This window comes from Planococcus maritimus (assembly GCF_001592825.1).
Lineage (GTDB): Bacteria > Bacillota > Bacilli > Bacillales_A > Planococcaceae > Planococcus > Planococcus maritimus_C.
In genome coordinates this window covers 1,036,492-1,151,834 of record NZ_LTZG01000001.1, presented here as the reverse complement: position 1 = coordinate 1,151,834, position 115,343 = coordinate 1,036,492, and the positions used below count along the sequence as shown (strand labels likewise).

At 47.8% G+C, this 115,343-nt stretch carries 112 protein-coding genes and 3 riboswitches (2 of these 115 only partly in view); of the genes, 75 read left to right on the top strand and 37 right to left on the bottom strand.

All coding sequences use genetic code 11. The annotated features are described in order from the left end of the window. From dacB to AY633_RS05625, 3 genes are all read left to right on the top strand, one after another. Positions 1-1,241, top strand: partial view of a D-alanyl-D-alanine carboxypeptidase/D-alanyl-D-alanine endopeptidase gene (gene dacB / locus AY633_RS05635; RefSeq protein WP_249929392.1) — the 3' portion only. It extends 265 nt beyond the left edge of the window; only the last 1,241 of its 1,506 coding nucleotides appear in the window; its start codon lies off the left edge, out of view; it ends in the stop codon at positions 1,239-1,241. A 110-nt stretch (positions 1,242-1,351) separates the two neighbouring features. Next, on the top strand, positions 1,352-2,074 hold the full coding sequence (locus AY633_RS05630; RefSeq protein ID WP_068487258.1) for a gamma-glutamyl-gamma-aminobutyrate hydrolase family protein: 723 nt from the start codon (positions 1,352-1,354) through the stop codon (positions 2,072-2,074). Then, positions 2,075-3,046, top strand: coding sequence for a dipeptidase (locus tag AY633_RS05625; protein WP_068487256.1), 972 nt, complete (start codon positions 2,075-2,077; stop codon positions 3,044-3,046). A gap of 38 nt (positions 3,047-3,084) precedes the next feature. Here the strand turns inward: AY633_RS05625 and AY633_RS05620 are convergent, their stop codons facing one another. From AY633_RS05620 to AY633_RS05605, 4 genes are all read right to left on the bottom strand, one after another. Beyond that, on the bottom strand, positions 3,085-3,975 hold the full coding sequence (locus tag AY633_RS05620) for a YihY/virulence factor BrkB family protein (RefSeq protein WP_068487254.1): 891 nt from the start codon (positions 3,973-3,975) through the stop codon (positions 3,085-3,087). 109 nt (positions 3,976-4,084) lie between these two features. After that, a complete protein-coding gene (locus AY633_RS05615) occupies positions 4,085-4,444 on the bottom strand; it encodes a YolD-like family protein (protein WP_068487252.1) in 360 nt (119 codons plus the stop codon). Between the two features lie 114 nt (positions 4,445-4,558). Further along, positions 4,559-5,875, bottom strand: a complete 1,317-nt coding sequence (locus AY633_RS05610) for a hemolysin family protein (RefSeq protein WP_068487250.1) — start codon at positions 5,873-5,875, stop codon at positions 4,559-4,561. Between the two features lie 83 nt (positions 5,876-5,958). Next, positions 5,959-6,588 (bottom strand): YfbR-like 5'-deoxynucleotidase, encoded by a 630-nt coding sequence (locus AY633_RS05605; protein WP_068487248.1) that lies wholly within the window; start codon positions 6,586-6,588, stop codon positions 5,959-5,961. Positions 6,589-6,692: 104 nt separating this feature from the next. On the opposite strand from AY633_RS05605, the gene AY633_RS05600 reads away from it, so the two are divergent. From AY633_RS05600 to AY633_RS05590, 3 genes are all read left to right on the top strand, one after another. Next, positions 6,693-7,169, top strand: a complete 477-nt coding sequence (locus AY633_RS05600; protein WP_068487246.1) for a metal-dependent hydrolase — start codon at positions 6,693-6,695, stop codon at positions 7,167-7,169. A gap of 62 nt (positions 7,170-7,231) precedes the next feature. After that, entirely contained in the window at positions 7,232-7,420 is a 189-nt protein-coding gene (locus AY633_RS05595; protein WP_068487244.1) for a hypothetical protein, read from the top strand. A gap of 292 nt (positions 7,421-7,712) precedes the next feature. Next, positions 7,713-9,302 carry an SLC13 family permease gene (locus AY633_RS05590; protein ID WP_249929391.1) on the top strand — a complete coding sequence of 530 codons (1,590 nt, stop codon included), beginning with the start codon at positions 7,713-7,715 and terminating at the stop codon, positions 9,300-9,302. A gap of 13 nt (positions 9,303-9,315) precedes the next feature. On the opposite strand, the gene AY633_RS05585 is transcribed toward AY633_RS05590, so the two are convergent. Beyond that, a complete protein-coding gene (locus AY633_RS05585; RefSeq protein WP_068487877.1) occupies positions 9,316-10,512 on the bottom strand; it encodes an MFS transporter in 1,197 nt (398 codons plus the stop codon). Positions 10,513-10,629: 117 nt separating this feature from the next. Further along, positions 10,630-11,061 (bottom strand): hypothetical protein, encoded by a 432-nt coding sequence (locus AY633_RS05580; RefSeq protein ID WP_058382819.1) that lies wholly within the window; start codon positions 11,059-11,061, stop codon positions 10,630-10,632. A 154-nt stretch (positions 11,062-11,215) separates the two neighbouring features. Between AY633_RS05580 and AY633_RS05575 the strand changes: the two genes are divergently transcribed. The 13 genes from AY633_RS05575 (at position 11,216) to mdrP (ending at position 23,624) form a co-directional block, all read left to right on the top strand. Beyond that, positions 11,216-11,893 carry an SOS response-associated peptidase gene (locus AY633_RS05575; RefSeq protein ID WP_068487242.1) on the top strand — a complete coding sequence of 226 codons (678 nt, stop codon included), beginning with the start codon at positions 11,216-11,218 and terminating at the stop codon, positions 11,891-11,893. Between the two features lie 27 nt (positions 11,894-11,920). Beyond that, entirely contained in the window at positions 11,921-12,802 is an 882-nt protein-coding gene (locus AY633_RS05570; protein ID WP_068487240.1) for a patatin-like phospholipase family protein, read from the top strand. After that, positions 12,802-13,248 (top strand): GNAT family N-acetyltransferase, encoded by a 447-nt coding sequence (locus AY633_RS05565; protein ID WP_068487238.1) that lies wholly within the window; start codon positions 12,802-12,804, stop codon positions 13,246-13,248. The genes AY633_RS05570 and AY633_RS05565 overlap by 1 nt, the downstream gene beginning before the upstream one ends. A 145-nt stretch (positions 13,249-13,393) precedes the next feature. Next, a complete protein-coding gene (locus AY633_RS05560; protein WP_171900909.1) occupies positions 13,394-13,603 on the top strand; it encodes a DUF896 domain-containing protein in 210 nt (69 codons plus the stop codon). Between the two features lie 39 nt (positions 13,604-13,642). Next, a complete protein-coding gene (gene hslO / locus AY633_RS05555) occupies positions 13,643-14,512 on the top strand; it encodes an Hsp33 family molecular chaperone HslO (RefSeq protein WP_068487236.1) in 870 nt (289 codons plus the stop codon). Positions 14,513-14,896: 384 nt separating this feature from the next. Beyond that, a complete protein-coding gene (locus tag AY633_RS05550) occupies positions 14,897-15,499 on the top strand; it encodes an alpha/beta hydrolase (RefSeq protein WP_068487876.1) in 603 nt (200 codons plus the stop codon). A 111-nt stretch (positions 15,500-15,610) separates the two neighbouring features. After that, a complete protein-coding gene (gene glsA / locus AY633_RS05545) occupies positions 15,611-16,582 on the top strand; it encodes a glutaminase A (protein ID WP_068487234.1) in 972 nt (323 codons plus the stop codon). Positions 16,583-16,739: 157 nt separating this feature from the next. Beyond that, complete coding sequence (locus AY633_RS05540; protein WP_068487232.1) at positions 16,740-18,788, top strand: catalase; 2,049 nt, start codon at positions 16,740-16,742, stop codon at positions 18,786-18,788. A gap of 124 nt (positions 18,789-18,912) precedes the next feature. Then, on the top strand, positions 18,913-19,629 hold the full coding sequence (locus AY633_RS05535) for a general stress protein (RefSeq protein WP_068487230.1): 717 nt from the start codon (positions 18,913-18,915) through the stop codon (positions 19,627-19,629). Between the two features lie 96 nt (positions 19,630-19,725). Further along, positions 19,726-19,926 (top strand): YwbE family protein, encoded by a 201-nt coding sequence (locus AY633_RS05530; RefSeq protein WP_068487228.1) that lies wholly within the window; start codon positions 19,726-19,728, stop codon positions 19,924-19,926. A 15-nt stretch (positions 19,927-19,941) separates the two neighbouring features. Continuing rightward, positions 19,942-20,115, top strand: a complete 174-nt coding sequence (locus AY633_RS16585; protein WP_171900908.1) for a hypothetical protein — start codon at positions 19,942-19,944, stop codon at positions 20,113-20,115. Positions 20,116-20,192: 77 nt separating this feature from the next. Beyond that, on the top strand, positions 20,193-22,322 hold the full coding sequence (locus AY633_RS05525; RefSeq protein ID WP_068487226.1) for an ATP-dependent helicase: 2,130 nt from the start codon (positions 20,193-20,195) through the stop codon (positions 22,320-22,322). A gap of 27 nt (positions 22,323-22,349) precedes the next feature. After that, entirely contained in the window at positions 22,350-23,624 is a 1,275-nt protein-coding gene (mdrP, locus tag AY633_RS05520; RefSeq protein WP_068487224.1) for a multidrug efflux MFS transporter MdrP, read from the top strand. Between the two features lie 38 nt (positions 23,625-23,662). Here the strand turns inward: mdrP and AY633_RS05515 are convergent, their stop codons facing one another. After that, complete coding sequence (locus AY633_RS05515; protein WP_068464564.1) at positions 23,663-23,974, bottom strand: DUF3243 domain-containing protein; 312 nt, start codon at positions 23,972-23,974, stop codon at positions 23,663-23,665. A gap of 162 nt (positions 23,975-24,136) precedes the next feature. Between AY633_RS05515 and AY633_RS05510 the strand changes: the two genes are divergently transcribed. Continuing rightward, positions 24,137-25,000 (top strand): VLRF1 family aeRF1-type release factor, encoded by an 864-nt coding sequence (locus AY633_RS05510; RefSeq protein ID WP_068464561.1) that lies wholly within the window; start codon positions 24,137-24,139, stop codon positions 24,998-25,000. A gap of 33 nt (positions 25,001-25,033) precedes the next feature. Here the strand turns inward: AY633_RS05510 and AY633_RS05505 are convergent, their stop codons facing one another. Further along, the gene (locus AY633_RS05505) at positions 25,034-25,714 is read right to left on the bottom strand and encodes a ferric iron reductase (RefSeq protein WP_068487222.1); all 681 of its coding nucleotides are present in this window, start codon (positions 25,712-25,714) and stop codon (positions 25,034-25,036) included. A 98-nt stretch (positions 25,715-25,812) separates the two neighbouring features. Next, positions 25,813-26,994, bottom strand: a complete 1,182-nt coding sequence (gene hmpA / locus AY633_RS05500; RefSeq protein ID WP_068487220.1) for an NO-inducible flavohemoprotein — start codon at positions 26,992-26,994, stop codon at positions 25,813-25,815. Between the two features lie 215 nt (positions 26,995-27,209). Here hmpA and AY633_RS05495 point away from each other — a divergent pair, with 215 nt between their 5' ends. Further along, positions 27,210-27,644: an RrF2 family transcriptional regulator gene (locus tag AY633_RS05495; protein WP_068487218.1), complete on the top strand. Its 435-nt coding sequence runs from the start codon at positions 27,210-27,212 to the stop codon at positions 27,642-27,644. Positions 27,645-27,676: 32 nt separating this feature from the next. Here the strand turns inward: AY633_RS05495 and AY633_RS05490 are convergent, their stop codons facing one another. Beyond that, positions 27,677-28,099, bottom strand: coding sequence for a pyridoxamine 5'-phosphate oxidase family protein (locus tag AY633_RS05490; RefSeq protein ID WP_068464548.1), 423 nt, complete (start codon positions 28,097-28,099; stop codon positions 27,677-27,679). Positions 28,100-28,160: 61 nt separating this feature from the next. Beyond that, positions 28,161-28,391, bottom strand: a complete 231-nt coding sequence (locus AY633_RS05485) for a hypothetical protein (RefSeq protein ID WP_068487215.1) — start codon at positions 28,389-28,391, stop codon at positions 28,161-28,163. A gap of 135 nt (positions 28,392-28,526) precedes the next feature. On the opposite strand from AY633_RS05485, the gene AY633_RS05480 reads away from it, so the two are divergent. The 3 genes from AY633_RS05480 to lipA all read left to right on the top strand — a co-directional run bounded on the left by AY633_RS05480 (position 28,527) and on the right by lipA (position 31,675). Next, positions 28,527-29,546, top strand: a complete 1,020-nt coding sequence (locus tag AY633_RS05480) for an STAS domain-containing protein (RefSeq protein ID WP_068487213.1) — start codon at positions 28,527-28,529, stop codon at positions 29,544-29,546. A gap of 152 nt (positions 29,547-29,698) precedes the next feature. After that, positions 29,699-29,805, top strand: a riboswitch (TPP riboswitch). Positions 29,806-29,894: 89 nt separating this feature from the next. Further along, complete coding sequence (locus AY633_RS05475) at positions 29,895-30,734, top strand: lipoate--protein ligase family protein (RefSeq protein ID WP_171900932.1); 840 nt, start codon at positions 29,895-29,897, stop codon at positions 30,732-30,734. After that, positions 30,731-31,675: a lipoyl synthase gene (lipA, locus tag AY633_RS05470; protein WP_068464538.1), complete on the top strand. Its 945-nt coding sequence runs from the start codon at positions 30,731-30,733 to the stop codon at positions 31,673-31,675. Before AY633_RS05475 ends, lipA begins: the two co-directional genes overlap by 4 nt. Positions 31,676-32,070: 395 nt before the next feature. Here the strand turns inward: lipA and pepT are convergent, their stop codons facing one another. The 5 genes from pepT to AY633_RS05445 form a co-directional block, all read right to left on the bottom strand. Next, positions 32,071-33,288, bottom strand: a complete 1,218-nt coding sequence (gene pepT, locus AY633_RS05465) for a peptidase T (protein ID WP_068487211.1) — start codon at positions 33,286-33,288, stop codon at positions 32,071-32,073. 84 nt (positions 33,289-33,372) lie between these two features. After that, entirely contained in the window at positions 33,373-34,578 is a 1,206-nt protein-coding gene (locus AY633_RS05460; RefSeq protein ID WP_068487209.1) for a M20 family metallopeptidase, read from the bottom strand. Between the two features lie 51 nt (positions 34,579-34,629). Further along, entirely contained in the window at positions 34,630-35,463 is an 834-nt protein-coding gene (locus AY633_RS05455) for a MetQ/NlpA family ABC transporter substrate-binding protein (protein WP_068464526.1), read from the bottom strand. Between the two features lie 66 nt (positions 35,464-35,529). Continuing rightward, positions 35,530-36,180 carry a methionine ABC transporter permease gene (locus AY633_RS05450; protein ID WP_068464523.1) on the bottom strand — a complete coding sequence of 217 codons (651 nt, stop codon included), beginning with the start codon at positions 36,178-36,180 and terminating at the stop codon, positions 35,530-35,532. Next, the gene (locus AY633_RS05445) at positions 36,170-37,201 is read right to left on the bottom strand and encodes a methionine ABC transporter ATP-binding protein (RefSeq protein ID WP_068487207.1); all 1,032 of its coding nucleotides are present in this window, start codon (positions 37,199-37,201) and stop codon (positions 36,170-36,172) included. The genes AY633_RS05450 and AY633_RS05445 overlap by 11 nt, the downstream gene beginning before the upstream one ends. Positions 37,202-37,333: 132 nt before the next feature. Further along, positions 37,334-37,446: riboswitch (SAM riboswitch) on the bottom strand. 185 nt (positions 37,447-37,631) lie between these two features. Next, a riboswitch (SAM riboswitch) is annotated at positions 37,632-37,746 on the top strand. 101 nt (positions 37,747-37,847) lie between these two features. Between AY633_RS05445 and AY633_RS05440 the strand changes: the two genes are divergently transcribed. Both AY633_RS05440 and metX read left to right on the top strand, forming a co-directional pair. Beyond that, on the top strand, positions 37,848-39,137 hold the full coding sequence (locus tag AY633_RS05440; protein ID WP_068487205.1) for an O-acetylhomoserine aminocarboxypropyltransferase/cysteine synthase family protein: 1,290 nt from the start codon (positions 37,848-37,850) through the stop codon (positions 39,135-39,137). A gap of 13 nt (positions 39,138-39,150) precedes the next feature. Continuing rightward, a complete protein-coding gene (gene metX, locus AY633_RS05435) occupies positions 39,151-40,170 on the top strand; it encodes a homoserine O-acetyltransferase MetX (protein WP_068487203.1) in 1,020 nt (339 codons plus the stop codon). Positions 40,171-40,226: 56 nt separating this feature from the next. On the opposite strand, the gene AY633_RS05430 is transcribed toward metX, so the two are convergent. After that, on the bottom strand, positions 40,227-40,457 hold the full coding sequence (locus AY633_RS05430) for an excisionase family DNA-binding protein (RefSeq protein ID WP_068487201.1): 231 nt from the start codon (positions 40,455-40,457) through the stop codon (positions 40,227-40,229). Positions 40,458-40,606: 149 nt separating this feature from the next. On the opposite strand from AY633_RS05430, the gene AY633_RS05425 reads away from it, so the two are divergent. The 9 genes from AY633_RS05425 to trhO all read left to right on the top strand — a co-directional run bounded on the left by AY633_RS05425 (position 40,607) and on the right by trhO (position 50,433). Continuing rightward, positions 40,607-41,497: a DMT family transporter gene (locus tag AY633_RS05425; protein ID WP_260804522.1), complete on the top strand. Its 891-nt coding sequence runs from the start codon at positions 40,607-40,609 to the stop codon at positions 41,495-41,497. Between the two features lie 303 nt (positions 41,498-41,800). After that, complete coding sequence (locus AY633_RS05420; protein WP_068487197.1) at positions 41,801-43,051, top strand: mechanosensitive ion channel; 1,251 nt, start codon at positions 41,801-41,803, stop codon at positions 43,049-43,051. Between the two features lie 450 nt (positions 43,052-43,501). Further along, positions 43,502-43,771 (top strand): hypothetical protein, encoded by a 270-nt coding sequence (locus AY633_RS05415; RefSeq protein WP_068487195.1) that lies wholly within the window; start codon positions 43,502-43,504, stop codon positions 43,769-43,771. Between the two features lie 3 nt (positions 43,772-43,774). Beyond that, positions 43,775-45,421, top strand: coding sequence for a solute symporter family protein (locus AY633_RS05410; protein ID WP_068487193.1), 1,647 nt, complete (start codon positions 43,775-43,777; stop codon positions 45,419-45,421). Further along, the gene (locus AY633_RS05405) at positions 45,422-45,988 is read left to right on the top strand and encodes a hypothetical protein (protein WP_068487191.1); all 567 of its coding nucleotides are present in this window, start codon (positions 45,422-45,424) and stop codon (positions 45,986-45,988) included. 21 nt (positions 45,989-46,009) lie between these two features. Then, a complete protein-coding gene (mbcS, locus tag AY633_RS05400) occupies positions 46,010-47,581 on the top strand; it encodes an acyl-CoA synthetase MbcS (RefSeq protein ID WP_068487189.1) in 1,572 nt (523 codons plus the stop codon). A gap of 127 nt (positions 47,582-47,708) precedes the next feature. Beyond that, positions 47,709-48,320 (top strand): DedA family protein, encoded by a 612-nt coding sequence (locus AY633_RS05395; RefSeq protein WP_068487187.1) that lies wholly within the window; start codon positions 47,709-47,711, stop codon positions 48,318-48,320. Between the two features lie 46 nt (positions 48,321-48,366). Beyond that, the gene (locus tag AY633_RS05390) at positions 48,367-49,317 is read left to right on the top strand and encodes a 2-hydroxyacid dehydrogenase (RefSeq protein ID WP_068487185.1); all 951 of its coding nucleotides are present in this window, start codon (positions 48,367-48,369) and stop codon (positions 49,315-49,317) included. Positions 49,318-49,470: 153 nt separating this feature from the next. After that, positions 49,471-50,433 (top strand): oxygen-dependent tRNA uridine(34) hydroxylase TrhO, encoded by a 963-nt coding sequence (gene trhO / locus AY633_RS05385; RefSeq protein WP_068487183.1) that lies wholly within the window; start codon positions 49,471-49,473, stop codon positions 50,431-50,433. 50 nt (positions 50,434-50,483) lie between these two features. Here trhO and AY633_RS16800 read toward each other — a convergent pair whose 3' ends face one another. After that, complete coding sequence (locus tag AY633_RS16800; protein WP_257785553.1) at positions 50,484-50,612, bottom strand: hypothetical protein; 129 nt, start codon at positions 50,610-50,612, stop codon at positions 50,484-50,486. Continuing rightward, positions 50,605-51,399, bottom strand: coding sequence for a MerR family transcriptional regulator (locus AY633_RS05380; RefSeq protein WP_068487181.1), 795 nt, complete (start codon positions 51,397-51,399; stop codon positions 50,605-50,607). The genes AY633_RS16800 and AY633_RS05380 overlap by 8 nt, the downstream gene beginning before the upstream one ends. Before the next feature lie 205 nt (positions 51,400-51,604). Here AY633_RS05380 and AY633_RS05375 point away from each other — a divergent pair, with 205 nt between their 5' ends. The 3 genes from AY633_RS05375 to AY633_RS05365 are packed head-to-tail and all read left to right on the top strand — an operon-like array spanning position 51,605 to position 55,469. Then, positions 51,605-53,086: an aldehyde dehydrogenase family protein gene (locus tag AY633_RS05375; protein WP_068487178.1), complete on the top strand. Its 1,482-nt coding sequence runs from the start codon at positions 51,605-51,607 to the stop codon at positions 53,084-53,086. Beyond that, positions 53,020-54,267, top strand: a complete 1,248-nt coding sequence (locus AY633_RS05370; RefSeq protein ID WP_145915651.1) for a saccharopine dehydrogenase family protein — start codon at positions 53,020-53,022, stop codon at positions 54,265-54,267. The genes AY633_RS05375 and AY633_RS05370 overlap by 67 nt, the downstream gene beginning before the upstream one ends. An 11-nt stretch (positions 54,268-54,278) precedes the next feature. Then, positions 54,279-55,469, top strand: coding sequence for an acyl-CoA dehydrogenase family protein (locus AY633_RS05365; RefSeq protein WP_068487174.1), 1,191 nt, complete (start codon positions 54,279-54,281; stop codon positions 55,467-55,469). Between the two features lie 57 nt (positions 55,470-55,526). Here the strand turns inward: AY633_RS05365 and AY633_RS05360 are convergent, their stop codons facing one another. Continuing rightward, positions 55,527-56,438, bottom strand: a complete 912-nt coding sequence (locus tag AY633_RS05360) for a diacylglycerol/lipid kinase family protein (protein ID WP_068487173.1) — start codon at positions 56,436-56,438, stop codon at positions 55,527-55,529. A 94-nt stretch (positions 56,439-56,532) separates the two neighbouring features. On the opposite strand from AY633_RS05360, the gene AY633_RS05355 reads away from it, so the two are divergent. The 5 genes from AY633_RS05355 to AY633_RS05335 all read left to right on the top strand — a co-directional run bounded on the left by AY633_RS05355 (position 56,533) and on the right by AY633_RS05335 (position 62,523). Beyond that, the gene (locus tag AY633_RS05355) at positions 56,533-57,708 is read left to right on the top strand and encodes an alanyl-tRNA editing protein (protein ID WP_068487171.1); all 1,176 of its coding nucleotides are present in this window, start codon (positions 56,533-56,535) and stop codon (positions 57,706-57,708) included. A 69-nt stretch (positions 57,709-57,777) separates the two neighbouring features. Next, positions 57,778-59,919 (top strand): beta-propeller domain-containing protein, encoded by a 2,142-nt coding sequence (locus AY633_RS05350; protein ID WP_068487169.1) that lies wholly within the window; start codon positions 57,778-57,780, stop codon positions 59,917-59,919. Between the two features lie 138 nt (positions 59,920-60,057). After that, entirely contained in the window at positions 60,058-61,197 is a 1,140-nt protein-coding gene (locus AY633_RS05345; RefSeq protein WP_068487167.1) for a zinc-dependent alcohol dehydrogenase, read from the top strand. A 90-nt stretch (positions 61,198-61,287) separates the two neighbouring features. Further along, complete coding sequence (locus tag AY633_RS05340; RefSeq protein ID WP_068487164.1) at positions 61,288-62,043, top strand: threonine/serine exporter family protein; 756 nt, start codon at positions 61,288-61,290, stop codon at positions 62,041-62,043. 12 nt (positions 62,044-62,055) lie between these two features. Next, on the top strand, positions 62,056-62,523 hold the full coding sequence (locus tag AY633_RS05335) for a threonine/serine exporter family protein (RefSeq protein ID WP_068464446.1): 468 nt from the start codon (positions 62,056-62,058) through the stop codon (positions 62,521-62,523). A gap of 831 nt (positions 62,524-63,354) precedes the next feature. Here the strand turns inward: AY633_RS05335 and AY633_RS05330 are convergent. After that, a complete protein-coding gene (locus tag AY633_RS05330; protein ID WP_068487162.1) occupies positions 63,355-65,361 on the bottom strand; it encodes a putative bifunctional diguanylate cyclase/phosphodiesterase in 2,007 nt (668 codons plus the stop codon). 266 nt (positions 65,362-65,627) lie between these two features. Here AY633_RS05330 and AY633_RS05325 point away from each other — a divergent pair, with 266 nt between their 5' ends. From AY633_RS05325 to AY633_RS05310, 4 genes are all read left to right on the top strand, one after another. Further along, a complete protein-coding gene (locus AY633_RS05325) occupies positions 65,628-66,539 on the top strand; it encodes a DMT family transporter (RefSeq protein WP_068487160.1) in 912 nt (303 codons plus the stop codon). Positions 66,540-66,702: 163 nt separating this feature from the next. Continuing rightward, positions 66,703-68,427, top strand: a complete 1,725-nt coding sequence (locus tag AY633_RS05320) for an ABC transporter ATP-binding protein (protein ID WP_068487158.1) — start codon at positions 66,703-66,705, stop codon at positions 68,425-68,427. After that, the gene (locus AY633_RS05315) at positions 68,420-70,243 is read left to right on the top strand and encodes an ABC transporter ATP-binding protein (protein WP_068487156.1); all 1,824 of its coding nucleotides are present in this window, start codon (positions 68,420-68,422) and stop codon (positions 70,241-70,243) included. The genes AY633_RS05320 and AY633_RS05315 overlap by 8 nt, the downstream gene beginning before the upstream one ends. Positions 70,244-70,394: 151 nt before the next feature. After that, positions 70,395-71,243, top strand: coding sequence for a GNAT family N-acetyltransferase (locus tag AY633_RS05310; RefSeq protein WP_068487154.1), 849 nt, complete (start codon positions 70,395-70,397; stop codon positions 71,241-71,243). 43 nt (positions 71,244-71,286) lie between these two features. On the opposite strand, the gene AY633_RS05305 is transcribed toward AY633_RS05310, so the two are convergent. Then, positions 71,287-71,805, bottom strand: coding sequence for a YusW family protein (locus AY633_RS05305; protein WP_068487152.1), 519 nt, complete (start codon positions 71,803-71,805; stop codon positions 71,287-71,289). A gap of 148 nt (positions 71,806-71,953) precedes the next feature. Here AY633_RS05305 and kynA point away from each other — a divergent pair, with 148 nt between their 5' ends. Then, positions 71,954-72,808 carry a tryptophan 2,3-dioxygenase gene (gene kynA, locus AY633_RS05300; RefSeq protein ID WP_068487150.1) on the top strand — a complete coding sequence of 285 codons (855 nt, stop codon included), beginning with the start codon at positions 71,954-71,956 and terminating at the stop codon, positions 72,806-72,808. 17 nt (positions 72,809-72,825) lie between these two features. Continuing rightward, complete coding sequence (locus tag AY633_RS05295; RefSeq protein ID WP_068487148.1) at positions 72,826-73,536, top strand: glycerophosphodiester phosphodiesterase family protein; 711 nt, start codon at positions 72,826-72,828, stop codon at positions 73,534-73,536. A gap of 213 nt (positions 73,537-73,749) precedes the next feature. Here AY633_RS05295 and AY633_RS05290 read toward each other — a convergent pair whose 3' ends face one another. From AY633_RS05290 to AY633_RS05275, 4 genes are all read right to left on the bottom strand, one after another. Beyond that, positions 73,750-74,769 (bottom strand): DUF2804 domain-containing protein, encoded by a 1,020-nt coding sequence (locus AY633_RS05290; protein WP_068487146.1) that lies wholly within the window; start codon positions 74,767-74,769, stop codon positions 73,750-73,752. Between the two features lie 99 nt (positions 74,770-74,868). Continuing rightward, entirely contained in the window at positions 74,869-75,732 is an 864-nt protein-coding gene (locus tag AY633_RS05285) for a DegV family protein (protein WP_068487144.1), read from the bottom strand. 101 nt (positions 75,733-75,833) lie between these two features. Continuing rightward, complete coding sequence (locus tag AY633_RS05280) at positions 75,834-76,409, bottom strand: glycerol-3-phosphate acyltransferase (RefSeq protein ID WP_068487142.1); 576 nt, start codon at positions 76,407-76,409, stop codon at positions 75,834-75,836. Between the two features lie 75 nt (positions 76,410-76,484). Beyond that, positions 76,485-77,861 (bottom strand): dipeptidase, encoded by a 1,377-nt coding sequence (locus tag AY633_RS05275; RefSeq protein ID WP_068487140.1) that lies wholly within the window; start codon positions 77,859-77,861, stop codon positions 76,485-76,487. 150 nt (positions 77,862-78,011) lie between these two features. Here AY633_RS05275 and AY633_RS05270 point away from each other — a divergent pair, with 150 nt between their 5' ends. The 5 genes from AY633_RS05270 (at position 78,012) to AY633_RS16575 (ending at position 82,491) form a co-directional block, all read left to right on the top strand. Beyond that, a complete protein-coding gene (locus AY633_RS05270) occupies positions 78,012-79,286 on the top strand; it encodes a hemolysin family protein (RefSeq protein WP_068487138.1) in 1,275 nt (424 codons plus the stop codon). A gap of 138 nt (positions 79,287-79,424) precedes the next feature. After that, positions 79,425-79,961 (top strand): RNA polymerase sigma factor, encoded by a 537-nt coding sequence (locus AY633_RS05265; RefSeq protein WP_068464407.1) that lies wholly within the window; start codon positions 79,425-79,427, stop codon positions 79,959-79,961. A 110-nt stretch (positions 79,962-80,071) separates the two neighbouring features. After that, on the top strand, positions 80,072-81,520 hold the full coding sequence (locus AY633_RS05260; protein WP_068487136.1) for a phospholipase D-like domain-containing protein: 1,449 nt from the start codon (positions 80,072-80,074) through the stop codon (positions 81,518-81,520). Positions 81,521-82,089: 569 nt separating this feature from the next. Then, positions 82,090-82,245: a hypothetical protein gene (locus AY633_RS16580; RefSeq protein WP_186008750.1), complete on the top strand. Its 156-nt coding sequence runs from the start codon at positions 82,090-82,092 to the stop codon at positions 82,243-82,245. Positions 82,246-82,335: 90 nt separating this feature from the next. Next, on the top strand, positions 82,336-82,491 hold the full coding sequence (locus AY633_RS16575; RefSeq protein ID WP_186008749.1) for a hypothetical protein: 156 nt from the start codon (positions 82,336-82,338) through the stop codon (positions 82,489-82,491). 351 nt (positions 82,492-82,842) lie between these two features. Here the strand turns inward: AY633_RS16575 and AY633_RS05250 are convergent, their stop codons facing one another. After that, positions 82,843-84,408 (bottom strand): ABC-F family ATP-binding cassette domain-containing protein, encoded by a 1,566-nt coding sequence (locus tag AY633_RS05250; protein WP_068487132.1) that lies wholly within the window; start codon positions 84,406-84,408, stop codon positions 82,843-82,845. 37 nt (positions 84,409-84,445) lie between these two features. Continuing rightward, complete coding sequence (locus tag AY633_RS05245) at positions 84,446-84,628, bottom strand: SE1832 family protein (protein ID WP_068465777.1); 183 nt, start codon at positions 84,626-84,628, stop codon at positions 84,446-84,448. A gap of 161 nt (positions 84,629-84,789) precedes the next feature. On the opposite strand from AY633_RS05245, the gene AY633_RS05240 reads away from it, so the two are divergent. The 12 genes from AY633_RS05240 to AY633_RS05185 all read left to right on the top strand — a co-directional run bounded on the left by AY633_RS05240 (position 84,790) and on the right by AY633_RS05185 (position 97,556). After that, positions 84,790-86,613, top strand: a complete 1,824-nt coding sequence (locus AY633_RS05240; protein WP_068487130.1) for a cation:proton antiporter — start codon at positions 84,790-84,792, stop codon at positions 86,611-86,613. A gap of 156 nt (positions 86,614-86,769) precedes the next feature. Further along, positions 86,770-87,339, top strand: a complete 570-nt coding sequence (locus AY633_RS05235; protein ID WP_068487128.1) for an NADPH-dependent FMN reductase — start codon at positions 86,770-86,772, stop codon at positions 87,337-87,339. A gap of 174 nt (positions 87,340-87,513) precedes the next feature. Then, positions 87,514-89,673 (top strand): DNA topoisomerase III, encoded by a 2,160-nt coding sequence (locus AY633_RS05230; protein WP_068487126.1) that lies wholly within the window; start codon positions 87,514-87,516, stop codon positions 89,671-89,673. Between the two features lie 15 nt (positions 89,674-89,688). After that, complete coding sequence (gene ybaK / locus AY633_RS05225) at positions 89,689-90,177, top strand: Cys-tRNA(Pro) deacylase (protein WP_068487124.1); 489 nt, start codon at positions 89,689-89,691, stop codon at positions 90,175-90,177. Positions 90,178-90,230: 53 nt separating this feature from the next. Then, complete coding sequence (locus AY633_RS05220) at positions 90,231-90,875, top strand: YczE/YyaS/YitT family protein (protein ID WP_068487122.1); 645 nt, start codon at positions 90,231-90,233, stop codon at positions 90,873-90,875. A gap of 150 nt (positions 90,876-91,025) precedes the next feature. After that, a complete protein-coding gene (locus AY633_RS05215) occupies positions 91,026-91,661 on the top strand; it encodes a class I SAM-dependent methyltransferase (RefSeq protein ID WP_068487120.1) in 636 nt (211 codons plus the stop codon). A gap of 13 nt (positions 91,662-91,674) precedes the next feature. After that, complete coding sequence (locus tag AY633_RS05210; RefSeq protein ID WP_068487118.1) at positions 91,675-92,148, top strand: S-ribosylhomocysteine lyase; 474 nt, start codon at positions 91,675-91,677, stop codon at positions 92,146-92,148. Positions 92,149-92,159: 11 nt separating this feature from the next. After that, entirely contained in the window at positions 92,160-93,095 is a 936-nt protein-coding gene (locus AY633_RS05205) for a PLP-dependent cysteine synthase family protein (protein ID WP_068487115.1), read from the top strand. Beyond that, positions 93,092-94,225: a bifunctional cystathionine gamma-lyase/homocysteine desulfhydrase gene (locus AY633_RS05200; protein ID WP_068487113.1), complete on the top strand. Its 1,134-nt coding sequence runs from the start codon at positions 93,092-93,094 to the stop codon at positions 94,223-94,225. The genes AY633_RS05205 and AY633_RS05200 overlap by 4 nt, the downstream gene beginning before the upstream one ends. A gap of 148 nt (positions 94,226-94,373) precedes the next feature. Next, positions 94,374-94,832 (top strand): MarR family winged helix-turn-helix transcriptional regulator, encoded by a 459-nt coding sequence (locus AY633_RS05195; protein ID WP_068487111.1) that lies wholly within the window; start codon positions 94,374-94,376, stop codon positions 94,830-94,832. Then, positions 94,829-96,271 carry a YhgE/Pip family protein gene (locus AY633_RS05190; protein WP_068487109.1) on the top strand — a complete coding sequence of 481 codons (1,443 nt, stop codon included), beginning with the start codon at positions 94,829-94,831 and terminating at the stop codon, positions 96,269-96,271. Before AY633_RS05195 ends, AY633_RS05190 begins: the two co-directional genes overlap by 4 nt. A 94-nt stretch (positions 96,272-96,365) precedes the next feature. Beyond that, positions 96,366-97,556 (top strand): glycine C-acetyltransferase, encoded by a 1,191-nt coding sequence (locus tag AY633_RS05185; protein ID WP_068487107.1) that lies wholly within the window; start codon positions 96,366-96,368, stop codon positions 97,554-97,556. 1,345 nt (positions 97,557-98,901) lie between these two features. Here the strand turns inward: AY633_RS05185 and AY633_RS05180 are convergent. Beyond that, positions 98,902-100,101 (bottom strand): M20 metallopeptidase family protein, encoded by a 1,200-nt coding sequence (locus AY633_RS05180; RefSeq protein WP_068487105.1) that lies wholly within the window; start codon positions 100,099-100,101, stop codon positions 98,902-98,904. 149 nt (positions 100,102-100,250) lie between these two features. On the opposite strand from AY633_RS05180, the gene AY633_RS05175 reads away from it, so the two are divergent. Further along, the gene (locus AY633_RS05175) at positions 100,251-101,375 is read left to right on the top strand and encodes a mandelate racemase/muconate lactonizing enzyme family protein (RefSeq protein WP_068487103.1); all 1,125 of its coding nucleotides are present in this window, start codon (positions 100,251-100,253) and stop codon (positions 101,373-101,375) included. Beyond that, the gene (locus AY633_RS05170; RefSeq protein WP_068487101.1) at positions 101,372-102,784 is read left to right on the top strand and encodes a YfcC family protein; all 1,413 of its coding nucleotides are present in this window, start codon (positions 101,372-101,374) and stop codon (positions 102,782-102,784) included. Before AY633_RS05175 ends, AY633_RS05170 begins: the two co-directional genes overlap by 4 nt. Before the next feature lie 315 nt (positions 102,785-103,099). On the opposite strand, the gene AY633_RS05165 is transcribed toward AY633_RS05170, so the two are convergent. From AY633_RS05165 to AY633_RS05155, 3 genes are read right to left on the bottom strand one after another with little or no spacing between them, the layout of a single operon-like run. After that, positions 103,100-103,849, bottom strand: a complete 750-nt coding sequence (locus AY633_RS05165) for an amino acid ABC transporter ATP-binding protein (protein ID WP_068487099.1) — start codon at positions 103,847-103,849, stop codon at positions 103,100-103,102. Positions 103,850-103,880: 31 nt separating this feature from the next. After that, positions 103,881-104,582, bottom strand: a complete 702-nt coding sequence (locus AY633_RS05160) for an amino acid ABC transporter permease (protein ID WP_068487097.1) — start codon at positions 104,580-104,582, stop codon at positions 103,881-103,883. Next, positions 104,569-105,384 carry an amino acid ABC transporter substrate-binding protein gene (locus AY633_RS05155; RefSeq protein ID WP_068487094.1) on the bottom strand — a complete coding sequence of 272 codons (816 nt, stop codon included), beginning with the start codon at positions 105,382-105,384 and terminating at the stop codon, positions 104,569-104,571. The genes AY633_RS05160 and AY633_RS05155 overlap by 14 nt, the downstream gene beginning before the upstream one ends. Positions 105,385-105,624: 240 nt before the next feature. Between AY633_RS05155 and AY633_RS05150 the strand changes: the two genes are divergently transcribed. Next, on the top strand, positions 105,625-106,569 hold the full coding sequence (locus tag AY633_RS05150) for an L-threonine 3-dehydrogenase (RefSeq protein ID WP_068487092.1): 945 nt from the start codon (positions 105,625-105,627) through the stop codon (positions 106,567-106,569). A 48-nt stretch (positions 106,570-106,617) separates the two neighbouring features. Here AY633_RS05150 and AY633_RS05145 read toward each other — a convergent pair whose 3' ends face one another. From AY633_RS05145 to AY633_RS05135, 3 genes are all read right to left on the bottom strand, one after another. Beyond that, positions 106,618-107,970 (bottom strand): YjiH family protein, encoded by a 1,353-nt coding sequence (locus AY633_RS05145; RefSeq protein WP_068487090.1) that lies wholly within the window; start codon positions 107,968-107,970, stop codon positions 106,618-106,620. 346 nt (positions 107,971-108,316) lie between these two features. Further along, a complete protein-coding gene (gene bshB2, locus AY633_RS05140; RefSeq protein ID WP_068487088.1) occupies positions 108,317-108,997 on the bottom strand; it encodes a bacillithiol biosynthesis deacetylase BshB2 in 681 nt (226 codons plus the stop codon). 12 nt (positions 108,998-109,009) lie between these two features. Then, the gene (locus AY633_RS05135; protein ID WP_058382902.1) at positions 109,010-109,360 is read right to left on the bottom strand and encodes a YojF family protein; all 351 of its coding nucleotides are present in this window, start codon (positions 109,358-109,360) and stop codon (positions 109,010-109,012) included. Positions 109,361-109,486: 126 nt separating this feature from the next. Between AY633_RS05135 and AY633_RS05130 the strand changes: the two genes are divergently transcribed. Continuing rightward, positions 109,487-110,359, top strand: coding sequence for an ABC transporter permease subunit (locus AY633_RS05130; protein WP_068487874.1), 873 nt, complete (start codon positions 109,487-109,489; stop codon positions 110,357-110,359). Continuing rightward, positions 110,360-111,370 (top strand): ABC transporter permease, encoded by a 1,011-nt coding sequence (locus AY633_RS05125; RefSeq protein ID WP_068487086.1) that lies wholly within the window; start codon positions 110,360-110,362, stop codon positions 111,368-111,370. A gap of 376 nt (positions 111,371-111,746) precedes the next feature. Here the strand turns inward: AY633_RS05125 and thiD are convergent, their stop codons facing one another. Then, the gene (gene thiD / locus AY633_RS05120) at positions 111,747-112,580 is read right to left on the bottom strand and encodes a bifunctional hydroxymethylpyrimidine kinase/phosphomethylpyrimidine kinase (RefSeq protein WP_068487085.1); all 834 of its coding nucleotides are present in this window, start codon (positions 112,578-112,580) and stop codon (positions 111,747-111,749) included. A 60-nt stretch (positions 112,581-112,640) separates the two neighbouring features. Further along, complete coding sequence (locus AY633_RS05115) at positions 112,641-112,928, bottom strand: hypothetical protein (protein WP_186008748.1); 288 nt, start codon at positions 112,926-112,928, stop codon at positions 112,641-112,643. Positions 112,929-113,020: 92 nt separating this feature from the next. Between AY633_RS05115 and AY633_RS05110 the strand changes: the two genes are divergently transcribed. The 4 genes from AY633_RS05110 to AY633_RS05095 form a co-directional block, all read left to right on the top strand. Beyond that, positions 113,021-113,695 (top strand): uracil-DNA glycosylase, encoded by a 675-nt coding sequence (locus AY633_RS05110; RefSeq protein WP_068487873.1) that lies wholly within the window; start codon positions 113,021-113,023, stop codon positions 113,693-113,695. A gap of 59 nt (positions 113,696-113,754) precedes the next feature. After that, complete coding sequence (locus tag AY633_RS05105) at positions 113,755-114,021, top strand: YwdI family protein (protein ID WP_068487081.1); 267 nt, start codon at positions 113,755-113,757, stop codon at positions 114,019-114,021. Positions 114,022-114,041: 20 nt separating this feature from the next. Next, positions 114,042-114,419: a DUF423 domain-containing protein gene (locus AY633_RS05100; RefSeq protein ID WP_068487079.1), complete on the top strand. Its 378-nt coding sequence runs from the start codon at positions 114,042-114,044 to the stop codon at positions 114,417-114,419. Positions 114,420-114,879: 460 nt separating this feature from the next. Then, on the top strand, positions 114,880-115,343 hold the beginning of the coding sequence (locus tag AY633_RS05095; RefSeq protein ID WP_068487078.1) for an acyltransferase. Its footprint extends 628 nt past the window's final position; 464 of the gene's 1,092 nt are visible here — the first part of the coding sequence; the start codon lies at positions 114,880-114,882; its stop codon lies beyond the right edge, outside the window.

The window sequence follows — 115,343 nt, the reverse complement described above, 5'->3', positions numbered from 1 at the left end:
ATATGAAGCTGTTCACTTTAGCGGCGGCACTGGAGACCTTAGGGGAAGATCACCGATTCTCGACAGAAATCCATACAGATGGAGAACTGAAAGGCAAAGTGCTGCAAGGAAATCTTTATTTAAAAGGCAAAGGCGACCCGACATTGCTCGAGGAGGATTTCGAGCGTTTTGCAAAAGAATTGAAAACACAAGGCATACATAAAGTAAAAGGCGACCTAATCGGCGACGATAGCTGGTTTGACGATGAGCGCTTATCAGAAGACATGACTTGGAAAAATGAAGTGTATTATGTCGGGGCACAAGTATCTGCCTTGACCGCTTCTCCGAACTCGGATTACGATGCGGGATCGATCATTGTAGAAGCAAATGCTGGCACTGCGGCAGGAGACCCAGCAAAGGTTAGCCTGACTCCGGAAACAGATTACGTGACCGTCAAAAATAAAGCCCAGACAGTGGCGGCCGGGGAACCGAAAACGCTTAGCATCACTCGAGACCACGGCACCAATGAAATCATCGTGGAGGGCAATATTCCGGAACAAGGCAGCCGGACACGCGAGTGGATTGCCGTGGATGAACCATCCGGCTATGCACTCAGCCTGTTCGAAAAAGCGCTCGGCAATGAAGGCATCGAGCTGATCGGAAATTCCGAAACAAAAATGGGCATCACCCCCGAAGGCAGCCACATGCTGTTGGAACATCAATCAATGACACTTGCGGAACTATCGATTCCCTTTATGAAACTCAGCAATAACAATCACGGTGAAGCATTGGCGAAACAAATGGGTCGTGTGGTGAACGGGGATGGCAGCTGGGAGTCAGGACTCGAAGTAATGGAGTCGACCGCCGGTAAGCTTGGCGTTAATACTCGAACGATTCATCTGCGCGACGCTTCCGGCATGTCCCATGTTAACTTGATTCCAGCGAATGAAATTTCACAACTACTGGCCGGAGCGCAAGACGCACCGTGGTTTGCTACTTTCCTCGACTCTTTACCGGTCGCGGGCGCTTCGGAACGACTGGTCGGTGGGACGTTGCGCTATCGTATGAGAGGGACAGCAGCAGAAGGCAATGTCCAGGCAAAAACCGGCAGCTTGTCATCAGTCTCATCTCTTGCAGGATATGCAACAACACAAGACGGTGAACGGCTGATCTTTGCCATCATCCTAAACAACGATCTCACCCATGTAACGCCTGTGGAAAATGCGATTGCTGAAGCGATTGCTGGATACCGAGCCGAGTAATGGGCAAAGCTTTCGCCTTTCTAATAGCGGGAATGAATGGCCCTGTTCAATTTTAAAAAACTTCTGTAGGGTGAATGTATTGAGAATTCGAATAATTTAGGAGTGAAGGCATGAGACCGATTATCGGTATTACCGCATCGAAAGAATTAGGGAAAGACGAGTATAATGTAGAGCTTGCGGATACAGAGGCTGTTGTGCGTGCAGGGGGATTGCCCATCATGCTGCCGCATATCGAAGGGCAAGACGGACTGGATGAACTTGCTGAGCATATAGATGGCTTATTTCTTGCAGGTGGCTGGGACATTGATCCGACTTTATTCGGCGAAGAGCCGCATCCAGGCCTTGGCGTCATCATTCCATCGCGTGATCGGTTTGAACTGGAACTGCTAGAAAAAGTGCTGGAAAAAAACAAGCCGGTGTTGGCGATTTGCCGGGGCGCACAGATTTTAAATATCGCAGCAGGCGGGGACATGTATCAGGATACGCCATCTCAACTGTCTGGTAACTTGCTGCAACACCAGCAACGGGCACCTAGAGAACACGGCTCTCATTTTGTCGAGGTCAAGGAAGGTTCATTATTGCACCGGCTAACGGATTCTCTGAAACTCAAGGTCAATAGCCGCCACCATCAATCGAACCGCCACGTACCAGATCATTATCTTGTGTCTGGAATCGCGAGTGATGGGGTCATAGAAGCAATTGAAAGCAAAGTGCATGGTTTCGCACTTGGGTTGCAATGGCATCCGGAAAACATGGCGCGGGCAGGCGATGAAGCCTCTTTGCGCATCTTCCAAGGCTTTGTCCGTGCCTGCACAGAAGAAGGGGATGAGTAAGTGCACATCATCGACACGCATTGCGATGCCCTGCTGAAATTGCAGATAGCGAAGCGCAACGAATTGTTCTCTGGAAAACCGTTGCGCTTTCTCGACGGGGCAGAACTCGACACCAATTTCCTGCGCTTGCAGCAAGGTGGCGTCAAAGTGCAGTTTTTCGCAGTCTTCGTACACCCGGAACTGCCGGACAATGAAAAATGGCAGCATTGTTTGGAGCAAGTCGATTTGTTTTACAGCGAAGTGCTTGAGCAACCACGAATGAAACACATCCGCACCTGGCAAGACATCGATACGCTCGAGCCCGGTGAAATCGGGGCTGTACTGGCGCTTGAAGGGGCGGATGCTTTCGGGAATGATCTGGTGAAACTGCGGCAGCTCTACAGGCTCGGCGTGTTATCGCTTGGATTGACGTGGAATTTTGCCAACCTTTGTGCGGACGGTGTCGGGGAGCCTAGAGGTGGCGGATTAACGATGCTTGGCAAGCGAGTGGTGGAGTTGAACAACGAATACCATGTCTTCACGGATGTCTCTCATTTGTCGCGTGCAGCATTTTGGGAAGTGATGCAACTTGCCGATTACCCAATAGCCAGCCATTCTAATGCACGGGAATTATGCGACCATCCCCCGAATCTGGAGGATGAGCAAATCGAGGCCATGTTTTTGCGCAATGGATTGATTGATGTCGTGTTTTGTCCGGAATTCATCAACCCCGCAAGCCAGCAGGCGACGATCGAGGATTTACTGCGCCATATCGATCATCTTTGTACGCTCGGCGGGGAACGCCACGTCGGCTTAGGCTCCGATTTTGACGGCATTTCCGCTCACGTCACGGGACTTGAAGACGCCTCGGCTTACCCGAAGTTGATCGAGGCTTTGCAAAAACGTTATTCAGAAACACAAGTAGAAGGATTTGCATTCCGGAATTTCCTATCGCATCGCCCTGGTATGGGGACAAACCAGAGCAAGACGTAAAAAAGCCATCCGCTAATTCAAGCGGATGGCTTTCGGCCTTAGTAATTGTTCATTGAGGATTCTGTATTGCCGGATTCAGCGGTTTGCAATTTGCTTTCTTCCGAATCGCTCTTGGCGTGTCGATGACGGTGCAAAATCGCATTGATTTCAGCTCCGACAACCAAGATCAAGCCTGTCAGGAAGAACCAAAGGATCAAGACAATTAATCCGCCAAGGCTTCCGTATGTCGCCGAATAGCTCCCGAAATTCGATACATAGAATGAAAACCCAAGGGAGACCAGTTGCCACAAAACAGTAGCGATGACGGCGCCGATGATGACTTCCTTGAACGGGAAGTTTTTGTTTGGCGCAAACTTATAGAGCATCGCCAGGACCAAGCTCATAACGACGATTGAAATGACCCAACGAAGAACTTGGAAAATGATTTCCGTCTGCTCAGGCAGGCTCAGGAACTCACTGATGACATTGATGATCGTACCGCCAAAGATTGGCAGAACGAGTGCAACGATAACCGCAATCAGCATGAACAGCGTCAAGACAATCGCCAATCCTTTTTTTACGACGAAAGAACGGGTTTCTTCTACATCGTAGGCTTGGTTGGTCGCTTCCATGAATGCAGTCATGGCGTTCGATGCAGACCAAAGCGTACCGAGAATACCGAAAGTCAATAGGCCACCAGATGGTGTCGTGACCACACTGACGATGGTATCTTCAAAAGTATTGGCGACTTCCCCCGGAAGGATAGTGCCGATAAAATCGACAGCCCGCTGTGGGTCGATCTGCAAATACGGCAGGATGGCCAGCAGCAAAATTAATAAGGGGACAATTGCCAGTAGATAATAATAAGCTTGGGCTGCCGCAAGTGTCGTCGCGTGGTCTTTTTTAAATTCTTGGCCAAGTTCTTTGGCATAAGACGTCATTTTGCTCATAACTTCGTACCTCCATTTTCTTTTGTAAAGTTATTATGTATATGCCCTGTACGGCCAGGCATTAACCTTAAAAAAGAAAAATATCCATTTGGCAGCCCTGCAGATTGCTTCAATCGATGAGACGAATGCCGAGAAGGTCGTTAAATCCAATCTGGACAGCTTTAGTTCCGTTCAAAACCTGCACTGTTCGGCTAAATAGGTCGATCGAAACAATGACACCTGATAGGGTAGCGAGCCCATCGCTCCAATAGCGAAGTTCCACCATGCATTGCCGCTGGTGAGCCAGGCCGATTTCTTCCTGCAGTAAATCAAGTTCTTCCTCATCGAGATGGGGCTTATGCTTAGCAGGTTCATCGTCCCGCCATTCCCGCAGCATGCGGACATGTTCCGGCAGCATCAGCGCCCCCCATTTTAATTGCCCCCTATCGATTACATTTCCTTTAACGATCAAATGCTGATTCTTTTTCATCTTAACCACTCCTTTCTTAAGAATAAGAACATTTGTTCTTATCGTATAGAAAGAAAGGCTAACGGTCAATTGCTTATTTTTCCAAAAAAAAGGGGCAGCCCGTGGGCAGCCCTTTTATGCGTCGATTTCCGATTCTTCGATTTTCTCGAAAGCGATTTTTAGGATGTGGTGGTTTTCCATGGCGATGATTTCCCAGTGGTAGCCGCCTTTTTCGAATGCATCCCCGGCTTCGGCTTCAATCAGCTGATGCTGCATCCAACCGGCAATGGTATCAATTTCGTCGCTGTCTGCAAATTTCAAGCTGAACCGCTCTTCCAAATCCTTCAACAGGACACGGCCATTGACTACATAGCGGGTGTCGCTTTCTCTTACAATTTCAGCTTCTTCTTCCTCATCGAACTCATCCCGGATTTCGCCTACAATTTCTTCCAAGATGTCTTCCATTGTAATCAACCCGGACGTGCCGCCATATTCGTCAATGACAAGTGCGATATGGGTACGCTCTTTCTGCATTTTCACGAGTGCCATTTGCAAAGGGGTGGTCTCGTGGAAATACGGCAGGTCGTGGATGAGTTGTGTCATTTGAACATCGTTGTTAATCGCGTAATGGGTCAGCACTTCCTTAGCATTGATAAAGCCGACCAGATCATCTTTGTCGCCATCGCGTGCAATCGGGTAGCGGGTAAAACGATGCTCCCGCAGTTCCGCGAGCAATTCATCCGTAGACAAATCATCGGGAAAAGCGACCATTTGCGTGCGCGGGATCATGACATCCTTGGCGCTGCGTTCATCAAACGCAAAAATGTTCTGCATATAGGACAGTTCCGTCTGGTTGATTTCGCCGCTCTGGAAACTCTGGGCCATGATGATTTTCAGTTCTTCTTCTGAATGGGCTTGTTGTTCGCCGGCAGGTTCGACACCGAACATGCGAAGCAGCAAACGGGCAGAGCCGTTCAAGACGAAAATGAACGGGTACATGATTTTCCCGAAGATATAAAGCGCAGGGGCCAGCGACAAAGTCATGCGTTCCGCAAATTGCAATGCCAGCGATTTTGGCGCCAATTCGCCGATGACGACATGCAAAAATGTCACCAGTGCAAAAGCGAGGGCAAATGAGACGATCGTCGAAACAGCTGAAGGGACACCGAGCCAGTCGAATAGCGGGTGAAGAAGCGTTTCGACAGTCGGTTCCCCTAGCCAACCAAGGCCAAGGGCGGTCACTGTAATGCCGAGCTGGCAGGCGGATAAATAATAATCCAGGTCACTGACGACTTTCTTGACGATGACGGCTTTTTTATTGCCTTCGTCAATCAGCTGTTCGATGCGCGACATGCGGACTTTGACGACAGCAAACTCGGCACCGACGAAAAATGCGGTTAATGCGATGAGTAAAACGAGAAGAGCTAAATTCAGTAAAAGTATGGGGTCCAATAAATTCCCTTAAATAAGGGATTCACCTCCGAGATAGTTTCTTCTAATTTATCACAAGTCAGCGAACTCTGCCCGGAAATTCATTAATGGGCTTCAAGAACACGTTTGGTGATTTTGCGGATATCGATGGCTGTGTCTTCCGTCATGATGTCATCGAGGATAACGTTACGGAAATAGTCGACGCTTGCTGTAAGCGGAAGGTCGAGAATTTTGCTGAGCGCTATCCGGTACATTTTCAAGAATTCCTTATCGGTATTGCCGCGTTTTAATTCAGCGAACGCTTCGTAGAACTGGTCAAGCTTATCGGCGAACTCCAATAGCCGGCCTTCAAGCGATTCGTCTTTGCCTTCTTTCATGCGGTCAAAAAACACTTCCTGGAACTCTTCCGGAATTTCTTTCAGGATAAATTTCTCCATCATGCCTTCCTCGACTTTTGCGAGGATTTCCTTGAGTTCTGGAGATGCGTATTTCACCGGGGTTTTGATATCACCGATGAAGACTTCGGCAAAATCATGGTTGATGGTCCGTTCGTAAAGGGACTTCCAATCGACGGGACGGCCTTCGCGTTCTTCGATCGTAGCGAAGAACATGGCGTACTGGCTGACTTTCCAAGAATGTGCTGCGACATTATGCTCTTCAAATTTAAAGCGTCCCGGCGCGCGATTGATTCGCTCCAAATCATTTAATGAGGTGAAAAAACGGTGAATGCCCATGAAAAACGACTCCTTTTTGCTAATTTCCTTGTCTTCAGCATACCCGAAAACCGTTATAATAGAAATCAATGAACCATTTTATTCATAAAGGAGCACAAATAGCTATGACAGGAAAAACACACATCACGGGCGGCATCGCAGCAAGTCTGGCATTTGCGCAAATATCTCATTACGAACCGGCTATTCTATTGATCGGCGGGGTAGCCGGTGCGTTGATTCCGGATATCTGCCATGGCTCGAGTACGATAGGCCGGGCACTGCCATTTTTATCGAAGATCATCAGTGCTCTTTTCGGCCACCGGACATTTACGCATAGCCTTGTCTTTTTGTTTTTGACGATGGCGTTATTTGAAGCCGTTGGGCTGAATGAAGCACTGGCGACAGGAATCATTGTTGGGATGGCCAGCCATCTGTTGCTGGATATGGCGACCAAAAGGGGCATCAAACTATTATTTCCACTGCGCGTTACGGTGCGCTTGCCGCTGACGACATCAACGGGCAGCTTCACGGAATATATCGTATTTGCGGTTTTGTCGCTGCTGTCGGTTTATTTCGGCTATGATCTGTTCAACTTTTCTTAAGACGTTTTAAGCAGTTCTCTTAGGGAATAGGAGAGGAAAATAGCTCAAGAGGAGGAAACACCATGCCTAGAGACGAATTTTCCAGAGACGCTAACCCGACAAGAGAGACGGACCGCAGGAAACGTGAAGAGTTTGAAGGGATCGACCGAGAATCGCAGGAAGACGGCGAGAAACTGAGAAAGCAAAGCGGCCACAGTGATACTGGGGTCGGTGATGAACGAAATCCGATCGGCGAATCGGAAGAGGGCTGACAAATATTGTTGAGAGGAAGCTGCCGGGCCACCGGCAGCTTTTTTGCATGGCAGTCAATCCAAGAAAAGTGGAGAGTTGAAATTGATGGGGAAAAGCATATCGAGAGAAAGCCGCTTGAAAAAAAGCCATGCTTTCTAGACGGATGAGCCCACAGCCCTTGTCCTCAAAAATGAAAACGGATACACTGGATAAAATGGAATAAACAAGAAATTTATTGCTTAAAAATGGAGGGATACTATGTTTTCGACAACGTGGGGCTGGATGTGAGAAAAGCACGAACAGGCAAAGGATATGCTGCGGTTTTTCGCTAAGCCTGGTTCGATTCCTCAAGGGGATGACCCGGATCGTGCGGAAGATGCAGGTACATACGATGAACGTTTCAAAAAGAAAAGCTATAACAAACCGCAGCTGATTGGGCTGATACTCGGCCCTTTACTGTTTGCTTTAACGCTGCTGTTCGTGAATCCGGAAGGCTTGACGCCAGATGCGAAAGCGGTACTTGCCAGCACCATTTGGATCGCGACGTGGTGGATCACCGAAGCGATTCCGATCCCCGCGACTTCGCTCTTGCCGATTGTCTTGTTTCCTTTAACTGAGGGCTTGGATGTTGGATCGACCACTTCTGCTTACGGAAATGATACGATTTTCCTGTTCATGGGCGGCTTTATGATTGCCTTGACGATGGAAAAATGGAATTTGCATAAACGCATTGCTTTGACCATCATTTCCTTAATCGGCACGAATACCGAACGAATCATACTCGGATTTATGGTGGCAACCGGGTTCTTGTCGATGTGGATTTCCAATACGGCCACAGCCATGATGATGGTGCCAATTGGTCTGGCGATTATTTATCAAGTGTCGGAAGCGCTGAAGCACGATGATTCCATGGACACTTCCCGGGAAAACTTCAGTTTCGGGAAAGCGCTCATGCTCGGCATTGCGTATTCCGCGTCTCTTGGCGGAATTGCGACTTTGATTGGGACGCCGCCGAACACCTTGCTTGCCGGCGCAGTCAATGAAATTTACGGCATCGAAATCACATTTGCTGAATGGATGCTGTTCGGCGTGCCGCTCGCCTGGATCTTTATTTTTGTGGCTTGGTTTTATTTGATCAAGATTGCCTTTCCATTGAAGTTAAAGGAATTACCGGGTGGCAGTGCCGTCATCAAACAACAGAAGACGGAGTTGGGCAAGGCTTCCTACGAAGAAAAAATTGTTTTCGCGATTTTCCTGTTAGCAGCTTTTTCATGGATTACCCGTTCGTTTTTACTAGTGGAATTTTTACCGGGCCTGAACGACGCCATGGTTGGATTGATCGCTGCATTAATATTATTTGCGATCCCGTCAAAAAATAGACAGGGCGACCATTTGCTGGATTGGTCGACGGCGGTTAAATTGCCATGGGGCATCTTGCTGCTCTTTGGCGGCGGTTTGGCAATTGCCGCAGGCTTCACCCAATCCGGGCTTTCCGAATGGGTGGGCGGCCAGTTGATCGGCCTGCAAGGGATTCATGTATTGATCATCGTCCTGGTCGTAGCAGCATTCGTACTGTTCTTGACAGAAATCACCTCCAATACCGCTACAGCATCGATGATGTTCCCGATCATGGCTTCACTGGCAGTGGCGCTCGGCATCCATCCGTATGCGCTCATGGTGACGGCTGCTGTCACAGCATCCTGCGCCTTTATGCTACCGGTGGCAACACCGCCTAATGCGGTTGTTTTCGGCTCGGGCTATTTGAAAATTATTGATATGGCGAGAGCCGGGTTTATTTTGAACATCTTCGGGATTGTTTTTGTTGGCCTTGCCGTTTATTACTTCCTGCCGCTTGTCTGGGGCATCGACTTATTGAGCACGCCGGCAAAATTTCTTGAATAAAAAAGGAGCCGCCTCAGATGACCGAGGCGGCTCTTTTTCTGTGCCAAGAGACGAGCAATACGTAGCAGGCCGGCATGATGGCGCATAGCAAGATCAGCGTATTCCATCCAAAACGGGTCCAAATCGGGCTGAGCAATGAACTTCCGGCAGCGACGCCAATATAATAAGACACAAGATAAAGGCTAGAGGCACTGCCTTTATGGTGCGTAGCTTGCTGGCCGACAGAAGCGGCAGTCAGCGAGTGGGCGGTGAAAAAACCGAGACATGCCACACATAAACCCACGGCTACCATCCATAGCACTGGGGCGAGTGTCATTAAGATACCAGCCGAAAAAATGAACACGCCGATGATGCGGACACGCCGTAAGCCGAACACTTCGGCGACGCGGCCAGCAAGCGGCGAACCGATGACCCCGATGCCATAAGCGAAGAATAGATAAGAAATCGCCTGCAGCGACATAGAGAAAGGCGGTTTTTCAAGATGGAACGGTAAATACGTCCAGACACCGGTAAAGGCGATTTGGAGAATGGCCCCAAGCCCGAATACCACAAGCAACGACGGGTTTTTTAAATGGAAAAGAAAGCCTTCGATGTCTTTTGAAAAAGTCAGTTCGCTCGGTTCAAAATGATGAGAGGGTGGCAATAGCAAAAACACAACAATAAATAAAGCAAAGCCGGTTGCGCCAAATCCGAAAAATGTCAGCTGCCAGGAAAACGCATCGGTCAAAAATCCGGTTAGGACGCGTCCGAGCATGCCACCAAGAGCATTGCTCGATATGTATAAAGCAGTAGCATAAGCAATGTTCTTCCGGTCGATCTCCTCACTGATATAAGCAAGTGCTGCGGCGGGGACTCCTGCGAGCGCGAAGCCCTGGATCAAGCGCAGCAGGAGAAAGATGTTGAATGATTCGACAAATGGCAGGATAAAAAATGGGATGGCAGAACCGGCTAGCGACCAAATGATATAGGAGCGCCGGCCGTTGCGGTCCGAGAAAAATCCTAGAACGATCAAGCCAACAATCAACCCGACGATAGTCAGCGACAGAGACAGGCTGGAAGTGGAAACCGATATCCCGAAATCGGCGACGAATACGGGCAGCAAAGGCTGGACCGAGTAGATATTGGCGAAAATAAACAACGAAGCCAGCAATAAGCTGGCGATGATTTTCCAGAAATCCCGGTCCCGTACTGTATATTTACGTTTTTCCATGAACGCCATCACTTCCGTTTCGTAAATGCATGTGTGGTCCATTCTACCACTCATACCCTAAATATACCCAGTAAAAAAAGCCGCAAAAAAGCCCGCATTTTAAATGCGGGATAAACCTTATAGCTTATTGAAATATGCAAGGATTTGTTTACGGGTAGGTTCTTGCAGGCGATAGCGCAATTCCTTATTTTGGGTATTAACGAGATGATAGGCCGGGTTTTCGACAACCGTAAACTTCCAATGCGGTTTCACGTTCTTTTTCTTCAATTGCAGTTCAGGCGGCATCATCTTGTCAGTGAAACTTTCAAGCTTAGCCATTAAGAACGTATCCATATAGCGGACGATAACAAACCCTTGATGCTTTTCCGGGTCATATTTTGAGAGATTGTACTCACTTACGTCAAAGCCTTTTTCGTAGCGTTGAACAGACGGAGAAAGGACAAAAAAGTCCTCATTGTAAAAAACATTCGAGTTGCCGAATTGCTTGAGGCCCAATTCCTCAACCAAAAGATCCTTATTGACCAAATTCATTTCGCGCGCAGTAGCCATGCAATTCCTCCTCATTTCCTTATAGTCTCTCTATTATAACATTCTTTTCGCTTGAACGCTGAAGAGGCCTGAGTAAAGAGGTGAACAGCGGATTGCTGAAGTATTTTGAAAAATCTGTTATATTTAAAATGAATATACGCAAGGAGGGATTTCAGTGTGCGGAAGGTTTGCATTATATGCAGATTACGCGGCGCTGCTTGAGCGTTTTAATATTGAAGAAGCTGCTCTAGAGCAAGGACTCTATGAGAAAAATTACAATGTGGCACCTTCCCAGCAAATCGCTGCGGTCATCAATGACGGCAAGCAGAACCGACTTGGGACATTTCGTTGGGGTCTTATCCCATCTTGGGCAAAAGATCACAAAATCGGCTACAAGATGATCAATGCACGCGGAGAGACAGCGGCAGAAAAGCCCAGTTTCCGAACGGCTTTTAGAAAAAGACGCTGCTTGATTCCGGCAAGCGCATTTTACGAGTGGAAAAAGGGCGAGGGCAGCAAAACACCCATGCTTATCCATTTGGAAGATGATGAATTGTTCGCATTCGCAGGATTATGGGAATCCTGGAAAGCGCAGGACGGGCAAATGGTTCATAGCTGTACGATTTTAACGACGGAGCCGAATGCCCTGATGGCGGAGATTCATGATCGCATGCCGGTGATTTTATCGAAGAGCGACGAACAGGTCTGGCTTGACCCGAACGTCCAAGATCCCGAACTGTTGCAAGAACTCATCAAGCCTTATCAAAGGTCAGGGTTAGAGGCGTACGAAGTATCTGGCGCGGTCAATTCGCCGAAAAACAATGGGCAGGAATTGATTCAGAAAATCGGATGATCACACTTTCAAGGGAAGGGGAGGGTCATGGTGAAAAGCGGATTGATTTTGGAAGGCGGCGGCATGCGGGGCGTCTACACGGCAGGCGTGTTGCAGAAGCTTATGGAAGAGGATTTATTTATGGAGTATGTTATCGGGGTTTCGGCCGGTGCATGCAATGCCGTTTCCTATCTGTCGCGGCAAAGCGGCAGGAACCGCACAGTGATGATCGATTACGTCACACACCCCGATTATATTTCCATGAGAAATTTGCTGAAAAACCGGGAACTGTTCGGCATGAATTTGATTTTCGATGACATTCCGAATCGGCTTGTGCCATTTGATTATGAAAGATTCGATAAAGCGGCAGAAGAATTTGTCGTCGGGACCACTGATTGCATGACAGGGGAAGCCATCTACTACCGCAAGCCCCTGCCTCCTGACGAACTGCTTGCAGTTGTCCGGGCATCGAGCTCGTTGCCGTTCATGTCGCGTCCCGTAGAATTCGATGGGCGTTTTTTGATGGACGGAAGCCTCGCCGATCCGCTGCCAATCAAGCAAGCTTTGTCAGATGGCGTGACCAAGCCAATCGTTATAATGACAAGGGAACGAAATTATAGGAAACGCCAGACACCCCTTATGCGTCTCGCCCCTGCTTTTGCCCGACAGTACCCAGGGCTTGCGCGGGCTTTAGAAGAACGGCAGCGTGTTTACAATGAATCATTGGCGCACATAGAGGCGCTTGAAGCACAAGAACAGGCGATGATTATCCGGCCGCGCAATTTGCATAAGCTGCGTGGCATCGAGCGAGATCAGGAGCGGCTTGCAGCTTTATATGTCCAGGGTTACCGGGATGCAGAGTTAATGGTGCCGCGGATTCGAAAGTTCGTTCAAGCCCAACAAATAGTCAATGCAGAAAGGAGTTTGTGATGATTACTCAAATAGATCAGACAAACGAAAAAACCGCACGCGACATTCAGTCGATCCAACGGCCGGCTTACCGAATTGAAGCGGAACTGATGGGGTTCCATGATATTCCCCATCTCTCCGAAACGATTGAAGAAATCCAGCAAAGCGAAGAGACTTTTCTTGGGTATCAGGAAGAGTATTTGAAAGGGTTCATTTCCTATAAGGAAGAAGGCGGGATTGTCGATATTTATCGGCTTGTAGTGGACCCGCTTCAGTTTCGGCAAGGCATCGCCCGCACTCTGGTCGGACACTTGCTGGGACAGCATCGAAAGAAGGAGTTTATCGTCAGTACAGGGACAGCGAATGAGCCGGCCAGGAAACTATATGAATCGTTCGGCTTTCAGGAAGAAGAAATCTTTGAGGTTGCACCGGGTGTGACATGCACTCAATTTCGTCTTGCCAACTGACCACCCGCCGCCCAATTAAGTTTGGGCGGCGGGCTTTTTGCTTATGGGATTCTTTGCAAGCACATTTATTTATTTTTAATTCGAGATAATATAAAATGGAGGAAGTGGATATGTCCCTGTCCGCACAGAAAGGAGTGCGATTCAGATGATCAAAATCTTGCCGCGCATTAATGAATTGGCGCACAAAGAGCGTGATTACGGACTGAGCTATGAGGAAATCCGAGAGCAGCAAGTATTGCGCCGCGAGTATCTTCAGGAAATCCGTGGCCAAGTCGAGTCGACAGTAACGAATGTAACGGTCATTGATCCGCTTGGTGCCGATGTTACGCCAAGCAAAATCAAAGACTTGAAATAAGCGAAGAAACTTAAACGATTCGAGAGAGGAAGAACATAAATGAACGATTATTTAGTGAAAGCTTTGGCGTATGATGGCCAAATCCGTGCCTTTGCTGCGCGCACGACCGAAACAGTAAATGAGGCGCAACGACGCCATTACACCTGGCCGACCGCATCTGCGGCATTAGGCCGTTCGATGACAGCGAGCGTCATGCTTGGTGCGATGCTGAAAGGCGAAGAAAAGCTGACCATTAAAATCAACGGAGGCGGCCCGCTTGGCACGATCCTAGTCGATGCTAACGCAAAAGGCGAAGTGCGCGGGTATGTGTCCAATCCACAAACCCATTTCGATTTGAACGAACAAGGCAAACTCGATGTCCGCCGGGCAGTCGGGACAGAAGGGACACTGACTGTCTCTAAAGATATCGGGTTGCAGCATCCTTACGTTGGCCAAGTACCTATCGTCTCCGGCGAATTGGGCGATGATTTCACGCATTACATTGTAACCTCTGAACAAACGCCTTCTTCAGTCGGTGTTGGCGTCATCGTCAACCCAGACAATACTATTTTGGCTTCGGGTGGCTTTTTGATCCAACTGATGCCAGGTACAGATGAAAAAGTGATCACCCAGCTCGAACAGCGCCTCACTGAAATTCCGACCATTTCCAATATGGTGCGTGCCGGGTTGACGCCTGAAGAAATTCTAGACGAAGTACTGGGGAAAGAGAATGTTAAAGCACTTGATAAAATGCCCGTGAATTTCCAATGCCAATGTTCCCGTGAGCGCATTCAGAATGCGATTCAAGGGCTCGGGCCGGCGGAAATCGAAGACATCATTGAAACAGAAGGCCAGGCAGAAGCACAATGCCATTTCTGCAATGAGACTTACGTTTTCTCGAAAGGCCAATTACAGGAGATGCTCTCCTAATCTGACGAAAGCCTGAGGCCCTCCTCAGGCTTTTTTCAGGCTGTCAAGAAAGTTAAGAAGTCGTATTTTCCGAAGCTTATCGCACGACTCCGTGGGCTCGCGCCCAAGCCTCCTCAGCCGCTTCGCGCCTTGCGGGGTCTCGGTCGTCTCGCTTTACCACTGGAGTCGAGCGAACGCTTCTCCAAATACTGAGATAATTCGTTGGTTTTATTATTATGGAATAGTGTCACTCTCTTTTCGTTAATAGAGAAGTATAAACTTCTTCAACGTTCTGAAAAAGCCTGAGGTCCTCCTCAGGCTTTTTGATTTGGAAGCTTATGCACGGTATGGTATGATTTTATTATCTCGAATTAAAGATAATTAACTAGGGAGGTTATTTTCATGATGAAACATATTTACAATCCACCGGCGGACGCATCCAAGCCAACGTTTCTTTTGCTGCACGGAACCGGGGGCACGGAAACGGATTTGCTGCCAGCAGCGGGCCATATTGACCCGGAAGCCGGCGTATTGAGTGTCCGGGGCAATGTGTCGGAAAACGGCATGCCGCGCTTTTTCAAGCGTTTGTCTGAAGGGGTATTCGATATGGAAGATTTGCGCGAACGAACAGAGGAGTTGCATGGATTTATCGGCCAGGCAGCTGAAGAATACGGCTTCGATCGCAACAATGTCATTGCACTTGGCTATTCGAATGGCGCGAACATTGCTGCGAACCTGTTGTTTTCATACGAAAACTCATTGAAAGCGGCCATCTTGCATCATCCGATGGTGCCGGATCGTGATAAGGAATTGCCGAATCTTGAAAAAACCCGTGTCTTTATCGCCGCAGGGACGAACGACCCGATCTGCCCGAAAGTAGAATCGGAAGATCTCGAACAACTATTGAGCAAAGCGGGAGCTGCAGTCGAACTGCATTGGGAACACAATGGGCACCAGCTGACAATGGATGAATTGGTTGCCGCTAAAGCTTGGTATGAAAAAGGGTGAACAAAGCTTCTCCGTTACGGGGGAGCTTTTTCTTCGGCAAGAATTTTTCCGCATGCTTTGACAACCATGTCCTGCTTCGGTCATGATAAATAAAAACGAATTGAAGGAGGGATGACGGTGCAAAACAATCCGCGTATCACCGAACAGCTTGAAGCTTGGGTGAATGAAAACAAAGGGCATGCCGTTCTGGGTACCACAGCCCAGTACATACCAGCTTTGGGCAAAGTAGACCCAGGCAAACTGGGGATTTGCATGATCGACGAAGATGGCCATTATTATTGTGCAGGAGATACGGATAAGGAATTCACTCTGCAAAGTATATCCAAGGCGCTGACATTCGTAGCACTCAGCTGCCATTATGGATTGGACTTCGTCTTGGAGCGGGTGGATGTCGAGCCTACAGGCGAAGCATTCAACTCCATCGTGCCATTTGAAATCCATCGGCCAAACAAGCCATTCAATCCGTTTATCAACGCAGGAGCCATCACAATTTCCTCGCTGCTCCCTGGGCGAAACGGGCAAAAGAAATTTGAGTTCTTGAAAGGGTTCTTGGAAGAACTGCTCGGCCATCCCATTGAAATCGACAAGGAAGTTTACGATTCGGAATGGGCGACATCACACCGCAACCGGGCGCTCGCGTATTACTTGAAAGAAGCGAACTTCCTCGAGCTTGAAGTAGAAGAAGCGCTCGATATCTACATTAGCCAATGCGCAATCAAGATTTCAGTGAAGGACCTGGCGCTGCTTGGCTTGATCCTCGCTTACGACGGCTATAACCCAATCACCAAAGTCAAACATTTCTCCGAAGAAATTGCGCAAGTAACGAAAGTATTGATGGTTACTTGCGGCATGTACAATTCATCCGGCAATTTTGCGGCACATGTCGGAATTCCGGCAAAAAGTGGCGTCTCAGGCGGCATCATGGCCGCTGTTCCGCCAAAGCTGCACTCGCAAACTTATGAATTCCGCGCAGGGGCAGGCATTGGCGTTTACGGGCCAGCAATCGACGTGCAAGGCAATAGTGCTGCCGGAACGATGATGCTGCGGCAAATTTCGAAAGAATGGGATTTAAGCATTTTTTAATGAACAGAATAAAATTGGACAAGGCCTTGCAATGAGATTTTTCATTGCAGGGCCTTTTTTCGCAGGTTTAAAGTTTTTTCCATTTTATAGTTTTTAGTCACGGGGAGGGGGGTAGAGAAAGACTAAGGCAATACATAAAGAAACGAGGAGTGGGAAAATGGCAAAAGATCCAAAAAAAATCGATGAAAACAGCAAGAACGAACAATTGGAACAGTTTCGTTCAGACGATAGCGGCAAGGATTTGACGACGAATCAAGGATTGAAATTATCGGAAGATGAATTTTCCTTAAAAGCGGGTGAACGCGGGCCGACCTTGATGGAAGACTTTCATTTCCGTGAAAAAATGACCCATTTCGACCATGAGCGCATTCCAGAGCGTGTAGTCCATGCCCGTGGATTTGCGGCGCATGGTGAATTCGAAGCGTATGAATCACTAGAACATTTGACGAAAGCGAAATTTCTTTCGGAAAAAGGCAAGAAAACGCCAGTCTTCGTGCGCTTTTCTACAGTTGCGGGATCACGGGGTTCAGCAGAGACCGTCCGTGATGCGCGCGGGTTTTCAACTAAATTCTATACCGAGGAAGGAAATTATGACCTAGTCGGAAATAATATCCCGGTATTTTTCATCCAGGACGCCATCAAGTTCCCGGATTTGGTGCATGCCATCAAACCAGAACCACATAATGAAATTCCTCAAGCAGCGACGGCACACGATACGTTTTGGGACTTTGTCGCCAATAACCAGGAATCGGCACATATGGTCATGTGGACGATGTCTGATCGCGCCATTCCGAGAAGCTTGCGCACAATGGATGGATTCGGCGTCCATGCCTTCCGTTTCGTAAATGCGGAAGGGAAATCCCATTTTGTGAAATTCACTTGGAAATCAACGCTCGGCGTTCATTCCCTCGTATGGGACGAAGCGCAGAAGATAAACGGAAAAAACCCGGATTTCCATCGCGCCGATCTGCATGAATCGATCGAAAACGGAGACTATCCAGAATATGAACTAGGCGTCCAGATTGTTGCAGAAGAAGATGAGCATAAATTTGATTTCGATCTGTTGGATGCAACGAAAATGTGGCCGCAGGAAGAAATTCCAATCCACATCGTCGGCAAGATGACCTTGAACCGCAACGTCGATAACGTGTTTGCGGAAACAGAGCAAGTGGCATTCCACCCAGGACATGTAGTGCCGGGAATCGATTTCTCAAACGATCCATTGCTCCAAGGGCGCTTGTTCTCCTATACCGATACGCAATTGATTCGCCTTGGCGGGCCAAATTTCCATGAGCTTCCGATTAACCGTCCCGCTTGTCCGTTCCATAACAACCAGCGCGATGGATACGGCCGCCAGACGATCAATAAAGGGAAAGTTGCGTACCAGAAGAGTTCGTTCACTAACCATACACCAGCACCTGTCAGCGAAGAAGACGGCGGGTATGTTCATTACCAGGAGAAAGTGGAAGGGCGCAAAGTGCGTAAGCGCAGCGACAGCTTTAAAGACCACTTCTCACAAGCAACTATGTTCTGGAACAGCATGAGCGACGCAGAGCAACAGCACATTATCGCAGCATTCAGCTTCGAGCTAGGTAAATGCGACAGCATCGACATCCGCCAGCAAGTCGTGGACATGTACGCCAACGTCAACTTAAAACTTGCCCAGGAAATAGCAGGGAATATCGGTGTCAAAGCGCCTCAAACCGGCAACACGGATACAAGTAAAAAGTCGCCGGCGTTAAGCCAGGAAAATACCATCAAAACAGCCAAAACACGTAAAGTAGGCGTTATCGTATCGCCTGATTTCAATTCCAAGGAAGTTGTGGAAGTATTGGACCAATTGGAATCAAAAGGGCTGCAATACGAAATCATCAGTGAAAAACAAGGAAAACTCGAAGTAGGAAATGGCAAGCAACTCATGATCGACCATACCTTCACAACGGCAGATCCAGTGTTATTCGATGCTATTTATGCTGTCGGTGGCCCGGAAATCAGCAAAAAATTTGCGCGCAATGCTGCCTATTACGTTACGGAAGCCTTTAATCACTTCAAGCCGATTGGCGCTACGCATGAAGGCAAGAAATGGTTGGATGCCAATGGTTACACCGGAGAGCCAGGGGTCATCACAGGAGATTCCATGACAGCTTTTGCAGACGATTTTGTTGAGGCCATTGCGGCACACCGTCATTGGAATCGTGAAGTTTAATCATAAATTGATGGGAAAGCAAAGTTTCGCGATGTTCCAAACTGAAAAGCTTTGATAATACACCCGAGGGGGAATTTCGACATTTCGAAATGAAAAGACCTCTTGGGAAATGGAGGAATTTGATATGGCTAACGATAAATTCATGGCTACATTCGACACAGAAACGGAAGTACTGAAAAAGATCGAAGACATGAAAGCGCAAGGCTCACGTGAGGAAGACATGTATGTCATGGCGCGCAACGAAGATCAAATTTCTATGGTTCGTGGGCGTACAGATGTGGATTATAAATCGTCTGAAGGCAATTGGATGGATAAATTCATGGGCTTCCTATCCGGCAACGAACCAACGCGCGAAGCCTTCTCCAATATGGGTGTAGACCAATCAGAAGCGGATCGTTATTATAATGACGTCCAAAGCGGCAAAATCCTGCTATTCGTCGACCATGAATTTGGTGCGAACTATGAAGGAGATGCAGCGTCAGATGACAACAGTTATAGCAACGCCAGCAGTGCTGTCAGTTCACAAGCTGTCGATAGCACGACAAGTGGTATCAAGGTCGATAACTCAGCTGTAGCACGCGACGGTCTAACAGTCGATACGAATGAGGAAAACACCGTCGCATTCAATACAGAGCGTGATTCCTTGGGCTCTGAAACGGCCGGCGTCGATGGCGACAGCGGCACTGGTTTCGGGCTTGAAAACGAAGAGCGTCCGGCTGATGATGCAAACGCGACAGATCATCGTGCAACAACGGATTTCACGGATGACGTGACAGGGCACAATCGTACAGTCAAAGAAGACGAGTTTGATCGCAAAGACCGTACAGACCGCGACAAATGATAAGCATCAAGCGTCAAAAGCGGAGGGGAGATCCTCCGCTTTTTTGTCTGCGCATCACAATTCGATTATAATGGAAACAAGCTTGGAGGGATGAAGATGGACGGAAAGAAAAGAAGCGATGTAAAACCAGGACTCGAAGTGAACGTGATCTTGAAAAAAGACCAACGGACAGGCAAAAAAACGCAAGGTGTTGTCAAGGATTTGCTGACGAACTCAGCGACGCATCCTCATGGCATTAAAGTGCGCCTTGAAGACGGGCAAGTTGGCCGTGTCTGCGAAATTCTTAGCAGCAAGTGAAAGGACGGGATTTGCATGGATCAGCACAAGCAAGACGACCTGCAATCATCTGACCCGAGAAGAATCGGGGCCAATCGCACGAGCAAAGAACAGGATGAAAAAGAGCGTATCCACGAGGATTTGGCAACGAGAAAAGACAAACGCCCAACAGGCGACCCCGCCAAACCGCAAGAACGCAATTTTATTTGAACAAAAGCAGGCCGCTTAAAAGGGCCTGCTTTTGTGCTATTATGAAAGAGATTGCTAACGTAAAAAAGGAGTCTATCATGAGCGATTTTTTTGAACGAAAAAAACAAGAGCTCGGTGTCGAGCTGAATAAAATACAAAAAAAAGCCGTTACCAAAACAGAAGGGCCGTTATTGCTTCTTGCCTGTCCGGGTTCTGGCAAAACAACCACTATGATTATGCGCATTGGTTATTTAATCGAAGAAAAATCCATCCAACCAAAACGCATCAAAGCAATTACCTTTAGTAGAGCATCAGCGACCGATATGCTCGAACGCTATGCCCGGTTCTTTCCTGGTCTAGCTCCGGTGGATTTTTCTACGATCCACAGTTTGGCCTTCCAAATTACTAGAGAATATTTGTCAGCGGACGATTATGTGATGATCGAAGGAAGTGATTCCAATCGCCTTAATAAGAAACGCCTTTTGAGAGAGATATATGCGCGTGAAAACGATGAGCCGATTACCGATGATCTACTCGAGGAATTGGTCTCATTTATCAGTTTCGTGAAAAACAAAATGGTGCAAAAGAGAAAATGGAAAACACTTGATGAACCTTTTCCTGGCGCCATCGATATTTTGTCGATTTACGAAGATTTCAAAGAAAACCACGAACCGAGGCTCGTAGATTTCGATGATATGCTGACGATCGCATTCGAAGCCTTGAGCACCGACCGAAAACTGCTGTTGAAATACCAGCAGCGCTGGGATTATGTGATGACCGACGAAAGCCAGGACACCTCAATGGTTCAGCATGCCCTCGTTGAAAAATTGGTTGAGAAGCACCGCAATTTGTGTGTCGTGGCGGATGATGACCAGTCCATTTATACGTGGCGTGCAGCTGAACCGAGCTATCTTCTCAAATTCCGGCAAGTGTACCCGGACGCCTATATCATGAAAATGGAGCGCAATTACCGTTCATCCGGTACGATCGTCAGTACGGCGAATCGATTTATCAAAACGAATAAATTGCGCCACGATAAAAATATGTTCACTGACAGGCCAGAAGGTGGACCGATCGTTATCCGCCGCCTTGCCTCACAGGAAGCGCAGCTAAAATATCTCTTGAAAGAGTTGGGGGATTTAGAGGATTATGGCAATGTGGCGATTTTATACCGCAATAACTCCTCGTCGACCTTATTGATGGATGAACTGGACCGGCTGGGTATCCCGTTTTATATGAAAGATGCGGACAACCGCTTTTTCAGCCATTGGATTGTCCAGGACATCTTGAACTTTATGCGCTTCAGTTTGCGTCCGGAGCGGATCGATTTATACGCTAAAGTCGCTTCAAAAACCAATGCTTACTGGTCGGCCGCACAGCTCAAGCAGCTCGGTCGGATGCAACCGAGCAAGCAACATGCTTTTGAGGAAATCACATTGGCTGTCACGATGAAAGATTACCAGTTACGGATTATCGCAGAACAGCGCAAAACGGTGGACGCACTGAAAGACATGCCGCCATTGAACGTAATCAAAGCCATACGTCGCGATATAGGCTATGATCAAATGCTCAAAAGCCGCGCAGAGAAATTTGGTATGAAACTCGATTATTTACAACAGATCCTCAGCACGCTCGAGCAAATTGCCGAGCCTCTTCCGACAATGACGGATTTCGCGAAACGCTTGAAACAGCTAGAAGAAGTGACAAGGCAGGCGAAGACTGAAAAAACGGATGATATGTTGACTTTGTCTACGATGCACAGCTCCAAAGGCTTGGAGTTCGACCGGGTCTATTTGATCGATTTGGTCGAAGGAATCGTCCCGACAGAGGAAGATGCAGATGATCCTGCTTTACTGGAAGAAGCTAGGCGTTTGTTCTATGTCGGCATGACACGCGCGAAACGCCATCTGGAATTGCTCAGCTATGACCAGGAATCGCGTTTTGTAGAAGAAGTCCGGCGCATTGCCTTGCCCAAAACAAAGCAGACGGAAGCAACGAAAGCTTCCGCGCCAAGTTCCCCGAAAACGAAAATTGCTGTGCCAGACAATCCAGATGCGGTCCGTTCTATTGATGAACTGCAGGTAGGCGCAAACATTCGTCACCGTGTCTTTGGAAACGGGCAGATCACGGATTTGGATGAAGAAAAAGTTGGCATCCAGTTCGCTAAAGCCCATAAAGAATTTCTATTGGAAATTTGCCTGCAATATCAATTGCTGGAACTGATATAAGAAGGGTAGAAAAGTGAGGCAATATAGATGAAGATCAAGGATTGGAACCGCAGCCTGAAAGTTCGGCTAGTGGGCGAATTTTTCATGAATACAAGTTTTTGGATGGTGTTCCCGTTCTTAGCGATTTATTTTGCGGAAGAATTCGGGAAAGGGATGGCGGGCCTATTGCTGATCGTCTCCCAAATCTTTTCTGTGGCTGCCAATTTATTTGGCGGCTATTTTGCTGACCGATTCGGGCGCAAGCGAATGCTCGTCTCGGCGGCCGTAGCGCAAGGGTTCGCGTTCTTGCTATTCGCGGTAGCCAACTCACCATGGCTCACTTCACCAGAGCTCAGTTTTGTGGCATTTACACTGGCTGGCATGTGCGGCTCGCTTTACTGGCCAGCGAGCCAGGCAATGATTGCCGATGTCATTCCCGAAAAATACCGGAGCGATGTGTTCGCGGTTTTTTATACGACATTGAATATTGCGGTTGTTATCGGGCCTTTGTTTGGTGCAGTATTGTTTTTCTCTTACCGGTTTGAACTGCTTTTAACCGTCGCCATCATTTCGGTGCTGCTCGGGTTGTTATTACGCTTTTACACAGAGGAAACTTTATCGGCTGAAGTCCTCGGGAAGTGGAAAGAAGGCAATGCAACTGGCTGGCGAGGCGCGCTGCTGAGCCAAGTGAAAGATTACGGCATCATTTTAAAAGACCGTGTCTTTTTGCTGTTTGTGGTCGCTGGTGTTTTGGGGGCGCAGACTTTCATGCAATTGGATCTCGTTATTCCAGTTTATTTGAAGGAAACGATCAATCGCCAAACAATCCTCGATTTTTTAGGACGTGAATGGTCCGTGACCGGGGAAACGTCTTTTGGTATTTTACTGGCAGAAAACGGCTTGATTGTTGCTCTTTTAACAGTGGTTATCACGCGTTGGATGACTAAGTTTCCGGAAAAATGGGTGTTTTTCTTTTCTGCTTTATTATTCGGCTTGTCGATGGCGATTTTCCCGATGACTTCCTGGTTCTGGATTTTCTTCGTAGCGATGGCAGTTTTCACATTTGCCGAATTGATGGTAGTCGGGCTTCAGCAAAGCTTTATTTCTAAACTGGCGCCAGAGTCCATGCGCGGCCAGTATTTTGCGGCGGCCAGCCTGCGCTATACCATCGGGCGGATGATCGCGCCGATTTCGATTCCGATGACTGCCTGGTTTGGGTTTGGTTGGACATTTATCATTCTCGGCAGCTTTGCGGTATTGAGCGGTTTCGTTTACCTGTGGATGTTCCATTTATATGATAAAAGAACGGTTGCGAACACATAAAAAAAGCCTGAGCGGTTAAGCTCAGGCTTTTTGTGTGATTAGTTTTGGTCTTTAGCCAATTTGACTAGCATATGTGCGAGCATGTGTTGTTCTTCTTTGTCGCCTACTTGCCATAAGCGCTGCAAGAGATACTCTTCGCTATTTTTCGGTTCTTCTTTTTTAGAAAGATGATCGCCGACTTTTGTCGCCAACTGTGCCAAGCGCTCTTCGCTCAAGCCCATTTTTTCGCCCATCTCGACTTTGTTGCCCAAATAGTCGATGAAAGTTGAAAACTCGGCTAGGATTTGCTCTTTCTTTTTGTTATCTGTATTGCTCAATTTCTCTTCTACTTTTTTGTCAACGTTTTCCATGAATAATTCACTCCTCGTCATTTTTGTTGCTACTCAGTGTTTACCACCGTAAAAAGCTTCTAAACGTTTGAATAGTAAAAAAAGAAACAGCGGCTTCCGTTTAAGTGAGAGCGGTTGGGGTATTGAGGTAACAAGTACGGATTAAAGGAGGATGATGGGTGAATGACATTATACGACGAAATCCAAGAACTGAAGCAATTCGAGTGCGAAGACCGCTGTGTGTTGAGTGTATATCTCAATACCAACCCGGCTGACCGTGAAGCACAAAACGGGGCCTGGAAGATTCAGTTGAAGAATGGACTAAAGCGCATTGATGAGTATTTGACCGCCTCTAAAGACGAAAAAGAACTGAAAGCTTACAAAGAATTACGCAAGAAAGTAGAAAAGGAAATAACGGACAATCAAGGCGACCTCCAAAAGGGTGTCGTTATTTTTGCATCCACTCAAGATGATTTATTCTGGGTTAAGCATCTGCAGATTTCTGTCAAAACCGACTTCCAATGGGAAAGCAAACCAGCGCTCGACCAATTGCGCTATATTTACAAAGCTTACCCATACGCGGGCGTGATCTTGCCGAGCTTTAAAGGCATCCGTGTGCTCGATACATCTGTTGGCATTGTGAATGAAGAGGTTTATTATGAATTTGACGCAGGCCTTGAAGTCTGGACAGAACAAAAAGGCGTCAGAAGCTCTGGGCGCATCCAAGGGCGCAGCGGCGCTGGATCGACTGGCGGCGGGGCTGCTGGCGGAAACAGTCCGGTTATCGGTGGCAGCGGCGGAGGAAGTCCGACCGACGAACTAGACCACCGCTTGAAAGAAAATTTGGACCGTTTTTACAAAGACATGGGCTCGAAGATTGAGAAGCTGAAAAAAGAACGTCGTTGGGAAGAAATCCACATCATTGGAGAAGCTGAGCATGCTCAGTCATTTGCTAAAGTGCTCCATCAAAAGCCGAACAGCTGCATCCATAAAAACTTTATTAACAACAGTGCAGATAAAATTTTGCACGAAGTATTTGAAAAATAACAAAAAGCTCTGGCGATGATGCCAGAGCTTTTTTTAATGGGGATGAGGGCAGAAAGTACAGGTTTCAAACGACTCTAACTCTTTGTACAGACAGCAGGTTTTGCGCATCGGTTCGGAAACAGCCCGTTCGAGCGGCATGGTGCCGATGAAAGTTTGCCACTGCGACTTGCGCAGTGGTTTCCAGCTGCGATCATCCATCAGCCAGTCGATATCTTCAGCGGCAGTGCGTGGATGCTGCCTCTGAAGTGTAGCGTAATGCCAGGCAAGTGAACCCAGTACATTTTCCCAGCATGTAATAGAAGAGATTCTTGCGTGGCGGCGCAATTGCTGGAGCAGCGCATCCGTTTGTCCGATCAATACATAATGGAAAGCCTCATGCCGTTGTTCAGCCGGTATTTCAACAAAATCAGCGGCATCGACATGAAAAGAAATGAGCGGCAAGCCGTAATTGAATGCTTTCCCAAAGCGCAGGTTTTCAGGAGTTGTTTTGAAATAGCCACCGTACTGGTGGATTAAGTTGAATTGGGCCGTTACGAACAAAGCGAATTGGCGAAAGAAATAGGAGACCGCGACTCCGTTGTTCTCCGTGCCACACCACTCCTTTAACTCTTCTATCAACAGTTGAGGGGTTGATGATAAGGAGTGGGCAGGAAGGCGGTCGACGATGACCGATTGCATTTGAAGTGAGTGCTTAGCGGCCATAGGCAAGTGCATCACGATTCCCCCTTTTCTCACCATGCTACCGGAAGAGCACAAGACTGCCAAGCCAAAATCAAAAACGCTTCGCTGATGAGCGAAGCGCTTTTTCGAAGTTAAACCGTTTGAAGCGCGACAGCAGGACCGAAGAATTCATAATGGATCTGCGCATCGGTCATGCCGATGGCGCGCAGTTCGCTGATCATTTTTTCCATGAAAGGTACTGGCCCGCAAACGTAGACTTCACCATTTACATCGATCATGTCTTCCAATAATTCACGCGTGATATAGCCCTGTGGTTCATCGGAATACAGGGTCTTATATTTAGCATTATCCATGGCTGCGACGTATTGCTGGATGTCTTTATCGAAAGCGTGCACTGTTTCGTTTCTTGCTGCGTGTAAGAACGAAACCGGGCGTTCAGGTGTTTGGGTGGCAACGGTTTCGAACATGCTCATCATCGGTGTGATCCCTACGCCACCACTGACGAAGGCGACAGGCGTGTTGCGCTTTACATCAAGCACGAATTCGCCTGCAGGTGCGCTCACTTCAACGGTGTCGCCTTCTTCCACTTGTTCGTGCAAGTAGACGGAAACTAGACCGTTCGGATCATTATCCGCTTCCCGTTTGACAGAAATGCGGAACTCATCAGGACGAGATGCTTGGGATAGACTATATTGCCGGTTAAACAGGAATTCTTCTCCGGGAATCGCCAGTCGAACTGTGATGTATTGGCCAGCTTCATAGCTCGGCACATTGTGTCCATCTGCTGGTTTTAAATAGAAGGAAGTGATATTGTCACTTTCTTTTACTTTGCGTGCGATCGTGAAGTCTTTGAAGAAACTCCAGCCATTTTCTTGTGTTTCCGACTTTTCGTACATGCCGTTTTCGATGCTAATGAAAACATCGGCAATTACGCCGTACGCTTCCGCCCAAGCGTTGATGATTTCATCTGTAGCTGCATCGCCAAGCACTTCTTGAATCGCTTTTAGCAAATATTCACCAACAATCGGATAATGTTCTGCTTTAACGCCAAGACTAACATGCTTGTTCGCAATCTGTACCACGGCAGGGAGGATGGCCTCAAGATTATCGATATGAACAGCAGCTGCATAAACAGTATTGGCTAACGCCGTTTGTTGTCGGCCTTGTTTTTGGTTGGCTTGATTAAAAATGTTCAAGAGTTCCGGATGGGCTTCAAACATATTGCGGTAAAACACGGTCGTAATGGTCTTTCCATGTTCAGCTAATACAGGGGCAGTGGATTTGACGATGGTTCTAGTTTGTTCCGATAACATGGTCAATCTCTCCTTTTGTTTTCTATAACCACACTATAAACCGAAATTTCATTTAAAGATATATTTAAAATACATCTTTAAAATTTAGACACATTTCATTTCACAGAAAAGTCACACACGTAATAATAGCCAAAAAAGCTGGAATTCTGTGGGCGCGTTTTCTTTTCAGGAATTATAGCGGCGCGTATAATAGACAAACAGGGACGGTGAGACCGATGAAATTAACGATGTATACGGATTATTCATTGCGTGTACTCATTTATTTGGGAACAAAAGAAGAAAGCAAACTGACTACCATTCAGGAAATTTCCGATGCTTATCATATATCGAAGAATCATTTGATGAAAGTGACGTTTGAACTTGGCAAAGCGGGGTTCATTGAAACAGTAAGAGGCAGAGGCGGCGGCATTCGTCTCGCAGATCTCCCGGAGAATATTAATGTCGGGGGAGTCGTCCGGCAGATGGAAGAAGATTTTCACTTGGTGGAATGCTTTAACCCAGAGACCAATACGTGTCCGATTTCGCCAATTTGTGGACTTCGTGGCGTTCTTGGCAAAGCGTTAAATGCTTATTTAGCCGTATTGGATGAATACAGCCTGCAAGATTTGCTGTTCAATAAAGAAGGATTGCGCGATTTGCTGCGCACGTAAAAAGCCTCCGTGATCGGAGGCTTTTGGTTTATTTACAGTTCGATTGTTTGTGGATCTTTGCCTTTACGGTTCATCAAACGGACTCGTGTTGGCGTGATCGCTAAAATAATTAAGTTCGGGTCTTCAGGACCGTCGAACCAACCGTTTAAATGTTCATTCCATACTTTATCAATCAATTCTTGGTCATCTCGCAACGACATCTGTCCCTCGATTTCAAGGAAGCTATCGCCGATGCCTTCACCTTCATAACCAAGCAGGATATGGGCGTTCGGGTTTTGTTCCAGCTCATCCACTTTTTGTGTTTGCTTGCTGGTCGCGGTGTATAAAGTAAACTCATCGTTGAAGAAGGTCATGTAACGGGAATGCGGCTTATTTTCTTTGATGGTCGCCAGGGTCCCGATCATGCTGTCTTCCATGATTTTCAGTGCTTGCTGTTTTAGTTCTTCTTGTGCCATTTCTATCTCTCCTTTAAGGTAAGTCTTTCAAAATACGGTCTTTAAAAGCCGTGAGGGTAAATCATTCTGGCTGTTTTTCCTCGCTGGCTGAATCGTCTTTGGTCTCGCGTGGATTTTTTTCGTTTTTCATGTCCTGTTTCAAGTCTTCCAATGGGATAGAATCCACATTCATTTCTTCTTCATGCATTTCGGTCATGGTTTCTTTGTCTGTCTTGATTTGCTCAGGATTGTCCATTGGAGCTCCGTCGCTTGATTTGCGTTCCTTTTCGTTGAAACGTTTTTCTTCTGCCATCGTTAGCACCTCTCCTTTAGCGTTCTTCTCTTTCTATTCCTTAATCGGCGTGCTTTAAAACATTAGAACTTGCTGGTCATATCAGGCTGGCGTATGATTGGTGAACAGGACTAAATGAGGAGGTTCGGTTATACAATGACTCAGCAAACGAAGATAAATGTTGGCGGCTTGGATTTTGAATGGGATCTTACACAAGGGCGGTTCCTGTTCGAGGGGCAAAATTCCGTGCTGTTTTGGACATCGACGGCGATGAAAATGTTCTTCGATTCCATCGAAGAAATTTCGGGCGAAGATGCGGCAGCTGTCGTTTTAGAGTCGACAGGATTTCGCCAAGGCCAAGTAGTGGGAGCGTATTTCCATAACATGGGCGGCATATCAGCGATGAAAGCATCTGAACTCATTACCAATACATACGCATCAGCTGGTTGGGGGTTGGCATCCATCCATAAATTAGACGAAGCAGCAGGAACACTGGAAGTGGTGCTGAAAAACAGTTGGGAATATCAGATCAACCTCGCACAAGGCAAAAAGACCGGCGGCAGTTTTTTGCCGGCTCATTATGCGGGTATTTTCAGCTCGCTGTTGGGACGCAATATTTGGTACGAAGTGGTCCAGTCGCAGATTGAAGGCTATGACGAGTGTTTGATCCGTTACTTTCCATCAGATGAAACCATCGAAAAAAATATCCATTCACTTGCACGCCGCAAAGAATCCGATAAAATCCGCGAGCTGGAGCAGCTGGTCGATGAGAAAACTGCGGACCTCCACGATATGATCAGCGAAATCTCTTCACCGCTCATTCCAGTACTAGAAGACATTGTCGTCGTTCCGCTTCTTGGCCGGTATGATGAAGAGCGTGCTGAAGAACTCTTGGTAAAAACGCTTGAGAATCTCCCGAAATACAAAGCCCGCTATTTGCTGCTTGATTTGACAGGACTGAATGAAAGCTTCAACCAACATACAGCGATGCTAATCGAAAAGTTAGGCTCTGCTGCTTCTCTCATTGGCACCAAGACCGTACTGGCGGGTATTTCGCCGCATACTAGCATGACGATAACCGAAGCGGGTGTCGACCTTTCAGGATATGACTGCTTCCGTACACTTCAACACAGCATCCATTTTGCACTGGCGCAAAGTGGTAAAACCATTATCTAAAGCAACTCTCCCTTCTCCTGAATATTGGAAATGGGAGAGTTGTTTTTTGTATAAAAGCAAATCCATAAAATCCTCAAATTACTAAAGAAAAAACTATTTTGTATATTGTGATTCTTTCATGAGAATGGTAAACTCTAGGAGAACTATACATAGCTGACCACTGGGGGAGCCGGAACTGACTGGCTGAGACGAGCGAATGCTTGGACCCCTTGAACCTGATCTGGACCATGCCAGCGTAGGGAAGTGGTACGTATGCTTCCTTACGCCTGCATACACCGCTTTTCCCATGGGAAAGCGGTGTTTTTTTATGCGGTCGGGAGTCATGCATAAGCTGAGAGGAGTTGAGATATTTTGGATGAAACATGGAGCTATATGGAATCGGGAGTTTGTACCCCGTCTTACAATATGGCAATGGACGAAGCCTTGATGAACTGGCAGCGCAAGACTGGCATGAAACCCATTCTTAGATTTTATGCTTGGGCACCAGCCGGAATTTCAGTGGGATTCTTCCAGAAACTGAATGGCAGTATTGATCTCGAACGGGCTGCACAATTGGGGGTTCCTTTGGTCAGGAGACAGACAGGCGGCAAAGCTGTTCTTCATGACCAGGAACTCACTTATAGTGTCGTGATTCCAGAACAGCATCCTTCCATGCCAAAATCAGTAAAAGAAGCGTATTTGGTCATTTCACGCGGGTTGATCGAAGGCTATCGTCATTTAGGTCTCGAGGCCCAGCTCGCGGCAGAAACAAAACGTTCGACACAAACTTCTGCCGTCTGCTTTGAAGAACCGTCTTGGCATGAATTGACGGTTGAGGGACGCAAAGCGGCCGGCAGCGCGCAAACAAGAAAGCAAGGCATTATTTTGCAGCATGGCTCGATTCCACTCGAATTGGATGAAAACCGCTTGTTTGAACTATTTGTTTACCCGAGCGAAGCAGTGAAAGAAAAAGCGCGTCGAGCATTCCGGACACGGGCCGTGGCGATAAATGAGCTAATGGGGGAACCGATAAGTTTAGAAGAAGCCCAGAATGCTTTCAAGAGTGGATTCGAAAAAGGACTTGGCATACGCTTGGAAAAATTCGAACCGCCTGCTGAATTGCTGGAAGAAGTACGCGTGCTCGAAGCCAAATACGTAAGTGAGCAATGGAACCACAGACGAGAAGAGAAAGGGGAACTTATGCGATGACAAAGACAAAGCAGCGTGAACGTAAACCCGAATGGTTGAAAGTGAAATTAAATACGAACGAAACCTATAACGATTTGAAGAAATTGATGCGCGAGAAAAACTTGAACACAGTGTGCGAGGAGGCGAAATGTCCAAATATTCATGAATGCTGGAGCGAACGCCGTACCGCGACGTTCATGATTTTGGGCGACACTTGTACGCGGGCATGCCGGTTCTGCGCGGTCAAGACCGGTCTTCCGAATGAGCTCGATTGGGGCGAGCCGGAGCGAGTTGCGGAATCGACGGAAATCATGAATTTGAAACACGTGGTGGTTACAGCAGTTGCCCGGGACGACCTTAAAGATGGCGGGGCTGCAGTCTTTGCAGAAACAGTCCGTGCCATCCACCGAAAAATGCCGGAAACGACAGTTGAGATTTTACCATCCGATATGAAAGGTGACTACGAGAGCTTGCACATGCTCATGAGCAGCGAACCCGATATCTTTAACCACAACATCGAAACGGTGCGTCGCCTAACAAAGCGGGTCCGTGCAAGAGCAACTTACGACCGTTCGCTGGAATTGTTATTGCGGGTCAAGGAAATCGCGCCGCATGTCCCGACGAAGTCGAGCATCATGGTAGGGCTCGGGGAAACAAAAGAAGAGATTATCGAAGCAATGGATGATTTGCTGGCGCACAAAGTCGACATCATGACAATCGGCCAGTATTTACAGCCGACGCTGAAGCATTTGGATGTTGTCCGTTATTACCATCCGGACGAGTTCCAGGAATTGAAGGAAATTGCCTTAGCGAAAGGTTTCAAGCATTGCGAGGCCGGTCCGATGGTGCGCTCGTCTTACCATGCGGATGAACAAGTAAACGAAACCGCTGTCCAAAAACGCATCAAATACATGAAAGGCGTCGAATCGACAGGCGCAAAAATTGACCGTATCGAGTTCTGAGAAGAGCGATGGCACTAGGTGAACAAAGAGATACATTCTGCACACACAAAAGCAGCGGCACAAGGCCGCTGCTTTTTCAGAGTGTTGAAGAAGTCCGTAGTTCGCTCTCAGTTATGAAAGAGAGAACCTTTTTCTATATCCAACATTTAATAACCTCTCTAAGTATTTGGAGAAGCGTTCGCTCGACTCCAGTGGATCAGCGAGACGACCGAGACCCCGCAAGGCGCGAAGCGGCTGAGGAGGCTTGGGCGCGAGCCCACGGAAAGCGAGCGATAAGCTTTGGAAAATACGGCTTCTTAACTTTCTCGACTCCATAAAAAAGCAGCGGCACAGGCCGCTGCTTTTTTATGGAGTCTTATTGAACATTTCCTGGGAAATGCTCAGGGGAAAGCCAATTATTTTGCAGTTTTTGCGACTTCCACAATGACTTGAGTGGCTTTTTCCATGTTCTCTGCAGAGATGAACTCGAATTTGCCATGATAGTTTTCGCCACCCGTAAAGATATTCGGTGTCGGCAAGCCCATATAGGATAATTGCGAGCCATCCGTACCGCCGCGAATTGGCAGGATGTCAGGTGAAATTCCTACTGTCTTCATCGCTTGTTCTGCTTGGTCGACAATTTCCATGACCGGCTCGATTTTCTCGCGCATATTGTAATATTGATCTTCGAGCTCAAGTTCGATTGCTTCTTTCCCAAACTCTTCTTGTAATTCAGCCGCTACTTGTTCCATGTGGCGTTTTTTCGCTTCGAATTTATCTTTATCAAAATCACGCACAATATACTGAAGCACCGCTTGTTCGACGGAACCGTTGAAATTGTTCAAATGGATAAATCCTTCGTAGCCTTCTGTTTTCTCAGGTACTTCGTTGGCAGGCATTTCTGCTTGGAAGCGCGTTGCGACCGTGATGGCATTGACCATTTTGTCTTTAGCGGAACCCGGATGGACGCTCGTTCCGTGAACAGTCAGTTTTGCGCTTGCTGCATTAAAGCTTTCATATTGAAGCTCGCCAAGCGGCCCTCCGTCCATTGTATATGCATAATCCGCACCGAACCGGGCGACATCGAATTTGTGCGGGCCGCGGCCAATTTCTTCATCCGGCGTGAAGCCGACGCGAATCTTGCCATGTTCGATTTCAGGATGGGCAATCAAGTATTCCATCGCTGTCATGATTTCAGCAACTCCCGCCTTGTTGTCAGCGCCGAGTAGTGTTGTACCATCTGTCGTAATCAGGGTATGGCCGATGTAGTTCTGTAAGGCCGGGAAATCAGCCGTTTTCATCGTCACTTTGTTGTTTAACGGAATGTCTTTGCCATCGTAGTTTTCAATGCGTTGGGGATTAACGCCTTTGCCGGTAAAGTCAGTTGCAGTATCGACATGTGCCAAAAAACCGATGACCGGTCGCTGTTCAGTAGTAGTTGACGGCAAGGTGCCGAATAAATAGCCGTGCTCATCAACTTCAATTTCTTCTAAGCCGACGCTTTTCATTTCTTTTTCCAGTTCAGCAAGGAGATCCCATTGTCCAGGTGTTGAGGGCGTTGCATCCTTTTCAAAATCGGATTGCGTGTCGATTTTGGCGTAGCGAATCAGGCGTTCGATTAACTTTTCAATCATGGTAAAGCCTCCTATATAGGTAATGTCTCCATTTTAGCACGAAACTCGAAATAAACAGAAAAACCAGCGCCGAGGCGCTGGTTTTTAAGATTGCTGTTTGGCGACAAGTGAGCGGATATGGGCTTGTTTGACCTGTGCCAATAAAGCGTGTTCAGTCAGTAGGCGGTAACCGGTTTGTGCCAATGCTTTGGCGCCTCTGATCAAAGCCTCATCGCCTGCTTCAGAGCGGGCGGCTTCTCGAAATTCCTCGGTATGAGCAACGAGGCTTTCCGGCCCGATTTTAATATAGCCATGGGCAGTCGGCACTTCATAGCTGATATTGCCGGCATCGGTCGAACCAAGACCGGAAATGCGCGAGTCGGCTACGGTGTCGCCCAGTGTTTCAAGCTCCGCTTTCAGGATTTCATCGAGTTCAGGCGTCACGACAAGATCTTTCACTTCATTTTGGAAACGCTCGATTTCGACGCGTGCACCTGTCGCCAGGGCAGCACCTTCGGCAATAGCTCTTACTTTTTTCGCCGTCTCAGCGGTTTTTTTCCAGGAATCGCCGCGAATATAGAAACGGGCGGAGGCGTATTCGGGAATAATGTTTGGTGCATCGCCTCCGTGCGTGATGATGCCGTGAACCCGGGCATCATCCGGCAGTTGCTGGCGAAGGGCATTGATGCCATTAAATAATTGAAGCACAGCATCGAGTGCATTAATGCCTTTTTCAGGAGATCCTGCAGCATGGGCAGGCTTGCCGTAAAAATGAAAACTCAAGGGATCGACGGCAAGCGAAGGGCCGGTAACTGCCGAATTTCCGGAAGGGTGAAGCATCAAGGCGGCATCGATCTGTTCAAGCAGCCCGTGTTTGACGAAACTGCCTTTCGCGCTGCCATTCGGTCCGCCTTCTTCAGCGGGCGTGCCAAGAACCACAACGCGACCACCCGACACTTCTAAAGTTTTGCTGAGCGCAATGGCGGCTGCAACGCTTGTCGTGCCGATAATATTGTGCCCACACGCATGACCAATGCCGGGCAAGGCATCGTACTCAGCGAGAAAAGCGATCGCAGGCCCTGGTTTTTGGCTGTCGCGGACCGCATAAAAGGCGGTAGGGTGACCGGCTACTCCTGTCTCGACTTGAAATCCGGCTTCTTCAAGCAACTTCGTCAGCAGACCGCTGGCGAAGACTTCTTCATTGCCGATTTCTGGATTTTCATGGATGGCATGGCTGATGCGCAGGTAGTGGGTGCGATTTTTTTCAATCGATCCGGTAATCGTTTCGCGCGCTTCGGTAATGGTCGTCATGTAATATCCTCCTCAACATGTCGTGTGTGAACAGTTTAATTGGTCTGGTGTTTATTGGTAATCAACTAATTCCTCAACGGAAACAAACGTTGGGATTTGAGCGCCTTCGGTGTGTTCGATGACAAATTCAGCGGTATCTTCTTCTTGGTACAATTCAACGATGCGCTGATAAGCTTCGTTGTCCTCTTCGCCAGCTTGCGCAGCAATCAAGTTAATATAAGGTTTTGCCGTATCACTTTCTCTCGCAATCGGATCTTCTGTCGGGTTCAGTCCAGCGTCCACAGCAATGCCATTATTAACGATGGAAGCTGCGACATCAGCCATCGCACGCGGTGTGTGTGCCGAAGTCATCGGGACGATTTCGATGTTTTTCGGGTTGTCGATGATGTCTTCTGCCGTGCCTGTCAATCCGGCATCGTCTGATAAGGTGATAAGCCCCGATTCGTCGAGTAAGAGCAATGCTCGTCCCATATTGGTCGCTTCATTCGGCAAAGCAATTTGAGCGCCATCAGGAAGTTCTTCAATCGATTCGTATTTGTCCGAATACAAGCCCATTGGTGCAATGACAGTAGAGCCGATTGGCACGATATCGACGTTGTGTTCTTCGACAAATTCATCGAAATACGAGATCGTTTGGAATGCGTTCAAGTCGAGTTCGCCTTCAGCAAGTGCCAAGTTTGGGGCTACATAATCTGAAAAAGTGATGATGTCGAGTTCAATTCCTTCTTTCGCCGCTTTATCCCCGACATAATCCCAAATCGTCGTATCCGATCCACTGATGCCGAGTGTGACTTTCGTCGTTTCGTCAGCTGAACTGTCGTCTCCACAGGCTGTCAAAAGTGTTGCCAATCCGGCTGTTGCTAAAAGTGCTGTTATTTTTTTCATGATGAAATCCTCCAATTGGTTTTATGATAGTTGGTTTGATAGATGTAGAGCTTGGTGAGAATCAAATTAACTGCGTCGAACTCTGCGGGACATGAGGTTGCCGAGTGATTGAACGCCTTGGACCAAGACGACGAGAATGGCAACAGTTAAGAGCATGACCACTGTGTCGAAGCGCTGATAGCCGTAAGTGATGGCCAAGTCGCCAAGCCCGCCGCCTCCGATGGCACCTGCCATGGCAGATGCACCGATCAAGCCGACGATAGCGATGGTCAAGGCCAAAACAAGTGAGCTGAGCGCTTCCGGAATGAGAAAGCGAAAAATGATTTGTCCGGGAGAAGCACCCATCGCTTGGGCAGCTTCGATGACGCCTTTATCGACTTCGAGCAATGAGTTCTCGATCAGCCGGGCGATGTATGGCCCGGCGTAAAATACTAACGGGACGATGGCTGCCGCTGTACCGATGGATGTGCCGACGATAATGCGTGTCAGCGGAATGATGGCAACCATCAAGATGATGAATGGCACCGAGCGGAAAATATTGATGACAATGTTCAATACGTTAAATACGGCTTCATTTTCGAGTAGATGGCCTTTTCGTGTAACGACCAGCAAGATGCCAAGCGGCAAGCCGATGACAAGGGAGAATACGAAGGAAGCACCCGTCATATAAAGCGTTTCCCACAAAGCTTCTAAAATTTGCGATTGATCAACCTGCATATTGTTGGACCTCCTCTACTTGGATCTTATCTTTTCGAATCGAAGCGAGGGCGCGGTCGATTTCTGCAGGAGCGCCATCGAATTCAACGATTAAATTGCCGTATGGAATGCCCTGAAGTTCTGTAATATTGCCAAACAACACATTCAAATCAAGCTGAAACTCACGCGATACTCTAGACATGAACGGCTGGCCGACTGAATTTCCGGTAAACTGCACACGGTAAATGGGGCGGGTGCCATCGTTTTGGCGAATCTGTTCAAGCAACGAATCGGGCAGCTCGTCATTCATGACAGAACGAACAAAGCGCTTTGTCGTCGCGTGCTGTGGATTGGTGAATACTTCAAACACGCTGCCTTGCTCGATGACGCGTCCTTCTTCCAAGACGGCCACTTTGTCACAGATTTCACGGATAACGCCCATCTCATGGGTGATGAGCAAGATGGTGATATTGTATTCTTTGTTGATTCGGCGCAGTAGATCCAGGATAGACTGGGTCGTCTGCGGATCGAGAGCAGACGTTGCTTCGTCGCATAGAAGAATGGACGGGTTGGTCGCCAAGGCTCTAGCGATGCCGATGCGCTGCTTTTGACCGCCGGATAATTGATCCGGGTATTTTTTGGCCTGGTCGGCGAGTCCGACAAATTCCAAAAGCTCCGCTACTTTCCGATCGATTTCCGCTTTTGGTGTCTTGGCCAAGAGCAACGGCATCGCGACATTGTGATGAACAGTTTTCGAATTCAGCAAGTTAAAATGCTGGAAAATCATGCCGATGTCTTTTCGCGTATCGCGAATTGTGCGAGCGCTAAAAGTAGAAATATCTTTTCCGTGGATAAGTACGCGGCCTTTTGACGGCCGTTCGAGCAAATTCACGGTACGGATCAATGAGCTTTTGCCAGCGCCGCTGAATCCGATGACGCCGTAAATTTCTCCGGTCTCAACGGTTAAGTCGATGCCATTGAGTGCATGTACTTGCTGTTTACCGGATACATAAGTTTTCTTGACTGCTTCAAATTGAATCATGGTGTCCCTCCTGTGGCTGCAAATAACGATTCGAATGAGTGCAAACGAACACTTTCTTGAAATAACAACAAAAAGCCCTCTTTTTTCTTATACGCAAGAAAAAAGAGGGCTCCAAAATATGAAACCATCTCATTCTCATCTTCCAAATGCTAGAGCATTTGCAGGAATTAGCACAGTTTTCGCTGGTTTGCGAATCTGCTGCCGAAACGTCATAGGGCCTGTCCCTCGGTTTCTCTGGATAAGAAAGTGATGTAAGCTATTCAATTCGTAATTCCTACTCTATTTTGAAATAGCGAAAAAGTCAACATATTTGTTAAAAAAGTTTTTGGGGAAATTTCGTTTATATAGTAGTTTAAATTTTTAGAAAAATATACTTGACTTTAAGTATCGCTGCCCTCTATACTGTTCCACAAGCAAAAAAAACTAAATACTCTTATCACGAGAGGCGGAGGGAATAGGCCCTACGATGCCCGGCAACCAACAGGCTCATGTCTGGAAAGGTGCTAAATCCTACAGTGCGCATTTGCGTCGCTGAAAGATAAGAGGAGGCAAATCCGTAACTAACGGCCCTCTTCTTTCTGAAGAGGGTCTTTTTCTGTCCTCCTCAAATCCGAATAACCGATCACAAAAACAGGAGGAATGAACAATGACAAACTTTAAACCAGAAACTCTACTTTTACACGGCGGCCAAGAACCTGATCCAGTAACAGGGGCACGCGGCGTACCGGTCCATAAAACCACTTCTTATGTATTCAAAGATACAGAGCACGCACAAAACCTATTTGGCTTGAAAGAAGCGGGAAACATTTATTCGCGCATCATGAACCCGACGGTCGATGTATTCGAACAACGCGTTGCTTTAATTGAAGGCGGAACGGCAGCCGTCGCCTTGTCTTCCGGAATGGCCGCAATAGCCTTCTCTGTATTAAATATCGCTGAAGCGGGAGATGAAATCATCGCTGACAGCAACCTATATGGAGGCACATACAATCTGTTCGCCAATACGTTGCCGCGATATGGCATTACCGTAAAATTCGTGGACGCGACCGACCCTGAAAATTTCCGTGCAGCTATTACGGACAAGACGAAAGCCTTGTTTGGCGAAATCATTGGAAATCCTAGTTTGAACGTATTCGATGTGGAACGAGTCGCGGATATCGCCCACGAAAATGGCGTTCCGCTATTGATCGATAACACATTCGCTTCTCCTTTCGTCAGCAATCCGATTGAATTTGGGGCAGACGTAGTGATCCATTCCGCCACGAAATGGATCGGCGGACACGGCACGACAATCGGCGGCGTAGCGGTAGATGCCGGACGTTTTAACTGGGACAACCCACGCTTCCCGAACTATACCGAGCCGGATGAAAGCTACCACGGCATCCGTTTTGGAATCGATGTGCCGGAAGCGGCATTTGCGACAAAATTACGGGTCCAGTTATTGCGCGATTTCGGCCCATCGCTCAGCGCGGATAGCGCCCATGCATTATTGCAAGGGCTTGAGACTTTGCATTTGCGGATTCCACGCCATGCCACGAATGCACAAAAAGTTGCTGAATATTTGAAAGGCCATCCTCAAGTTGAATGGGTTAATTACCTTGGACTTGAAGGGCATCCATCTAAAACGCTTGCCGATAAATACTTGAAAAATAGCTACGGATCAATCGTCAATTTCGGCATCAAGGGCGGTCGTGAAGCTGGTCGTAAAGTTATCGATGGCGTTCATCTGTGGTCGCACGTCGCGAATGTTGGCGACGCCAAATCATTGATTATCCATCCGGCATCGACGACACATCAACAATTGACAGCAGAAGAACTGAAAAACAGTGGCGTTACAGAAGAGTTGATTCGTTTGTCCGTAGGGTTGGAAAACCATGAAGATTTAATTGCTGATTTGGAGCAAGCGATCCAAGCGGCAGTTCTCGAGAACGCGTAAGGAGGGGATTGAAATGGGGACAGTATCCATCGGCCAGCTGACACTTGAATCAGATCAACTATTGCCTGAAGTGGAATTGGCGTACGAACGTGTCGGGAAAAGTTCTGCACCTGCTGTCTTAGTTTGCCACGCATTGACAGGTGATCAATACGCAGTAGGAACTGCGGATCAACCAGGCTGGTGGGCGGGTCTGATCGGTCCTGGAAAAGCGGTGGATACTGAACAATTCCAAGTCATCACATTTAATGTACTCGGCGGCTGCAATGGGTCGACAGGGCCGCTGTCCATCAATCCAGAAACTGGGAAGCCTTACCGCGGCACCTTTCCAGAATTGACGATCCGTGACATGGTCAAAGCAGAGCGCAAAGCATTGGAACTATTAGGTGTCGACCATCTCACGGCAGTCATCGGCGGCTCTCTCGGCGGCATGAAAACTTTGGAATGGGCCCGGCTTTATCCGGAATTTTTGGATACGGCCATCACGCTCGCGGTCACGCCTTATTACGGAGATTATGGGGTGGCCTTCAATCATATTGGCATTCAGGCAATTGAAAACGACCCGGAGTTTCAGGCTGGAGATTATCCTGCGGGTATACGGCTTAAAGGATTTGAAATTGCCCGGATGGCCGGCATGGTCACGTATCGAAGCAGCCGGCTATTCAATGGCCGGTTCGGGCGTGCACGAGGTGATGAGGCGTTTGAAGTTCAGTCCTACCTGGACTATCAAGGACGTAAACTCGCAGGACGTTTTGACCCGAACAGCTACCTGACCTTGCTGAACGCGATGAACACTCACGATGTAGGCGATGCTGAACTATCGACTGAGCTATTATCGATTTCCTATAGTCATGATTTATTATATCCAGGGGAACTGATGATTCCTTGGGTTGAAAATCAGCCAAACGCAAAATGGGAAGCGATCGAAACGGATTTTGGCCATGATGGATTCTTGGTGGAATTTGAAAAATGGGGACATCATGTGCAGGATCAATTACACAAATCGGTGAATGCCAAAAGCCACGTTCTAGCATGAATTCGTATACAAAAAAAGATCAGAGCCGTCTTAGGCTCCGATCTTTTTTTATGCTGTCAATCCTCGTCTTTTACGTCGACATCGTCCGGGATCGGGGTCGCGCGCCATTCTTCAAGCTCCAGTTTGGCGACTTCTAGCTGATGGAAATGGCTTTCGAACTGGGAGGTGTTGATCAAGTACTGTTCACCGTCGTGGACTGCGCGAATCCGGCCTTCAAGTACATAACGGTTGACTTGCTCTTCCGGCATCGATAAAAAAACGGCAGTTTCCGGGACTGTCATATACATGCGATCGCCTCCTCTTTTCTTTCATTATAATCCTATTCCAACCCTATCTCAAACGATCTGTGCCGTGGTATCTTTAGGGAGTGAGAATGAATTTTCCATAATCTAGAATAAGTTTTCTTGTTTAACGACGCGACTTCAATGATATCGAAATGATTAAGAGAGTGGTGGAAAAACCGATGCAAATGAAAGCGTACATATGGGTAGTATTTGCGGCGATGCTTTGGGGGACGACCGGAACAGCGCAAACTTTCCTCACAGGTCCGGCCCATCCTTTAACAATCGGAGCCGCGCGCCTTGCGATCGGCGGTTTTGGGCTTTTAGTATTTGTGTGGATTTCAGGAAATCTAAAAGGTGTGAAGGTTCCGTGGCGTTGGGTCGGGCTTTCCGCCTTGTGCATGGCCTTGTTTCAACCTTTCTTTTTTTCTTCTGTGCAGTTAACGGGAGTCGCAATCGGAACGGTCGTAGCAATTGGCAGTGCTCCAGCTTTTTCAGGAATACTGGAAGCGTTCGTTATGAAACGCAAACCTGAACGTGTCTGGATGTTTTCGAGTTTCTTGTCCGTTGTAGGTTGTATTTTGCTTTTTGCGAACCGCGATAGCTATATCGTCGACCCGTTCGGCGTGATGCTTGGCTTGTTAGCTGGTTTGGCATTTGCAGGATATGCCATGTTCAGCAAAAATGTCTTAAGCTTTATGGAAGTAGTACCCGCAGTGGCTATGATCTTTTCGCTCAGCGGCCTTGGCTTACTGCCGTTCCTGTTTTTCCTGGACACCGGCTATTTAGCGGAACCGCAGAACTTAATCATCGTTGGTTATTTAGGCATTGGGGCAACAAGTCTTGCATATTTGCTGTTCTCGAGCGGACTTAAAACGATCCCTTCCTCCTCTGCGGTTACCTTGTCACTTGCAGAGCCGCTGACAGCTTCTGTTTTGGGAGTGGTAGTCGTTGGTGAAGCATTGAGCGGGCAGTCTTGGATTGGCGTGGCGCTATTGATGGGAGGGATTGCATTGCTTGCTTTTGGAAAAAGCAGCAAAGCTTAAGTTTTTCGGGAATTGGGTGAGCGCTACTGAAGAGTTTCACTCTATGCATAAGCCGCGCCAGAGCGGGTGGATCGTGGCAATAAAGTAGGAACTTTCTAAGCAGGGCCGGTGCTAAATCATAGGCAATGAGCGCAAAAAAAACTACGCGCTGAATAGTCGGCTTTCGGGTGTGGACTAACGGATAAGTACATTCAAATAGTCAAAACTTATTATTTATAATGTTATGGAAATTGATTGCGTTTAGGAAAAATATAAGGGGGAATACTTAAAATGAACTATTAAATTGTAAAGGAGATGATACAGTTGAATGATGTAACCAATTCATTCCAGAATGTTGGGAACACAATTATCAATTATATCCCGAACATTCTCGGTGCCTTGTTGCTGCTTGTCGTTGCGTGGCTCGTTGCTACAATCGTCAGAGCTATTTTCTCGAAAGGACTAAAAAAAGCAGGCGTTGACAATGCCATGGTAAAAGGCCATATGGCTAAAACAAAGGAAGACGCAGATGACAAACTGGACTCTATCGGAAAAATTCTTTATTACTTAATCTTTATCCTGTTTATTCCAAGTGTTTTGCAAGCGCTCGACATGAATAATGTCGCCCAGCCGATTTCGAACATGATGGACAAGTTCCTGGCATTCCTGCCGAATCTGTTCATGGCGATCCTGATCTTGGTTATTGGCTACTTTATCGCGAAATTCGTTAAGAAATTGGTGGAGAGTTTACTGGCCACGATGAATATCGATAAATGGTTCAACAAGATGACCAATAAGTCTGGCGTAAACGAGCGTGTGGCGTCGAGCGATCAGAATACGCTCGCTAAAGTATTGGCGAATGTTGTTTTCGTCATCGTACTGATTCCGATTGTCACGGTAGCGCTTGAAACCTTGAACATCGAATCGATTTCACAACCGATCGTATTGATGCTCAATCAAGTTCTAGGCATGATCCCGAATATCTTTGTCGGCATCATCTTGATCCTGGCAGGTGTCTTCATCGCGAAATTCGTGGCGGACCTATTGATTGGCCTGTTGAACGGCACGGGGATCAATCGTTTCTCTTCTTATTTGAGCCCTGACAAGAACAAAGAGCCATCATTTGATATTGCACAGGTCATTGGCAAAATCGTGCAGGCGATCATCATTATCTTCTTCGTAGTGGAAGCGATGAATGTGCTGCAACTCGATGTGCTGAATTCCATCGGCAGCGCGATTATTGCGTACTTGCCGCTATTGATTAGTTCCTTGATCATCCTCGGCCTCGGGCTTATCGGTGGCAGTATGCTCGGAAATTATATTACACGAGCTTCCGGCAATCGATTGTTCGGCGGCATCGTCAAGTATGCGATTTTCATTATCGCAATCTTCATGACGCTTGATCAATTGAATTTCGCTTCGAACATCGTCAATCTGGCCTTCCTGTTCATCATTGCAGGTCTGGCTGTTGCCTTTGCTATCGCTTTCGGATTAGGCGGACGCGATTTTGCGAAAAACCAATTAGCTAAAATGGAAAAGAAAATGAAAGAAGAAGACGAAAAACCGAATCTGTAAGTAATGCTCTACTGCGCCTCGCTGATGCTGAGGCGCAGTTTTTTTGTGTTCATCGTTTCTTATGGGAAGGAAAGTGTTCCATGAGCAATGAATTATTAGTCAGCATTATACATATTTTTATATACAAAGAAATACTAAAGTGATTTTATAGAACTATTTCGATATAACTTTTGATAGTTTTTAAATTTCCCGGAAAAGTAACTTTGTAGAATAGCGTCTGTGATAAATAGCTTACATATAGTGTTGAAAAAGAGCTCGTTTAATCTAAAGGCCTATTAAAATAATTATTTAAATTTTATAAAAATTCTGTTGACGGGTATTTATGCAAGCGGTTACAATCGAATGAGTTATTACGACAATAGTTTTGAAGGGAGGCGCACGGGCAAATTCTGAGCGAACGCTCAGTCTGGGGTGTATAAAAAAGAATTTATGCAAAAGGGAGGGGACCTCATGAAAGCGTACAAAAAAGAAGTCCAGTTTACGATTTGGATGACGGCAGCGTTTATCCTAGTAGGGAACGTCGGTTTGATCTTTTCGATTTTCCCAGTTGAAGCCATGCTATTCGGCTTTCCGGTCATGTATATCGTGCCCATCTTAATGGGATGGTTCGGCGTATTCTTACTGACGCTAATAGCAGGAAAAATCGGCAACCGAATCGATGATGAGATCGAAAGAGAAAACGAAACGATCGGCCACGCCGACGAAGCAAAGGAAGTGTAAACGATGGAACAGAGCTGGCAACTGGACAATCCAATCCTGGGACTGATCGTCGTAGGTGCAACGTTTGTATTATTTTATATCGTCGGTTTCATCTCGAACCGCCAAAGCAAATCAGCTAAAGAGTTGTATGTAGGCGGATCGAATGTTGGAGCGATCACGAACGGCTTGGCGATGGCCGCTACATATATGAGTTTGGCAACATTCTTAGGTATTACCGCTCTTATTTTGCAATTGCAGGTTCCTTTTATCATGTTGTGGATTCAACTGATCTTGGCCATTCCGTTGATTACGATCATTTACGGAACGAGTTTACGGCGTATGGGGGCTTTCTCGCCGACTCATTTCATTCGCGACCGATATGGCACGACGGCTTCCATCATCGCCGCCTTGTTCATGATTCTCGTGTCGATTATGTATGCGCTCGGCCAAATGATCGGCATCGCGATTACATTCGAAACCTTGCTTGGCATCCCTTATATTACGGGCTTGTTCATCTTCGGTATCTTGATTGTCGGCTATATCACAATCGGTGGCATGGCAGGGGCAACGAATAACGCGGCCATCCAGATGGTCATTATCGCCTTAATGTTCATCGTGCCGCTTGCCGCAATCATGAAAGCGATCGGCGCTTCGGGTTGGTACTTCCCGCCATTATTGTATTCGGATATGGTGCCGGCAATGATGGACGCGTTGCCATCGTTCTTTGATTATCAATTCTCGCCGAAATGGTATTTCTCCATCATTCCGGCGCTGACAATTGGCGCTCTCGGATTGCCTCACTTGGCAATGCGCGTTTACACCGCTTCTTCACTAAAGAGTGCGCGTTCTGCGATGGTCTGGTTTGCGTTCATTCTCGGATTGGTTTTCTCTGCGACATACGCGATGGGCTTTGTTGGCGTTTTTGCAACGACTACACAAGGTGTGACGATTTCCGATGGCGATGCAGACAAATTGACGATCATTTTGAATATGGTTTACAACCCTGAATGGGTCACGGCGCTTGTGATTGCCGGGGCAATTTCTGCGGGGCTGTCGACATTGAGCGGCAACTTGCTGGCGATCGGTGCATTGATTTCACAAGACATTATTTCGACATTAAAACCGAATATCTCGCAGCGCTTGAATTTGCGCATCGGCTTTATCGCGATTTTTGCAGGGGGCATTGCGAGTATCTTGCTTGCCATTAATCCGCCTGCTTTCCTAGTTGTCAGTATCCTATGGGCATTTGGCTTGGCGGGCGTCACCAATGCCCCGCTCATTATTGTCGGTGTCTGGTGGAAAGAAGCGAATAAATTCGGCGCAATCGCAGCATCTGTAGTTGCGGGTGCTATCTATATCATCGTATCGCCGTTCGTATTCCCGAGCATCGTGCTAACGGGTCATGCCGTCACGGATGGCATGGGGCTTTCCGGTGCCATGCTGGCAGTGCCGATCAGTTTTATCTTGTTGATTGTGGTTTCTTATATTACCAACCGTATGCCAGCACTATCCGGAAAATTGACGAAGCAAGCCGATATCGAGTTAATCGAACGCATACACGGTTGGAAAGATATCAAGGCGTATCGTTATAACAGCACAATCGGCGCAGGCATCACTGTCGTCGTTTCCGCTGCAGTGGCAATCTGGGCGTTAATGCCTTGGGGAATGTAAATGGTAAAGGGAGTGGCAAAATTGGTTGGAAAAATGATAAGCCTGGATGATCCATCTTATCGGTCATTCCTGGAGTTACCGAAAACCGAGACGGTGAGCAGGCTGTTGCTGCTCATCGTAGGAATGGGCTACGGCGCGATTTCCATCGCGTCGCAAGCCACATACATAAGCAGTTTCGATTCCGCGTTATTACAGAATGTGGTCGTCCCGATGATTTTTATTATTTTTGGCATCCTGACGGCGTTTATCACAAAAGTCGGCATGGCAGCGCTCCTGTGGGCGGGATCCAAAGCACTTGGCGGCACCGCGAAATACCGCGCTATCAGCCTGGTGACCCCGGTTGCACTGCTTCCAGGCTTGCTCGGTGCACCTTATTTGGTGGGTGTGGGCAATGGGGCATGGTGGGTAAGTTTCGTTCTAATAATCGGTGTCGTGTGGATGTATTTGGTCAGTGTGAAAATTATTCAAGCTGTTCAAGGGTTCACAGCAAAAAAAGCGTATCTATCGGCTATGATGGCGTTCTTGTTTTTGGCGAGTATTTATTATTTGATCATCCCTGCGAGTTGAATACGAAACGGAGGAAATTACATGAATGTCGAACAATTGATTGCACCTGAACAATACAATATTACTTCTGAATTGGAAACGTATAAGAAGGATGCTGAGCGGATTGCGGTGCGCTGGTTTGATGCGGACAATCGTCGCATTGAACTTTCCTATCAAGATCTTTTTTCCAAAATGAACCAATATGCGCAAGCCCTCATCGAACTAGGGCTTAAAAAAGGAGACCGCGTCCTCATTATCTTGCCGCGGATTCCAGAAGCGTATATGACGTACTTGGCGTGTTTGCGCGCGGGCCTTGTTGCAATTCCTTGTTCTGAAATGCTGCGCAAAAAAGATTTGAGCTACCGCATGGAGCATTCCGGCGCGAAGGCAATTATTGCGCATTACAAGACGACAGCTGAAACGAATTCTATTGAAGAAAAGTATGATGCATTGAACAATAAATTGATTGTAGGCGGAACTGAACCAGGATGGAAGTCGCTGGAACAGCTAGCTGATGCACAATCGGAAGAGTTCGAAGCGGTTGATACGAACCGAGAAGACATGGCGTTTTTATCGTATACATCCGGAACGACCGGCAACCCGAAAGGTGTCGTCCATGTACACGGGTGGGGCTATGCACACGTCCGGACGGCAGCGACTGAATGGCTTGGCGTGCAAAGCGGCGATATTGTTTGGGCAACGGCAGCACCAGGCTGGCAAAAGTGGATTTGGAGCCCGTTTCTTTCGACCATTACGCTCGGTGCGACGGCGCTCGTCTACAACGGCGGTTTCGATGCGCTGAAATATTTGGACATCCTCAAGGAAGAAAACGTTAACGTGTTGTGCTGTACGCCGACAGAATACCGCATCATGGCCAAGGTCGAAAACTTGAACGATTATAAATTACCTAATCTGCGCAGTGCCGTTTCTGCCGGCGAGCCACTCAACCGCCAAGTAATTGATGCCTTCCAAGAAGCATTTCAGTTAAATGTGCGTGATGGCTACGGGCAGACAGAAAACACCTTGCTCGTGTGCATCTTACAGGACATGGACATGAAACCGGGTTCAATGGGCAAACCGACCCCGGGAAATCCAGTGGATATTATTAACGAAGATGGACAGCCGGCGGCAGCTGGGGAAGTGGGCGATATTGCTGTACACAAAAGCTGCCCTGCCTTGTTCCGAGAATATTACCGGGATCGGGAACGGACAAAAGCATCTTTCCGCGGTGATTGGTATTTAACAGGAGATCAAGCATCACGCGATGAAGACGGTTACTTCTGGTTTGAAGGTCGCAGCGACGATATCATCATTTCTTCCGGCTACACAATCGGGCCATTCGAAGTGGAAGATGCGCTTATGAAGCACCCGGCGGTACAGGAATGTGCAGTGGTGGCGGCGCCCGATGAAATTCGCGGCAATATCGTTAAGGCGTTTGTCGTATTAAGAGAGAGTGGCAGACAGGACGAGGAAATGGTTAAGGAATTGCAGGACCATGTCAAAGGCATTACTGCCCCTTATAAATACCCGCGTGTTATCGAGTTTCTGAAGGAACTGCCAAAAACAACTTCCGGAAAGATCCGTCGTGTAGAATTGCGTAAAATGAATGCATAACTAGTAAGCCGCGCTGGCACAAGCGCGGCTTTTTTCAAGCTGTTTAAGTTTGATTGGTTTCGTCAATATATATAGAAGATGGACATGTAAACAGTGCAGGCATCGGTGCGTTTAGAGGAGGTCTCTTATGGAACAGTGGATGATATCGGTTATGGAAAACTACGGCTATTTCGGGATTTTCCTGCTGATTCTGCTAGAGAATGTGTTCCCGCCCGTCCCATCGGAAGTGGTTCTGACGGCAGGTGGATTCATGACCTCGACTACCAGTTTGACGATATGGGGAGTTATCCTATCCGCTACGGCTGGATCGGTTGCAGGGGCTGCTGTGCTCTATGGGCTTGGGCTTTTATTGGATGTAGAACGGCTTGAGCGGATTATCGACAAACATGGCCGGTGGCTGCGCCTGAAAAAAGCGGATCTCTATAAAGCGGATCGCTGGTTTGATCGTTTCGGGGGGTTCGCCGTATTTATTGGGCGGCTAATCCCGCTTGTCCGTAGCCTCATCTCAATCCCGGCAGGCATGTCCAATATGAAATTCGTACTTTTCCTGACATTTACAACAGCAGGCACCTTCATCTGGAACACGGTGCTCGTTTATGCCGGGCGGGCTGTCGGAGACAACCAAGAAGCAATCCTGCAGCAATTAAGCGTCTATTCAAACCTTGTCTATGCCTTGCTTTTTGTGGGTGTGGTGATTGGGGTGTGGATGTTTAAGAAAAGCCGCAGTACTGAGCGATAGGCTTACGCAATAAGGAAGTTATTCAGGAGAAGGGTGGAGGAGTTTCATGAAACCGATTTTATTTATTACCCAAAAATTGCCGACAGAGGCAGTGGCAGAGTTGCACGACGTCTACGAAGTGCGCATGTGGCCGGAAGAGGAAAGCAATGCACCACGTGAAAAACTACTGGAAGAAGTGAAAGAAGTAAAGGCGCTGTGGACGATGCTGGGCGACCAAATCGACCGTGAGTTGTTCGAGTCGGCGCCGCATTTGAAAATCGTCGTCAATTTGGCGGTCGGCTATAATAATGTGGATCTTGATGCAGCGCGAGAACATAACGTGATCGTGACGAATACGCCAGACGTCTTGACAGAAACGACGGCTGATTTGACATTTGCGCTAATGCTGGCGACAGCCCGGCGCCTGGTCGAAGCGGAGAGAACGGTTAGAAATGGCGAATGGCAAGCCTGGACACCGATGGGAATGACCGGGCAGAATGTACACGGTTCAACGGTCGGCATCATCGGCATGGGGCGCATCGGGGAAGCGGTATGCCGTCGTGCGCAAGGTTTTAATATGGAAGTGATTTATCACAACCGAACTCGTAAAAGTTTGGAAGACGCAGATTATGCGGAACTCGACGATTTATTGAAGCGTTCTGATTTTGTTGTGATCCTTGCTCCTCTGACAGAACAGACAAAGGGCATGATTGGCGAACGCGAACTGGCTCTGATGAAAGACACCGCGATTCTTATCAACTGCGGCAGAGGAGGGATTGTGGATGAGCAAGCTCTTTATGAAGCGTTAAACAGTAACGCTATTTGGGGAGCGGGGCTTGATGTATTCGAGCAGGAGCCGTTGCCGCTAGATCATCCGCTTCAGACGCTCCCTAATTTGACGGTCACGCCGCATATCGGCAGCGCCACCGTTCAGACGCGCTACGCGATGATGGAGCTGAACAAAGAAGCGCTACTTGCTTGCGCGAACAGCAAACCCATCAAGAATAGAGTGTGCTGAGATAGGCAGTCCCGACTACAGGGGCTATTTTTCATTGTCGGCTAAGACGAAGCGCTAGCGGAAGTTGAATTTTTTTACGTGGTGGGGTAAAATAGGCTAGGTTTTTCCTGTATTAAGGGAACGGGCCAAATCGAAAATCAGGAGGTATGATTCATGCAAAATCATACACATAATGTCTTACTGTACTATCTATATACACCAATCGAGCATCCGGAAGAATTCGCAGCTGAGCATTTGGCCGCCTGCAAAGAAATCGGATTGAAAGGCCGCATTCTCGTATCAGAAGAAGGAATCAACGGCACATGCTCCGGCACGATCGAGCAAACTGAACAATATATGGAAATGATGAAGAAGGATTCGCGCTTTGCCGACATCGTCTTTAAAATCGACGAAGCGGATGGCCATGCTTTCAAAAAAATGCATGTTCGTGCGAAAAAAGAAATCGTTCACCTTGGACTTGAAGAAGATATCAACCCGAATGAATTGACCGGCAATTATTTGGAGCCGGAAGAATTTTATAAATTGATGCAAGATCAGGATACTGTAGTCATCGATGCACGCAATGACTACGAATATGATTTGGGACATTTCCGCGGCGCGGTGCGTCCAGACGTTGAAACTTTCCGCGATTTGCCAGAATGGATCCGCGAAAACAAAGAGCAGTTTGAAGGCAAGAAAATTTTGACGTATTGCACGGGCGGAATCCGCTGTGAAAAATTCTCAGGCTGGATGAAACGCGAAGGCTTCGATGATGTCAACCAACTTCACGGCGGCATCGTCACTTACGGCAAAGACCCGGAAGTTCAAGGCAAGCTTTGGGACGGACAGTTATATGTCTTTGATGAGCGCATCGCTGTACCGGTCAATCGCGTTGAGCACACGATTGTCGGGAAAGACCATTTCACAGGCGAACCTTGTGAACGCTATGTTAACTGCGCGAACCCTGAATGCAACGCGAAAATATTGTCTTCAGAAGAAAACGAGCACAAGTACATGCGCTCATGTTCAGACGAATGCCGTGAACATCCACGCAACCGCTATGCTTTTGAGCATGGTTTGACAGGCGCGGAAGTACAACAGCGTCTTGATGCGTTAAAAGAAACTTCACAATCGTAAGCAATTCAAAAAGCCTGAACGGCATTCCCGTTCAGGCTTTTTTTTATGGATTAATTGTCGAGTTCTTCTGCACAATCATGGCAAATTAATTCGCCGTCGATATAAACGCCGTCCAAAAATCCATCACGGCAATAGACTTCTTTGCCGCAATTGCTGCAAGGGCCGATGAGCTCATGCATGTTGCAACGCATCCGCGTGCACGTGCATCGCGTCTTTCAGATAATCGGATAAGCCCTCTCCGTGTTGATCGATGGTCCGGGAGAAGCGGCTATCGTTTGCGTACAGATTCGCTAAGTTGCGGAACATGTTCGGTGTACATTCATAGAAACGATCAAGCAAATGGTAATAAGCGGCCATTTCTTTCTGGACTGCTAATGCGTCGGCCGGTAAATGCATTAAACTTGCAACAGCGCTATAGATACGGTTCGCTTCACGGTCGATTTCTTCCAGGTTCTCCGCTTCTTTTTCAGGTTTAGCAGTTTCAGAAGCTGATTCATCAAGTACGCTTGTCTCGTCTTTAATGTTTTCAAGGTCTTCCTTAACAGATACTTCAATCTCCGGCTTCTGGTACAAATCGATGCGGTCCGGCGTATGGCGGATCGAAAAAGCGGAAAAGCGCTGTTCGTTACTCAAGGATTCCCCAGATGAAAATTCCTCTTGAGTCATGCGCGCATTAGCGATCAATTGCTCGATGCGATATTTTTTTTGTTCAAGCAATTCGATATGGCGCGCCATCGCATATTCGGCGTCGTAGCCGTTTTTGATGATTTCCTGGATTTTTTTCAATGAAAATCCAAGTTCTTTAAGGAATAAGATTTGCTGAAGCAATTTTAAATCTTCATCGCTGTAATAGCGGTATCGGTTTGAGCCTTTATTGCTCGGTTTCATTAAATCAATGCTATCGTAATGATGCAGCGTACGCACACTGACGCCCGCGATTTTTGCCACTTCTTGTACTTTGTACATTTCAATCACCTCTACTCTTGATTAGACTATGACGAATGGTCAGTGTCAACCGTTTCTTAGTAATTTTCATGCAAAGTTGAACAAATATCCCTAGCTTTTAAAAGTTATAGAAGGAAGTTAGAAAAGCGTGTAGGAGTTTTCTGTTTTGTAGGGAATAGAGTAAATAGTGAAAGCGTTTACATTTATTGTGGAAAGGGGTAATTCGATGAAACTGACGAATTTTGTAAATGGGGGATTTCAGGAAGGGCATAACGCTGATTTTGTGCCAGTCGTTAACCCGGCAACAGGAGAAGAGCTTGCGGAAGTCCAGCGATCAACTGCTGCTGACGTAGAGGAAGCGGTGAAAGCAGCGAAGGCTGCTCAAAAAAAATGGGCGCTTGTGCCTGCGCCGAAACGCGCGGATTATCTTTATGAAATCGGACGCTTGATGAAAGAACGTAAAGAACACTTGGCCTCGGTGCTGACAAAAGAGATGGGGAAAGTGATCGAAGAGGGGCGCGGTGAAGTGCAGGAAGGGATCGATATGGCCTTTTATATGGCAGGGGAAGGCAGAAGATTATTTGGGGAGACGACGCCTTCGGAACTGGCTGATAAATTTGCGATGAGCGTGCGTGCGCCGATTGGAGTCGTTGGGTTGATCACTCCTTGGAATTTTCCGGTGGCTATCGCTACTTGGAAGTCGTTTCCCGCGATTGTGGCAGGCAACACTTTCATCTGGAAACCCGCTACTGAAACACCGATGATGGCTTATGAAATGGCTAAGATTTTCAAGGAAGCGGGTTTGCCAGATGGCGTCGCGAATATCGTTTTTGGTTCCGGTTCAGAAGTCGGGACAGCAATGATCGAACATCGGGATATCCGGGTAATCTCATTTACCGGTTCAACCGATACCGGGCGTAGAGTGGCGGAGCTTGGCGGCCGTCATTTGAAGAAAGTATCGCTTGAGATGGGCGGGAAAAATGCAGTTATTGTCATGGACGATGCGGATTTGGATCTAGCGGTCGATGGTATTTTGTGGAGTGCATTCGGCACGGCTGGACAGCGTTGTACAGCTTGTAGCCGCGTTATCGTTCACAAGGATGCGAAAGAGTCCTTGCAGCAGCGCCTGCTTGAAAAGATGGATAAATTAACGATTGGTGACGGCATGGATGAGACGGTCAAAATCGGCCCAGTGATTAATAAGAAGGCGCTTAAGAAAATTCATTCCTATATTGAAATTGGCAAACAAGAAGGCGCAGAACTCGTTAGGGGCGGTGAAATATTAACAGGCGGCCATTACGACAAAGGGAATTATTACGCACCGACATTGTTTGCGGGGGTCACACCGGAGATGCGTATTGCCCAGGAAGAAATTTTCGGCCCGGTCATTTCCTTGATTGAAGTGGCAAGTTTTGAAGAAGCGATCGAAGTAAATAACGGCGTCATTTATGGCTTATCCAGCTCGATTTTCACGGCTGATGTCAACCGGGCGTTCAAAGCGCAACGCGATCTCGATACTGGCATTGTCTACATCAATGCCGGAACAACGGGAGCCGAAATCCATTTGCCGTTCGGCGGGACCAAAGGCACTGGCAACGGCCACCGTGATTCAGGCGTTGCGGCACTTGATGTTTTTACAGAATGGAAAAGCATTTATGTGGATTTCAGTGGGAAATTGCAGCGGGCACAGATCGACAACGAAGCATAAAGGGGGCGGCGGAGATGAAATTTGCGGTACTCGGAGCAGGGTTGATGGGAAAACAAGCGGCGCGTGATTTACTTGGCAACAAGCAAGTAGAAAAAGTGATTCTGGCGGACCGGACGACTGAAAAGGCAGAAGCTTTCCGGCAGCAATTAAACGATCCGCGTCTGGAAATCGCCAAGATGGATGCAAGCCGCGACGAACAATTGAAAAAAGTCATTTCGCAAGCAGATGTCGTCATCAATGCGCTGTTTTATACATTCAATGAAAAAGTAGCGGAGATTGCCATCGAATGCGGCGTTCATTCTGTCGATCTCGGCGGTCATATCGGCGGCGCAACAGATAAAGTGCTCGCCATGAATGACCAAGCGGAAACACAAGGCGTGACGATCATCCCCGACCTTGGTGTGGCGCCGGGCATGATCAATATTTTAACGGGCTATGGCGCCAGTCAATTGGATGAGGTCAAATCAATCCGCATTTATGTCGGTGGCATTCCGCTCCATCCGGAACCACCGATTGAGTACAAGCACGTGTTTTCACTCGAAGGCGTTTTTGACCATTATACCGATCCGTCTCACGTCATCCGCAGTGGCGAATTAAAGCAAGTCTCGTCGCTATCGGAAATTGAACCGATCGCATTTGAGGGCTTTGGTGAATTAGAAGCGTTTCACACATCAGGCGGCACATCTACGTTAACGGAAACCTTCCGAAATGTTGATTCGCTGGAATATAAAACGATTCGCTATAGTGGGCATGCTGATAAATTCCGCTTGCTTGTCGAATTAGGTTTGACGAGCCGTGAAGGAAAAGTGGTAGCGGGCGGACATGAAGTTTCGCTTCGTGAAGTACTATTAAAAGTGCTCGAGCCGATTACGGAGCTTGGAGATGAGAAAGATGCAGTACTGCTGCGCGTGAGGGTTTCAGGTTTGAAACAGCAGGAGGAATGCACATATCAGTATGAAATGGTGACAATCCGAGATGAATCGACTGGCGTCACCGCGATGGCGCAGGCTACAGCTTATAGCATTTCTGTAGTGGCACAAATGATCGCGGATGGACGCATCGATAATCGCGGGGTGTACCCGCCGGAACAGGTTGTGCCGGGAGCAGAATACATCGCCGAAATGAAGCGGCGCGGCGTAACCATTGAAGAAACGGTTCAACGGGCAACGCATCAGAACTAGGAGGGGTCGGCATGGATTTTGAATATAGCGAAGAGCAAGTGATGCTGCGCAAAACCGTCCGGAAGTTTGTCGATGAAGAAATCATGCCTCATATCAAAGACTGGGATACAAACGGGAGTTTTCCGCAAGAGATCTGGCAGCGCTTGGCTGATCTTGGCTTAATGGGCGTGTGCATTCCACAAGCTTACGGCGGAAGCGGAATGGATTATAATTCGCTGGCTATCGTCTGTGAAGAATTAGAGCGCGGTGATACCACGTTTCGTACAGCGGTTTCGGTCCATACCGGTCTGAATTCTTTGTCGCTTCTGCAATGGGGCACGGAAGAGCAGAAGCAAAAGTTTTTGGTTCCTCAGGCAAAAGGTGAGAAGATCGGCGCGTTCGGATTGACGGAACCGGGAGCTGGGTCGGACGTCGCAGCCCTTACGACAAGTGCTAAACGCGATGGCGATGACTATGTATTAAATGGGCAAAAGACATGGATCTCCTTATGCGATCAAGCAGATCACTTTCTCATTTTTGCCTATACCGATAAACAACAAGGACATAAAGGCATTAGCGCTTTTATCGTGGAACGGGAGCGCGCGGGCTTTTCTTCCAAGGCGATCAAGGGCAAGTATGGAATACGCGCAGGCAATACGGGCGAGTTGTTCATGGAAGATGTTCGCATTCCGGTAGATAACCGTCTCGGCGAGGAAGGAGAAGGATTTAAAATCGCTATGGCGTCTCTCGACAACGGCCGTTTTACCGTTGCTGCCGGCGCGTGCGGATTAATGATGGCCTGCCTTGAAGCAAGCCTCGATTATTGCAAGATACGCACAACTTTCGGGAAGCCGATCGGGGAACATCAATTGGTGCAGCAAATGCTTGCCCGGATGGAAGCAGGCTATCAGATGAGCCGCTTGCTCGTCTACCGGGCGGGAGAATTGAAGAACAGCGGCAAGCGCAACACGCGTGAAACGTCACTCGCCAAATGGCAGGCGTGTGATTTTGCCAATCAAGCGGCAGATGACGCGGTGCAAATCCACGGCGCCTATGGCTATTCGGATGACTATCCGGTTGCCCGCTACCTGCGCAACTCTAAAGCGCCGGTCATTTACGAAGGCACCCGTGAAATCCATACGATCATGCAGGCAGACTATGTGCTCGGCAAGCGCAAAGATAGGGAATTGAACCGCATGCTGCCTGCCTGGCCATTTGAATGAAATCGACTTTTGCTTAAAAGAGACCAAAAAAAGAACGGGCATGGAGCCCGTTCTTTTTTATGTGAAAATATCTTCTTCCTTCGGCACGAGCAAATTGAGCTTTCCTGGCTGGACGCGAATCGAAGCCGGCGTCTGCATATAGATTTCCCCGTCGGTATCGATGTCCATCGGGGTGTTTGTGCGGATGTCGATGTCGCGTCCTTGCAGGTGGATGATATGCTCGAGGTCTTCGGCCGTAAGATGGGGTTTCGATAAAGAAAACCACTCGCGTATCGCAGCGAACGACGAGCTTTGAATGATGAAAACATCCAGTAATCCATCTGCCGGGTTAATATCTGACATCGGGAACAGGTGGGTGCCGATGGATTTCCCGTTCATGACCAGGACCAATACGGCTTCCTCTTCATAGGATTGGCCGTCGATCGACAGCGACACGTCAAATAGCTCTGACTGTCTCATCGTTTGCATTGCGCTCATGAAATAGCTGAGTTTGCCATAACGTTGTTTCAAATTAGGGTCGATATTGACAGAAGCGTCGGTGATCAAGCCAATGCCGGCAAAATTCAGGAAGGTGCCTTCGTTGATGGTGGCGGTATCGACTTGCTTCAGCTCGCCTTGGCTCAAGCTATTCGCTGCTTCATCGAGGTATAAAGGGATATTCATTGTGCGGGCAAAATCGTTGCACGTACCACTCGGCAATATTCCGAGCGGCGGCGGGTTGTCGATCGAACTGAGCACACGTGCTGCCAAATGGACAGTGCCATCGCCCCCAGCGACAAAAAGGGCATCGGCGCGTTCAGCGGCAGAACGACAGGCGGATTCCATCTCTTCAGGGGAATCCGTCTTGATCAGCTCCAATGTTTTAGACGATGCGGCGAGATGCGGTACTGCCTCTCCCATCACCGCATCTAACGTGGACGCACCTGCCTTGGCATTATACAATAATACGGAATGCGTGAATCCGGCCATGCGTAAGTCCTCCATTCTTCCTCATTACTTAACCATTCCACTTATGGGGGACCAGTAAACGCATCAGCGGAATTCCGTAAAAAGGAGTGCTCTTATGACGAAAAAAATGTATTACGAAGATCCTTATTTGATGGAAACAACGGTTCAAGTGAACAACTCGGCAGCGGATGAACACGGGCCGTATGTCCTTCTGGATCAGACTTGCTTTTATCCAGAAGGAGGAGGGCAGCCTGCAGACCGTGGCTTGATTGGTGCGGCGGATGTGACGGATGTCCAAACCATTGAAGGAGAAATCCGCCATTATCTAGACCGGCAGCTGGAACCAGGTGAATACGTGGCGATGCTGGATTGGCAGAGAAGGTGGGACCATATGCAGCAGCATGCCGGACAGCATCTTTTAAGCGCGTTATTGGAAGATCACCACGGGTATAAGACGGTTAGTTTTCATTTAGGGCAAGAGCGGGTATCGATTGACTTGCATCAAGCCTCGATCGACCAGGAAACTTTGCGGCACGTGGAACTGGAAGCCAACCGGATTATCCAGCGCCATTTGCCAATCCATACGCGTTTTGTCACTGACCAGCAGCTAGCGCAATTGCGCTTACGCAAGCCACCTGCTGTCAGTGGAGAAATCCGCTTAGTGGACATGGAAGGCATCGATTTGAATGCCTGTGGCGGCACACATCCGGATAACACGGCAGGCATCGGGATGTTGAAGATTCTGGGGACGGAAAAAGCGAAAGGCGGCACGCGTCTTTATTTTCTATGCGGGGAGCGCGCGCTGGAGCATTTTGGGAAATTGAGCGATATGAGCGATGCGTTAATCGGAAAACTGAATGCGCCACTTACAGAATTAACACAAGCTACCGATATTTTATTGGTTGAAAAAAGCGCAGCTGACAAAGAACTCGTGGAGTTGAAAAAGCAATTATTGCTATTTGAATCAAAAGCCATGCCTCCAGATAAAGGCGTCATCATCCAGAGTTTTACCGACCGCCCAGTTAAGGAATTACAGCAATTGGCGAGGCTGGTGACACAACAATATCCATCGATTTGCGCATTGTTTGCGGCGCAAAAAGCAGACAGCATCCGCTTTGTTTGTGCTCGCGGGGAGGACTGTACAGCTGATATGAGAGAGACTTTGAAGCGTCTGCTTGCTGAAACAGATGGCAAGGGAGGCGGTACTCCTGCACTTGCACAAGGCGGTGGCAATACAACTGCATCATTTGAACGCTTCCGGGAGATCTTCGGCGAAATTCATGCAAATTAGCGCAGGCTGTAACTTTTTCGTGTCATTAAAAGTCTAATGGGTAAATGCACGGGAAAGGTCGTGATTTTCATGAAATGGAGCAGAGCGTGGTGGATAGCGGTTATTCTCTTAGTATTTTCAGGTGCAGCGTTTGTCTTGCTGACAGAAAATGTAGCAATTAGCGGTTCATCCACTGCCCTTTCAGAAGCTGGTTGGCGGGCAAATTTCTCAACTCCGCTGGATACCGACGCGATCGAAAAAGGGGCGGTCTATCTTACGGATGCGACCGGACAAAAACTTGAACTCGATATGCAATTGGCCAATGGCGGGAGGACACTCGAAATCCCAGACATTACTAGCGGAAACTATAAACTTCATGTCACCAAAGCTGCCTTGTCCAACAGTTTCCTGAAAAGCCTTTCGATAAATCAACTCGAGTTCACGATACAAGATGAAGTCCAGAACCTGGCTGGGGGAGAAGAGCTGCGTACGTATTTCACACGGTTGTTAAAGCTTCAAAAAGACAATCCTTTCTACCGGGGATTTGGTGAAGGGGTAGAGGAAGCGGAAGACAGCGCTTCTAGTGATGCAGGCGGGATCGGGGGCAGCAACGACCACTCATCTACCAATAACCAGGTGGAAGGCATTGACGAAGGGGATATCGTGCAAACCGATGGAGATTATTTGTATTCCGTCAGCGAATCGCGTGTGACGATTTCCGATATTCGCGATCCGGAAAACATGGAGCTCGCAGCAATAGTGAAGTTCGATAAAGAAACATATCCGGAAAAATTGTTTTTATCAAACGATACACTTGCCGTCATTTCGAACCGCTTTTCGCTTATGGAAACGGACGATGAAGCGGAAATGGAAAGTTTCATGCCCTATTCAGGCATTACCGTTGTTTCACTTTATGACGTCAGCTCGCCCGGCAACCCAAAACTGGTCCGCGAATTCGGCAATGAAGGTTCTTTTAATAATGCACGCTTATCAAATGGCATTCTTCATTATGTCAGTAATGTATTCCCGAATTATTGGATTTTGGAAGAGCGTCCCGATATTGAGTTGCGGCCAAATTTCTTCGATTCGAAGCAAGGCGGGGAGTTCGAACCTTTGCCTTATGAAGACTTGACTATCCTGCCGGGAACGATGGAAGGGAGTTATAGTGTTATCACTTCCTTGAATTTGGAAACGCAAGCATCGAATGAAATTTCCACGAAAGGTTTTCTAGGCGGCAACGAACAATTGTACATGAGCGAGCAGCACCTGTATTTGACTGCCTCTGCTTTCGAGACAGCTGAAGGAGAGTTTGGAGACACGACGATGTGGGTGCCGCAGCAGGCGGACACAGAAATTTTTAAATTCGACTTGAAGGGCATTTCGGTTGAATTTACCGCTTCTGCTCGTGTTCGTGGATCTTTGCTGAACCAATTTTCGATGGATGAATTCGAAGGTCATTTCCGTTTGGCGACCACAGAAGGAGTCGCTTGGCAGCCGGCTTCACAACCGAAAAACCATTTATTCATTTTAAATGAACAATTGGAGCAAGTCGGTTCTGTGGAAAATTTAGCCCCGAGTGAACGCATCTATTCGGTTCGTTTTATGGGCGAGAAAGCGTATATGGTGACGTTCCGGGAAACCGATCCGTTGTTTGCCATCGATGTGTCGAACCCGTCCGCGCCACAAGTGTTGGGGGAATTGAAGATACCTGGATTTTCCAACTACTTACATCCACTCGATGAAACTCATTTGATCGGCTTCGGCTATGAAACGAAAATTGAACCTGTCAAAGGTGGCGGCGAGCCGCGTATCGTGACCGGTGGGATGAAGCTTTCCCTGTTCGATGTCAGCGATATGAGCAACCCGAAGGAAACCGACACGGAAATCATCGGCGGGCCAGGCACTTATTCTGCCTTGCAATACGACCACAAAGCGTTATTCCGTCATGAGCAGCAGAGCTTATTCGGTTTTCCAGTATCGATCTATCAAGGAGATGGAATGGAATATATCGAATTCGAGGCAGAAGGGGCTTTGGTGTATTCGATCACAGCAGAAGGGATCGAGCTATCAGCTGATTTGACGCAAGCCTCCGATCAGCCTTATGAAGATTGGAATACCTCGGTCCAGCGCATGGCCTACGCGAAAGACGCGTTATACACAGTAGCGAATAGTGAAATCAAGAGCTATCGCTTATCGGATTTTGAACCACTTGATACCTTGCCTTTACGATAAGCATACAAATGAAAGCGGATCTCCTTTGAGGTCCGCTTTTTCTTTGCGCCAAATAATTGAAAGAAGAAAAACAAAGTTTGTATTGACAGAAAACGGGAATAACAAAAATATTCTGAAATCAAAATAGGAGGGGAAAACATGAAGGCCGTAACATTTCAAGGGACGAAAGATATGCAAGTCAAAGAAGTCAAAGACCCGGAGCTCCAAAAGCGCGATGACATTATCGTCAAAATAACATCTACCGCCATTTGCGGCACAGACCTGCACATTTACCAAGGGGCCTTGCCGACCACTAAAAACACCGTCATTGGCCATGAACCGATGGGGATTGTTGAAGAGGCTGGGCCGGATGTTACCAAAGTGAAAAAAGGCGACCGCATTGTTCTGCCTTTTAATATCAGTTGCGGCCATTGCTTTTACTGCTCACATGAAATGGAAAGCCAATGCGACAATTCAAACGGCAATCCCCATTTTGATACGGGTGCCTATTTCGGTTTGACGGAACGCTATGGCGACTATTCAGGCGGGCAAGCGGAATACTTACGCGTACCGTACGCCAATTTTATGCCACTCGTTATCCCGGAGTCTTCAGAACTCGAAGACGAACAAGTTTTGTTCCTGTCAGACGTATTGCCGACCGCCTGGTGGAGCGTTGAAAACGCTGGTGTCAAAGAAGGCGATACAGTCGTTGTACTCGGCTGCGGGCCAATTGGGCTCATGGCCCAAAAGTTTGCTTGGATGAAAGGCGCGGCGCGGGTTATTGCGGTGGATGAATTGCCGTACCGGATGGAAAAAGCGAAGAAAATGAACAATGTGGAAATTGTCGACTTCAGCCAACATGACAATACCGGGGCATTGATCCATGAACTGACGAAAGGCGGAGCCCGAGTCGTCATTGATTGTGTTGGGATGGATGGGAAAAAATCGACTGCTGAAGCGGTTCAGCAAAAATTGATGCTGCAAGGCGGAACCTTGAGTGCCATCGATATCGCGAAAGATGCAGTCAGTAAATTCGGCACCATCCAATTGACCGGCGTCTACGGATTGACCTATAACCAATTCCCGCTCGGCAATCTATTCGAACGCAATGTAACGCTGAAGATGGGTCAAGCGCCAGTCGTTCACTTGATGCCAATGCTTCTCGACAAAATTGAAAAAGGCGAATTCGATCCGCGCGAGATTATTTCCCATATCGTGCCGCTTGAACAGGCAAGTGAAGCATACCAGATTTTCAATGACCACGAAGACGAATGCACGAAGGTCATTTTGAAACCATAAAGATACCGACAAAACGCTCCGGTAACCGGAGCGTTTTCATTTTGCCCTCTCTGCGGTATGATGGTACAGAAGAAAAAGGGGGGAGACCAGATGACCGAAATATCGGAAGTCAGAAGAGAACTTGCGCTGGATTGTTTTCTCTTGGCCGGAAAAGTCATGATGGAAAGCGGCGCAGAAACCTACCGGGTGGAAGACACGATGATCCGGATGGCGGTTTCGCAAAACATGATGGATTCCCATTGCTTTGTGACTCCAGCGGGCATCATGTTTTCCCCGAGCAATGATTTGCCGACGCGCTTTGTGCGCATACACGGACGCCGCACCGACCTTGAACGGGTAGCACGCGTCAATGCCGTTTCCAGGCGCCTTGTTGCAGACCAATTAACCTTGCAGCAGGCGTATGAAGAAATGACAGAAATCGAGAAAACCCATTATTTGTTTCCATTATGGCTGCAAATTCTTGCAGCAGCAGTTGCCAGTGCCTGTTTCCTGATTTTAATGGGAGGCGGTTGGGCAGATATTCCATTCGCTTTCGTGATCGGGGGCATCGGCTTTTACATTGTGGAAATGGTACTCATAAAAACGAGGGTCAAATTTTTCGCGGAATTTATAGGAGCCGTGGCGATTGGTACTTTAGCGGTACTGGTAGTCCATAGCGGATTCGGAAATGACCCCGACACCATCATCATTGGCTCGGTCATGCCGCTTGTTCCAGGCTTGTTGATCACCAATGCAGTACGCGACATGATGGCTGGCCATTTTGTATCTGGCTTGTCGATGGGGGCGGAAGCGTTTCTGACGGCGTTCGCCATCGGGGCCGGCATCGCCATTGTATTGTCATTTTAAGGAGGAGATCGAATGAACTGGCCTTTAGAAGCGTTTCTAAGTTTTTTGGCAGCCGGCGCATTCGGCATCATTTTCAATATCCCGAGAAAAACGTTGATTAGTTGTGGATTGGTAGGAATGAGCGGCTGGCTTTTTTACAGAACTTATTTCCTCTTGTTCGATGACCCAATCCAAGCGACATTCGCCGGCGCCTTTATTGTCGCCATTGTTGCACATATTTTGGCGAAGACCTTTAAAATGCCAATGATTATCTTCAGTGTCGCCGGTATCATCCCGCTTGTTCCCGGAAGCCGTGCATACAATGCGATGCGCAATATCGTGGAAAATGATTACATGGAAGCGGTCGATTTTGCCGTGCAGGCATTGATGATTTCAGGTGCCATCGCCATGGGCTTGGTTTTCGCAGAAGTTATCATGCAATTGTATTTCAAATATCAGGCAAAACGAACACAGAAGAAAATGGGATTCACCCAGGAATAAATTATCAACAACAGGCTGCCTGCTTTGCGGGCGGTTTTTTTCTGGTTGGAATAATCTATGCAAAAGATGAAACGGATGACACTAACCCTAATAAGACGGCTATCCAAACGACGCCACCTTCCAATTCATCACCTTCCGCCTAGATGAAGGAAGCGATTTCTCCGCTAGCTGATGCACCTTCCAGAAGTACAAACAAAAGGACACCGAACTCTCAAAGAACTCTAAAAGCCGATCCGCGCCCAGGGTGAAGCGAAGTGAGAAGACAGGCGATCTTCCTGGCTTCTCACGAAAGCTCAACCCAAAGCGAATCAGCGGCTATCCAAGCGACCGCCACCTTTCAATTCATCACCTTCCGCCTAGATGAAGGAAGAGATTTCCCCGCTAGCTGATGCACCTTCCAGAAGCACAAACAAAAGGACACCGAACTCTCAACGAAATACAAAAGCCGATCCGCGCCCAGGGTGAAGCGAAGTGAGAAGACAGGTGATCTTCCTGGCTTCTCACGAAAGCTCAACCCCAAGCGAATCGGCGGCTATCCAAGCGACGCCACCTCCCACTTTCAACTCTGCACCTTCCGCCTAGCCGAAGGAAGCGATTTCCCCACTGGCTGATGCACCTTCCAGAAGCACAAACAAATGGATACCGAACCCTCAACGAAATACAAAAGCCGATCCGCGCCCAGGGTGAAGCGAAGTGAGAAGACAGGTGATCTTCCTGGCTTCTCACGAAAGCTCAACCCCAAGCGAATCGGTGGCTATCCAAGAGGCGCTATCCCCCCAGCGCAATAAAAAACCCAAACCGCGGAAACTCCACAGTTTGGGACAACCATCACTATTTTAACCATCTTTCAAGTTCTTCAGTATTCATCGGATGGCTGACGATATACCCTTGGATGCTATTGCATCCCATTACACGAAGCAGCTCAAGCTGATCGTTCGTTTCAACCCCTTCAGCAGTCACTTGGAAATCAAGCGACTTGCCAAATTGGATCATGCCGTTAATCATCTTTTGCATCTTCTCTTGTTTGGTAATCGATTGAATAATGGTACGGTCGATCTTCAAAGAAGAAATCGGCAATAGCAGCATGTAACGGAAAGAAGCATAGCCTGTTCCGAAATCGTCCAATGCGAATTGCACGCCTTGTTGGTTCAGACGGTTCATTTGCTGCATGATTGGGCGTTCGGCTTCAGCTTCAAGCGCAAACTTCTCAGTGATTTCGATTGTTAGAGAATGAGGATCACAATTAGTCGCTTTGATTTGCTCAATCAGCTTGCTGGCCATATCTTTATCACGGAATTCACGGATGGAAGAGTTGATGCTGATGCGCATATTGATGCCTTTTGCTTTCCAATCTCTCAATTGTGCACAGGCCGTTTCTGCCACAAAGCTGCCGATCTCATGAATCATGCCATTTTCTTCAGCAATCGGAATGAGTTCATCAGGCGTAACGACGCCGATTTCATCGTCATTCCACCGGACCAGCGCTTCTACACTTTCGACGTTGCCAGTCAAAAGATTTACTTGCGGCTGGTACAACAATTGTAGATTTTTCCGGTCGAGTGCATGGACAAGTCGCTTTTCAATAAGCGCTTTGCGGTTCAAGCGTTCGTGGTCGTCTGCTGTCAAAGTGGAAATGGCGCTGCCGCCGCGGTCTTTGACTTTCTTGATGGTCGCATAAGATGCTTTGATCAAGTGGATGAAACTTTGCTGATCTTCCGGATATTTCGTGATGGCGCCACTGACAGTCAAAGGGACTGCTGTACCGCGGATATAGATTGGGTGCTGCTGTAAATACGGCAAGAAACCTTCGATAAACCAATTCGGTAAAGGCGTAATCAACGCGAATTCATGGAGCCCTGCGCGCGTGATCAATGAATCGGAAAAATACATGCGCAAGCGTTTGGTAAATTCAATGAGCAATTCATTTTCTGTATCCGTATCCGATACATCACGTAAGGTGTAGAAACGGTCAATATCGAGAAATAGGAAAGAGAAATGACGACCTTCTTTTACGTGTTCTGCAACCGCTTGTTCAAGGCGGTGGCGATTCGCAAGTCCTGTAATAGGATCGATAAAAGCAATTTCCTCAAGGTGTTTTTGAGCATTCTTTGTTTCCGTTATGTCTTTTTCAAGGAAAATATAATACACATCTTCTTTAGATAATTGCATCGGAATCGCTGTTAGGTCCACCCAATACGGTTCCCCGTCTTTGGTGGCTTTTTTCGCCTCGCCGTTCCAAACTTGGCCATTTTTCAGGCTTTCTAGAATGGAGTCGACAAATTCAAGATCTTCTTCGCCATCGTGAAACATTTGCCACACAGGTTTGCCGAGTACGCGTTTTGGGGTCCATTTACTGAGTTTGAGGAAATGGGGATTTGCATAGGTGATTAGGAACTCTTGGTCAAAATAAGTCATCATAAATGAATCGTCCAGCCCGTGGCGAAGATGACTTAATTCTCTTGCTGTCGAATCTGCGCTTACGCTATCATCAACTTCGTAGATCGTCAGAAGAAAACGATCGCCATGTGATGTGAACGCTTTCGTAACGATTGTGGAATAGCTTTGGCCGGTACTGCCGAGCCCTATTTCCATGTTTTCGAATCGAACCGGATCCGTACTTTCTAGCAGTGTTTCCCAAGGCTGCTTGTGGAGCGATGCTTGTTCTGGGTTCATATACGAAAAGGGATGACCTATAGCTGTTTCTGTATTTAGTTGAAAGATGCGTTCGGCATGCCCATTGAACCAAGTGATGAGCCCCTGTTGGTCGAAAATGATGATGGGGAAGGGAATGTGGTTATATGCTAGGCTCTGTGCCAAAAACTCCTGCTTTTCACTCATAAACTGACGCTCCTTAACCGTTTTGTACTTTCATTATAAAGAAGAAAAGGTCTTTCGTCACCACTTTACAAAAATATAACACGGGAATTTTAGCACAGAAATGATACTACCTTTTTTTACCCTCTCATGAGAGAATAGGCATGATTCGGTTGAAAATTGAGGAAATCACTTAAAATGTCCCGATTTTGACCGGTTAAGGAGATTGTAAAAGAAAAATTAGGTAATTCATCACGGATTTGTTATTTCGAAGTGAAGGGGTGCTGGGATTGGAACGTCTTAAAGGAGTTTCCATGATATTGATAGGAGCGATGCTTTGGGGAGCGACCGGCCCGCTAATGGAGTGGACACTCGATGTCTACCCAATTTCTGTTCCATTCTTATTGACCATCCGGCTTATCGTGGCTGGAATCGTGCTGCTGTTGTTTTTGAAAATGAAACAGGTTCAAGTCACCTCCATTTTCCGTCAAAAAATATGGACGCGCCCGTTATTGATTTTTTCTGTTGCGGGCATGCTTGGGGTCCAATATAGTTTCGTCGCAGCAATCGATACGAGTAACGCCGTTTTTGCTACACTGATGCAATTTTTGGCCCCAGTATATGTCATCATTTTCGTTTCTATGCGTTTGCAAAAATGGCCGCCGGTGTATCAGGTTCTCGGTATGCTTGGTACGCTAGTCGGATTGTTTCTATTATTGACGGACGGGCGAATGGATGCCCTTGTCATTAGCGGAGAGGCCTTGTTTTGGGGCATTCTTGTCGGCTTGGCGTTTACGTTCTATACGCTGTATCCGGCTAGGCTCATGGAGGAATGGGGGGTTTTGCTCGTCGTTGGCTGGTCGATGCTGTTCGGTGGAATCTTTCTCGGCTTGATCAATCCAATTTTTTTGTCGGATGAGTGGGATGTCTTGTCGGATCCACTGCTCGTCTTGGCGATCATCGCGATTATCCTGGTCGGCACGATGGCGTTCGTCTTGTTCTTGAGCAGCATGCGCTTTATTTCGCCCGTGGAGACGAGCATTCTATCGGCCATGGAACCATTGACCGCGATGGTTATTTCGCTCGTTTGGTTTGGTCATTTTCTTTCGCCACTGCAGATTGGCGGCGCCTTTCTCATGTTGGTTTTCGTTACGTGGCTGTCTTTTGCGGGCAATGAAAAAAAGCTTATGGACGAAGGATAGCTAGCGGAGCATACAGCAATACGCTGTATGCTTTTTTGTTGCCTATAAACTCGTCTGATCTTGAGAGCATGACAAAAAAAGGATTTCCCTACCTGATAACTGAAAATTATGGCATACTAAATGATATAAAGTTCGAGTTTCGAAATGTTCAGGAGGCACCTTTATGAAAACTGTTTTTTCTTATACCAAACCTTATTCATTGCTCATTGGCATCGCTTTATTTTTGATGCTATTGGAAGTTGTGCTCGAGCTCTTGCAGCCTTTAGTCATTGCTAGCATCATCGACGACGGCATCGTGGCAGGAGACCAGGACACCATCATTCGTCTGGGGCTTGTGCTCATGGGCTTGTCATTGGTCGCTTTTGTTTCAGGTGTCGCCAACTCGTATTTCGCGTCCCACGTGTCCCACAGCTTTTCATTTGATGTCAGGCAAGAAGTGTATAAACGCGTGCAAGGCTTCTCACTCGCAATGTTCAATAAATTTCCGGCATCTGGCCTTATTACGCGGCTGACGAGTGATGTCCAATTGATCCAGCAAGTGCTGTATATGAGTTTGCGCATCATGCTGCGTGCACCGCTTTTAGTTATCGGTAGCATGATCATGGCGTTTGTCGTCAATGCGCAATTGGCGATTTACTTGATCATCGTCTTCCCGATTTTGCTAGCATTTTTGTACGTAATGGTCCGAAAAGGCGTCGTCTACTTCAGTTTTGTCCAGCAGCGACTGGATAAGGTCAACCGTCTCGTGCAGGAAAATTTGCAGGCGGTTCGGTTGATCAAAGCGTATTTGCGCGGCAAGTATGAAGCAAACCGTTTTTCCGAAGTGGCAGGGGCACTGAAAACAGACACAGTCAAAGCGTTCCGCATCATGGAGATCATTTTGCCGATCTTGCTATTCGGCATGAACGTGTCGCTGCTCGCAGTCATTTGGTTCGGGGCTTTTGATATTCGCAGTGGTGATGCACAAATCGGTGAATTGGTTGCGATCGTCAACTATGCGATGCGGATGACGGGTGCGTTTTCGATGTTTTCATTCATCATCATGGCATTTGCGCGCGCTAAGGCATCTTCTGACCGAATTGAAGAAATTCTTTTGGCGAATGACGGCGATGAGGTGGTTCAAGGGAAGACTGTACCGATTGAGGAAGGGACCGTTAGTTTTGATAAAGTGTCATTTACGTATCCTGGCACTTCGCGTCCGGTGCTGCAGAATATCAGTTTCAAGCTGGCCCCGCGTGAAAAACTGGCCATTATGGGTGCTACAGGTTCCGGCAAGACCTCGCTTTTGCAATTGATCCCGAGATTTTACGAGGCGACAGAAGGAAGTGTGTCAGTTCATGGCCGAGACATTAAGGAATGGGACTTGCAGGAATTGCGCAAGACCATTGGACTCGTGCCGCAACAGTCGATGCTCTTTACCGGCAGCATTTCCGACAACTTGTCGTGGGGCAATGAACAGGCGGAACTTCCAGAACTTCAAGGAGCCGCGGAAAAAGCTCAAATCGACGAAACGGTTCAGCGCTTTCCGAAAGGTTACGAAACGCGCGTTGGCCAAAAGGGCGTCAATTTATCCGGCGGCCAGAAACAACGATTGTCCATCGCCCGTGCGTTGGTCCGCAAACCATCGATTTTGATTTTGGACGATAGCACGAGTGCGCTTGACGTCAAAACCGAATCCTCATTATGGGCAGAACTCGATAAAGAACAGGCAACAACATTGCTTGTGACCCAAAAAGTGAGGACAGCGATGCGCGCAGACCGCATCCTGCTGTTAGAAGACGGCGTCGCTTCAGCTTACGGTACTCACGAGGAACTACTGAAGAGCTCTTCTTTGTATCGTGAAATCGCATTGTCCCAGCAAGCAGAGGAGGTGGGGGAATATGTTTGATGCCATCCGCCGGCCTTTCGGCTATGAGCCCGTCTTAACCAAAGAAGATTTAAAGAAATCGCCAGATAAAAAGAATGAACGCGCAAAAAACTGGAAATCCACCTTGCTAAGAATATGGAAGTTGGTGGACGAACAGCGTACGTTGTTGATCATCGTCTTGGCGCTTGTCTTCATTAGTTCAGCCATGGCGTTGCTCGGCCCATTTTTGATCGGCTATATCATTGATACTTACATTGTGCCGGGTGCTTTCGAAGGGATGGGCTTAATCATCGGCTGGCTCATCGTCGTTTACGTCCTTCATTCCGTTTCCTTGTACTTGCAGAACTATTGGATGGTCGGCATCGCCCAGCAAGTCATCTACCAAATGCGGGCGGGATTATTCGGCCATTTGCAGCGCTTGCCAGTGTCGTTTTTTGATAAGCGGCAACATGGAGAATTGATGAGCCGTGTGACCAACGACATCGAAAACGTTTCATCGACACTTAACACCTCATTCATCCAAGTGTTCTCGAGCATCCTGACTTTGGTCGGGACGGCGGTCGTAATGGTGATGCTGAGCCCGATGCTCACCATCTTGACGTTCATCATCATCCCGCTTATGTACGTGTCGGTTCGATGGATCACCAAGCGAACAGGGCGTTTGTACAAAGAGCAGCAAAAAGCGGTCGGCGACTTGAACGGCATGATCGAGGAAACCATTTCAGGGCAAAAAATCGTCAAAGCCTTTTCCCAAGAAGACCGTGTCATGGATGATTTTCTCGAAAAAAGCGAGCGTCTACGCCGGACCGGTTTCTGGGCTTGGACATATGCGGGGTTCATTCCCAAAGTGATGAACTTTTTGAATAACGGCAGTTTTGCACTCGTTGCAGGTGTTGGGGGATTGCTCGCCTTGAACGGTTCCGTCACAATCGGCGTCATCGTCATTTTCACTGAGTATTCGCGCCAGTTCACGCGGCCATTAAATGATTTGGCGAACCAATTCAATACGGTGTTATCAGCCATTGCCGGGGCTGAACGCGTATTTGCCATCATGGACGAAGCGGAAGAAGCGGACGATACGAAACGTAATGCCGACAAACGTCTTGACGGAAAAGTTGAATTCGATAAGGTGTCTTTCAAATACGAGGGCGCCGAAGAGGAATGGACCATCCGTGATTTAAGCTTCACGGTCGAAACCGGGCAGACGGCAGCCTTTGTCGGTGCGACAGGTGCCGGGAAAACGACCGTCATGCAGCTATTGGCTAGGTTTTATGATGTCAATGAAGGCGAAATTCGCATTGACGGCACGCCGATCGGTGCGATGCCAAGAGAGACTTTGCGCAAGCAAATTGCCTTTGTCTTACAAGACCCGTTCTTGTTTGAGGCGACGGTCAGCGACAATATCCGCTACGGCAAACTCGATGCAAGCGATGAAGAAGTGGTGGAAGCGGCGAAGCAAGCCAATGCCCATGAATTCATCTCCAAGTTGCCAGAAGGCTATGACACGGTATTGTCTGGCGACGGTTCGATGATCAGCCAAGGCCAGAAGCAGCTGTTGTCAATTGCCCGCGCGCTTATTGCCGACCCGGTCATTTTACTGCTTGACGAGGCGACGAGCTCGATCGACACTGTGACCGAGTTGAAAATCCAAGAAGCGCTTGAACGCCTGATGGAAGGCCGCACAAGCTTTGTCATTGCCCATCGTTTGAACACGGTGAGAAAGGCAGACTCTGTTTACGTCATGGAACTCGGCAAATTGGTCGAAGCAGGCAGCCAGGACGAATTGCTGAATAAAGGCGGCTTGTACGCCACGATGCTGACAGATGCCAAATTATAGTGAAACCTAAGCAGGAGGCGGGGGAAATCCCGACTTCTGCTTTTTTTGTTTTTCATGAAGAGACAGTGAAGGAAAGCATAATTTCAGGAGCCGGGTGGCGGCAAGCGCTGTGGGCGGTTATGATTAAAAGAAAAAGAAAGGCGGGATGGAAATGGAATTATCCCTGTCGATTGCGTCGTTTCCGATTGATGCGGAAACTGCAGGGGAAATGGAGCAGCTGATTGACGGCGAGCCAGAACAATGCCGGATGTTGCTGCAAAATGAATTATGGCAAAAACCGTTTGCGAAAGGATTCGCGGTGCTCGCTTATACCGATAGCGGGGAATTGGTCGCTTATGCGGCGGCAGCGGATCTCGTCGGTTTGCATCATTATGAATGGTCGGCATTTGTCTCGCCGGATTACCGTCGGCTTGGATTGGCAACGGCATTGGCTGATGGCGTTCAGCATTCGCTCGAGCAGCGTGGAGCAGAAAGCGAACTTGCGGCATTCACAGAACATATTGCGTCAGATAGCTGGTTAGAGAGCCTTGGATATGGGCGTTCTTTCCAAGAGCTACAGTTTGAAGCGCAGCCGCTTTCTACATATCAGCTTGCCGAAACTATCGTCATTGAGGCCTATCAAGAAAAAGACTTAGACGAACTGGTGAATCTGCTGCGTGCGGCATTTGACGAATCGGCCATTCAGGTTCTTGAGCATAATTTGGAAGACCCCGAACGCCGTATCTATTTGATGCGCCAGGAAGGCAAGCTTGTGGCAACGGCTACATTGAGCAGTGAAGATAGGGATTTGTGGCTGACATCGCTTGCGGTCTCGCCGGATAGTCGACGATCAGGTCATGGGCAGGCCTTTTTGAAGTGGGCACGTCAACTAGCATATCAGAAAAACTTGTTACGTGTGCTGGTCGAAGTAGATACTGACAATATGGCTTGGCCAGTTTATGAGAAGGCAGGCTTTGCAAGAGTCTCGACCATTTCCTATTGGCAGCGCGTGCTGCAATAAAAACCGTCCAACGGCCAATCCGCAGGACAGTTAAGTGTTAAGCTTATTGGTTTGTTTGTTCGTAATTTTTATCGGACCCGTCTGCGTAATCTATTTCAATTTCGATTTTCTTAAAGCTAGCGTCGATGCCGAAAGCTTCAACAATTTGTTTGATGACTTCATCATCCGGTGTGTCAGGGGTTAAATCCAACTGGGACAAGCCTTGTTCCAGTTCATTGAAAGCATCATCGCCTGTCAAGTCCACGCCGTCGATCTTGTTCTCGTATTCGGCCTCTACTTGACCACGCTCTTCTTCGTAGCTGAAATCTAAGGCCTCATCCTGATCAGACATATCGACCTCAACAGATAGGTCAGTGAATCCGTAAGTTTTGCCGTCCGCAGTTCCTTCTGCTTCGCCGCTTGGAGAAGCATCTTCAGTCGATTCGGCTTCCGGCGCAGGCGTTTCTTCAGAGGCCTCATCCGTTACAGGTTGGGTGACTTCCTCGTCGTCGCCGCAAGCAGCTAGGGCAAGTGCAGAGGACATGATAAGAGCTGGGAAGATCAACTTGTTGTTTTTCATCATGGTACAAAAACTCCCTTTCAATTTTAAGTATTTCCAGTTCTATTCCCGAATCTATGGGAGATAAGCAACGCAAACGTGCAAAACGTATTGCACAATGTTTAATAAAAGAAGAGTCGAGCACAAGCTGAGTTTGAATGGAGCCATTTTCATGGATCAATATAAAAATGGGCAAAACATCGCCGCCGCAGAAGAACAAAATATCCGTACGGACTTCAAGGAAAGCATGACCTACGGGGAATACTTGCATCTCGATAAGATATTGTCGGCACAACATAGCGCCAGCGGACATCACGACGAATCGCTTTTCATCATCATCCATCAAGTTTCTGAGCTGTGGATGAAGCTGATCCTGCACGAATTGTCGGCAGCTATCCGCCATATTGAAGCGGATGATTTGCAACCGGCCTTCAAGCAATTGGCGCGCGTGTCACGCATCCAATCGCAGATTATCCAAGGCTGGGATGTCTTGTCGACTTTGACGCCTGCGGAGTACTTAGAATTCCGCGATGACCTTGGCGATGCGAGTGGTTTTCAATCCTACCAATATCGCATGATCGAATTCGCGCTCGGGTATAAAACGAAGCATGTCTTAAGCATTTACGAAAAAGATCCTGCTTTGCACGAGGAATTAACCAAAGCCTTCTACGCACCGGGGTTATACGATGCAGCGATTCAAAAATTGGCACGCAGTGGTTTCGAGATTGATGATAATGTGCTAGCGCGCGACGTCAGCACCGTATACGAGTCGAATGACAGCGTCCGGAAAGCCTGGAAGGAAGTGTACCGCAACGTCGACGAGCATTGGGAATTGTATCAATTGGCCGAGAAATTGGTCGATATTGAAGACTGTCTGCAGCAATGGCGTTTTCGCCATATGAAAACAGTCGAACGAATCATTGGCTTTAAGCCAGGGACGGGCGGCTCATCAGGTGTTAATTATTTGAAGAAAGTATTGGATCAATATTTCTTCCCGGAACTTTGGCAGATCCGGACAGACGTTTAAACGCAGGAGGTTGGCTCATGGAAATTTTTGCACATCGTGGAAGTTCGGGCACGCACCCGGAAAACACACTGCCTGCTTTTATAGAAGCGGCGATGTTGCCGGTTGACGGAGTGGAACTGGACGTTCACCTATCGAAAGACGGGGAACTCGTCGTTATCCATGATGAAAAAGTGAACCGCACCACGAATGGCAAAGGCTATGTCAAAGATATGACGCTTGCCGAATTGAAACAGCTGGATGCGGGGAGTTGGAAAGCAGACAAATGGATTGGAACTGCAATCCCCACATTGGGCGAAGTGTTTGAAGTGTTTGCAGAAACTTGGCATGACCTGAATGTCGAGCTCAAAACCGATATTTTCCCTTATCCAGGAGCGGTGAAAAAAGTGGTCGAGCTTGCCGTAAGCCATGGCCTAGAAAATCGGCTGGTCATTTCTTCGTTCAATCATCTGGATGTCCAGGAAGCGACCGGGCAACATAATGTCACAGGGGCTATTTTGGCTTCCAATATTTTGGTGGATATGGCGGCTTATGCTGAAACCGTCGGAACGAAACGGCTTCATCTGTCCTTGCCGTTTGCGCTTCGCCACGGTGCAGAACTAGTTAATAAAGGCTGTGAAGTCTATGTGTATACGGTCAACCGGCTGGATTATACCGAGCAATTACGGGACATTGGCGTGAAGGGCATTTTTACCGATTATCCGGAAAAAATGTTGAAGGAAATCACATGAAACAGACCGCTCTTGGCATGTGGATTCTTGTTGCACTCGCTTTGGGATTCACCGATAAGGTAAGCTGGCCATTCGTTGCCGCATTGTCACTCGTGCCTGTATTCTTCATAGGCCAGCCGTGGTATCGCCATTTGTTAAAAAATAGATGAGTTATAGTGAAAAAACCGCCCAGTAGCTGTCTGATCGACAGCCGCTGGGCGGTTTTGGGTTAGATCACCATTTGGCGTAATGCTCTTCTGCAGAGCCAAGCAATTGGTGGATTTTTAACTTTTTGCCATCTGCATAACGGACATAGCCATTATAATATCCGAACAATTGATGGACTTCGGATTTCACAAGCCGCGCATCCGATTTTGAGACACGCTCGTAGAAAGGCGTAAAAGTTAATTTGACATCGTCGGTCAATTTCGTGTGAATCAGCCACGGTTTTTTGAAATCTTTTTTATCGTAGCGGAAAATGACGTCTTCGCTGATTTTGGTCATGCGGCCATTGACGAAAAAGGCATTCTCCGTCATCCCCGTGCCGTCCGTCCATTTGCCTCCGAAATTCAGCCCGATCACTTTTCCAAGTGAACGCTGGGAAGCCATGCCCCAATTCCAGACAGTGGTGCGCGGCCAAACGCCCCGACCGTAGTCCAAAACGGAGAAACTGTCCATTTCATCGAAATCATAACGGGTGGGCCCGATTTGGACGGTCCCATTTGTCGGCAGTGCATGGTGCTTCGCCGTGAATTGGAAGGTTTGCCGATTCCATGGAACAACGACGTTCAGCGATTCCATCTCAGCCGGATGCGCAATGGAAAGCGAGGCATGCAATTTCTCCCCATCGAAATCCGGAATGCTGACGACTAAGCGTGTGTTGCCTTTTTCAAAGGTGGAATGGACAAATATGTCGGAAGTATGGAAATGCGAGCTGTCGAGCACGCTTTCCGATAAGCATAAATTCCTGGAATACGGCACCATGACGGTCTTTTCAAAAAAACGCTGCGTTTCGTAATTAAGGAAATATACAAAGCAAAGTGCAGCATAATCCAGATGGCAGATGGTAGCTGAAAAAACGATTTCGTCCCCGAACACGCACCAGTAATTCCATTTTTTCTTGCGCATGAAATTGCCCGTTAAATTGCATTCAATGATCGGTTTCTTGGCGTATCCAATAGCGTTTGGATTCAATTGGCCTTTCGCATCGCATAGTTTCACGTATTCTGTCAGTTCGCGTTCCACATGTTGCATTGAATCCACCTCGTTGTCTTCTAATGCCCTTATTGTATCAGAAATTCCCGCGTTTTCCCGGAAAAATGCTACGAAACAGGACCAAAGACTAAGGTTTTATTATACGGAAGCGGGTGGCCTTCTCCACATAAATGCCAGCGTACCTTCTCCGGCATGGACGGCGAGCGACGAACTCAAATTGCCGATCAGTACGTTCGCTTCTGGGGCGAATTTGAGCAGCTCTGCCTTTAGCTCTTCTGCCTGTTCAGGGATGTGTCCGTGCATGATTTGGAAATAGGGGATGCCGTATTTTTCATGATCGGATTTTGCACGGTCTAAAAGATAAGCTAGCGCTTTCTTGTGTGAACGCACTTTGTCAATCGGTTCAAGTTCACCTTTCTCGGTAATCTGGACAATGGGTTTGATTTTCAGTACGCTGCCGATGTAATACTGCGCTCCGCTCATCCGTCCGCCTTTGTACAATTGGCTTAAGTTGCCGATCAGGATGAAATTGCGGAAATCGGTCGTTTCCTGCTCAAGGCGCTGAGTAATTTCTTCTGCGGAATACCCTTGATCCTGAAGCGCTAATCCGCGTTCAAGAAGTCCAGATAAGCCGTACGACAAAGCGAGTGAATCCACGGTGTAAACCTTGAATTCCGTCATTTCAGCACCGGTCATAGAAGAAGCAATGGTACCGCTCAATTTGGCCGAGGCATGGACAGCAACGGCACATTCGTATTCTTCTTTCAGTTTTTCATAAAGTTCCGCGAATTTTCCTGCCGAGGGCTGTGAAGTTTTCGGGAAATCCTTTGAACTTTTCATGCGCGCATATAGTTCATCGTTGGACAGGTCGATGCCGTCATCGATAAATTCTTCCGAGCCGAAATGGATATTCAGCGGGACAATATAGACATCAGGGTGTGATTTGAATTCATCTGTGACATAGCCGGTTGTATCCATGATCCATGCAATTGGTTTTTTCATCTGAAAACCCCTATCTATCGAGTATTTTGAATAATAAAACTATAACACGGATAATAATATGGTCCTAGCTTTCTTCAATAAAAAACTGTAAAACCAGGAAATCAGGCTTTCTTGGCAGGAAAACGTTTTTCCAGTGAAACTTTCAAGTTTTCTTTATGACGAATTACAATAACAATTATGGCAAGAAACAGCGGCCATACGACCGATTGTACCTGAAGGGCAAATGCGACAGCGAAAAACGCGCTGAAGCCAGCGAGCATCGACAAAGTGGCGCTTTTCAGCCACGGGTAAAAAGCGAATGACAAGACGAGCATCGCTAAAAACAAATCAGGTGTCAGCCAAAATGTTACACCGGCAAAAGTCGAGATGCCTTTTCCGCCGCGGCCTTTGCGCCAGAGTGGGTAAATATGGCCGACGACTGCAAGCAATCCGGCCACTGCCACGGCCACTAAAGAAAATTCCAGCCAAAGTCCTGCCCATACGACGGCCGAACCTTTTAAGAAATCGCCAAGAAACACTAAAAACGACGCCCTGTGTCCAAGTACGGATAAGGCGTTGCGGGCGCCTGGATTGCCGCTGCCCGAAGAAGCCAAGTCTACACCTTTCCATTTCCCTATCCATAAGGCAGTCAAAAAAGTGCCAAGCAAATAAGCCGATATCCAATACAAAATAACCATCGTATCCCTCCAACACATTAAGTCTCGCCCAGAACATGAATGGCCTCCCCGGTTCGGGAAGGCCAATGAGTTTTCTTAGGAAAGTGCGGATGCTTCAAATAAATAATCGCTGATAACGCGGAGACCTTTATCGAAATTCTCCAAATGGAAGTGTTCATTCGGCGCATGGAAGTTTTCTGATGCCAGCCCGAAGCCCATCAAGACCACAGGGAATCCAAGAATTTCATCAAACGCGGCGACGATCGGGATCGATCCGCCCATGCGCGTGAACGCGGTCGGTACTTGGTAGACTTTTTCATAAGAACGGCCCGCTGCCTGGATGGCTGGATGATCATAGGGCGTCAGGAATGGTTTGCCTTTATCGAATTCAGTGATGGTGACCGAAACGCCAGCAGGTTTATGCGCTTCGACATGCGCTTTCAATTTAGCGATGATGTCATCCGGATCTTGGTCAGGAACAAGCCGGCACGTGATTTTCGAGCTGGCCTCCGCTGGTAAAACGGTCTTGATACCTTCGCCGGCAAATCCGCCGGTGATGCCATTGACTTCAAGTGTCGGGCGAATCCATGTACGCTCGACGAAGGAATACCCTTGCTCGCCGAAATCTTCTGAAATGCCGATTGCCTGCTTTTCGTTTTCCAAGTCGAAATCGAGTGCGGCGAATTCTGCGCGTTCTTCGTCAGAAACGGGGCGCACATCGTCGTAGAAACCTTCAACTTGAATGACGCCTTCTTTGTCGCGGAACGACTCCAAAATTTCCACTATGGCGTGCAGTGGATTTTGAACAGCGCCGCCGTAAAGACCGGAGTGCAAGTCGCCTTTAGGTCCGTTGACATCAATTTGGATGCCGGCAAGTCCGCGCAGCCCGTAACAGACAGCCGGACGCCCTGGCCCTTGCATGCCGGTATCGGAAATGACAATGATGTCGGCATCGAGTTTTTCCTTATTGTCTTCGACGTATTTCGGCAAGCTTGGGCTGCCGATTTCTTCTTCGCCTTCAAGGATGAATTTAATATTGACGGGAAGTTCGCCGTTTAAGTTGAGCAAAGCTTCCACAGCTTTCACGTGCATGAACACTTGGCCTTTATCATCGCTTGCGCCGCGTGCGTATAATTTATTGTCTCGGACATGCGGATCAAAGGGCGGTGTTTCCCATAAATGGAGCGGATCGACCGGTTGGACATCGTAATGGCCGTAGACCAAAATTGTCGGCTTGCCCTCTGCGTGGAGCCAGTCAGCGTAGACTACCGGATGGCCGTCAGTTTCGTCGATGCTGGCATTTTCAAGGCCTGCTTTGGTCAATGATTTTATCAGCCATTCTGCGCCTTTTTGCATATCGGCTTTGTGTTCGGACAAAGAGCTGACCGATGGAATGCGCAAAAAGCTTTTCAATTCTTCGAGATGGGCCTGGCGGTGATCTTTGAAGTACTTATCGATTTGAGTGGCGTTCATAAAATCCCTGCTTTCCAGTATTTTTAGTATGTGGAAATTATAGCATAGCTAAGTTGTCCTTTTCGACAAGAGGAAAATTGCTGTGGTATTATGGATAATACGGAAACAGTTCGAAAAAATTTTATAGGTATTTTACTGGAGGAAGTAAATTTGTTTATCGCATTGGCATTATTTCTGATCATGTCGTTTTTCCTGTCGGGAAGCGAAACGGCGCTCACGGCAGTTAATAGGATGAAGGTCCATCTTCGCGCGGAGCAAGGGGACGTCAAAGCCCAGAAGCTCGAGAAATTAATCGCGAAGCCGGACCGGATGATCACGACTATTTTGATCGGTAATAATATATCCAATATCATGCTGCCTACGCTCGTCACGACCATTGCCATCACAGAAGGATGGGAGGTCGGGCTTGCGACAGCCATCTTGACGATTATCCTGATTATTTTCGGGGAAGTGTTGCCGAAAACCATTGCAGCGACGTTCGCAGATAAAATCGCTTATATTGTAGCGCCGGTCATCGGGTTTTTGGTCGTGCTCTTTAAACCACTGACATGGTTGCTCGCCCAGTTCACGAATATCTTCATCCGTATCATTTCCAAAGGCAGCGTTAAAGAAGCGACGATGACCAAAGAAGAACTGCGCACGATGGTTGATATCGCGTCAACTGAAGGGACGTTTGAAGCAGACGAATCAGAGCGCATCAAAGGCGTACTCGATTTTCCGCATAAAGACGTATCGGACGTAATGTCGACACACCGTACGGACACAGTCGGCATTTCCATCGAGATGACTTACGAAGAAGTCCGTGACTTGATTTTGGATTCCTCGTATACGCGCTACCCAGTCTACGAAGAAAGCATGGACAATGTCGTTGGCCTGTTTTATTCCAAAAAGCTGATTGAGTGGTCGATGAATCCGAACTTGAATCTGGTGGAATTGATGGACGATAATCCATTGTTCGTCGTACAGTCAGTAAGCGTCGAGAAAGTTTTCAAATTAATGATGGCAAAGAAAAAGCACATGGCTGTCATTCTGGATGAATACGGCGGAACGCTCGGGATTGTCACGCACGAAGACATTATCGAGGAAATGATTGGGCAGGATATTGAAGACGAGACAGACGATGAAGATGACGAATTGGTTTTTGAAATCAACGATAGCCAATTGTCTTGTCATGGCCGCCTAGAAATTGAAGATGTCAATGAAATGTTTGGGATCGAAGTACCGGAAGACCATGATACGATTGCGGGCTTTGTCATGCAGCAACTCGGCCATGTGCCAGAGGCCGGCGAGGAATTTACTTACGAGAACTTGCATGTGATCGTAAACAAAATGGACAGAAACCGAATCGAACGTTTAACCATTACGAAAATGGCTGAACCCGAAGAGGCAGAAACCGTTAGCGAAAACTCAGTCAAAAGACAATAACAGCAAGCCGGCCTGAACCAAGGCTGGCTTTTTTCATTTCTTACAACATTGTAAGGAGACTGAAAGAGGGAACGATAGAGCGTAAGCTGAAGCTCAGGCACAATTAAGGCATAAGATCACCGGACGGAGGTAACACCGATGGAAGAGCTATATGCCGAATATAATCGCTACATCTATCATCTATGCCTGAAACTTACCCGCAATAAAGCTGAAGCCGAAGACTTGATGCAGGAAGTCTGGCTGAAAGTCGTACGCTATGAATCCTCAATCGCAGAAGTCGATCACGCCAAAGCCTGGCTAACGACAATTTGCATGAATACATTCCGCGACCGTTATCGTAAAAATGTACGCCGCAGCAAGCATATCGCCAATCAGCCGGAAGGACTCGATGTCTCCCTTTTGGATTTGATCCCAACTGATGAAACCGGGACGGCAGAACTATTGGAAAAACAAGACGTCTCGGTCATGATCCGCCACAAGATTTCTGAGTTGGATGCGATTTACCGAACCACCATCGTTTATTTTTATGTCCACCAGTATTCACTCGTGGAAATCGCTGAAGCGATGAAGGTCTCGATCGGTACCGTAAAATCCCGTTTGCATCGTGGCAAGCAACGCCTGAAAGACATGCTGATAGAAGATGTAAGAACACGCGAATACGTAGTAATTGCCTAATATGAAGCCAACCCCAGCCAATTAACGGCTGGGGTTTTTATATGGGAAATAATAACTTATATTTTTTTAATATCCTTCCGCTTATAATGAAGCAAAGGGGCGGAAAAAACATGAAAAAAAATAAGGATTATAGTAAACGCAGGCGCATCGTTATGAGAGTTTTGGGTGTACTTGCTGCAATGTATATCATAGTCATAATTTGGCATACGTTTAAACCTTTGCCGGAAGGCGTTTCATTTGCTGGCGACCTGCATGGTGTCGAACAGGTGGAAATGATTTACGACCTCAGCTATGCGCAAGACAAAGAAGGAACCGGATTGGAAAGCGAACTGCGAATTTTTGATGAAATTTACGAACTGATTGATGAAGCGGAAGAATTTCTCGTGCTCGATTTGTTTCTATTCGACAATTACAACGATACCGATACGGCTTATCCAGCCATCGCTGAGCGCCTAGCCGATCACATTGTTGAGAAAAAGCAGGAAAACCCTGATTTTCCGATCTATTTCATCACCGACCCGCTGAACCTTGGCTACGGATCCTACGAAAGCTTGCTGTTGGAAACCTTGGAGGCGGAAGGGGTGGAAGTGATCATCACCGACCTCGACAAATTGCGCGATTCCATGCCTCTATATTCAGGACTCTACCGAGTAATCTTTCAATGGTTCGATAACGATGGAGAAGGCTGGATAGCCAATGCGATGTCGAGCGACGCGCCCGATATGACTCTGTCATCATACATGCAATTAATGAACATCAAAGCAAACCACCGGAAGACGGTCGTTTCAGAACAGGAAGCAATCGTCAGTTCAGCCAATCCACACGATGCGAGCGGTTTGCACGACAATATGGCATTTCGCGTTAGTGGGCCCGTGCTTGATGATATTCTAGAAGCCGAAGAAGCGGTCTCAAAATTGTCCGGAGGCCCTGATTTTCCAAGAGCAGAAATGCCCGAACAAACAGGCGATTATGAAGTGCAATACTTAACTGAGCGGCAAATATTGGAAGAGTTGCTGAAGCACTTGGACAGCGCCGAAAAAGGCGATAGCATTCAAATGGCCATGTTCTACTTATCCGAGACAAGTGTAGTCAAGAGCTTGGAAGAGGCGTCGAACCGCGGTGTCGAAGTGCAGCTCGTACTCGATCCAAATGAAAATGCATTCGGCAATGAGAAAACCGGTTTGCCGAACCGCCCGGCGGTGAATGGCATGGTCGATGCAGCCAGCGATTCCTTGGAAGTCCGTTGGTACAATCCGGTAGTCGGGCAATTCCACACGAAGACCATCATGATTCAAAGCGGCGAAGAAACAATTATTATGGGAGGGTCCGCAAATATGACCGAGCGGACGCTAATGGATTATAACCTCGAGTCAGATATCCTGATTAAAGCACCGACCGACAGCGATTTGGTCGGCGAGCTGGATACGTATTTCGATCGGCTATGGAACAACGAAGACGCTTTGTACACACTCGACCTAGAAGAATACCAAGACGGGTTCAACTTCTGGCAGCGCGGCATCTACAACTTCCAAAAACTCTTCAAGCTGACGACTTATTGAAAGTAAGTAAAAGATATGAGAAACATAGTAAGTATAAATAGCTTGCCTTGCGCTATTCGATTGCGTTACAGGAGGACGCTTGCGGCTCGCAGGAGGTGAGTCATGCAGCTGATGCGGCAGGACGTCGCGCTTTCAGCTGCCCGGAGCTGGGGTGGGTGCCTAGCCAATGTGTCAAATTTCTCTGTGTTCGAGCATCGCTTGATACGCGTTGCTCCCACATCTGCTCAACCCTCACTATGTTCGGGCATCGCACGAAAACATCTGCTGCGCAAATGCGTCGCAAATGAATGGACCCAGCTTCCCCTCGCCATCTATTAACCCCTTCCACTCCGTCTCTATTTTTCGAATAGAAGAAATTCTCTTCTATCTACTCAATAGAAAATGAGTAACTGCGTCACCTTTTGTAGCTCATATCGTTTACATCAAAGGGATTGAGGTTTTCAGCCCCAAACGTCTAACAAGATACTTGGTTCAAGCACCACATGACCAGATACTGCATCCCGGGAAGCGATTCCCCAACTAGCCGGCAACGTGTAAAGAAGCCGATCTAGTTAAACGAACTGCAAACAATGGAGTCACTCAGCCGCCAAGCGCCAAGGGTGAGCCGACGCAATAAGACAAGTGCTTTTCCTGGCTTATTGCAAAAGGCCAACCCAAAGCCAGGCGGCGACTATCCACACGAAGCGCCAATCGAGCACAAAACCGATGCCGCAATCAAAGCCTAACTATCCTAATTAAAACTAGACCCGGGAAGCGATTCCCCCACTAGGCGGCAACGTGTAAAGAAGCCGATCTACTTAAACAATTTTCGTACAATGGAATCACTCAGCCGCCAAGCGCCAAGGGTGAGCCGACGCAATAAGACAGGTGCTTTTCCTGGCTTATTGCAAAAGGCCAACCCAAAGCCAGGCGGCGACTACCCACACAAAACACCAATCGAACACAAAATCGGTTCCGCAATCAAAGCCTAACTATCCTAATTAAAACTAGACCCGGGAAGCGATTCCCCCACTAGGCGGCAACGTGTAAAGAAGCGGATCTACTTAAACAATTTGCGTACAATGAAATCACTCAGCCGCCAAGCGTCAAGGGTGAGCCGACGCAATAAGACAGGTGCTTTTCCTGGCTTATTGCAAAAGGCCAACCCCAAGCCAGGCGGCGACTACTAGTAAATCGCATTAATAGAATGTGGGAACGATTCCACAATCAAACTTTCGCTCTCTTTATCTACTGCTCAATCGCATAGAGTTTTCCAGAAACCTGCTCGTATCTAATAAAAACCCGCTGTACACGTAAAACGTCGTGTACAGCGGGTTTTTAACTTATGCTTCTGTTTGCTTTCCAGCTTCGATCCAGTCTTCAACATTCCACACTTTCGTCGCCAAGCCGTCGTAAAAATCCGGTTCGTGGCTGACGAGCACGATCGTGCCTTTATAAGCTTGCATCGCACGTTTGAGTTCGGCTTTCGCATCGATATCCAAGTGATTCGTCGGTTCATCGAAGATCAGCCAGTTGCTTTCTTCAAGCATCAATTTACACAAGCGCACTTTCGCTTGTTCGCCACCGCTCAATTGGTTCATCGGGCGGCCGATGTGTTCGCTCTTCAAGCCGGTGCGGGCAAGAGCACCGCGCACTTGTCCCTGATCCATCGAAGGATACGCATCCCAGATTTCATCGATCGGCCGGTGGGTAGGCGCTTTGACTTCCTGTTCGAAATAGCTAGGCGTCAAGTATTCCCCGCGGATGACGTCGCCATCAAGCGGCTTGATCTTGCCAAGCATCGTCTTCAACAAAGTCGATTTCCCGACTCCGTTCATGCCGACAAGCGCAATTTTTTCCCCGCGTTCAATCATGAACGATAACGGCGGCAATAGCGGCTTGTCGTAACCGATGCGGAGCGCTTCCGCTTCAACAACGTAGCGGCTTGGGCTGCGCGTTTCCTTGAAAGCGAACTGCGGCTTAGCTGCCATTTCCGGTTTTTCAATGCGGTCCATGCGGTCCAATTGCTTCTGACGGGATTTCGCGCGTCCAGTCGTCGACGCACGGGCTTTGTTTTTCGCGATGAAGGTCTCGGTTTTCTTAATCATGTCCTCTTGTTTTTCATAAGCTTCAAGATGCTGTTTTTTCGCCAGTTCCGCAAGCTCGATGAATTTCTCATAAGAAGCGGTGTAACGGTTCAGTCGGGAGAATTCCAGGTGGAAAATAACGCCGGTTACTGAACTCATGAATTCCGTATCATGCGAGATCAAAAGGAACGCATGCGGATAGTTTTTCAAGTAATTGACGAGCCATTGGATATGCTCTTCGTCCAAATAGTTGGTCGGCTCATCCAGCAACAGCACTTTCGGTTTTTCCAGCAATAGTTTGGCCAAAAGAAGTTTGGTCCGCTGGCCGCCGGAAAGAGATTCTACATTCCGTTCAAGACCGATAGCGTCAAGCCCAAGCCCACGTGCGATTTCGTCCACTTTGACATCCAAGGTATAAAAATCGCCGGCATCGAGTGCATCTTGTACTTCAGCCATTTGTTCGAGCAATGTTTCGAGTTGCTCAGGATCGGCTTCGCCCATTTGCATGGCGATGTCATTCAATTCTTTTTCTTTTTCGTAAAGTGGCAAGAAGGCATCTTGCAAAGTTTGACGGATCGTACGGCCAGGCGCGAGTTGCGTGTGTTGGTCCAAATAGCCGTAATGGGTTTTCGGCTGCCATTCGACTTTGCCGCCATCGTGAATTTGCTTGCCGGTCAAAATATTCATCAGTGTCGATTTCCCGACGCCGTTTGCCCCGACGAGCCCGACATGTTCTCCTTCGACTAACCGAAACGAAATATCATTGAATAAAGTACGGTCACCGAATGTGTGGCTAAGGTTTTCTACTGTTAATAAACTCATTTATGTGTTCCTCCACTTTCCATAAAAAAAACCGCGGTTAAAGTTCCGCGAGTTTTTTGTTTAATTCCGCAAGACGCTGTTCCATTTTTTCAAGCCGTTCTTCGGCTTTGTCGACCATTTTTGTGTGGCCGGTCGTTTCCAGTTTTTCAATATCACCCTGTTGGCGTACATAATCGCTCTTCAATTCGGCGATTGCGTATTCAATTTCCTGCTTGTTCAACCAAATCACCCTAGTTTTTCTCTGTATTGTACCACAAATAGAGAAAATTTAAATCCATACGCTTGGCGCTTCTCGCTTTCATTGCGCACTACTACTCCTATATAATAACAAAAAACGAAAAAAGGAAGTGAGATGCCATCGACAGTTTATTGTTCGACCTTATGTTAATTATTTTCCTCGGCGTTCTGTCACAGTGGATCGCCTGGCGTCTCCGCCTTCCTGCGATTGTGTTGATGTCGATTGCCGGGTTATTGATAGGCCCGATATTTGCCGTGATTTCTCCGGAAGAAAGTTTTGGGGATTTGTTCCGGCCGCTTGTGTCACTTGCAGTTGCCATCATTTTGTTTGAAGGCAGCTTGAACTTAAACTTCAAAGAAATCCGAGGTTTCAGCAAGCCGGTGTGGCGAATTGTCACGTTCGGCGCTTTGCTTGCCTGGGCTGGCGGTACCTTGGCTTCGCATTATGTAGCTGGGCTGTCATGGGCCGTATCATTTGTCATTGGCGGTTTGTTTATCGTCACCGGTCCGACCGTGATCATGCCGCTGCTCCGGCAGGCTAAGTTAAAAGCCCGGCCAGCCGCATTATTGAAATGGGAAGGCATCATCGTCGACCCGTTCGGCGCATTGCTCGCGCTGTTCGCTTTTCAATTTATATTATTTGCAGAAGGGGAAGTGACTGCGGCCGCATTCGGATTGTTCTTCCTGGCAGCGCTTTTTGCGACCGTACTTGGCGCAGTCGCAGGATTTGGGATGGGTTGGATGTTCGAGCACGGTCAAATTCCTGAGTTTCTCAAATCTCCGATGGTGTTCGGCGTCGTGTTGTTGACCTTTGTCATCTCCGATATTGTTATGCACGAGACTGGCCTGCTTGCGGTGACGGCTATGGGGATGGTCATGGCCAATATGAACATCAGCTCCATCAACGACATGAGACACTTCAAAGAGACGATGTCGATCCTGCTGATTTCAAGTGTCTTCATGATGCTGACAGCTTCTCTCAGCATGGACGTGCTGTTTGAAATCTTCAATTGGTCCATTATTTTGTTCGTACTGGCGATGCTTTTCATTGTCAGGCCGCTATCCATCTGGCTATCGACAATCGGCACAGATTTGAGCTGGCGGGAAAGAGCCTTGATTGGTTGGATTGCCCCTCGCGGCATCGTCGCATTGACGGTTTCCGGCTACTTTGCCAACGTCTTATTGGACGCTGGATTTGAAGATGCAGATCTGTTGACGGCGTTGACCTTTGCGCTCGTGTTTTCCACGGTTGTGGCACATGGCTTTTCCATTACGTGGGTTGGCCGCAAACTTGGCCTTGCTTCTGCAGAAGATCCGGGCCTCATCATTGTCGGTGCCAGCCGATTCACAACGGCTTTAGCGAAAGTTCTTCACGATATGGATAAAAATGTCCTGCTTGTTGACGATTCTTGGGGGCGTCTGCAAAAAGCACGCCAAATCGGCATCAAAACCTATGTCGGGAATATTCTTTCCGAACATACAGAGTATGAAGTGGATTTGACACCGTATGAGAAGATGATCGTCGCCTCAGAAACGGACTCGTTCAATGCACTGGTCGTCAATAACTTTGTGCCTGAAATGGGGCGCATCAATTTGTACCAAACGGCTCTTCACGAAGGGGATCCGGCTGATTTCCATTCATCTTTGAGCGGGCGTATTCTGTTTACCGAAGACTGGAATATTCACTCACTCGATGATAAGGAAGAGCAAGGATATGCCATCCGTTCAACAAAATTGACAGAGCGTTTCACATACGAAGAGTTCAATCAAAGATGGTCTGCCAATACAATTCCTTTGTTCGTTGAAACAGCGCAAGGGAATATTGAATTCTTTACGTCCGATAAAGTCCTGGAGCCGAAACAAGGCGATACAATCATCAGTTTTACAGGTCCAGAACGTGATTCCGATCGAATCCAAGAGCGTTTAGAAAGTAAGCGAAACAAAAAGGATTCTCAGACTAAAGAATGAAATCTTTCATTATAAGCCCTATAGGTGCGCACGAGGAATCTGTCTTTGCTATGATTAACTTATCGTTGCAGTTATATACTGCACCAGTTACTCAATCGCAAAGAGCAGTCTCGATTTTAGTGCCTGCTTATACGGAGTCAAGGAGGATTCAGGAGAATGAAAATTTTATTAGTGGATGGAACAATTCTGGGCCGCAAAACAGGCGCTGTGTTGGAACAGGTCAAAGTCTATCTGGAACAAATAGATCCAGCGATGGAATTGAGCATTTTGAGCATGAGCGAGTATGAACATCAATTCGTTGATGGGCGTCCAAATGCCGAATACAATGACAGCATGCGCGAAATGGTCCGCCGTTTTGAAGAAGCAGATGGCTATATCATCGCTTCGCCGATTTTCCAAGGGTCAATTCCTGGCGTCTTGAAAAACGCCTTCGATATGCTTCACCCGCGGACGATGCGCTACAAGCCCGTATCGATCGTTGCAAACGGCGGTACGTATCAGCATCATCTAGTTATTGAAAATCAGCTGAAACCGATTCTTGATTATTTCCGCTGCCTGGTGACGCCGAATTACGTTTACACGCATACAAGCCATTTCGATGATACAAATGCCATCATCAATGACGATGTTCATGACCGCCTGCGTGAACTTGCACGCGTGTTCAACCAATACGCTAAAATGAGCACTCATTTATCGAAAGAAACAATCGATATCGATGACCATTGAAAAAACCTCCCTCAGGTAGTGCACCCCAAAAGTTAGAGTTCAACTCTAACTTTTGGGGTGTTTTTATATGGCCCAAAAAAGAAGCTTGTTTACAATCACGAGCCAGCATCTCCCTCTGCACAAGAAGGGAGAGAAGATGCTATACTAGACGCTGTAGAAAAGGGGTTTTAGCTTATGAAATCAGTAGTTCTTGCAGAAAAGCCATCCGTTGCGCGCGACATTGCGCGAGTGCTCGGATGCTCTCAAAAAGGGAATGGCTTTTTAGAAGGCAAACAATATATCGTCACTTGGGCACTTGGCCATTTGGTGACGCATGCACAGCCGGAACAATACAATAACGATTTGAAAGAATGGAAGATGGAAAGCTTGCCAATTCTTCCCGAGCCATTCAAATTGGTGCCGATCAAACAGACGATGAAGCAATACAACGCGGTCAAAGCGCAGCTAAACCGCGGAGATGTAAAAGAAGTCATCATCGCGACGGATGCAGGGCGGGAAGGCGAGCTGGTGGCACGCTGGATTTTGGAACAAGCCAAAGTCAACAAGCCGGTGAAACGCTTATGGATCTCTTCCGTTACTGATAAGGCAATCAAGGACGGCTTCCAAAATTTAAAAGACGGCAAAGCGTATGAAAGCTTATTCCAGGCGGCGGTCGCCCGCGCAGAAGCTGACTGGGTCGTCGGGATTAACGCCACGCGTGCCTTGACAGTGAAGCACAATGCCCAATTATCGACGGGGCGCGTCCAGACACCCACTTTAGCAATGATTGCACAGCGCGAACAAGACATCCGCAATTTTCAGCCGAAGCCTTATTATGGCCTTCAGGCGATCAGCGATAAGGCGTCATTTATCTGGACAGATGGCCAAACAACTCAAAGCTTCGATAAAGACAAAATCGACCGTTTATTCGCCAAGCTCGACGCGGCACATCAAGGCAAGGTAACGGACGTGAAGATCGCGCCGAAAAAACAACCGGCGCCGCCATTATTTGATTTGACGGAATTGCAAAAAGAAGCGTATAAGCGCTATAGCTGGTCTGCGAAAGAAACGCTCAACACTTTGCAGAACCTGTACGAGCGCTACAAGATCGTCACGTATCCGCGTACGGACTCGAAGCATTTGACCAGTGATATGAAAGGAACCTTGAAAGAGCACATCAAAGCGGTGCAAGTTGGCGAGTACCGTTCGCTTGCGAATTCAGCATTGAAAAGTGCAGGCGTTCCGCAAAAAGGCGTCATCGATGATGCGAAAGTATCGGATCACCACGCCATCATCCCGACAGAAGAAACACCGATGCTCCATGAGCTCAGCGACAAGGAATACAAACTGTATGATATGATTGTCCGCCGCTTTCTGGCAGTTTTCCTGCCGCAGCATGAGTACGACCGGACGACGGTGACGCTCGACGTTTCCGGTGAAACCTTCCAGGCGAAAGGCAATACGATTCGCAACGAAGGCTGGAAGCGTGTCTACAAAGACGCCGATGAGGAAGGCGAATCGACACTCGCGCCCTTCGAGCAAGGACAGTCTGTGGAATTGAAAGGCATCACGCTGACAGAAGGCAAAACGAAGCCACCGGCGTTTTTCAATGAAGGAACCTTACTCGGAGCAATGGAAAATCCAGCTCAGTTCATGGCGGGCGAATCAAAAGCACTCATCCAGACACTTGGGGAAACTGGCGGTCTTGGTACCGTTGCCACGCGTGCGGACATTATCGATAAATTGTTCAATAGCTTCCTGATCGAGAAAAAAGGCAAGGATTTGACGATTACGTCGAAAGGGCGTCAACTATTGGAGCTCGTTCCTGAAGATTTGAAATCACCGAAATTAACGGCGGACTGGGAAACGCAATTGACGAAAATCGCCAAAGGCCAGCTGAAAAAAGAACAATTCATGAAAGAAATGGTCGCGTTCTCGAAAAAGTCTGTAGCTGAGATCAAGTCAAGCGACAAGAAATTCAAGCACGATAACATCACCGGCAAAATGTGCCCGGACTGCGGCAAACCCTTGCTTGAAGTAAACGGCAAACGCGGCAAGATGCACGTGTGCCAGGACCGCGAATGTGGCTTCAAGAAAAACGTCTCAATGCAGACCAATGCCCGCTGTCCGAACTGCCACAAACGCATGGACATGGTCGGTGATGGAGACAATAAAATGTTCGTCTGCAAATGCGGACACCGTGAAAAACTATCGGCGTTTGAAAAACGCAAAAAAGCAGGGCAATCGAAGGCGAATAAGAAAGACGTCAATAAGTACTTGAAGAAACAAGATGAGCCGCCGCAAAATACTGCGATGGCGGATGCTTTGAAGAAAATGCTCGAGCAAAACGACTGAATAGGAGGGGGCAAGGTGGCGAAAAAAGCAGCAAAGACCAATGCCGCACGCCTGTTGGACCGCGAAAAAATCGATTATGAGTCGCTCCAGTACAGCACCGATGACGGAAAAATCGACGGGGTATCGGTAGCGGCGAAAATCGGTGCGCCTGTTGAAGCGGTGTATAAGACACTGGTCGCCGCAGGCTCTTCTAAAAATCATTACGTGTTTCTCGTTCCGGTTGCCGACGAGTTGGATTTAAAGCTAGCTGCGAAAGCCTGTGGGGAAAAGAAAGTCGACATGGTTCCGGTCAAAGAAATTTTGCCGCTGACGGGATACGTACGTGGTGGCTGCTCTCCGTTCGGCATGAAAAAGCCGTTTCGGACATTCGTCGCCAATCAAGCCTCAGAATTGGATGAAATAATTGTTTCTGCTGGGAAAATCGGTGCGCAGTTGAAGATGGCACCGGAAGATTTACTGAAGGCAACAAAAGGGGAGCACGCGGAATTGACAGCAAAGTCATAAGTGTCTCCGCCACTTTTAGAGCGTGAAAGGTTCACAAGAAAGAAGGAAAGAGAATGAAAGTTTCTATGTATTACCGGTGGCTGTTTTTCCTGTTTGGCATGATGTTGCTTGGACTGGGCATTTCAATGACCATCAAAGGCGACCGTCTAGGAATCGGGCCTTGGGATGTTCTGCATGTCGGCTTATACGAAAATTTCGGCCTGACGATCGGTTCGTGGTCGATCATTGCTGGATTTACACTGATCAGCACCACTTCACTTGTCAGGCGGAAATGGCCCCAGTTTGGAACCTGGCTAAATATGCTATTAATCGGATTGTTCATTGATTTATTCAATTATCTCATTCCTGATATTCATTCCCTGGCCGGCCAAATATTGATTTTCACAGCTGGCATCATTGTCATGGGCTATGGCGTTGGCGTGTATGTGGCGCCGAAAATGGGAGCTGGCCCACGGGATGATTTGATGCTGATTTTAGTTCAGCAAACAGGGTTTAGCGTCAGCACGATTCGGACCTCTATTGAAGTGGCGGTGGCGTTGATCGGCTGGATGCTCGGGGGACCGGTCGGCATTGGAACAATCGTTATAGCCTTATTGGTCGGCCGGGTGGTCCAAGTATCGCTCGTCCAAAGCGAATCCTTATTAAAACGGCTTATTTTAAAGCATCAAGCGGAATTGCCGCCTATTTTAAAAGTATGAGAATCTGCGATCCGGCGTATGCCGGGTCTTTTTTTATGAAAATGGCCAGCCGCCTTAACTTGAACTAGGCAACTGCATATGTTATAAATAAAACCAAGTAAGACTATTGGTTTTGTGTATAATAACATTTGAGAGAGTGGGAGTGTAATTATGGGAAGAGAATTTGTCGAGATCTTTGATGAGTGGGTGCATACTTATGATGCCTCAGTCGGTGGAGAAGATCCGGAATATGCAGCAGTTTTTGAAAACTACAAGGATATTCTGGAGGCAGTCGCGAAGAAAGCGGTAAGCCCTGTAGTCGAATTCGGAACAGGGACAGGCAATCTCACAGCTGCTCTCTTAAGTAGAGGATTTCACGTGACCGGCATTGAGCCTAATGCTGCGATGCGCCAAGCTACCGAAAGCAAATTCCCGCAAATGACGCTGCTAGATGGGGACTTCTTGGAATTCGACCTCCCAGAAGCAGTCGGCAGTTTTGTCAGCAGCTATGCTTTCCACCACTTAACAGATAAAGAGAAAGAGCAGGCAATCAAGCTTTACGCTTCGCTCTTGCCGAGCGGCGGGAAAGTGGTTTTCGCAGATACGGTTTTCGAATCGGAAGAAGCAAAACAAGGACGCATCGTGTACGAAGAAGGCGAGGGCCACAAAAATCTTGTGGAAGACTTAAAGCGTGAGTATTATACGACGCTGCCTGTACTAGAAGGATTGTTTCAACAAAACGGTTTTGATGTAAACTTCACACGCCTAAACGACTATGTGTTCTTGATGGACGCAACTAAACGATGAAAGGGAGATTATCATGAAAAAAATGAACGTAGAAAGCTTTAACTTGGACCATACAAAAGTAGCTGCACCTTACGTCCGTTTAGCCGGAGAAAAGACGGGCGCGAACGGTGACGTTATCAAGAAATACGATATCCGTTTCAAACAGCCGAACAAAGAACATATGGACATGCCAGGCCTTCACTCGCTCGAGCATATGATGGCCGAGCATAGCCGCAACCATTCAGATCAAATCATCGACATCGGGCCAATGGGCTGCCAAACTGGATTTTATATCTCCGTGATCAATCACGATAGCTATGATGATATTTTAAGAATTTTAGAAGCCACTTTAAAAGATGTCATTGCAGCGGACGAAGTGCCAGCTTGCAACGAAGTGCAATGCGGTTGGGCAGCGAGCCATAGCCTCGAAGGCGCACACGAAATCGCCAAAGAAATGCTTTCGAAAAAAGACGAATGGCGCCAAATCTTCAAAGAAGAAACGGCATAAGGAGACTCAGCATGGATTACGCAACAGAGATTCAGCAATTGATCGGCCGCACACCGGTCCTGGAATTGACGCATAGTACGATTCCGAATAATTGCCGCATATTTGCCAAGCTAGAGTTTTTCAATCCCGGCGGCAGTGTCAAAGACCGCCTCGGGGTGGCATTGATCGCTGATGCAGAAAAACGCGGCGAGCTTAAGCCAGGCGGAACGATTGTCGAGCCGACTGCCGGCAACACGGGCATTGGGCTAGCGATTGCCGCTATTGGAAAAGGCTATCAATTGAAACTGGTCGTTCCTCAAAAATTCAGTATGGAAAAACAAACACTTATGCGCGCTTTAGGTGCCGAAGTGATCAATACGCCAACTGCTGATGGCATCAAAGGCGCCATCAAAAAGGCGGAGGAAATCGCTCGGCAAGAAGATGCGTTCATGCCTGCGCAATTTTCCAATGCTGCAAACCCGGAAACGTATATCCAGACGCTTGGGCCAGAACTATGGGACCAACTGGACGGAGCCATCGATGTCTTTGTTGCTGGAGCAGGATCCGGGGGCACGTTCATGGGAACATCACAGTTTCTAAAAGCGCAGAATCAGGCGATCAAAACCGTTATCGTGGAACCGGAAGGATCTATTTTAAACGGTGGAGAATCCGGGCCGCATAAAACGGAAGGCATTGGCATGGAATTGCTTCCTCCATTTATGGACACGCAGTATTTTGATGCCATCCACACCATCACGGATCGAGAAGCGTTCGATGCTGTGCGTCAGCTTGCGCAGAACGAGGGTCTGCTCGTCGGCAGTTCTTCTGGTGCCGCATTTGCGGCCGCATTGCGTGAAGCGCAATCAGCGAAGCCGGGCAGTCACATCGTTACCGTGTTCGCCGATTCAAGTGAACGCTATTTGAGCCAGGATATTTATGGAGCTTTTTTAGAGGAGGAACAACAATGAAACCAAAGACTAGATTGATTCACGGCGGTATTTTCGGAGACGAGGCGACCGGCGCTGTCTCGACACCGATATACCAAGTAAGTACGTACAAGCAGGAAGCGGTAGGCAAGTTTAAGGGGTATGAATATTCACGAACCGGCAATCCGACGCGCCACGCGCTCGAAGAATTGATTGCCGATGTAGAATACGGACATGCCGGATTTGCCTTCGGTTCTGGGATGGCGGCTATTTCTTCTGTCATGATGCTGTTTTCAGCAGGCGACCACGTCATTTTAACAGACGATGTATATGGCGGAACTTACCGCGTCATCAACAAAGTACTGAACCGCTTCGGACTCGAATTCACCTTTGTCGACACGGGTGATTTGGAGCAAGTAAAAGCGGCGGTCCAGGAAAACACAAAAGCGATCTTTATCGAAACACCAACCAACCCACTCTTGAAAGTAACGGACATTGAAACAGTGGCGACTTTTGCGAAAGGGAATGGACTGTTGACGATTGTCGACAACACGTTCATGACGCCGTATTTCCAAAATCCGATTGCTCTTGGTGCGGATATCGTCTTGCATAGCGCAACGAAATACATCGGCGGCCATAGCGACGTTGTGGCAGGACTTGTTGTCGTGAACACGGCGCAGTTAGCCGAAGAATTGCATTTCGTTCAAAATTCAGTGGGCGCGATCCTCGGGCCGCAAGATTCTTGGCTATTGATGCGCGGTCTGAAAACGCTCGGGATCCGTATGGAAGAAACCAATACCAATGCCCAGCAAATCGCTGAATTCCTGGACGGGCATGAGGCAGTTGAAGCAGTCATTTATCCTGGGCTCGACAGCCATACGGGTAAAGCCCTGATGGAAAAACAAGCGCGCGGTTTTGGCGGAATGATCTCCTTTGATGTTGGCAGTAAGGAAAAAGCGGATGAACTGCTTGCCAAGCTGAAGTATTTCACTTTAGCTGAAAGCTTAGGGGCAGTGGAAAGTTTGATCTCGGTGCCCGCACAAATGACGCATGCCTCGATTCCGGCAGAACGTCGTGCAGAACTGGGTATTACAGATGGCTTAGTGCGCATTTCGGTTGGCATTGAAGATGTAGAAGATTTGATTGAAGATTTACAGCAAGCTTTGGCATAAAAGTTTCGAAAGCGGGCCTCGTCCCGCTTTTTTTTGATGCCATTTTTTTCAACTCTATTCTCTCTGTAAAAAATACGAAGCAAATACTTGAATATGTAGTACAGTGGGTGTACTATATAAAAAGGAATTAAGTACAGGGGGTATACTAATGTCTCGAGAATTATTCACAGCCTACTCGAAATTCAGCGAAGCGATTTTGGAGGTGAATGCCTATGTAGCGGATGTATTTGCCAATCACGAAAAATTGAAAGCTTATTCTCCGCAACAATTACAGACCTTGCGGATCATCAAAAAAAATCCGTCCATTTCCCAAAGTGAAATAGCGGATATTCAAGGAGTCTTTAAGACAGCGATTTCTAATCGTATTAAAAAGTTGGAGCAAGATGGCTTAATTGCCATATTAACGAATCAGGATTTGCGCAAAAAAGCCATTTCAATTACTCAAAAAGGAACTGAACTATTGGAGGTAAGTGAGACAGTCATTTTTGAAAATCTAAACGATTTGCTGGCTGAACGCTTTACGGGTGACGAAATCATAAAATTCACGAGCCAATTGGATGAAATCGTTCATTGCTTGAAAATGGAAAAGGACGGCGACAACAAATGATTCATGAATTGAAAACAATTTTCTCGAAAAAAATGCTCATTATCTCGCTAATCGCGGTCATGTTTTTACCGGTGATTTACAGCGCTTCGTTTTTGACATCGATGTGGGATCCGTATGGAAAAACAGAAGACCTTCCGATTGCGGTCGTCAATGAAGACCAAACAGCTGAACTTGATGGGGAGAGCATACAAATCGGTGAGGAAATCGTGGAAGAGCTAAAAGATAACGACGATTTTGAATGGCATTTCGTCGGAAGCGATGAAGCGCACGCAGGCGTAGTGAAAGGGGATTATTATGCTTCGATCACCTTGCCTAAAAATTTCTCAGCAAATGCGTCTTCCTTGTTAACGGAAGAACCCGCCGAAATGACTTTGGATGTCGAAACCAATCCAGGCTATAGCTATTCCGGGAAGTCGATTGCCGACCAAAGCATTTTGGCTGTAGAGACAGCAGTAGCATCCGAAGTCCGCGAATTGTATACCGAAAAAGTATTCGAAACAGTAAACGAGCTGAACGCTGGGTATCAAGAAGCTTCGTCGGGTGCTGATGAGTTGGCGGACGGATCCGACCAATTGGCAGACTCCACGGGACAAATTGGAGATGGGATGAAGGCCCTTGCCGGCCAGGCACCTTCACCGCTTGCGACAGAACTCGCTAAACTGATAGAAGGCAATAAGCAGATAAGCGAAGGCATCGACGAATTGGGCAGTGGCTCGACGAATTTGAGCGAAGAGCTGTCTGCAGCTTCGGAAGAAGTTTCCGCTTATGCTTTTGAAACAGAAAATGCCAAGCTGATTAGCGAGCCTGTCAAAGTCAATAAAGGAACAGTTACGGAAGTCGAAAACTATGGACAGAGCTTTGCGCCTTATATTATTGCGCTCAGTTTGTTTGTCGGAGCGATCGCTTTTTCCACGATTTATCCTTTCCGGACGCGTGACCGGGAGTCGACCACGCTGCTGAGATGGTGGGGCAGCAAGCTGTCGGTCATTTTGGCGCAAGGAACATTTCAGGCGGCTTTATTGGCCGTGTTTATTTTGAAGGTGTTGGATATCCCTGTCGAAAACATAAGCTCTTTCTTGCTGATCCTCTTTGTGATCTCCAACACTTGGATCTTCATCTTGTCCTTTTTGGTCGCCGCTTTCGATAAAGTTGGAAACTTCCTGGGGATTTTACTATTGGTCTTGCAACTCGGTGCCAGTGAAGGAACGTTTCCCATCCAATTGACGAATGGCTTTTTCCAAGCCGTCCACCCGTATTCCCCGATGACTTATGCAATCAAAGCGTTGAGGGAATCCATTTTTGGTTTTGAAGGAAACGTCCCGTTCGACCAGGCCCTATGGATTTTGGTAGTTGTATTATTGGTCATGGTACTACTACTCGGGGCCGTCTATTATTTCCGGTTCCAGAAAGAACGAAGAACAGTATCTGAAGCAGCGTAAAGAAGAGCGGCCGTCTATGGCCCGCTTTTTCTTTTGGAAAAAATGGCGGTGTGATAAGATGGAGTCAGAATTTGTTTTTGAAAGGAAGAGGACTGTGTCGAAAAAATTAGATGCGTTTTTGGAAGAAAACTTAACGGAATTGAAAGACCAAGGCCTATATAATGAAATCGATCCGGTAGAAGGCCCGAACGGCGCGATTATCAAAATCGGCGGCAAGGATTTGATTAACTTGTCATCGAATAACTACTTGGGACTCGCGACAGACGAAGGCTTGAAAAAAGTAGCAATCGAAGCAATCGAAAAATACGGAGTCGGGGCAGGTGCGGTCCGTACCATTAATGGAACACTCGACCTTCACGTGCAATTAGAAGAAAAATTGGCTGAGTTCAAAGGAACAGAAGCTGCAATTTCATTCCAATCTGGCTTCAATTGCAATATGGCGGCCATTTCTGCAGTTATGGACAAAAACGATGCGATTCTTTCGGATCAATTGAACCACGCTTCAATCATCGACGGCTGCCGCTTGTCAAAAGCGAAAATCATCGCGTTCAAACACTCTGATATGGAAGACCTTCGCCAAAAAGCGAAAGAAGCGACTGAATCTGGCCAATACAATAAAGTGATGGTCATTACAGACGGCGTCTTCTCTATGGATGGAGACATTGCGAAACTTCCAGAAATCGTGGAAATCGCAAAAGAATTCGACTTGATCACGTATGTCGATGACGCACACGGTTCAGGCGTCACAGGCAAAGGAAAAGGCACCGTGAAACATTTCGGCTTGGAAAAAGAAGTCGATATGCAGATGGGTACCCTTTCGAAAGCAGTCGGCGTTGTCGGCGGTTACGTAGCCGGCAAGAAGCAATTGATCGACTGGCTGCGCGTGCGCTCCCGCCCGTTCTTGTTCTCGACAGCGGTAACACCAGGAGACGTCGCGGCGACAACAGCTGCGGTTCAGAAGATCATCGATTCGACGGAACTGCACGACAAGCTATGGGACAATGGCGATTATTTGAAGAAAGGCTTGAAAGAGCTTGGCTTTGATATCGGCGATTCTGCTACGCCAATTACGCCATGCATCATCGGCGACGAAAAATTGACGCAGCAATTCTCGAAACGCTTGTTCGAAGAGGGCGTCTATGCGAAATCGATCGTCTTCCCGACAGTCCCACGCGGCACAGGCCGTGTCCGCAATATGCCAACAGCGGCACATACAAAAGAAATGCTCGACGAAGCGATCGAGATCTACGCAAAAGTCGGCAAAGAACTAAACGTCATCAACTAAGACCAAACCCGCACAGCTCATGGAGTTGTGCGGGTTTTTTCTTTGCGCTTATGGGTCGGAAATGGGAAGAGTGGAGATTGCGCTCCAAGGGGCATGCTTGGGGCTCGCAGGATGCGACAGGGCGTCGCCATTTCGAAGATAGATAATAATAGAGCCGTAAGTGGAAGAGATTACGCTGCAAGGGGCACGCTTGCCGAGGGGCGGGTGTTGAGCCAATGTGCCGCAAAGAACGCGGCACATTTGTCTCGCCAACCCGCTCGGTCCCTCAGGCGTCGGCCCCTTTCCGCTTCATCTCTAGTTTTAGAGATGAAATATATTTCTTCTTGTGCTGATAAAAAAGTGAGAAGCATTGATTAGCTTCAAACTTTCAAATTATATAGCAGGTAAACATCTTAAAAATACCAAGTCCAACTAGGCGTCTCCACCAACGGATGCACCCAATCAACAGCGACACTTTCTAGCACCTAATGTCCAATGAAATCTAACAGCCGAAACGCGCCCACGGGCGAGCCGGAGCAATAAGACAAGCGTTCTTCTTGGCTTATTGCGGGAGGCACGCCCAAAGCGGGAGGCGACTACTTCACGATGAACTGATTAATGGGCGATATCTCACTATCAAGTCTAACTAGGCGTTTCCATCAGCGGATGAAGTCAATCAAGGGTGATATTTACTTACACACAGCCTCCAATGAAATCTAACAGCCGAACCGCGCACAAGGGCGAGCCGAAGCCATAAGACAAGCGTTCTTCTTGGCTTATTACGGGAGGCCAGCCCAAAGTGGGAGGCGACTGCTTCACGATGCACTGATCAACAGGCGATTCATCTCACTATCAAGTCTAACTAGGCGTTTCCATCAGCGGATAAAGTCAATCAACGGCGATATTTATTCCCACACAACATCCAATGAAATCTAACAGCCGAAACGCGCCCACGGGCGAGCCGGAGCAATAAGACAAGCGTTCTTCTTGGCTTATTGCGGGAGGCCAGCCCAAAGCGGGAGGCGGCTGCTCCGTGATGAAAAGATCGACAAACCATTCTTCTCACTCACAAGTCTAAATAAGTATCATCCACCAGCGGATGAACATATGAAAAAGAGGTACTTCATCACACCAGAAATCCAATGAAATCTAATAGCCGAACCGCGCTTAAGGGCGAGCCGAAGCAATGAGACGAACGTACTTCTCGGCTTATTGCGGAAGGCCAGCCCAAAGCGGAAGGCGACTGCTTGAAGATGAAGCAGCCAATGAACAATATACCTCGCTCACCCGTCTCACTCGCACGATATTCAGGTTAGCTTACAATAAAATCCCCCTCCAGCAATCAGCTGAAGGGGGACATGCTTTATTATTCTGCAGAATCGGTTTCTGCTTGCTGGGCGTTGAAATAGATGGAAGCGAACACTTTTGCCGTCGTGTTCATCGCATCTTCATTGAAATCGAAATTTTCGTGATGGTGCGGATAAACGAGCATTTCATCTGCCATTTTCGCGCCGATGAAAAAGAATGCGCCTGGCTTCGCTTGGGTGTAATAGGAAAAATCTTCCACCGGCATAACGGGAGCAATATCGATGACATTGTCCTCACCAACAACTGGCCGTGCAGAAGTGCGGACGATTTCTGCCGCTTCCGGGTGGTTCCACAGTGAATCGTAGCCGGTTTCAACAATCACTTCAGCACGTGCGCCCATCGCCGCTGCGACATTCTCAGCGACACCGCGTACGCGTTCGCTTGCAAGTTTACGAAGTTCCGGGTCGAACACGCGAATGGTGCCTTCCATGACCGCTTTGCTCGGGATGACATTATCCGCATCACCAGCATGGAATTTGCCGATCGACACGACGAGCTCTTTCAACGGGTCAGCGTTGCGGCTGACAATTGATTGCAAGGCGACCATGATATGGCTCGCAGCAAGAATCGGGTCGATGCCTGTATGCGGTTCAGCGCCATGGGTTCCGGAGCCATAGACATTGATTTTAATCGCGTCTTCTGAGGCCTGCAGATAGCCGTCGCGAAGATAAACTTTGCCGGACTCCATCTTGCTTTGGAGATGCGCACCGAATACCAAATCCACCCCATCGAGGCAACCGTCTTCGATCATCGCGCGTGCCCCGCCCGGAGACAGTTCTTCACCGAATTGGTGGATCAGCACAATCGTCCCGGGCAGTTCGTCTTTGATTGCCATCATTGCTTTCGCAAAGCCGAGAAGGCCGGCAGTATGCCCGTCGTGTCCACAAGCATGCATGACGCCCGGGACCATCGATTTGTAAGGTGCATCTTTTTGGTCATCAATCGGCAACGCATCAAAATCTGCACGAAAAGCGATCGTCTTGCCAGGTTTGCCGCCGCGGATGGTCCCGACGACGCCCCGTCCGCCAACGCCTCGACGCACTTCAACACCCATTTCCTCTAAACGTTCCGCAATATAGGCAGGCGTTTCGACTTCCTGATGGGATAGTTCTGGGTGCATATGCAGATGGCGGCGAATATCCACCATGTCCTGTTGCAAGGAATCGATGAATGCTTCAGTTTGCTTTAGTAAACTCATTATTAATAAACTCCTTTATACTACAAAAATTTTAAATTACAATGACGCCATTATACGCCGTATTTTAGCAAGCTTCAAAATTATTGCGCTATTTATAAAACTTTTATAGTATAATCATACACGACTACTTATAAATGGAGGGCTTCATTATGAAAATTATTCAAGCACGATTGCATGCAGTGCGTTTTCCTTTGCATGAACCATTCATTATCTCCTATGCGACCTATCCGGATATGCCGTCTTTGATTCTTGAACTGGAGACGGATAACGGTTTGGTCGGATACGGAGAGGCTGTACCGGATGAGCATGTAACAGGCGAGTATTTTACAGCAAGCTACGAAGTGCTGAAGGAATTATTCCTGCCAGCAGTCATCGGCATGAACCCGTTCGATATTGAAGCAATCCACTATAAAATGAACGGAATCTTGGCGGGCAACCCGGCAGCAAAAGCCGCAGTCGACATCGCTTGCTATGACTTGATGGGCAAAGCTTCGGGGCAGCCGGTCTATAATTTGCTGGGCGGTCAGTCGAAAGAGCATCTGTCCTATCCGCGTGTCTTGAGCATTGAGGCGCCTGAAGTCATGGCACAAAAAGCACAACAGGCCGTCGAAGCGGGTTATGGTTCGCTGAAGTTAAAAGTTGGGGCGGGCAATGCACAGCTCGATGTGGACCGTATTTTGGCGGTGCGTGAGAAAGTCGGCCCAGATATGCCGATTCGTGTCGATGTCAATCAAGGATGGAAATCGGTCGGAACGGCGGTTGCCGCGATTCGCCAACTGGAAACGGCAGGCATCAGCTGGATTGAACAGCCGATTCGGATGGGGGATATTCGGGGCTTGGCTGAAGTGCGAAAGAAAACAGCAGTGCCAATCATGGCGGATGAGACAGTGCAGTCGATGGAAGATTTGCTTGAAATTATTCGTCTCGATGCAGCGGATGTCATTAACATCAAATTGATGAAATGCGGCGGCATTTTCCACGCGGTGCAAATGGCGAAAACGGCAGAAGCTGCCGGCATGTTGTGCCAAATCGGCTCAATGGTGGAATCGTCAGTCGCCTCGAGTGCAGGCTATCATGCCGCGATGTCACGCGTGAATATTGAAAGTACGGAATTGACGGGACCGTTATTGTATAGCGAAGAAATTGGCGATTTAAAGTATGTGCACCCACACGTATTATTGAGCGGAAAGCCTGGGCTGGGCATTGACATCGACTTGATGCAATTGGAAAAATTGACGGTTAAATCGTGTACAGTAGGAGGCAATGACGAATGACAGAAAAACCACAGAAGTTAAAAAAGAGCGGATCCAAAGTTCCGCATACATATGCTATTTTATTTTTGATCATGATTGCGGCGATGGTCGCGTCGTATTTGATTCCAGCGGGGCAGTATGAACGGGAGGAAGTGGAGAACCGAACGGTCGTTGTCGACAATTCCTATGCTCAAGTAGAGCAAAGCCCGGTTGGATTCTTCGACTTATTTAAAGCGATACCGACGGGGATGTCAGAAGCATCGAATATCATTTTCTACATCTTCCTAGTCGGCGGAGCGTTCGGTATTATCCGTGCAACAGGCGCGATCGAATCGGGCATCGCCAAAGTGGTCGATAAGCTCGAGAGGCAAGAAAAGTTTCTGATTCCCATTGTGATGATCTTGTTTTCCATCTTGGGTGCAACAATCGGCATGGCTGAGGAAGTCATCATTTTCGTTCCCATCGGCATTGCGGTAGCACGTGCTATCGGTTTTGATGCTATGACCGGTACGGCGATGGTTTCACTCGGGGCAGCATCCGGTTTTATCGGCGGGATGCTCAATCCCTTTACGGTAGGGGTTGCCCAAGGCATTGCAGAACTGCAAGTATTCTCAGGCATCGGATTCCGCTTTGGCGCCTATATTTTCTTCCTTACTTTTGCGATTTGGTATGTAATGCGCTATGCAGCGAAAGTGAAAAAAGACCCGACGCAAAGTGTGATTTACGAAATCGAGAAACGGGCGAAGAAATCGTCGACTAAAGACCAAGCAGAGCTATTGGGTGCTTTCAACTGGCGCCATGGCATGGTTTTCCTGTTTCTTGCAATTGGCCTTAGCATCAACGTTTATGGTGTGTTTGAATGGAAGTGGTACTTGACTGAACTTGCCGCCTCATTTATCATTATCGGCTTTGCAGCAGGACTTGTCGGCAATCTTGGCGTCAACCGCATGTTTGATGCGTTTATTGATGGCATGAAACTAGTCGTCTTCGGTGCCTTGATCGTCGGGTTTGCCCGGGCGATTTTGGTCATCATGGAACAAGGGGTCATCATGGATACGATGATCAATGGTTTATCCAGCGTTATCAGTGGTTTGCCGAATGCCTTGACGGTCATCGGCATGTTTTTCACGCAAGTCGTCATCAATTTCTTCATCCCGTCCGGCAGTGGGCAAGCGGCAACTACGATGCCCATTATGACGCCGCTTTCGGATTTGCTGGCTATTGAACGCCAAGTCGCAGTGTTGGCGTATCAATACGGCGACGGCATCACGAATTCCATCATTCCGACTTCCGCCGCATTGATGGGTTATCTGGCCGTTGCCGGCATTCCGTATGACAAATGGGTAAAGTTTGTTTGGAAACTCATCGTGGGCTGGCTCGTCATCGCACTTGTCGCACTCGTCGTCGCCGTCACAATCGGCGTTTCGTAAAGAAAAAAATCCCCAGTGCCACATGCACTGGGGATTTTCAGAGTGTTGAAGAAGTCCATTATCCTCTATTAATGAAAAGAGTGGGAGACTGTTCCGCAATGAAAAATCAACGACCTCTCTAAGTATTTGGAGAAGCGTTCGCTCGACTCCAGTGGATCAGCGAGACGACTGAGACCCCGCAAGGCGCAAAGCGACTGAGGAGGCTTAGGCGCGAGCCCACGGAAAGCGAGCGATAAGCTTCGTAAAATACGACTTTTCAACTTTCTTAATAATCTAAAAATCCCTAGTGCCACATGCACTCGGGATTTTTATTATTTAAATGGTATCCGTGTCTTGAATTAAATTTAAAAAGCGTTGCGTGCGTTCTTCCTGCGGATGGTTGAATACAGCATCCGGTGTGCCGCGTTCGACAATGCGTCCGCCATCCATGAACAATACTTCATCGGCGGCGCCTTTGGCAAAACGCATTTCGTGTGTCACAACGACCATCGTCATGCCTTCTTGCGCCAAATCTTTCATGACTTGAAGCACCTCTCCGACAAGTTCCGGGTCGAGAGCTGAAGTCGGCTCATCAAATAGCATCACTTTCGGTTCGAGTGCGAGCGCACGGGCGATGCCGACGCGTTGTTGCTGACCGCCTGACAATTGATGCGGGTAGGCGTCAGCTTTGTCGGACAGCCCGACCTTCTCGAGCAAGGCGAGTGCTTTTTTCTTTGCCTTTGCCTTGTCTTTTTTCTGGACGGTCACAGGCCCTTCTAAAATATTATCCAGTGCGGTCATGTGCGGAAACAGATTGTAATGCTGAAATACCATCGCGGATTGCTTGCGAAAAGCCATGATTTGTTTCTTCGACATCGGCTTTGAAAAGTCAGCGACAAGTCCGCCAATTTCTACCGTGCCGTCACTCGGCTGCTCCAAAATATTGAGGCAGCGGAGAAACGTAGTTTTTCCGGAGCCGGAAGGGCCGATGACGACGATCGTTTGTCCTTTTTCGACATCGAGGTCGATGCCTTTTAGCACTTCCAGCTCGCCGAAGCTTTTATGCAAATTTTTTATTGAAATCATAATAAACTCCTATCTGTGAATCGATGTGGGTTTAGCGGGAAACATAGCGGTCAAAACGATTTTCCAATCGCCCTTGGACGAGTGACAGCAAGAAGCAGATGACCCAGTAGATCAAGGCTGCCTGCCCGTAAAGCAGCAGGAATTCATAATTGGTCGCAGCGATTTGCTGAGCGACGCGGAACATTTCCGTCACCAAGATCAATGCAGCAAGGGAAGTGTCCTTGACGAGGCTGATAAACGTGTTGGATAGCGGCGGCACCGAAACGCGTGAAGCTTGAGGCAAAATCACGCGGCGCAAGGCTTGGGAATAAGACATGCCAATTGTATCGGCTGCTTCCCATTGGCCTTTCGGAATCGATAGGATCGCTGCACGGATGACCTCAGAAGCGTAGGCACCGACATTCAAGGAGAATCCGATAACGGCAGCCGGGAAGGGGTCAATGGTGACTCCAACCGTCGGCAAGCCGTAAAACAGAATGAATAATTGAACGAGCAGCGGCGTGCCACGGATGATCGAAACGTAAACACGCGCAATCCATTGGAAAATCCGGACGGTGGAAATGCGGGCAAGCGCAGTGATGACCGCCAGGAACAGCCCGAGGATAAAAGAAATGACCGAAAGCGGCAACGTAAATTGCACAGCCGCTTCGATCAATGGCAGGAAGGAGGACTGGGCGATGTCGCCGAGCCGCTCCAACCGTTCAGGGTTTGAGAAAATACTATTCAAGTACATTTTCGCCGAACCACTTATTGGAGATTTCTTCGTACGTACCGTCTTCGATCATTTCAGCAAGGGCCTCATTTGCTGCATCGACGAATGTTTCGTTACCTTTTCGGAACAATAACGCGCTTTGTGCCGCATCGTCAGATTTATCGACGACTTTGATGCCTGCATCCGGGCGTTGATTCTGGAAATCTAAGACCGTCAAATTGTCATTGACTGTTGAATCAACGCGTCCCGATACCAATAATTCGATCGCTTGGTTAAAGCCTTCAACGCCTTCAAGCTCCGCGCCGTAGGAAGTAGCTGTTTCGGCGTAATTACTTGTCAATGATTGCGCAGAGAGCTTGCCTTCCAAATCATCAAAGCTTTGGATTTCTTCATTGCCTTCTGCTACAACAAGAACGGCAGTAGAAGTGATATACGGATCGGAGAAATCGTAGCTTTCCTGACGTTCTTCATTGATGCCGACTTGGTTGGCGACCATATCAAAACGCTCAGCATCGAGGCCTGCGAACATCGCATCCCATTGCGTTTCAAGGAATTCCGCTTCGACACCGAGACGGTCCGCGATTTCACTGGCAATTTCCACGTCAAAGCCTGTCAATTCTCCGCTGTCGTCATGGAACGTGAAAGGAGGGTAGGTTCCTTCAGTCCCGATAACCAAAGTTCCTTCTTCCTGGATTTCGGCGAGCAAGTCCGTTTCGCCTTCTGAGTTGTTTGAATCTGTGTTGTCTGCGCTGTCGGAAGATCCGCAAGCTGCTAGAAATAATGCAGCTGCGCCGATCGGCAGAAATGCCCATTGTTTCTTCATCGGTGGTTCCCCATTTCATTAAATTTTTGCCTTTATGGCGTTGTTGTTCTATTTAAACATAATAAAGCTTACCTGTATAGTAGGTTTAATCGGAAGAGGGAAATATGCAAAAGCCATTGTTTTTTTAAAGAGAACAATTTATAATGGCTCTAACGTAAGGCTTGATATAAAGGCATTTTGAAAGATAAATATGTGTTTATACAGCGGACAAATGTTTTCTCGAAAAGGAGTGTATGAAAAATGAAACGAATCATGGTGACTGGAGCTTTAGGGCAAATCGGCTCGGAATTAGTGGGCAAATTACGTAAGGAATATGGTGCGGAAAACGTGTTGGCGACAGATATCCGTCTATCTGAAAATCAGAACGGGCCTTTTGAAATTCTTGACGTGACAGACGCAGAACGGATGTTGACTTTGGCACGGGATTTCAATGCCGACACAATGATCCATATGGCAGCGCTATTGTCTGCGACTGCAGAAGAAAAGCCGCTACTGGCATGGAATTTGAATATGGGCGGATTAGTAAATGCCCTTGAAGCGGCCCGTGAACTCGGTATGCAATTTTTCACGCCAAGTTCGATTGGTGCATTCGGGCCTTCAACGCCAAAAAATGACACTCCGCAGGACACGCTACAGCGTCCGACAACGATGTACGGCGTCAATAAAGTAGCGGGAGAATTACTGTGTGATTATTACTTCACAAAATTCGGCGTCGATACCCGAGGCCTCCGTTTCCCTGGCTTGATCTCGAACGTGGCGCTTCCCGGCGGCGGAACGACAGATTATGCCGTAGATATTTATTACAAAGCGATTGAAAACGGCAGCTACACTTCCTATATCGCGCAAGGCACCCGCATGGACATGATGTATATGCCAGATGCGCTGCAGGCGATTGTCGATTTGATGGAAGCCGATGCGGATAAGCTAGTGCATCGCAACGCATTCAATGTGACGGCCATGAGCTTTGAACCGGAAGAGATCGCGGCTTCAATCCGTAAGCATATCCCGGATTTCAAAATGGATTATGACGTCGACCCGGCGCGCCAGGCAATCGCTGCCAGCTGGCCGGATAGCATCGACGCCAGTGCAGCAAAAGACGAATGGAACTTCACCACCTCGTACGACTTAGATGCCATGACAGCAGACATGCTGGAAAAACTAAAGCAAAAATTACAACAAGCATAAGAAAAAGGCGCTTTCCGAATCCCGGAAAGCGCCTTTTTTATCGTTTGATTAAAATAATAAGTGTGCGACACCGACAATGATCGGCAAGGCAATAACTGTGCGCAAGAGGAAAACGACGATCAAATCGAAAATATTGACCGGAATTTTCGAGCCGAGCAGCAAGCCGCCGACTTCGGACATGTAAATCAATTGCGTAACCGACATAGTGGCAACGACAAAGCGAGTCAATTCGGATTCAATGCCCGCACCAAGTATCGCTGGCAAGAACATATCCGCGAAACCAACGACCATTAATTGTGCAGCTTCTGCAGCTTCAGGAACACCGAGTAGATTCAAATACGGTTCAAATGGTGCACCGAGAATAGTGAAAGTCGAAGTATATTCCGCAAGAATCAAGGCAATCGTACCGAACGCCATAACGACAGGCGCAACGCCAATCCACATATCGAGCACGTTTTTCATGCCATCTTTAAAGAACTCGGCGACAGAGCGGTTGCGATCCGCTTTTTCAAGTGCTTTACCAAGTCCGTGAGAGGCAAGGCCTTGACCGTTCGGCACGTCTTCAGAAAGCGATTCCTGCGGGGAGCCGTCCATAAACTCTGTCTTTTTCTGTGCGAGCGGATAGATGCGCGGCATGATCAGTGCTAAGATCACCCCGGCGAGAATGACTGTACCGTAATACGGGAGGAAATAAGAGCCAAGCCCAATTTCTTCAATGACGACAATGGCGAAGGTAATCGAGACGACAGAGAAAGTCGTTCCGATAATCGCCGCTTCACGCTGCGTGTACTTATTGTCTTCGTATTGCTTGCTCGTGAGCAGGACACCGATCGTGCCATCGCCCACCCAAGAAGCCAATGCGTCGATAGAAGAACGGCCCGGCAGGCGGAACAACGGGCGCATGATCTTGACCATCATCGTACCGAAAAATTCCAGCAAGCCGAAGTTCATGAGCAGCGGTAAGAACAAGCCAGCGAATAGGAAAATCGTGAACAAGAAGGATAGCAAGCCGCTTCCCGATAAGAGCAAGCCGCCGGTATTCTCGTTCCACACTGGTTCTGGGCCGACTTGGAATAACACCATAAATGCAAAGACAGCGGCGACAACACGCGTCAATGTCCAGAACAAGTTGACGTTGAACAATTTCTCGAAAAATGGAACGGAATCAGAAGTGTTCTCTTTCTTGGCGATAAAAGCCAAAGAGCCAACTGCGGCGACTACCAAGATGGCGAGAACGATCCAAGGAACGAACGATTCGATTGCTCCGGCCATAAGACCTGCGAGCACAGCAATTGTGACTTTCCATCCGTCCTCTGTCGGAATCGGAATGAGGAACAATAGGATTCCCAATAAAGACGGAATCAGGAATAATAACCATGTAGAAGCTGAAAACTTTTTCAAAATAGTATTCCCCTTTTCATTTTATTGTATGAATAAACGCAAAGTATACTAATTATACAACACTTTCCCCTTTGGAACCGCTGTCATTAGTAATGTTTATATTATCTGAAAACAAGAGAAAATAATAGTATTTTTAGAAAGAAAATCTTATTGCTGAATATGGATAATATTGAGAGGTGTTTAGGCTATCGCTTTTTGAATCGATGGGCCATTACAAATGGATCGGAATTCTGGTGTTGTTGGTCAAATCATGTGAGGGTAATTGCTGCATTTTGGCTTTGAAAATAAAAAAATCTCCCGCCTTGCAATATCGAAAAGATATGCAAGGCGGGAGACGGTTTGATATTTATTCGAAATCTTGATCCCAGCGATAAGTATAGAAGCGTTCCATCGTTAACCAGTTTTCGGTTTCGGTGTCGCCGTTTTGCAGCTTATGCTCCATTTCCTCGAGCATCCATGCAGTTTGCGAAATATGGGCTTTCATCGAGTTCATCTTGTGTTCACGAACAGGTTTGATATCGTACACAACGTCAGGCTCCCCGAGCACATCGAGCGTATTGTTGGCGAAGGCCACGCAATGGAGTTTTGGACGATCTTCCATGCGCCGCACTGCACGGACGACGGCCCGCGCTGTTGCTTCATGGTCTGGATGCACAGCAAAGTCCGGGTAGAACGTGATGATTAAGGAAGGTTTGGTTTCTTCGATCAGTTCTTCCATCATGCCGACCATTTTCTCATCATCTTCGAATTCAATGGTCTTGTCGCGAAGCCCCATCATGCGCAGGTCCGTCAACCCCATCGCGTCAGCTGAGGCGAGCAGTTCTTTCTTGCGGATCGCTGGCAAGGATTCACGTGTTGCAAATGGCGGATTGCCGAGGTTGCGGCCCATTTCGCCAAGCGTCAAACAGGCGTAAGTAACCGGCGTTCCTTGTTGAATATGGGTCGTGATCGTTCCCGACACTCCGAACGCTTCGTCGTCGGGGTGAGGGAAGATGACCAGTACATGTCGTTCTTTCGGGATGGTCATTACAATTCCTCCTTAATAGCTGAACGGTGTTTCGCTAAGTTGCAGCGCCACCGCCAATTTTCCAGTTCCGTCGTGGCCAGCGAGCAGCAAGCGGCCTTCTTCGTCGATTTCAAAATGCGTAATGCCTTGTGCGTAAACCCAACCTTGCGGAAGTTTTAGCCCGACACGGTGTGGGCTGTCGCCGACGACTTTGCCAAGTTCAAAATTGATGACAACATTGCGGATGAACGCGCCGGCATTGAAAAAGCCTTCATTGAAATGGCTGGCATAGCTGCCATTTGTCGTTTCCAAGTGAAGGTAGACATCCTTGCCTACGAACGAATCGATCGCCGCTTGGAGTTGGTTGACTTCTACTAGTTCCATGGTGTTCCTCCTAATTAAATCGGTATTCTAATAGTATAAGGAACTCTGCAGCCGAATGCGATTAGTACGCTTGCAACAGAAAAAATGGATGATAAAATTAAAAAAAGAGAGAATTTTCCAAAAGGGGTGAAAGGTTTGAAGTTTTTAACTAATTTCTGTATCGCCATTACTGGGATCATCCTGGCGGGCAGTTTGCCGATTCTCATCAGGGGGTGGGTAGAAGGCGAATGGCGAGGACGATTGTATGTGGAATCGATACGCGAGACATTGGAAGGGCTTTGGCCCATCGGAGAAATTGCGTTTCTCAATTACCGAGCGGGGCAAGAGATGCCGCTATTCCCGAATATTTTCGCCTATATTGTGTATTCACTCGAAATTCTATTTTTAGCCTTGCTGGTAGCCATTATAACCTCATTAACTTTCACAATAGTTACTATGCTACTGTCTGACAATATACGGGAACGGGTGAAAATGATACTTTATTTTTTGGAATCGGTCCCGGATTTGTTGATCATTATGCTGGCGCAGCTCAGTGTTATTTTTTTCTTTAAAGAAACCGGCGTGTTGATTTCAAAAATTGCTGTGGCCGGGGAGGATCGCATTTACTGGCTGCCTGTATTGTGTCTGGCAGTTTTGCCGACCATTCAACTTTATCGCTTATCCATGCTGACATTTCAAGAGGAAGAGCGTCAGATGTATGTAGAACTTGCCCACGCACTAGGATTTTCCAAAGTCTACATCGTGCTCATCCATATGTTTCGCAATGCCATCATTAGCGTATTTTTTCAATCCAAGAGAACGATGTGGTTCATGCTGTCGAACTTGTTTGTACTCGAGTTGATGTTCAACCTCCCAGGAATTATGTTATTCCTCAGGGGAAATATGCACCCGCTCGGTTTTCTAGTGACCATTTTCAGCTTTTTCTTGCCGATGTTCATCTTATATAGCTTCGGGGAATGGTTTTTCGTATCACGCCGGCAGAACAAGGCGGTGGCATAAATGTGGCGCCAACCGTACTTTATTTTTGGATTTTTCATTTTGAGTTTTTTCCTCGCTGGCAGTTTTGTGTACGAATGGGTATGGGGCGATGTCCCGGCGCAAACTCATTACCTAATGGAAGATGGCCGTGCAGTGGAAGCGGCCCCTATTTCCCCCAACTGGCAGCATCCGCTGGGAACTGACCAATATGGCTATGATTTACTGGGGAAATTGATGCTCGGGGCGAAATACACCATCTTGGCTGCATTAGCAATAGCGGCGGTCCGGATGGCAATTGCGGTGCCCATCGGATACTTATTCGGAACTTATTTCGAAAAACAACGCAAATGGATGTCCAGTTTTGCCGACTCGATGCATTATATTCCGCTGACCTTGTTCGCGGCTTATGTGTTAACGCCGTTGTTGTGGATGCCGGAAAATGGATTTTCGAGCACACTTTCGGAACGGATTTCGGTACAGGTGATTATAATGGCGCTGTTAACCGTTCCAATCGTCTCGGTTTTGGTTGCCAATGAAGCTGCTTTGCTTCGGGATAAGGAGTATATCCTAGCTGCGAAAACCCTTGGCGCGGGACGTTTTCGGATTATCCGAAAGCATCTTTACCCGCAAATGCGCGAGAAAATCGCTGTCTTGTATGGCCAGCAAGTTATGGAGACCTTTATCATCTTGGCACATCTTGGACTGCTGGATTTGTTTTTGGGCGGAACAAAAGTCAGCTACGATCCCATGTTTGGGGATCCCCCGATGTCAATTTCTTATGAGTGGGCGGGACTGTTCGGTTCAAGCTTTCGCTACTTGCAAAGCGCTCCTTGGCTGCCACTTGCCCCTGTAGTGTGCATCGGCCTCGCTATTTTTTCAGTGTCGCTGATGATGGAAGGCTATTTACGGTCGAAAAACCCTAAAATCAAGAAAATCCGCCGACAACCGCAAGAAGATCCGGTAGTCGAGTGGAACCGGGAGCAGCTGCGCGAGAAAATGGTGCGCTTAAAAAATGAAAACCAGTCTAAATGAGGCTGCCGAACCATGGAGTTTCCAGAAGACAAATAAATGATTTCAAGCGTATAACGGCATAACAAAAGGGGCTGTCCCAAAAGGTCACGAAAAGTGACTTTTAGGGGCAGCCCCTTTGCGTCTTCTAAAGAACGGGCTGATGTCCATTTCGACGGACGCTTTCCGCGGGCACGGCCTTAGCCGCTTCCCTCGCTTCGCTCAGTCCAGGGTCTTCGGCTCGCGCTGCTCCCGCTGGAGTCGCCGTCTCCATTCCCATCAGCCGGCTACTTTTAGGTTCCTCACCGATAAATGAAAAACAGACGGAGAAAAAGAATTTCTTTTTCTCCGTCTGTTTTATTTTAGAGACTTATGGGACAGCCCCTTTCTACTTGTGAAATTATAGTTCGACTACGTCGACTTCTGCTTTGTGGAATTTATTCGCAGCACCGTGCATAACAGGGCCAACGTATTCGTTCAGCTTCCAGCCGTGTGCAATCGCTGTGGATACAAAAATCTTAGCGTTGTAGACCGCGTCTTTGACCGATTGACCATTTGCAAGGTTCGCCGTGATCGCCGCAGCGAAAGTACAGCCTGCGCCGTGGTTATAAGTCGTGTCGGTTTTCTCGGCTATTAAGAGGTAATGTTTTTCTCCGTCGTATAGAAGGTCCGCCGCTTTTTCGTGCTTCAATTGCTTGCCGCCTTTGATGACGACAAATTTCGTTCCGTGAGAATGAATCTTTTCCGCCGCTTTTTGCAAGTCTTCCACTGTGTGAAGCGCGCCGAGTCCAGATAATTGGCCAGCTTCGACCAAGTTCGGCGTAACAACTTTTGCGTGTGGCAACAAGTATTTGACCATTGCATCGACGTTTTCTGGGAATAGCACTTCGTTTTCGCCTTTGCATGCCATGACCGGATCGATGACGACATCGGTAATGCCGGATGCTTCAATCGCCTTGCCAGCCATTTCGATAATGTCGACGGTTGGCAGCATGCCAGTTTTCAATGAGTCGATGCCAGTCGAGAAAGCTGTTTTCAATTGGGCATCAAGTGTATCGAGCGCGATCGGATGAATGCCGTGGCTCCAATGGTTGTCCGGATCCATCGTGACAATGACAGTAAGTGCGTTCATGCCATATGTGCCGTGTTCCTGGAACGTCTTCAAGTCGGCCTGGATGCCAGCGCCGCCGGAAGTATCCGATCCTGCAATGGTGAGTGTCTTTTTGAGTGTCATAAGTCAATCTCCTTTAAGCTATTTAGTCATTGAGCTAATTTTATAGAAATTCCTTGCGATTTACAACGGTTTGGGCCTGTGTGGCCAAGCTAAGGCTAGCACTGTGCCGATTGAAGCAAGGGAAAATAACAACGTAAAACCCCCGATAACCCAATGGCCATTAGTGAAGAGGCCAATAGCCATCACTAATGTTAAAATAGCCGTAACGATAATCAAACCGATCAGGCAGCCCATGCCGGCGCGTTTGGCGTTTTCGGGTGCGCTGTCGCCTTTCGTTTTGGAAATATTGGACATCTTTTGCCGCCAGTCTGCCATTACGTGTTCAGCCCCTTTTTTCCATCGTAACACGCAGCAGTGGTGAATTGAAGCGCTTGCAGCAAGGGGAACTTAAGAAAAAACGGCATCGAGAAGAAAAGCCGTTTATTGGAGGAATGAATATCATGACTAAACAAATTTTCAGCAACGACTGGCAGGAAATCTTAGGTGAAGAATTTGGCAAAAGCTATTACCTGGAATTGAGGGAGTTCTTAAAAGAAGAATATGCCAAGGAAATGATTTATCCAGTGAAAGAAGATATTTGGAACGCTTTTGAACATACGGCGTACCGGGATGTCAAAGCTGTTATTCTCGGGCAAGACCCTTATCATGGCGAGAACCAAGCGCATGGCTTGAGCTTTTCTGTCCAACCAGGTATCGCCCATCCACCGAGCCTGCGCAATATCTTCAAAGAGCTGGAGAGTGATATCGGCTGTCCTAAGCCGGTGGATGGAACCTTGACGAAATGGGCTGATCAAGGCGTCTTGATGCTGAACACGGTTCTGACGGTTAGGCAAGGTCAAGCGCATTCGCATCAGAAGAAAGGGTGGGAGTCATTCACGGACGAAGTGATCCGGAAATTGTCGGCACGTGAAGAACCCGTCATATTTATTTTATGGGGCAAGCCGGCACAGATGAAAAAACGCCTGATCGATACCGAACGCCATGCCATTATTGAAGCACCACACCCGAGCCCGCTCAGTGCGCATCGCGGCTTTTTCGGCAGCAAGCCATTCTCAAAAGTGAACAAGCTGTTACAATCGCGTGGAGAGGCGCCGATCGACTTCTGCCTGGACTGACGAATCCGGCGGGCGCGTGTTAAACTGAATGGGACTAACAGCGAGAGGGGCCATGATTCATGGGCATCGAAACGACACGTATTTTAGATGAAATCGATAAGCACACGGCCCGTGCACGGCAAGGCGAACCTGAAAAGATTCGGGAATCGCTTGCCGCAATCCGGGCTTTATGCGACCTGCTTCTTGAAGACGGTATGCAAGCACCTAAAAAGCCGCGTGCTGTGCCGCTTGCTTCAACGGAAACGGTGAACCGGCCGCAGACTGTTCCGACGGCTGAAAGAATGCAAGAAGAAGGAGCGAATGGCGATTCGCTGTTTGAATTTTAAATGGAAAGAGGACGAAACCAATGAAATTTTTCTTGATAGCGGGAGCGGTCAATGGGCTGCTTGCCGTCGCTTTTGGGGCATTCGGGGCACATTTGCTCGAAGGCCGCGTAGCGGATAAATACTTGGATACCTGGCAGACAGCTGTTCAATACCAAATGTTTCACTCGATCGGATTGATCGCTGTTGCGATTTTAATGAGTTCTGCGCTTATCGGTCCACTTAGTTCACTTAGCTGGGCGGGATATTTGATGCTCGCGGGAATCGTGATTTTCTCAGGCAGCTTGTACGTCCTGAGCTTATCGGGCATTAGTGTACTTGGGGCGATTACCCCTATCGGCGGTCTTGCATTTATCGCAGGATGGGTCATGTTGATGATCGCCGCAGCGAAAGCTTTATAATGAGTGACAAGAAACAGCCTGCACAGCGTGTGCAGGCTGTTTTCAGAGTGTTGAAGAAGTCCGCAGATCGCTCTCAATTATGAAAGAGAGAACCTTTTTCTATATTCAACATTCAATAACCTTTCTAAGTATTTGGAGAAGCGTTCGCTCGACTCCTGTGGATCAGCGAGACGACCGAGACCCCGCAAGGCGCGAAGCGGCTGAGGAGGCTTGGGCGCGAGCCCACGGAAAGCGAGCGATAAGCTTTGGAAAATACGACTTTTCACCTTTCCTGACAACCTGAAAACAGCCTACACAGCGTGTGCAGGCTGTTTTTTTGTGTGTCTGACAAAATGTTGCCATTGATCAGAAGAATGGAAATATTACTGGATTACGTTAAGTTTCTGTAAATATGTTGTATCTCTATTGCAGGTAGACATACAATGAGTGAGGGTTTATCAACGGATAAGGATGTAGGTATATGAAACAGCAAGCACATATTTTTGATATACATGTCATGAGGGCAGTAGGCTGTTTGATGGTCGTGCTCGTTCATGTCTCCGCATTATATTATGTTCAGCATGGCGATTGGCAGGATGTTATTTTATTCCTCAACCAGGCAAGCCGTTTCGGGACACCGATTTTCGCCATCGTCAGTGGACTGTTATTGTTTTTGCAAGTGAGGAACAAAGGCTTTTTCTTTCAGCGCTTTTTCTCGTCGCGCCTGCAGAAAATCGTCATTCCGTTCTTGTTCTGGACCGCGTTTTACTTATTTTATTTATGGATCGTCTTCGGGGCCAACCCGCTGGATTCGGGAATCAAGCGATTTTTGTTTGAGGTGGCGTTCGGGGAGACGTATTCCCATCTTTATTTCATCTCCATCGTGTTGCAATTCTATCTGATTTTCCCTTTGCTGCAATTGATCAGAAGCAAAGCAGCTTGGAT

Coding starts and splice junctions, on each gene's coding strand:
- AY633_RS05295 (WP_068487148.1), top strand. CDS start 72,826: ATGGAAATTTTTGCACATCGTGGAAGTTCGGGCACGCACCCGGAAAAC.
- AY633_RS05215 (WP_068487120.1), top strand. CDS start 91,026: ATGGGAAGAGAATTTGTCGAGATCTTTGATGAGTGGGTGCATACTTAT.
- glsA (WP_068487234.1), top strand. CDS start 15,611: ATGACGGTGCAAAACAATCCGCGTATCACCGAACAGCTTGAAGCTTGG.
- AY633_RS05315 (WP_068487156.1), top strand. CDS start 68,420: ATGTTTGATGCCATCCGCCGGCCTTTCGGCTATGAGCCCGTCTTAACC.
- AY633_RS05540 (WP_068487232.1), top strand. CDS start 16,740: ATGGCAAAAGATCCAAAAAAAATCGATGAAAACAGCAAGAACGAACAA.
- AY633_RS05335 (WP_068464446.1), top strand. CDS start 62,056: ATGAACTGGCCTTTAGAAGCGTTTCTAAGTTTTTTGGCAGCCGGCGCA.
- AY633_RS05440 (WP_068487205.1), top strand. CDS start 37,848: ATGACAAACTTTAAACCAGAAACTCTACTTTTACACGGCGGCCAAGAA.
- AY633_RS05280 (WP_068487142.1), bottom strand. CDS start 76,409: ATGGTTATTTTGTATTGGATATCGGCTTATTTGCTTGGCACTTTTTTG.
- AY633_RS05275 (WP_068487140.1), bottom strand. CDS start 77,861: ATGAACGCCACTCAAATCGATAAGTACTTCAAAGATCACCGCCAGGCC.
- AY633_RS05405 (WP_068487191.1), top strand. CDS start 45,422: ATGGTAAAGGGAGTGGCAAAATTGGTTGGAAAAATGATAAGCCTGGAT.
- AY633_RS05565 (WP_068487238.1), top strand. CDS start 12,802: ATGATTACTCAAATAGATCAGACAAACGAAAAAACCGCACGCGACATT.
- AY633_RS05395 (WP_068487187.1), top strand. CDS start 47,709: ATGGAACAGTGGATGATATCGGTTATGGAAAACTACGGCTATTTCGGG.
- AY633_RS05150 (WP_068487092.1), top strand. CDS start 105,625: ATGAAACGAATCATGGTGACTGGAGCTTTAGGGCAAATCGGCTCGGAA.
- AY633_RS16580 (WP_186008750.1), top strand. CDS start 82,090: ATGGAGTCACTCAGCCGCCAAGCGCCAAGGGTGAGCCGACGCAATAAG.
- AY633_RS05205 (WP_068487115.1), top strand. CDS start 92,160: ATGGATTACGCAACAGAGATTCAGCAATTGATCGGCCGCACACCGGTC.
- AY633_RS05450 (WP_068464523.1), bottom strand. CDS start 36,180: ATGCAGGTTGATCAATCGCAAATTTTAGAAGCTTTGTGGGAAACGCTT.
- AY633_RS05330 (WP_068487162.1), bottom strand. CDS start 65,361: ATGAGTGAAAAGCAGGAGTTTTTGGCACAGAGCCTAGCATATAACCAC.
- AY633_RS05305 (WP_068487152.1), bottom strand. CDS start 71,805: ATGATGAAAAACAACAAGTTGATCTTCCCAGCTCTTATCATGTCCTCT.
- AY633_RS05630 (WP_068487258.1), top strand. CDS start 1,352: ATGAGACCGATTATCGGTATTACCGCATCGAAAGAATTAGGGAAAGAC.
- AY633_RS05580 (WP_058382819.1), bottom strand. CDS start 11,061: ATGGCTACTGCGCGCGAAATGAATTTGGTCAATAAGGATCTTTTGGTT.
- AY633_RS05485 (WP_068487215.1), bottom strand. CDS start 28,391: ATGGCAGAAGAAAAACGTTTCAACGAAAAGGAACGCAAATCAAGCGAC.
- AY633_RS05310 (WP_068487154.1), top strand. CDS start 70,395: ATGGAATTATCCCTGTCGATTGCGTCGTTTCCGATTGATGCGGAAACT.
- AY633_RS05350 (WP_068487169.1), top strand. CDS start 57,778: ATGAAATGGAGCAGAGCGTGGTGGATAGCGGTTATTCTCTTAGTATTT.
- AY633_RS05410 (WP_068487193.1), top strand. CDS start 43,775: ATGGAACAGAGCTGGCAACTGGACAATCCAATCCTGGGACTGATCGTC.
- AY633_RS05200 (WP_068487113.1), top strand. CDS start 93,092: ATGAAACCAAAGACTAGATTGATTCACGGCGGTATTTTCGGAGACGAG.
- AY633_RS05365 (WP_068487174.1), top strand. CDS start 54,279: ATGGATTTTGAATATAGCGAAGAGCAAGTGATGCTGCGCAAAACCGTC.
- metX (WP_068487203.1), top strand. CDS start 39,151: ATGGGGACAGTATCCATCGGCCAGCTGACACTTGAATCAGATCAACTA.
- AY633_RS16575 (WP_186008749.1), top strand. CDS start 82,336: ATGGAATCACTCAGCCGCCAAGCGCCAAGGGTGAGCCGACGCAATAAG.
- AY633_RS05425 (WP_260804522.1), top strand. CDS start 40,607: ATGATTAAGAGAGTGGTGGAAAAACCGATGCAAATGAAAGCGTACATA.
- AY633_RS05390 (WP_068487185.1), top strand. CDS start 48,367: ATGAAACCGATTTTATTTATTACCCAAAAATTGCCGACAGAGGCAGTG.
- AY633_RS05235 (WP_068487128.1), top strand. CDS start 86,770: ATGAAAATTTTATTAGTGGATGGAACAATTCTGGGCCGCAAAACAGGC.
- AY633_RS05490 (WP_068464548.1), bottom strand. CDS start 28,099: ATGGCACAAGAAGAACTAAAACAGCAAGCACTGAAAATCATGGAAGAC.
- AY633_RS05345 (WP_068487167.1), top strand. CDS start 60,058: ATGAAGGCCGTAACATTTCAAGGGACGAAAGATATGCAAGTCAAAGAA.
- thiD (WP_068487085.1), bottom strand. CDS start 112,580: ATGACACTCAAAAAGACACTCACCATTGCAGGATCGGATACTTCCGGC.
- mbcS (WP_068487189.1), top strand. CDS start 46,010: ATGAATGTCGAACAATTGATTGCACCTGAACAATACAATATTACTTCT.
- AY633_RS05240 (WP_068487130.1), top strand. CDS start 84,790: ATGTTAATTATTTTCCTCGGCGTTCTGTCACAGTGGATCGCCTGGCGT.
- AY633_RS05155 (WP_068487094.1), bottom strand. CDS start 105,384: ATGAAGAAACAATGGGCATTTCTGCCGATCGGCGCAGCTGCATTATTT.
- AY633_RS05615 (WP_068487252.1), bottom strand. CDS start 4,444: ATGAAAAAGAATCAGCATTTGATCGTTAAAGGAAATGTAATCGATAGG.
- lipA (WP_068464538.1), top strand. CDS start 30,731: ATGACAAAGACAAAGCAGCGTGAACGTAAACCCGAATGGTTGAAAGTG.
- AY633_RS05595 (WP_068487244.1), top strand. CDS start 7,232: ATGCCTAGAGACGAATTTTCCAGAGACGCTAACCCGACAAGAGAGACG.
- AY633_RS05170 (WP_068487101.1), top strand. CDS start 101,372: ATGACAGAAAAACCACAGAAGTTAAAAAAGAGCGGATCCAAAGTTCCG.
- AY633_RS05530 (WP_068487228.1), top strand. CDS start 19,726: ATGGACGGAAAGAAAAGAAGCGATGTAAAACCAGGACTCGAAGTGAAC.
- AY633_RS05125 (WP_068487086.1), top strand. CDS start 110,360: ATGTGGCGCCAACCGTACTTTATTTTTGGATTTTTCATTTTGAGTTTT.
- AY633_RS05290 (WP_068487146.1), bottom strand. CDS start 74,769: ATGCAACATGTGGAACGCGAACTGACAGAATACGTGAAACTATGCGAT.
- AY633_RS05110 (WP_068487873.1), top strand. CDS start 113,021: ATGACTAAACAAATTTTCAGCAACGACTGGCAGGAAATCTTAGGTGAA.
- AY633_RS05355 (WP_068487171.1), top strand. CDS start 56,533: ATGACGAAAAAAATGTATTACGAAGATCCTTATTTGATGGAAACAACG.
- AY633_RS05560 (WP_171900909.1), top strand. CDS start 13,394: ATGATCAAAATCTTGCCGCGCATTAATGAATTGGCGCACAAAGAGCGT.
- AY633_RS05285 (WP_068487144.1), bottom strand. CDS start 75,732: ATGAAAAAACCAATTGCATGGATCATGGATACAACCGGCTATGTCACA.
- pepT (WP_068487211.1), bottom strand. CDS start 33,288: ATGATTGAAAAGTTAATCGAACGCCTGATTCGCTACGCCAAAATCGAC.
- AY633_RS05370 (WP_145915651.1), top strand. CDS start 53,020: ATGGAAAAGCATTTATGTGGATTTCAGTGGGAAATTGCAGCGGGCACA.
- AY633_RS05570 (WP_068487240.1), top strand. CDS start 11,921: ATGGTGAAAAGCGGATTGATTTTGGAAGGCGGCGGCATGCGGGGCGTC.
- AY633_RS05550 (WP_068487876.1), top strand. CDS start 14,897: ATGAAACATATTTACAATCCACCGGCGGACGCATCCAAGCCAACGTTT.
- AY633_RS05455 (WP_068464526.1), bottom strand. CDS start 35,463: ATGAAAAAAATAACAGCACTTTTAGCAACAGCCGGATTGGCAACACTT.
- AY633_RS05190 (WP_068487109.1), top strand. CDS start 94,829: ATGATTCATGAATTGAAAACAATTTTCTCGAAAAAAATGCTCATTATC.
- AY633_RS05535 (WP_068487230.1), top strand. CDS start 18,913: ATGGCTAACGATAAATTCATGGCTACATTCGACACAGAAACGGAAGTA.
- AY633_RS05320 (WP_068487158.1), top strand. CDS start 66,703: ATGAAAACTGTTTTTTCTTATACCAAACCTTATTCATTGCTCATTGGC.
- AY633_RS05525 (WP_068487226.1), top strand. CDS start 20,193: ATGAGCGATTTTTTTGAACGAAAAAAACAAGAGCTCGGTGTCGAGCTG.
- AY633_RS05460 (WP_068487209.1), bottom strand. CDS start 34,578: ATGACGACCATTACCGAAGCGCGCGAAACGATTACCGGATCGATTGAA.
- AY633_RS05415 (WP_068487195.1), top strand. CDS start 43,502: ATGAAAGCGTACAAAAAAGAAGTCCAGTTTACGATTTGGATGACGGCA.
- AY633_RS05430 (WP_068487201.1), bottom strand. CDS start 40,457: ATGTATATGACAGTCCCGGAAACTGCCGTTTTTTTATCGATGCCGGAA.
- AY633_RS05210 (WP_068487118.1), top strand. CDS start 91,675: ATGAAAAAAATGAACGTAGAAAGCTTTAACTTGGACCATACAAAAGTA.
- AY633_RS05230 (WP_068487126.1), top strand. CDS start 87,514: ATGAAATCAGTAGTTCTTGCAGAAAAGCCATCCGTTGCGCGCGACATT.
- AY633_RS16800 (WP_257785553.1), bottom strand. CDS start 50,612: ATGCATGAGCTCATCGGCCCTTGCAGCAATTGCGGCAAAGAAGTCTAT.
- trhO (WP_068487183.1), top strand. CDS start 49,471: ATGCAAAATCATACACATAATGTCTTACTGTACTATCTATATACACCA.
- kynA (WP_068487150.1), top strand. CDS start 71,954: ATGGATCAATATAAAAATGGGCAAAACATCGCCGCCGCAGAAGAACAA.
- AY633_RS05175 (WP_068487103.1), top strand. CDS start 100,251: ATGAAAATTATTCAAGCACGATTGCATGCAGTGCGTTTTCCTTTGCAT.
- AY633_RS05590 (WP_249929391.1), top strand. CDS start 7,713: ATGCTGCGGTTTTTCGCTAAGCCTGGTTCGATTCCTCAAGGGGATGAC.
- AY633_RS05510 (WP_068464561.1), top strand. CDS start 24,137: ATGACATTATACGACGAAATCCAAGAACTGAAGCAATTCGAGTGCGAA.
- AY633_RS05195 (WP_068487111.1), top strand. CDS start 94,374: ATGTCTCGAGAATTATTCACAGCCTACTCGAAATTCAGCGAAGCGATT.
- AY633_RS05585 (WP_068487877.1), bottom strand. CDS start 10,512: ATGGAAAAACGTAAATATACAGTACGGGACCGGGATTTCTGGAAAATC.
- AY633_RS05165 (WP_068487099.1), bottom strand. CDS start 103,849: ATGATTTCAATAAAAAATTTGCATAAAAGCTTCGGCGAGCTGGAAGTG.
- AY633_RS05375 (WP_068487178.1), top strand. CDS start 51,605: ATGAAACTGACGAATTTTGTAAATGGGGGATTTCAGGAAGGGCATAAC.
- hslO (WP_068487236.1), top strand. CDS start 13,643: ATGAACGATTATTTAGTGAAAGCTTTGGCGTATGATGGCCAAATCCGT.
- bshB2 (WP_068487088.1), bottom strand. CDS start 108,997: ATGACCATCCCGAAAGAACGACATGTACTGGTCATCTTCCCTCACCCC.
- AY633_RS05600 (WP_068487246.1), top strand. CDS start 6,693: ATGACAGGAAAAACACACATCACGGGCGGCATCGCAGCAAGTCTGGCA.
- AY633_RS05380 (WP_068487181.1), bottom strand. CDS start 51,399: ATGTACAAAGTACAAGAAGTGGCAAAAATCGCGGGCGTCAGTGTGCGT.
- AY633_RS05495 (WP_068487218.1), top strand. CDS start 27,210: ATGAAATTAACGATGTATACGGATTATTCATTGCGTGTACTCATTTAT.
- AY633_RS05135 (WP_058382902.1), bottom strand. CDS start 109,360: ATGGAACTAGTAGAAGTCAACCAACTCCAAGCGGCGATCGATTCGTTC.
- AY633_RS05445 (WP_068487207.1), bottom strand. CDS start 37,201: ATGATTCAATTTGAAGCAGTCAAGAAAACTTATGTATCCGGTAAACAG.
- AY633_RS05100 (WP_068487079.1), top strand. CDS start 114,042: ATGAAATTTTTCTTGATAGCGGGAGCGGTCAATGGGCTGCTTGCCGTC.
- AY633_RS05605 (WP_068487248.1), bottom strand. CDS start 6,588: ATGGGCATTCACCGTTTTTTCACCTCATTAAATGATTTGGAGCGAATC.
- AY633_RS16585 (WP_171900908.1), top strand. CDS start 19,942: ATGGATCAGCACAAGCAAGACGACCTGCAATCATCTGACCCGAGAAGA.
- AY633_RS05340 (WP_068487164.1), top strand. CDS start 61,288: ATGACCGAAATATCGGAAGTCAGAAGAGAACTTGCGCTGGATTGTTTT.
- AY633_RS05260 (WP_068487136.1), top strand. CDS start 80,072: ATGAAAAAAAATAAGGATTATAGTAAACGCAGGCGCATCGTTATGAGA.
- AY633_RS05160 (WP_068487097.1), bottom strand. CDS start 104,582: ATGTACTTGAATAGTATTTTCTCAAACCCTGAACGGTTGGAGCGGCTC.
- AY633_RS05250 (WP_068487132.1), bottom strand. CDS start 84,408: ATGAGTTTATTAACAGTAGAAAACCTTAGCCACACATTCGGTGACCGT.
- AY633_RS05515 (WP_068464564.1), bottom strand. CDS start 23,974: ATGGAAAACGTTGACAAAAAAGTAGAAGAGAAATTGAGCAATACAGAT.
- AY633_RS05505 (WP_068487222.1), bottom strand. CDS start 25,714: ATGCACTTGCCTATGGCCGCTAAGCACTCACTTCAAATGCAATCGGTC.
- AY633_RS05220 (WP_068487122.1), top strand. CDS start 90,231: ATGAAAGTTTCTATGTATTACCGGTGGCTGTTTTTCCTGTTTGGCATG.
- AY633_RS05105 (WP_068487081.1), top strand. CDS start 113,755: ATGGGCATCGAAACGACACGTATTTTAGATGAAATCGATAAGCACACG.
- AY633_RS05360 (WP_068487173.1), bottom strand. CDS start 56,438: ATGGCCGGATTCACGCATTCCGTATTATTGTATAATGCCAAGGCAGGT.
- AY633_RS05620 (WP_068487254.1), bottom strand. CDS start 3,975: ATGAGCAAAATGACGTCTTATGCCAAAGAACTTGGCCAAGAATTTAAA.
- AY633_RS05480 (WP_068487213.1), top strand. CDS start 28,527: ATGACTCAGCAAACGAAGATAAATGTTGGCGGCTTGGATTTTGAATGG.
- mdrP (WP_068487224.1), top strand. CDS start 22,350: ATGAAGATCAAGGATTGGAACCGCAGCCTGAAAGTTCGGCTAGTGGGC.
- AY633_RS05180 (WP_068487105.1), bottom strand. CDS start 100,101: ATGAGTTTACTAAAGCAAACTGAAGCATTCATCGATTCCTTGCAACAG.
- AY633_RS05265 (WP_068464407.1), top strand. CDS start 79,425: ATGGAAGAGCTATATGCCGAATATAATCGCTACATCTATCATCTATGC.
- hmpA (WP_068487220.1), bottom strand. CDS start 26,994: ATGTTATCGGAACAAACTAGAACCATCGTCAAATCCACTGCCCCTGTA.